Genomic DNA, 112,221 nt, shown 5'->3' on the forward strand with positions numbered 1-112,221 from the left:
CCACGTCGATCTACCGTCGCGACCTGCTCGCCCGCCTGGGCCTGCGCTTCGACGTCGCCCGGCCGGAAGTCGACGAAACGCCGCTGCTCAACGAAAGCCCGATGAGCCAGGCGCAGCGCCTGGCCGAAGCCAAGGCGCGCGCGGTCGCCGAACGCAATCGCGACGCCTGGGTGATCGGTTCCGACCAGGTCGCCGAGCTCAACGGCCAGTCCCTGGGCAAGCCCGGCAGCTTCGAACGCGCCGCCGACCAGCTCGCCGCGGCCTCGGGGCAGCGTGTGCTGTTCCACACCGCCGTCAGCGTCTTCCGGCACAACGACAAACGCACGATGCGTTTTTGCGATCTGACTGTCGTGCAGTTCCGCAGTCTCGGCAGCGCCGAGATCGAACGCTACCTGCACGCCGAACAGCCTTACGACTGCGCCGGCAGTTTCAAGTCCGAAGGGCTGGGCATCACCTTGTTCGAGTCGATCGAATCGCGCGATCCCACCGCGCTCATCGGCTTGCCGCTGATCGCGCTGGCCAAGGCCCTGCGTCAGGCGGGACTGACACTGCCCTAGGGCCGGTCCGCCCCCGCCGCGATGCGGATCGTCTGCGCCGGCCAGACTTCGACACTGCCGTTCTTGCCGTACAGCACCAATCCCAGGCGGTGCTTGCCTGCGGGCAGCGCACTGGCATCCACGACGGCATCGAAGCCGACTCGCGGCTGCTGCGGATCGGTGGAGATTTTCCAGTAGCCGGCGACCTGCGGCATCGCGCGGCCGTAGTCCGCGTCCGCCACCGGCTGTCCGTCGAGCGTGATCACCACGCGATCGATTCCCGCCCCGTCCTTGAATGCCCAGCCGGAGACGGCGAAGGAACTGCGCAAGACCTGCTTGCCCGTCGGCGCATCGATCCACGCGAGCGCCGGCGTGATGCAGTGCTGCTCAGTACGCGATGCCGATGCCGGTGGTGCGAACAGCAGATAGCGTTGCCGGCCGCGATCGAATTCGATGACGTCCGCCGCCGTCAGTCCGCCCATCTGCGCGCAGAGCGCGTGATAGGCCTGCAGACGTTGTTTCATCGAGACGGCCCCATCGTCGACGACCAGCCAGGTCGGCGGTCCTGATACGCGGTCGGCCGCGTTCCATTGCACTCGCCATTGCGCCAGTTGTGCGGCGCGTCCGTGTCGATGGTTGTGCGGGTGATCGAGCACGAGGATGTCCGCGCGATCGAGCGCGAACGCGAGCTGGGCGGCGATCTCGAAATTGTCGGCGACGATGCGCGCATCCGCGGGCAGGGATTTTTTTCGCAACGCATCCACGACCGGCGCGATGCCGGCGAAATCCTGCGGATAGAACCCGGTCGTGGCGAGACGTTTGCGCCATGCCGGCACGCTCGCCGCCATCAGCCAGACCAGTACCGAGGCCAGCCCGAGTCCGGCGACCGCGTTCGTGGCGACGGCCCATCCGCGCGTGTGCGGACGATCCAATCCCGCCAGCGCGATCACCAGCACCAGCCAGCCCGCCAGCGGCCAGTGAAAACTCACGCGTTCGGCGTCGGCGAAAAAACCCAGCACGAAATAACCGGCAACCGACACCAGGCCGATGCCGAACAGCAGTCCCCACGGACCGTCGGGATCTTCGCGCCGACGCCGTTGCAATCCGACGCCCGCCAGCAAGGCGAATACGAACAGCAGCGGCGTCACCACCAGGGCCTGGATCGGCAGCCAGGTCAGCGCCGAGAGATGCCAGGACCAGGGATTGCGTTCGAGCACCTGGAAGCGCCAGCCGGCGCCGGCATGATCGAGATTCCACAGCAGCAACGGCAACCAGGCCAGCGCGCCGACGGCGAGCGCGAGCCACAGGCGGGCATCGCGCAGCAAGCGGCGCGAGCGCGCATCGCAAACCAGACCAAGCAATCCGGCCAGCACGACGATCGCGAACCGGTAATGGCTGAATCCGCCAACCACCAGACCCACGGTCAAGGCCAGCCAGCCCGCCACCGAAACGCGCTCACGCAGCTGCGCGATGCCGTCCAGGCACAACAAGGCCGCCAACAGCAAGGGCACATCCGGCATCGCCAACACACCCGTCAATCCGGCGAGCGGCATCAACAGCGCCCATAGACCCGCACGCCATCCCGCTTCCGTGCCGAACCAGCGCGCCGCGATGCGCACCACCAGCCAGGGCAAGGCCGCACCAATGACCAGAAACAACGCGCGCACCGCCAGCACCTGCCCGCCGGCCATCGCACGACCCAGTCCGATCAGCCAGGCGGTCATACCTGGCAGGTCGGAATACGCCCAGGCCGGATGACGCGATTCCCAGGCGTAGAAAGCCTCGTCCACGAATAAGGGCAGGCGCGCGGCCAGGGCGATTTTCGCCAGACTCAACACGCTCCACAGCGCGATGAACTTCACGCGCAAAGAACCACGATTCATGCCAGCATCCCGTCACCATCCCCGTCGATCGATCCGGATTCCCATGCCCGCGCAGGCCATCCACGCCGCCATCCTAACCGACCCCCTGCGCGAGGCCCTGACGGCCGCGACCGCGCAAATCAATTCGCTGGTGCTGGGCAAGCCGCGGGAGGTGCGGCTGGCCCTGACCACCCTGCTCGCCGGCGGTCATCTGCTGATCGAGGATCTGCCCGGGCTGGGCAAGACGACGCTCGCGCGCGCGATGTCGGCGACCCTGGGGCTGGATTTCCAACGCATGCAGTTCACCTCCGACCTGCTGCCGGCGGACATCCTAGGCGTGTCGATCTTCGATCCGGTCGCGCGCGAATTCCGTTTCCATTCCGGTCCGGTGTTCACGCAATTGCTGCTCGCCGACGAAATCAACCGCGCGCCGCCGCGCACGCAAAGTGCGCTGCTCGAAGCGATGGCCGAACACCAGGTCACCGTCGATGGCGTCACGCACTCTCTTCCGCAACCGTTTTTCGTGATCGCCACGCAGAACCCGGTCGATCTCGCCGGCACCTTCCCCTTGCCCGATTCCCAGCTCGATCGCTTTCTGCTGCGCCTGCAGTTGGGCTATCCCGATGCCGACGCCGAGAAGGCGATGCTGTCGGGCAGCGACCGCCGCGAAATGATCGCGCAGGTAATGCCGAAGCTGTCGACCGACGAAGTCATGGCGCTGCGCCAGGCAGTCGGGCACGTGCATGCCAGCGAGGCCCTGGTCGCTTATGTGCAGGCACTCCTCGCCGAGAGCCGACGTCATCGCGGCGTCCGGGTCGGTCTGTCGCCGCGTGCCGGCCTGGCCCTGCTGCAGGGTGCGCGTGCGCATGCGCTCATCGGCGGACGCAGCCATGCCTTGCCGGAGGACGTGCAGGCGCTGTTTACCCAGGTCGCGGCGCACCGCATCGTGCCCGAGGCCGAATCGGACTCGCGCGACAAGCTCGCCAGCTCGATCCTCGTCTCGGTCGCCGTGGACTGACGGTGGCGGCGATGCGCGATGGCGTCGAGCGCTTCGGCGATCGGATGGCCGCGTTGGCGCTGGTGCGGCCCAAGCAGCCGGAATCGCTGCCGGTGCGCATTCACCGACGGCGCATCTACATCCTGCCCACGGGCTTCGGGCTGTTCATCGCGGTCGCGCTGGCGACGATGCTGATCGGCGGCCTCAACTACAACAACAATCCGGCCCTGCTGCTGGTATTCGTGCTCGGCGCGGTGGCGCACAACAGTTTCGTGCATGCGCATCTGATCCTCTCCGGCGTGCGCCTTAAAGCCCTGCATGCCGAACCGGTGTTCGCCGGGCAGGCGATGCAGCTCAAGTTCCGCTTCGATGCCGACGGCGCGCGCGAACGGCCGGGCCTGGAATTGTTGTGCGGCGAGACGCACAGCGTCTTCGACCTCGGTGCGAACGAAGAAAAAGAAGTCGTGCTCGAGATTCCTGCGCCGACACGCGGCTGGCTGGAAGTCGGTCGCCTCCGGTTGAGCACCCTGCGGCCACTGGGCATGGCGCGCGCCTGGAGCTGGCTGCGCCCGGACACTCGCCTGCTGGTGTATCCGGCACTCGACACCGACGCACCGGACCTGCCCGAATCGCTCGGCGACGGCGATTCCCCGCGCACGCGCGCGCACGGCGAGCAACCGCATCATCTGCGCGAATACCGCACCGGCGACACGCAACGGCAAATCGCCTGGAAGGCCTCTGCACGCGCCGATCGCCTGCTCGTGCGCGAATACGAGGCGGCGGTTGCGCGCGACATCACGCTGGACTGGACCACGATGCCGCCCCTGCCCTACGAACAGAAAATCCGTCGCCTCGCACGCTGGGTCGTCGAGGCCGAGCGCAGCGGCAGCCGCTACACGCTGCGTTTGCCCGGCCAGCAGGTTCCGGCCGGGCGCGGCGCGGAACATCGTCACGCCTGCCTGCGCGCCCTGGCACTGCTGCCGACAGAAACCGAATCGCGCGCGCCGGAGCGTCCGCGATGATCGAGTCCTTGCCGCGACCGCTGCGCGGGGCCTGCCTGACGGCTGCGGCGGCCTGCGCCTTGCCCTTGCTGATCCAGATGCCCGTCTGGCTGATTCCCGTGCTGATCGCCGTCGGCGCGCTCGGTGCGTGGTCGCAGAAAAAATGGCCCACGCCGCTGCGCGTGCTGGTGATGATCATGATCGGCGGTCTGGTGTTTGCCGCTTTCGGTTTCCGCATCGGGCGCGATACGGCGAGCGCCGGCCTGCTGGCGATGCTGGTGCTCAAGCCCGCGGAAACGTTCAGCACGCGCGACGCGCGCAGCCTGCTCGGCTTCTCGCTATTCGCGCCGTTCACCGCCTTCCTGCAGGATCAGGGACCGCTGACGTTGGCGCTGTGCGTGCCGGCGATGCTGCTGATGCTGATGGCGTGGTCGCTCCTGGTGCAGGACGGTGCCGGCCTGCAGCTGGCGACCCTGCCTCGCCAATTGAAACAGTCGGGCTTCGCCCTGCTCATCGCCGCACCGATGGCCTTGGCGGGCTTCTGGCTGTTTCCACGGCTGGCCTCTCCGCTGTGGGGCCTGCCCCAACTTTCCGCCAAGCGCATGGGCCTGGGCGACCGAATGACGCCGAACGAGTGGCTGGACGTGCTCGTGGACGACTCGCCCGCGCTTCGCGCGCGCTTCCTCGGCCCGGCGCCGCCGCGCGAGCAGATGTACTGGCGCGGCCCCGTGCTCAGCCGCTTCGATGGCGAAGCCTGGACCCGCACCTCGGCGACCGCGTTCGCCGCGCCGCCGGTCCTGCGGCCCGACGCGGCGACGGTTCGTTACGAAGTCATGCTCGAACCGACCGAAAGCCGGGATCTGGTGCTGCTCGACGTGCCGCTCGGCGCCCCGGCGGAAAGCCACCTGACGCGCGAGTTGAGCGCGGTGCGCGACGAGCCCGTCAACAACCTCATCCGCTACGTCGGCGAATCCTCGCCGTCGGCGCGGTTCGAAGGATCGCTCAACGCCATCGAGATGTCTTCGTTGCTGAGCCTGCCAACCGGCCGCGATCCGCGCCTGCGTGCGCGTGCAGTCCAATGGCATGCGCAAACCCCCGATCCCTTGCAGCTGACCGAGCGTTTCCTGCAATGGGTGCGCGCGGATTTCCAATACACGCTGTCGGCACCGCCGGTCGGTTATCACGCCAGCGATGATTTCATGTTCGAGACGCGGCAGGGTTTCTGCCAGCATTTCAGTTCCGCCTACGTGGTGTTCATGCGGGCAGCGGGCATCCCGGCGCGCGTGGTGACCGGCTATGCCGGCGGCCACTACAACCGCGTCGGCGACTACTGGCTGGTGTATCGCAAGGATGCGCATGCCTGGGCGGAAATCTGGATCGAGGGCCGCGGCTGGGTACGCGTGGATCCGACTGCCGCCGTCGCACCGGAAAACATCCTCGACACCATCGACGATCTGCAGGCACAGCAGGGCCTGGGCCCGGACATGCTGCAACCGATGTTCGACATGAGCGACATGCTGCGCCGGGGCTGGAACGAACTCGTGCTGGGCTTCGATTCGGTGCGCCAGCGCAATCTGTTGCGTCCGCTGGGCATTCGCGATGCCGAGGCCTGGCAGCTGGTGCTGGCGTTTGCGGTCGGTGCGGCGCTGGCGTTGGGGCTGACGCTGTGGCTGCTGCTACGCGAGCACAAGGACCGCAGCGATCCGCTGGTCCAGGCCTGGCGGGCGTTCGCCAAGCGCCTGGGCCGCGCCGGCATCCGCAAGGCGCCCAACGAGGCGCCGCTGAGCTACGGCGAACGGGTGGCTGCCTTGCTGCCGGCCAACGCGGACACGGTCCGCCGACTCAGCGGGCGTTATTGCGAATGGCGCTACGCTGGCACGGAATTGTCGGCGACCGAACGCCAGGCACTGATCCGCGAACTGCGCCGCTTTCGGGTCGGCCGCACTCCTCCTGAACAAAGGTGATCGCCATGAAACGCCTGCTGATTCTCGCCCTGCCCCTGCTGCTGATCGGCTGCGTGACCGCGCCCAAACCCTTGCAGGGACAATTCTCGACCCTGCTGCCCGACGAAGCGGTCACGCGCCAGGCCGCGGGCGAGCGCGTGCGTTGGGGGGGACGCGTGGTCAAGGTCGAGCCGCAAGCGGCGCGCAGCTGTTTCGAAGTCGTCGGCGCACCGCTCGATGCTGCCGGACAACCGCGCAAGGTCGATCGCAGCGAAGGCCGCTTCATCGCCTGCCGGACCGGCTTCTACGATCCCGAGGTGTTCCAGGCCGGACGCGAAATCACCATCGCCGGTACGATCGAGGGTTTCGAAACGCGCAAGGTCGGCGACTTCGACTATCGCTATGCGCGCGTCGCCGCCGAGGTCGTCTATCTGTGGCCCGAACGCAAGGATGTCGACGTGATCGTGCATCCGGTGCCGATCTACTGGTAACCGCCCCCTCGGCTCAGCCGAAGTGGGAATCCAGCGGACGACCGGCCAGCAGGTGCAGATGGATGTGGAAAACGGTCTGGCCGCCGTCGCGATTGCAGTTCATCAACACGCGATAGCCGCTTTCGGCGAAGCCCTGCGCCTTGGCATAGGCTGCGGCCGCGAGCATCAGCCGACCCACGACGATGGCATCGCCCGCCGCGACATCATTGAGCGTGCGCACGCCGCGCTTGGGCACGAACAGCACGTGCACCGGCGCCTGCGGCGAAATGTCCTTGAACGCGATCAGGTGCTCGTCTTCGAACACGATGTCGGCGGGAATTTCGCGGCGGATGATCTTGTCGAAAATGCTGTCTGTCGTCTCGGTCATGGCGGCGATCACTCGTTCGCGGAAGCGGAAGGCATGGGCTTCGGCGGCTCGTCTGCCGGCGGTATCGCCGAGCAGTCGCCACCGAGCAATTGACTAAACCCCTGCGCGCGGTAACCCAGCTCGCGCGGATTCTCGTGGGCCACCAGGTATTCGATCAGATGCGCCTCATCGGTGCCGGCATCGAGCACCCAGGCATCCACCGGACCGTCTGGCGTGGACACTGACTCGGTGCCTTTCACGCGCACGATGAATTCGCCCATCCCCTTGTCGTACTGATAGCTCGGCACGCGGTACTCGCCACGTGGTGCGAGCGGCAGCGCGGCGAACATGACGCCGAAGAGATTTCCTTCCCAGACGGGCTGCGGAAGCGCAACGTCGACGGGTTCGGAGACGTCGCCAGAGCCGGTCTTGCTGCCTTGAACGCGATCCGCCGAGTAGTCGAGCACGACGTGCTTCTTGCCATTGCGCACGTTTTCGAAATGGATCGGCTGCAAGGTCTTCGCATCAAGCACGAAGCTGTCGCGCATGTCGAAGCCGCCCTGCCCGACCTGATGCACGAGCACGCGAAGCACGTCCTTGCCGTCCAGGGTCGCGCGCCGGACCGATTGCCGGACCTGTCCGAACGCGCGGGTCTGGCCATCGCGCGTGAGGTTGATGGTGAAACAGGCTTCCTGGGGCGCCAGACGATCCCCCGACGGCAGCGCCGGCGATGAAAGGGCGAGCATGAGCGTCATCGCGATCATCCGAATCTCCGGGTGGTGGTTACAGTCCAGCGTCGGTGCGCGAACCGAACGCATGCGCCAAGGTGCCGCGGTCGACGTATTCCAGCTCGCCGCCCAGGGGCACCCCATGCGCCAGACGGCTGGGTTGCACCTGGAACTGCCGCGCGAGTTGTGCGAGGTAATGCGCCGTCGCCTCGCCTTCGACGGTCGGATTCGTGGCGATGATCAGTTCGCGTATTTCATCCTGCGCCAGGCGCGTGGCAAGCAGGTCCAGACCCAGTTCGCGCGGGCCGATGCCGTCGAGGGGCGAGAGCCGTCCCTGCAGCACGAAATACAGACCGCGATAGCCGGTCGCCTGCTCGATGACCAGACGATCGGCTGGGCTTTCCACAGCGCATAGCAGATGCCGCTCGCGCGACGAGCTCGCGCAGGTGACGCAGAGCTTTTCTTCGCTGAAGTCGCGGCACAATTCGCAGTGACCGATGCGCTCGATCGCTTCGGCCAAGGCACCGGACAGCCGCAGTCCGCCTTCGCGATTGCGCTCGAGCAGGTGATAGGCCATACGCTGCGCGCTCTTCTGACCGACGCCCGGGAGACAGCGCAGCGCATCGATCAACTGATCGAGCAAGGGCGAGCTCAAGCGCGGGCCTGGTCGTCGACCGCGAAAGCCGAACGCAGTTGCATCAGAACAGGCCTGGCAGCTTCATTCCCGGCGGGATCGGCATGCCGGCCGTCGCGGCGGACATGCGCTTGCTGCTTTCGGCATTGGCCTTGCCGACCGCGTCGTTGAACGCCGCGGCGATCAGATCCTCTAGCATTTCCGCATCGGCAAGCACGGAAGGATCGATGCGCACGGCGCGCGTTTCCATCTTGCCGGTGATGGTGATGCTGACCATGCCGCCGCCGGACTGACCGGTGACTTCAAGAGCGGCGAGCTCGGCTTCGGCGCGCTTGAGGTTTTCCTGCATGCGCTGGGCCTGCTGCATCATCTGGGCGATATTGCCACGCATAGTTGTTCTCTCAATCCAGGGGTCGAATGGAATCGGGGACGATGTTGCCGCCCTGCCCGATCAGTTGGCTGACGACGGGGTCAGCGAGAAACGCTGCCTCGGCTCCGGTCAGGCGTTCGCTGCGCTGACGTTCGTTGCGGTTGTGCAAGGTGTCGCCGCTGGCATGCGCCGCCGCCTCGAAGCGAATCTGCGGCGCGGCACCGAGCAAGCTTGACAGCGACTGCGCCAGATTGCGCACCAGGTTGTCGGTGCGCAGATATTCCATGTCCTGCGGCAGCGAGAGCTTCAGCAGGTTGTCGGCATAGCCGACGAAAACGCTGTGCGAAGCCAACTGCAGGCCCGGGCCTTTCAAGCCAGCTTGCGCGATCAGATTCAGCCAGTCGTCGACCGACTGCAGGGCGACCGCAGGCGTCGCCGCTGCGGGCGGCGATGTCGGCGCGAGCTCGCGAATGGCGGGCGCAGGCGCGGCGGGAGCGACGCTCGCCCGCGCCTCGGGCGCGGATCGGGTCGCGGCCGGCGTCGATGCCTGCGCGGCGGGACGCGCGATGACCGCACCCGATGCCTCCGCCGGACGAAACGCCAGCATGCGCAGCAAGGCCATTTCAAAACCGGCGCGCGGACTGGGCGCAATGCCCAGGTCGCGGCGTCCGCCGACGGCCATCTGGTACCACAGCTGCACGAGTTCGGGCGACAGACGGCCTGCGAACGCCGGTGCATCGATGCGCGAGGGCTCGCCCTCGAAACCCGGCACGAGCTGGTACAGCTGGATGCGATGCAATTCGCTGGCGAGGTCTTCCAGGACATGACCGAAATCGGGCGAAAACTGCGCCATCGCTTCGACCTCGGCGATGAGTTTGGCGCCATCGCCATCGCTCAACGCCTGCAACAGTTCGCCGACCTGGGCGCCTTCGACGGTGCCGAGCATCGCGTTGACGCCCGCTTCCTCCAGCTTGCCGCCGGCATTGCTGCTGCCGGTATAGGCGATCGCCTGGTCGAGCAAGGACAAGCCGTCACGAAGGCTGCCGTCGGCCGCGCGTGCCAACAGGTTGATCGCCCCGGCGTCGGCAGCGATGTTTTCCGCCTGCAGGATGCGGGTCATCTGCCCGGCGATTTGCGTCACTTCCAGTCGGCGCAGGTTGAATTGCAAGCAGCGCGACAGCACGGTCACCGGCAATTTCTGCGGGTCGGTGGTTGCCAGCAGGAACTTCACGTGGCCCGGCGGCTCTTCCAGTGTCTTGAGCAGCGCATTGAACGCGCTCTTGGACAGCATGTGCACTTCGTCGATCAGGTAGACCTTGGTGCGGCCGCGCGCAGGCATGTATTGCGCGTTTTCGATCAGGGCGCGCACGTCGTCGACACCGGTATTGCTGGCGGCATCGATTTCCAGCAGGTCCACGAAGCGGCCGGCATCGATGTCCACGCAGGCATTGCACTCGCCGCAAGGCTCGGCACCGGTGCCGCGTTCGCAATTCAGGCTCTTGGCGAAAATACGCGCGATCGTGGTCTTGCCGACGCCACGGGTACCGGTGAACAGAAAGGCGTGATGGACCCGGCCGGTATCGAGGGCATTGGTGAGCGCGCGCACCACGTGTTCCTGCCCGACCAGTTCAGCGAAGCGCCGGGGGCGCCATTTTCGGGCAAGGACGAGATAGGACATGGGGATACTCGACGGGAACCGGGGCATTGTGCCAACCGCCCGCCCCCCGGCCAAGCGCCGCGAAAGCGCGGCTTGTCCGGACTGCCGCGCTCAGGTACAATTTCGCTCTTGTTTCAGGCGCTTACCTCGGTAACGAGACGCGCGGCGGAAACAAATGCGGTAAGAAACGGAGAGGTGTCCGAGTGGTTTAAGGAGCACGCCTGGAAAGTGTGTGTACGGCTTAACCCCGTACCGAGGGTTCGAATCCCTCTCTCTCCGCCAGTTCCTGCAATGACGACTGTTCCAGCAGTTTGCATGAGTTCCACCTGGCGAATTCCCAGTCGCCCGATTTCTATGGTGGCCCTTGTCGGCCCCTCGCGACGATAGGTCGAAAACCCCGCCAGGGCCGGAAGGCAGCAACGGTATTGACTGATTCGGGTGCCGAGACCCGCCGGCAAGGGCTGCCACCCATGCTTACCAGAGACCGCCGCTACCCCAGAGCTTAATAGCTTGCGGGAAAAATGCGCTCGCGTGGTCCGCTACTCTTTCTCAAGCGGATGCAACCAATCCGCTGCCCCATCCGCATAGTGCTCGTGCTTCCAGATCGGCACGCGCGATTTCACCTCGTCGATGATCCAGCGACAGGCTGCGAACGCCGCCTCGCGATGGCCCGCGCTGACGCCGACCCATACCGCGAGCTCACCCAGTGCCAGACGTCCGACGCGATGCACGCAGGCGGCGTCGACGATGGCGAATCGCTGCCGTGCTTCGGCCAGCACTTTCGCGCCCTCGCTTTCCGCCAGCGCCACATAGGCTTCGTAAGTCAGCGCCGCGACCGGTCGCCCCTCATTGATGTCGCGCACCCAGCCTTCGAAACTCGCATAGGCACCGGCCTGCTGCGCCAGCAGTTGCGCGCGCAGGGGCGCGATGTCGAAGGCCGTGTCGGAAATCGAGAAACCGGACATCCCTAGCCTCCCGACACCGGCGGAATGAAGGCGATTTCCGCACCGTCGTCGACGTGATCGTTCCAATCAGCGAAGGCGCCATCTACCGCAACACGCAGCCGCTCCCGGCCCAGCGAAAACCCATGACGGGTGCGCAACTCCTCGTACAGGGCCGCCAGCGACACCGGCGTCGGCAGCGCCTCCGAGGCCACGCCCGCGGCATCGCGCAGGCTGGCGAAATACAGCACGGTCACGCTCATGCCGGTCCCATGTCGCGTTTCCCGCCGCGCTTGGCCAGCAACTTCGCCGGTCCGATGACCAAAGCATGCGACAAGGCCTTGCACATGTCGTAGACCGTCAAGGCCGCGACAGTGGCGCCGGTGAGCGCTTCCATCTCGACCCCGGTGCGATGAACGGTGCGCACGGTGCATTCGATGCGCAGCACCGTGTCGGCGTGCCAATCGATCTGGAACCGGCAGCCGTCGATCGGCAGCGGATGGCAGAACGGAATCAGCTCGTGCGTGCGCTTGACGGCCATCGTGCCGGCGATGATCGCCGTATCGACGACCGGCCCTTTGGCCGTGCTGAGTCCGGATTTTTTCAGCTGCGTCGCGACCGCCGCGGGGAAACGCACGCGACATTCGGCCGTCGCCGTGCGCGCCGTCGCGACTTTCGACGACACGTCGACCATGGCCGGACGACCGGCGGCATCGACATGGGTGAGTTTGTTTCTGGCCATTTATCCGCCGATGAAGAACATTTCGATTTTCTTGCTATCGGCATGCGGCTGCGCGCGGATCTCGCTGTAGCGGTCCGCACGACGCTGCCACAGGTCCGACACGCGGCGCGCCAGGGCGAACTCGCCCTCGGCAATCGCTGGCCGCAGATCCTGGCCCGTCGAAGCAAACAGGCAGGTGAACAATTGTCCGTCGGCCGACAAGCGGGCGCGGTGACAGTCGCCGCAGAAAGGCTCGCTGACCGAACTCACGAAACCGACTTCGCCCTCGCCATCGACGAAGCCATGCCGCGATGCGACTTCGCCACGATAGCTCGGCGACAAGGCCTGCAGCGGCCAGCGCGCCGAGATGAGGTCGCGCAGCTCCCTCGACGGCACAACGGCCTGCGGTCGCCAGCCATTGCAGTTGCCGACGTCCATGTATTCGATGAAGCGGATGACGTGCCCGGTGCCGCGAAAGCGTTCGACCAGGGGCAACACCTGATCTTCGTTGACGCCGCGCTGGATCACCGAGTTCAGCTTGATCGCGCGGAATCCGGCCGCTTCTGCCGCCGCGATCCCGCGGAGAACGTCGCCGACCTCGCCACGCCCGCCCGACAGCGCGCGGAACACCGCCGGATCCACGGCATCGAGACTGACCGTCAGCCGATGCAATCCGGCCTCGCGCAAGGCCACGGCCTGGCCCGCGAGGAGAGAACCGTTGGTCGTCAATGCGAGATCGTCGACGCCGGGAATCGCCGCGAGTCGCGCCACGAGCTGCGCGATGTTCTTTCGCAACAAAGGCTCGCCGCCAGTGAGGCGAATCTTGCGCACGCCCAGGCGAACGAAACCGCGCACGGCGGTTTCGATGTCCTCGAAGGACAGCCGGCGCGCACGATCGAGCGTCGACTCTTCCGGGGTCTGCCCTTCGGGCATGCAATAGGGGCAGCGGTAATTGCAGGTTTCGATGACCGACACGCGCAGGTCGCGCAACGGACGCGCGAGGACGTCGACCGGGGCATCGCTCCTGACGTCGGGCATCGCGTTCACGGCGCGACCGCCGGACCGCTCGGCTCGGCCAGGGCAAGCCGCTCGCCCGCTTCGGCCACGCGATGACCGCGGGCACGCAAGGCCTCGCCGTCCGCTTTCGAGGCGTAGTGGTAGAGCACGCAGCGCGCCAGCAGGGCCGGGGCGTATTCGCGCTCCAGATCCTCGATGCCGCTGTGCGAGGGATTGCCGTGCAAGGCGCAGTCGTGTGCGATCAACTCGCCGGCGTCGGCGTAGCGCGCCAGCATTTCCGGGATCGGCCGTGTATCGCCCGTCCAGACGAACGCACCCGGCAATCGCAGGGCGAAGGCCGTCTCGGGCTGGTGATGGCGCACGGGAAACACGTCGTACCAACGCTGCTCGTGCCAGAACCCGCGCGTCACCGGGATCAGCTGGAAGCCGTCCCACCAGTTCGCGCCGCCTTCGGCGATCACACCCGGATACTCGGCCAGACGCGATTGCAGATGCGGCACGACCGTCGCAGGCACGTACAGGCGCACCTTGCCGCGCAGCGCCGGATCGAAATAGATCTTGTAGAACAAGCGTTCCAGACCAGCGACGTGGTCCATGTGCACATGCGTGATGAACACCGCTTCCGGCGCGCGTTCGTAGTGCGCCAGATAGGCGGTCAGCGCTTCCTGCCCGCAGTCGATCATCAGCAGCGGTCGCTCGTCGCATTCCACGACCGCCGACGCCGATCCCAGCTCGACGGCCTGCGAACTGCCCACGCCCAGCATGCGCAGGGACCAGCTCATGTCCGCAGCTCCTGGTCGTGCGCCTCGCGCAGGATGGCCATGCCCTTGTCGATCATCGGCGAGGAAACGTCCTTGCATTGTTTGCGCAGCGAGCGCTCGAGCCGATCGAGCACGGCATCACACCAGGCACCGGGCGCCACTTCGCGCCGGCCCTTGTCCCAATCGATCAGCCAGAGCCGGTGATCGGCCGCGACCAGAATATTGTGCGCGTTCAAATCGGCGTGATGCGCGCCGTGGTGATGGCAGCGCGCGATCGCCTTGCCGGCGGCCGCCCAGGGCGCCTGCACCTGTGCGCGCGAGACTACCTCGGCGAAGGCGCGAACGTCGGCGATGCGCTCGACGAGGATCGCCGCGCGATAGCCCGAGCCCTGCCGGCGATACATCGCCGCGATCGGCGCCGGCACCGGCAGGGCCGCGGCATGCAGTTCGCGCATCAGGGAGAATTCGCGCAGGCTGCGCACCTGCGCCTCGCCTCGCCACCAGTAGACATCGGCGCTCAGGCGCGCCATCCAGCCGCCGCGACGGTAGTGGCGCAGGACCGCCGCGCCGAAATCGCCGCGCACGAACCAGGCCGCGCCGCGCCCGCCCTGCCCTTGCACCGCCTGCGCGTCGGCGCCGTAGTGCTCGGCATCGAACAGCGCCGGCGTCGCTTGCCGCAGCCGCACCGGGTCGAACACAATCGCCCCCTGCCCGCGTTCGTCGCGGAATGGCTGTCTGGCGTCGCTGGCGGCCGGGTTGTTTTCCATCACGGTGAAGTCTAGCAAGTGAGCCCACCCGCCGCGCCGCGATCGATCTGTCTGTTGCGTCTGTCCGCGCTCGGCGACGCCACGCATGTGGTACCGCTGGTGCGGACCCTGCGCCGCGCCTGGCCGGACGTGCCGATCACCTGGATCATCGGCAAGGGCGAAGCGAAGATGCTCGAGGGCCTGGAGGGCGTCGAGTTCATCGTGTTCGACAAGCGCGCCGGTCGCGCTGGTATCCAGGACCTCCGCCGGCAGCTTGCCGGTCGCCGCTTCGAGGTGCTGCTGCAGATGCAACTGGCCCTGCGCGCAAACCTGTTGTCGGCCTTCATCCGCGCCGACCGCCGCATCGGCTACGACCGCGCGCGCAGCAAGGAAGGCCACGGCCTGTTCATCAACCAGCGTATCGATGTCGGCGGCCACCATGTGCTCGACGCGTTCGGGAAATTCTGTGAGCCGCTCGGTCTCGTGCAGGATCGCGTGGAATGGAATTTGCCGGTACCGCAGGCCGCCCGCGACTGGGCGGCCGAACAGTTGCCCGGCGATCAGCCCACCTTGCTGGTGTCGCCGTGTTCGAGTCACGCGCTGCGCAACTGGGCGCCGGAGCGCTACGCCGCCGTCGCCGATCACGCCGCGGCGCAAGGCTGGCGCATCGCGCTTTGCGGCGGCCGCAGCCAGCTTGAACGCGATACCGGCGATGCGATCCTCGCCGCGATGCGCGCGCCGGCCATCGACCTGATCGGCAAGGACACGCTCAAACAATTGCTGGCCCTGCTCGAACGCGCGACGCTGGTGCTGTCGCCCGACTCGGGACCGGCGCACATGGCGAATGCCATGGGCACCAAGGTCATCGGCCTGTTCGCCTGCACCGATCGCGAACGCTGCGGCCCGTATTCGGACCTGCGCTGGTCGGTGAACCACTATGACGAAGCCGCGCGCCGTTTCCTGGGCAAGCCCGCCAGCGAGATCGGCTGGGGCAAGCGCGTGGAGTTTCCGGGCGTCATGGACCTGATCCCGGTGACGGAAGTCATCGAGCGATTCGACGCCTTCCGTCGCGATGCCGGGATGGCCTAGGGCGTCGAACCGCTGCGGTAGTCCTGATAGGACTTTTCCTCGACATAGGCCGAGCCCAGGGCAAGGTTGATGTCTTTCTTGATGCGCGCGCGCTCGTCGTTCTCGAAATAGACCGCCCGCGCCAGACGGATGAACTCCGGACCGAAATCCTGGTTCTTCTCATTGACGCGGATGTCGTCCTCGATCACCCACAGGCGCTCGTTGACGGCCTTGAGTTCGGCGCGCAATTTGCCGATGTCGGTCCTGGACGCGGCATGCGCCATCCAGGTGGTCATCAAGGCGTCGCGTTCCTTGCGCACGTTCGCCAGCTTGGCCGGATCGGTCATGCGCTCGGACTTGATGTCGAGAATGGCGATCTTGTCGAGCAGTTCGCCGAAGGACACGGGGACAAGGATTTCGGACATGGCGGCCTCGCGGAAGTAGACCGCGAGTTTAACGTGCCCGGTCCGGGCCGGTGCGTTCGTGCCTTACTTGCAGCGCAGGAGCGGAGCCGCACCGGTGTTGGCATAACGACGCTCGGACGCATAGCCGCTGCTGGCGCCGTAGCCGATGCCGAAATCGCGTTCGCGGTAGCGGCGCGAGGCCTGGGCCTGGGCGGGAGTGGTCGGGGCCGTCGACGGGTAGCTGACGGCGACGAGGCGGGAGGTGGCGTTGGTGTTCATGGGCAAGCCCTTCGTGAATTGGTGTGTTGGTAATGTAATACACCAAATCAAGAAGTGAATGGGCCGGAAGTCATGCCCGCGAAAAATTCCTTAAGCCTCTTATATAAAAGGGTTTTTTGACGAACAACCGAGGGGCGGCGTATGGCGCGCCGCCCCCGATCGGCTCAGCGCCGGGTCCAGAGGAATCGCCGGGTCACGTCCGCCGCGTCCACCGGACGATAGAAATCGCCCAGGAAGACCATGTTGTACGCCGTGGGACGCAACTGCTCGCTCTTCTGGCAGGCGGCCTTGCCGGCCAGACCGAACCAGCTGTTTTCGAAGCCGTCATGCCAGGGGAACGCCTGCTTGGCCTGATCCACGGAACCGTCGATCAGCAACGCATAACCATTGGCGATGCGGTACTTCTTTTCCTTGCACTTGAACTGCAGGGTGTACAGCAGAAAGTCGTTGGCACCGGGTTCGGCCGGGTCGTCGCTTTCATGCAGATGCGCGACGTCCATCTCAAGCAGATTGGCGTTGCCGGGTTCGGGATTGCGCACCTTCAAATCCAGCATCCACAGCTGGCGCACGGGTGCCTCGTTGATCGCGAAGAACAGGTACCAGCAGCGCGGCATGCTCGATGCCTTGCAGTCGCGATGTTCGACGGTGCTGGCTTCGAGATCCCAAAGCGCCCGGTCGGCGGCCGTGGACTGCGCCATGGCCAAGGGGCTACCGAGGGCCAACAGCATCGTGGTGGCGAGGACGAACGAACCGCGGCTCATTGCATTTCTCCCAGGGCGGTCACGGTGCGGTCGGCCTTCACTTCCACGAGCTTGAACACCCGGTGTTCGAGATCGGAGGTGGCGTTTCGGTAGTCGTAGACTTTCGAAGTGACCGAGCTGGCGCCGATGATGTTGTAGCCGTCGGTGGTGATGGTGGTGTCGGTGCGGGTTCTACCGGTGTCTTCGCGGATCGTGACTGCGGCTTCATAGGGCACGGTGGTGGACAGCAGATAGCGGCCCGGCTTGAGTCCGCGGAAGTGGAATTCGCCGTTGGCGTCGGTCAATGCGCGCGCCGTGTAGTTGCCGAGTTCGCCGAGCGAGCTCAGGACCGGGAACGGATCGCCGTTGTACTTGAGCACGATCGCTTCGACCCGACGCGTATAGGGAATCAGGATGACCGGCTGGTTCTGCGTGTAGACGCGTTCGCTCTTGGCGCCGCGGCTGAAGAGCCCCCTGCGCTTGCCGGCATCGGCGAGGGCGGCGCGGGTGGCGCCGGGACGTCCGGTCAGGGTGTGAGGGCCCATCTCGAGCTGGGCGATGGATTCGGCGATGTCCGCCTGGGATTGCGCCTGGGCGGGCGAAGGTGCGGCGAGCAGGACGAACATCGCCGCGGGGGCGAAGAACAGGGAAAGTAGTCGCAAGGGGGGAACTCCGGGAAATCAGGGGGGCCGGAAGACTGGCCGCCCGATTGTGGCCTGTCCCCCCGGGGGGACCGCAACCGCGACGGTGACGAAGATCCGTTTGCTGTGGACCAAATGAAAAGGCCCCCTTGCGGGGGCCTTTGCATTTTTGGCGGAGAGGGTGGGATGCATTCGGGGCATCCCTGCCCCTCACCCCTGCGGGGCGGCTTCGCCGTGCAAAACGGCAATCCTGCCGTTTTGTCGAACCGGTGAGTTCTCCGAACTACCTAGCCGCTCTGTCAAAAATGAAAAGGCCCCCTTGCGGGGGCCTTTGCATTTTTGGCGGAGAGGGTGGGATTCGAACCCACGGTTGGCTTACACCAACGCCTGATTTCGAGTCAGGTACATTCGACCACTCTGCCACCTCTCCAGCAGTCGAACGACGATTATAGCCGGGCCGAACGGTCCGAATCCAGCCGTCCCGGCGCCGACCCTTACGGACCGGCGGCCGTCGCGCCCTTGGGCAGGAAGAAGTACTCGCCGCTTTCGTGGCCGGCATAGCGGATCGGGGCGTATTGCGGATCCTGCGGCAGCGGGGACTTGGCGGCGTTCAAGGCCAGCGAGGTCGACACTTCCCGGAACACGCGCTGCGCTTCGAGCAAGCGGTTGTTGTCCTGAAGCACATTCAGGAAAGCCCGCGCGAAATAGCTGTGGTTGCCTGCGCCCACGTCCGGCACCGGCTGTTCGCCGCCCGAAGTCAGCGCGGTGCGCGAGCGGCCGTTGGCCATCGTCTTCACCCAGGTGCCCCACTTGTCGGCCGGCATCGACCCGGCGTCGAAGCTCGGCGCCGACGCGCGCGTCATTGCGCCCGAGTAGCAGGAGTCGGCGACCACCAGCACGTGTTTGGCCGGCATCGTGTTGAGGATGTCGCTGATCGCGGCGTTCGAGATCCAGGTCTTGGGATTGCTCGCGGCGGCATCGCTCGGAATCCAGTAGCCCTGCTTGCTCGTATCGATCTCGCCGTGGCCGGCGTAGTAGATCAGCAGATTGTCCTGCGGGCCGAGCTTCTCGCGCATTTCGTTGAGTGCCGTCAGGATTTCCAGACGGCCGGCGTTGAGCAGCAGGGTCGTCTGGTAACCGTAGCGGTCACGCAGCACGCTGTTGACGGCCGTGGCATCGCTGGCGGCGCTCTTGAGCGGCGCGAAACCGCCGTCGCGATACGTGTTGTTGCCGATGACCACGGCGAAGAACCGGCCGAGCTTCACGTCACGCGGCAGCACGCCGGAGGTCGCCGGTCGCGATCCGGCGGCCGTCGATGCCGCGCCACCCGCGGCCGGAATCATCGTGAAATCGAGTTGCGCCTTGGCGCCGCGCGTGTCCACTGCCGCGACCTGCACCGGGGTTCCACCGGGGGCGACATTGATCTCCGCGCTAAACGTGCCATTGGACGCGACCGGCGCGGCGACGCCGTTGACGGTGATGCGCGCGATCGCTTTCGGCGCGCTGACGCGGCCGACCAGGGTGCGCTTGCCGGCGCCGCGCACGACCGCAGTATTGCGACCACGCGTAGCGACGAAGGTCGGATCGAGAATTTCCATCGTGACCGGCGTTCCGGCGAGGATCTGGCCGCCGGTGCCGCTGCTGCCACGCTGTTCGAGCGACGCGATCTGCGAACGCTGCGAACTGATCTGCTGCTCCTGCGTCAGCATCTGGTTTTCCAGGAAGCGGGTGAGTTCGCTGTCCTTGGCCTGCTTGGCCTGCGCGAGCTTGTTCTGCGTGTCCTGCAATTCGCGCTGCGAGGTCTGCAAGGCACGGCGGCGTTCGGCCAACTGCTGTTCGAGCTGACGCACTTGTTCGCGCAATTGCGCAGAGTTGGCCTGCTCGCTCTGCACCTGACCCTGCAAGGTACCGATCTGTTCGTCCTTGGCTTTGAGCTGCACTTCGACGGTGGACGCGTACAGCAGCTCGTCGGTGATGCCCGAGGCTTCGCGATAGAGATTCAGAGCGGCGGCGGTGTCCTGCGGAACGCCCAGTCCCGACTCGTACAAGTAGCCAAGATTGATCTTCGCGCGGCCATAGCCCTGGTCGGCGGCTTTCTTGAACCACTGAAATGCCATGCCGTAGTCGGGCGCCGTGCCCAGGCCCTTGGAATAGATTTCGCCGACGTTGTTCTGTGCTTCGGCGCTACCGGCCATCGCCTGGTCGAGCCAGACCTTCAACGCCGTCTGGTAGTTCGCGCGATCGTAGGAAACGTATTCGCCGCCGCGGATCTGGCAGTCGGACTGGGTGGTGCGCACCGGCCGGCGCGCGCTCAGGAAAGTGGCTTGGCGACCCAGCGACCGGATTTGCCCGGGCAGCAGGCAATCGACGATCAGCAGGTCTTCGGCATTCTTGACCGCGGCCTTGGGAGCCTGGACCGGGAGGCCCGCTCCGATGACGATGAGGGCAGCGGCGCAAAAAACGTAAAGCCGGCTCAGAACAGGACATTCGTTTGACGCATTCATCGTACGTGGCTCCTTGAAAGCTGCACGGCACGCGCCAGACCCCTTGCAGCGGCGCGTCTGCCGCTATACTCGGTGCGGGATTTATAACCGCATTTCAGGGGAAAAGCGATGACCGCCAATACCGTTGGTTGCCAACAGACACGCGGATCCGGGTCGACACAGGTCAGCCGGTTCACTCGCTTCCTGATAGCGACGCTGCTGTTGCTCGGCGGTTTGTGCGGTCAGGCGTTTGCACAGACGTGCGACTTCGTCGCCATCAGCCCGACCACGGCAACCGGCGCGACCAACGGCTCTGTCGGTTTCATCCTGCAAGGACAGACCGCCTGTTCGCCGACGATCACCGGCACGCTGGCGATCACAGCCGACACCACGGGTGGCGCGTCGATCGTTCCGCCGACGACATTCACCGCGACCCTCGATACCGACTACAACTTCAGCGTCAATCTCGGACCGACGGCCGGCGGCAGCGGCACGGTGCTCGCGACCTGCACCTCGGGCGGTTGCACGGGCGACACGCTGACCTTCACTTTTGCGACGTTCAACAATCACACCTATGTGATGACGTCGCCGGCCGCGACGACGATCAACGTGCAGACCTCGACGACGCTGAGCGCGAATCTGCTGACCAACGGACTGCCGGGCACGTACCAGACCAACTTCACCAACATCACCACGAGCACCAACCTCGGCAACACCGCGCCCGATGGCGCTGGCAACACCAGCATGCTGTTCAGCTCGGCGATCGCCGGCACCTACACGATCCGCGCGACGGTCGTGTGCCCGGTCGCAGCGCCGGATCCGTCCTGCCCGCCGATCCCGCCGCTGAACTTCGTCGTGACCGTTGAAAACAGCGGCATGTCGACGGTCAGTCCGGCGGCAGTCAGCACGCCGGGCGCATTGACGGTCAACCTCACCGCGCACCAGGGCGGCGCGACCGTGCCGGCACCGAACGGCAGCGTGATCAACTGGTCGATCACGCAACCGGCCGGCGGCGATGGTGTCCTCGGCAGTCCCACCTCGACGACCACCGGCGGCGACGCCACCAACACCTTCATCGCGACAGTGCCGGGTGTGTATACGGTCACCGCGATGACCTTCTGCACCTTCTGCTCGCCGAACACCGCGACGTTCACGATCACGGTCACGGCCATCGTGCGCACGCTGACCATCGTCAGCGGCGACAACCAGACCGGCGCACCGGGTGCCACCCTGCCCGCCCCGCTGACAGTCGAAGCCCGCAACAACGGCACCGTGGTCGGCGGCGTGGGCATCGCCTACACCTTCGCTTCGGGCACCGGCACGCTGGCGCCGGCCACGCCGACGACCAGTGGCACCGGCATCGCGTCGAGTTCGCTGACCTTGTCGGCGACGCCGGGCACGGTCACCGTGAGAGCCGAACGCGTTGACGACCCGACCGTGTTCGTGACCTTCACGACCAATGCCGCGCGTCTGCGTACCCTGCCCACGCTGACGCCGGCCGGTCGCGCGGTCGCTGGCGCAATCGACGACTTCTGCCCGCGACTGGGCACCGGACCGACCACCGATCCCGGCCTGGCCGATCTGCGCGCGCGCTGCAATGAACTGATCGGCTCGATCAATACGGATCCGGCCGGTGTCGCCGCCGCGCTGGAAGAACTCTATGCCGACGTCGCCCTCGTGCAGTCGAAGTCCGGGCTGCTTGCCGCGCAGGCGCAGTTCGACAACATCAAGGTGCGCATCGCCGCCTTGCGTTCGGGCACCAAGGGCATCAGCTTCGGCGGCCTGGCACTGAACAACGGACGTGGCACGGCGCCGATCGGCAGCTTTGTCGAATCCCTGCTGCAGGACGGCAACAGCGGTGAAACTGGCGCCGATTTCGGTCGCTGGGGCTTCTTCGCCGCCGGCACGATCGGACGCGGCGACGCCGATGCCGGCGTGGTCGATCCGGCCTATGACTTCGACATCAAGGGCCTGACGGTCGGCGCGGACTACCGCTATTCGGACAAGCTGATCTTCGGCGCGACCCTGGGCTATACGCGTCAGGGCAACGACCTCAAGGGCGCCGAGGGCAATCTCGACACGACCGGCTGGAGCGTGTCGGGCTATTCGACCTACTACCAGGCCAACAGCTGGTACACCGATGCGGTGCTCAGCTACGGCCACAACAAGTTCGACATGCTGCGCCGCCTGCACTACGCGTTCTCCCTGCCCGGCGGCGGCACGACGGTCGTCGACCAGTTGGCCACGGCCAATTCCGGCGGCGACAGCCTGACCTTTGCCGGCAGTTTCGGCCGCGATTTCAACAAAGGCGCTTGGGGCTTCGGGCCGTATGCGCGACTGATGTACACCAAGCTCAGCTTCGATTCGATGACCGAGCACTACGCGACCGGCGTGCCCGGCAGCGGCTGGGCCCTGGTCATCGACACCCAGGACGTGACCTCGATCAGCAGCGTCATCGGCGGCAAGATGACCTTCACGCACAGCGCGAGCTGGGGCGTGCTGATCCCGCACCTGCAGCTGGAATGGCAGCACGAGTTCAAGGACGATCCGTCCGCGGTCGAGGCGCATTTCCTGCATGATCCGTTCGCGGTGCCCTTCACCATCGAGGGCGACCCGATCGACACGGACTTCTACCGGCTGGGCGTGGGTCTGTCGCTGGTGATGACCCATGGTCGCTCGGGCTTCTTCTTCTATGAGAAGCTGATCGGGCGCGACGGCGTCAGCCAGGACAACCTGGCCCTGGGTTTGCGCATCGAGTTCTAAACCGGAATGATGTCGGTCACTAGCGACAGAGGGATCATCGGATGATCGAGTTCGGCCATCTCAGTCACGTCGGCCTGCGTCGGGAACTCAACGAGGACACCTATTACGGTGATGCCCAGCTCGGGCTGTGGCTGGTCGCCGACGGCATGGGTGGCCACGAGTTCGGCGAGGTCGCCAGCGCCCTGGCCCGCGATGCGGTCGTGCGCGAAGTCCGCGCCGGCCATTCGCTCAAGGACGCGATCCGCAGCGCGGACGAAGACATCATCCGGCAGTCCCGGCGCCGCGCCGAAAGCCTGCCGATGGGCACGACCATGGTCGCGCTGCGCCTGGACGAGAACCGCTTCGAACTCGCCTGGGTCGGTGACAGTCGTGCGTACTTGTGGAACGGCCAGCTGCGTCAGCTTTCTTCCGACCACAGCTACGTGCAGGAACTCATCGACCAGGGCGCAATTACCGCCGAACAGGCGCGCACGCATCCGCACCGCAATGTCGTCACCCAGGCGCTCGGCGTGACCGATCCCGAAAACCTCAAGGTCGAAACCATTTCCGGCGAACTGCGCCCGGGATTCCAGATTCTGCTGTGCAGCGACGGCCTGACCGAAGAAGTGAATGACGCGACCATCGCTTCCTTACTCGCGCAGAACGAATTGTCCGCGCAGGAATGCGTCGACCATCTGGTCTCGGCCGCGCTCGACGGCGGCGGCTCGGACAACGTCACCGTGGTGTTGCTGCGCCGGACGTGACCGGCGCGACGACTAGTTTGCCGGCAACACTGGCAGCGTCGGTTTTTCCCCGCTGTCGCCGAGACCCGCAGCCTCACTGAGCTTGATCAGGGTCGGATCTGACGGATCGATCGCCAGGCCGTTGTTGGCCGTCACCAGACACGACTTCCAGCGTTCGCTCGAGCACAGCTCGTGGGCGATGCGCCGGTAGTAGGCGACGATCGCGGAGACGCCGGCTTTCGCGCGCGCATTCGCCGGATCCGAGGCCAGCACCTTGCGATAGAGCCCCAAGGCGCTGTCGTCGTCGGGGAACGTCAGCTGCCGGCCGGCATTTTCCGGATCGGTACCCGTCTTCAGGTAGACGTCGGCCTGCGTCAACGTATTTTCGAGTTCTTCGGGCGTCATCGCCTCGGCGACCGCCGTGCTCGGGAACGACGTGATCAGGCCCGTGCTGCCGTCCGGCTGGACCGGCGTGACCACCGACGGGTCGACCGCCGTGCTCGTCCCCGGGGTGGTTCCGTCCGGCACGTCGGCGCGCGGCAGGAACTGCCAGGCCACCACCGCCACGACCAGAACCACACCGCCAACCGCAGCGGGCATGATCCAGCCCGGACGCGCGCTCTTCTGCGAGAGGCTCACGCGCGTGCGTTGCTGCGTCGCGGAACTGCCGGCGATGCGATTGCTGCCGCCGGGCTTGCGCGACGTCGACGCGTGCAGATTGGCGCCGGGCGGCGCGCTGTCCATGAGCTTGTGCAGGGCTTCGACGAAAGCCGCGCCGGTGTTGAAGCGCTCGGCCGGCAGTTTTGCCATCAGCCCGGTGATCATCGGCTGCAGCCATTCGAACTCGACCGGCAAGGTCGGCACTGGATGCGTGACGTGCATCAGTGCGACGGTGAACGGATCGCTGGCCTGGTACGGCGGCGTGCCGACCAGCATTTCATAGAGGACCGTACCGAGGCTGTACAGATCGGAGCGGCCGTCGACGGATTCGCCGCGCGCCTGTTCCGGACTCATGTAGTCGGGCGTGCCAATCGACGCGCCGGCGACGGTCGAGCTGTTGCTGCCGTCCATCGCCTTGGCGATGCCGAAATCGGCCAGTACCACGCGGCCGTCGTTGCGGAACAGCACATTGCCGGGCTTGACGTCGCGATGCACGAATCCTTTCTGGTGCGCGAAGTCCAGACCCTGGGCGATGTCGCTGGCGATGTCGAGAATCTCCGCGACCGTCAGCCCGCCTTCCGTGATGCGTTCCTTGAGCGTGCCGCCGGGAATGTATTCGGCAGCGAGGTAGTACACGCCGTTGTGGCTGCCGATGTCGAAAACGGTCACCAGGTTCGGGTGCTGCAGCTTCGCGGTGATCTTGCCCTCGACGACGAAACGGCTGGCGAATTCCGCGTTCGCAGCGAGCACCGGAGACATGACTTTCAGCGCGACTTCGCGGTCGAGCGATTCCTGCACGGCGAGAAAGACCGAGGCCATGCCGCCCTCGCCGATCGGCCGCAGGATGCGGTAGCCGGGGATGTTGATGTCGACGGCGGTGAGAAGTACGGTCGCGTTCACGCTAGCCCCTGGACGACGTTCTTGGGTCGATTATCCATAAAAGCGCGAGGGCTGCGCTCACGTGGCCGCCGACGGCTCGTCGGCCTGCGGCCAGAGCGCGCGACCGCCAGCCTTCTTGGCGATGCGGGACAGACGCGCCGCATGTGCGGCCTGCTCGTCGGCACTGGCCCGCAGCACGCGACGCTCACCGACGACCATCTCCACCGTCACCACACGCTGCGCGGGCGTAGCGCCGGCCGCCAGGCTCAGGCCCAGGTCGCCCTGACCCGCCGTCATCGACAGATAGACCTCGGCTAGCAGCTCGGCGTCCAACAGGGCGCCGTGCAGCTTGCGGTGGCCGTTGTCGACGTCCAGTCGCTTGCACAACGCATCTAGCGAATTGCGCTGCCCCGGGTAGCGCTCCCGCGCCAAGGCCAGCGTGTCGAGCACCGCGGCATGGTCGCGAATGCGGCCGAAATGCGCGCCCGCCAACGACAATTCGTAGTCGAGGAAACCGACGTCGAAGTTGGCGTTGTGGATGATCAGTTCGGCGCCACGAATGAAATCGAGGAACTCGTCGACGACCTGTCCGAAGCGCGGCTTGTCGGACAGGAAATCACGGGTGAGGCCGGTGACTTCCTGCGCACCCGGCTCCATCTCGCGGTCGGGATTGAGGTAGCGCTGAAAATGCTTGCCGGTGGGCCGGCGTTCGAGCAATTCGATGCAGCCGATTTCGACGACGCGGTTGCCCTTTTCCCAAGACAATCCGGTCGTTTCGGTATCCAGGACCACCTGCCTCATCGCACCGCTTCCTTGTTGCCGATTTTCTGTGCCGCGAGGCGCGCGAGGGTATCGACGCGTTCGTTGTCCGGGTCGCCGGCATGGCCCTTCACCCAGCGCCACTGCACTTTGTGCGGTGCGGCCGCCGCCTGCAGACGCAGCCACAGATCCTGGTTTTTTACCGGATCGCCGCCGGCGGTTTTCCAGCCGCGACGAATCCAGTTCGGCAGCCACTCGCCGATGCCTTTCTGCACGTACTGCGAGTCGGTGTAGAGGGTGACTTCGCAAGCGTTCTTGAGTGCTTCCAGCGCCATGATCGCGGCGAGCAATTCCATGCGGTTGTTGGTGGTGTCGGGCTCGCCGCCGGAAAGCTCGCGCTCGGTGTCGCCATGGCGCAACAGGGCGCCCCAGCCGCCCGGACCGGGATTGCCCAGGCAGGCGCCGTCGGTATGGATGAGGACCTGTTTCATCGTCGCGGTCGTCATCAGCTGGGGCTCATGCCGGTGCGCAGGCCGACCGCGGGCATCGGCTTGCGTTGCGGCGTCAGCGGAATCTCGCGTCGGCGCGCCACGATCAGGGTCGCGGCACGAAAGGCGTCGAACAGGCGCGGACGCCGGTCTTCCATCAGCGTGACGCCTTGCTTGCTGGCCCAGTTCGGACCCAGATAGTGCCGACGCAGGACGTCGAGACCGGCGTTACGCAACAGGTCTTCGACGGCACCCGCGCTGCGGGTCACGCCGGCCTGCAGCGCCCAGCGCAAGCGGGTCGGGCTCCAGGGGTTGAGGCTGATGATCAAGACCACTCCTTCAGGTTTGAGCACCCGCGCGTACTCCGCCACCAGAGCGGGGGCATCGCGGGAAGATTCGAGGACGAACAGGGAAAACACCAGGGACAAGCTGTCCGGTGCCAGCGGCAGGGCGTCGTCCTCGCAGCGAAACTGGCCGTCGAAGCCCGGCGCCGACCGGTGCAGGCTCAGGACCTGGGCAAGCATGTTGCCGGACAGTTCGGCGGGGTGCTCCGCCGTTGGCCTCAGGAACAGGCCGGTATGGCCGAAGACCCGGGTCAATTCCGGGGTCGCCTGGCGTTGGACATCGACAATCAGCCGCCTTCCTGCCCCCCGATGGAACCAATCGGGCGATCGGTTTTCGGGTTGACGCCGGGAGCGAGGGGAAGGCATGGTCGGGATTCTGCGGCAATCCGCCATTCAGGTCATCCACCGAGCGTGCTGCATCTCCGCCCCCTGCCCGCCCTCGTCGACAACTACATCTGGACCCTGGCCGACGCCGCCGGCCAGGCCTTGATCGTGGATCCGGGCGAGGCCGCGCCGGTTCTCGCGGCCGTCGACGCCGGCCTGCACCCGGTCGCGATCCTGATCACGCATCACCACCCCGACCATATCGGCGGCGTAGCCCGCCTGCTCGAAGCTTTCGACATTCCCTGCTATGCCCCACAGGACGAGCGGATACCGCAGGCGAGCCAGCGGGTCGCGGACGGCGATCGCGTGCGGGTCGAGGCCCTGGGCCTGGAGTTCGAGGTCCTCGCCGTGCCGGGGCATACGCGCAGCCATGTCGCCTATCACGGCGGGGGCATCGTCTTTTGCGGGGACACTTTGTTCAGCCTCGGCTGCGGGCGCCTGTTCGAAGGCAGCCCGGCGCAGATGCTGAATTCGCTCGACCGCCTCGCTGCCCTGCCCGCCCAGACCCAGGTCTGCTGCACGCACGAATACACCGAAAGCAATGGCCGGTTCGCCCGGATTGCCGAACCGGAGAATCCGGTGCGCGACCTGCGTTTGGAAGAAGTCGCCCGCCAGCGGGCCGGCGGACGCGCCAGCCTGCCCAGCTCGATCGCCAGCGAGCGCGACTGCAACCCGTTCCTGCGCGTCGGCCAAGCCGGCATTCGCAGGGCATTGAAACAATGGCGCGGCATCGAGACCGATGATCGCCTGCAGACCTTCGCGGCCTTGCGCGAATGGAAGGATGGTTTCCGCGCATGAATTCCCGATCGATGATCTTCGCTCTCGCGGCAGCGGGCCTGCTGTCGGCCTGCCAGACGGCGGTGCGTCCGAACCGGCCGGAGCCCGTCGCCGGTAACCCCACGGTTCCCGCCACGCCCACCACCGGCACCGTGCCTCCCGTCGAAGGGAACGAGCCGGCGCTGGACCTGCCTCTCGAGGCCGGCATTCCGATCACGGCTGCGAGCGGCCAGCGTCGTGGCGAAGACGTCTTCCTGCGCCTTCGCGGCGGCTTCAGTGCCGGCGCCTGCGATGCCGGCAGCCATGCCGCGTTGTGGCGCAAACGCTACGCGCAAAGTCCGCGCGCGTTCGCGCAACACCTCGAGAACATTCTGCCGATGCTCGATTTCGTCAGTCGCGAAGTCGAGCGCGACGGCTTGCCAGCGGAGTTCGCCCTGATCCCGCTCGTGGAAAGCTGGTATCGCCCGGATGCGCTCGGCGCCGGCGGACCGGCCGGCATGTGGCAGATGATCGGCAGCACGGCCCGCAATCACGGCATCCACATTCAATCGGGTTACGACGGGCGCCTGTCGCCGGTCGAATCCACACGCGCAGCGCTGTCCTATCTCAAGACCCTGCAGAAGATGTTCGACGGCTGGCAGCCGACCGTGATGGCCTACAACGCGGGCGAGTATCGCGTTCTCAACGCCTTCAAGCGCAACGGCAGCCGCGAGGCCTCCGGCGAGAAGCGCTTGCCCAAGGGCCTGTCCAACATCACCTATGACTACGTCGCGAAATTGCAGGCGCTGTCTTGCCTGATCAGCGAGCCGGAACGACAGGGGCTTGTTCTGCCGATGGATGCGCGCTTCGTTCCGCTCGAGCCGATCCTGGTCGACGCGAAGGTACGCACGCTCGGACAACTGTCCAAAGGCTCGGGCATCCCCGAGGCAGCCCTTCGGCGTCTGAATCCGGGGTTCCGCACCGGTCGCATCGTGCCCGGTGTGCCCCGGCTGGTGCTGATGCCGTCGGGTGCGGCACCGGTCACCGTCGCCGACACGGACGCCGCGGACGACACCGTCGAACCGTCGATCGACGAAGCAGCGGCGACGTCGGGGGCGAAAACGCACCGGGTTCGTGCCGGCGACACCCCCTGGTCGATCGCCAAACGCTACGGTCTGTCGATCCAGCAGTTGCTGCGCGTCAACAATCTCGGCCGCAAGGCAGTGCTGCGACCGGGCCAGACCTTGAAGATTCTTCCCTGAGACACGCTCCATGCTTGGCGGTATGGCATGGCGGCGTTCAAACTAGCGCCCTTACAAATTTCGCAACCGGAGAGCAACGATGGGATTCCTGAGCGGCAAACGTGCGCTGATCGTCGGCATCGCCAGCCAGCGATCCATCGCCACCGGCATCGCCGAAGCGATGCATCGCGAAGGCGCGGAGCTGGCGTTCACCTACCAGAACGAGAAGCTTAAATCGCGCGTCGAGGAAGCGGCGGCCGACTGCAAATCGAGCATCGTGCTGCCCTTGGACGTCGCCGAAGACGCGCAGATCGACGCGATGTACGCCGAGCTCGGCAAGCACTGGAGCGATGGCTTCGACATCCTGGTGCACTCGGTCGGCTTCGCGCCGCGCGAGGCCCTCGATGGTGAATTTCTCGAAGGCCTGACGCGCGAAAGCTTCCGCATCGCCCACGACATCTCCAGCTACAGCCTCGCCGCATTGGCCAAGGCCGGCCGACCGATGATGAAGGGCCGCAACGGCAGCATCCTGACGCTGAGCTACCTCGGTGCCGAGCGCGCGCTGGCGAACTACAACGTGATGGGCCTGGCCAAGGCCAGCCTCGAAGCGAACGTGCGCTACCTGGCCTTGAATCTCGGTCCGGAAGGCACGCGCGTCAACGCGATCTCCGCCGGTCCGATCAAGACGCTCGCAGCGGCCGGCATCGCCAACTTCCGCAAGATGCTGCACCACGTCGAGGAATACGCACCGCTGCGCCGGACCGTCACGATCGAGGATGTCGGCAACGTCGCCGCCTTCCTGTGTTCGGACCTGGCCGCGGGCGTGACCGGCGAAGTCACTTACGTCGACGCCGGATACAACGTGCTGGGCATGACCGGTATCGAAGGCGTCTGATCCGCCTGATAGCCGCAAAAGAAAAGGCCCGGATTTCTCCGGGCCTTTTTCTTTGCCTGAGCCGTCCGCTTACAGACGATCTTCGGCGATATCGATGCTGAAACGCTTGCGCTGCGCCTGGATATAGGCGCGACGCTCAACGTCGCCACGCAGCTTGCCCAGCTGTTCGACTAGGGTCTTGCGGATGTCGGCAGTCACGACCTTGGGATCGCCGTCGGTCACCGCTGTCACTTCCACCAGGGCGTAGCGATCGGGGGCCAGCTTGGCCAGACCGATCTCGGTCTTGCCGGCGGCCGGACGCGGCAGACGGAAGGCTTCCGTGAACAGCGCCGCGAGTTGCGGGCTTGGCGGCTGACGGGTCGCCTTCGGCACCACGGCCACGGTGCGCGACACCTCGGTGGCCAGCGTGTCCAGGCCCTCGCCCTTGCGGGCGCGTCCGAGCAGCGCATCGGCCTGGACCTTGGCGGCCTTGATCAGGCGGTCGCCGGCCAGATCGGACATGACGCGGTCGCGAATGGACGCCAGCGGAATCGCCGTCACTGGTTTGTAGTCCACGACGTGCAGGACGACGACGTGGTTGGGCGCGACTTCGACCGGATCGCTGACCAGGCGCTCGACTTTCTGCGAGCTGTTGAACGCGGCCTTGCGGACCGGCTCCAGCGCCGCGATGCCTTCACCCTGATCGAGCGAAAACGGCGCGGTGCGAGTCACCGGCAACTTGAGCTTCTGGGCCGTGGTCGCCAGCTGGCGCGGATCGGCGTAGATCGCGTCGACCAGCTTGGTCTGGAGGTCGTTGAACGCACGCTCGCGCTCGCTCTCCAGATACTGCGACTCGAGTTCCGCACGAACGCTTTCGAAGGGCTTTTGCGTGCCGGGAACGATGTCGCGGAACTGCACCACATGCCAACCATCGGACAAACGCACCGGGTCGCTGACCTGGCCACGCTGCAACGCGGCGAGCGCGGCATCGAACGCATCGCCGAACACGCCCTTGCTTACCGGGCCGAGATCGCCGCCGGCATCCTTGGAGCCGATGTCATCGGAATACTGACGGGCGAGCGCCGCGAAATCCGCGCCGGGCAGACGCGCCTTGGCAGCGATATCGCGCGCCTTGGCGAGCGCCGCATCGGACGCCGCGGCGGGCGCATTTTCCGCAACCTGCACGAGAATATGGGAGGCAACGCGCTGATCTTCGGTGCCGTAGCGCTCTTTCTGCTCGACATAAAGCTTCTTGAGCGCCTCGTCCGAGGCCGTGACGCTGACCGGAAGCGTCGAGGCGTCCAGCTCCACATATTCGACCGTGACCGTTTCCTTGGTCTGATACTGCGTGGCATGCGCGTCGTACCAAGCCTTGATCTCGGCCTCGGTCGGCGGCAAGGCCGGCATCGACGGCGGCGGGATTTCCAGCAGGCGCAAGTCGCGGGTCTGGTCGTTGAGGCGCAGGAACGTGTCGAGCTCGCTTTCGCTGGCGAAGGCAGAAGCCGCGATCTGCTTGGGCAGCATTTCCTGGATGATGTCGGCGCGAACCAAGGCTTCGACCTGCTTGGGCGTCAGCTGCTGCATGTTCAGCACAAGCTGGTACTGATTGACGTCGAACTTGCCGTCCGGCCCGTGGAAAGCCTCGTTGTCCATGATGGACTTCTGGACGATGCTGTCGGGAATGACGATGCCTTCGCGCTCGGACACCATCTTCATCAAGGCTTCGTCGATCATCTGATCGAGAACGATGCGTTTGTTCTCGACTTTCTCGAATTCGGCGGGATTGAACGATTCGCCCTGCTGCTGGCGCTGCATCTGGCGGACCTGATCGAAACGCTTTCGGAATTCGTCCTGGGTAATCTCGTCCTTCGACCACAAGGCGCTCACCGGCCAAAATTTCGGCGCGGTCGGCCACCAGGCGGGCGCACGCTCGATCTTGGCGGCGTAGGTCGGCACGTCGGCAGTCAGGTAGCTCTCCATGCCGAAGAAAGCCATGGTCAGGATGATCAGTCCCAGGACGATGGAGGCGATCCAGCCGGAGGTTTTCTCGCGAATGCTCTGAAGCATATTGGTCAGCCGTTTGGGCGATGCCACGGTGGCGGCACCGCAAAAAACGAGGGCGCCTGATTAGGCGCCCTCGGGGGTATGGCGGAGTGGACGGGACTCGAACCCGCGACCTCCGGCGTGACAGGCCAGCATTCTAACCGACTGAACTACCACTCCGCGTTTCTTTGCAAGGGTGCTTAACTGGTGGGTGCTGAGGGTTTCGAACCCCCGACCCTCTCCGTGTAAGGGAGACGCTCTACCGCTGAGCTAAGCACCCTAGCGAGACGATCAGTTTACTGCATCCTTAAGGGCTTTACCAGCCTTGAAGGCCGGATTTTTCGAGGCCTTGATCTTGATGGTCTCGCCCGTCTGCGGGTTGCGACCCTGGCGAGCGGCGCGTTTGCGGACCGAGAAAGTACCGAAGCCGACGATCGTGACGTCGTCGCCCTTCTTGAGGGCCTTCTTGATGACTTCGATGAATGCATCGACCGCGCGGCCGGCATCAGCCTTGGTCAGTTCGCTTTCGTCGCCGATGGCAGCAACCAATTCGCCTTTGTTCATTATTGACTCCCTTAGCGAGATGATCTCGCAGATTCTGTGTAACCGGGTCTGGTCGTGCCATGCACGTCACCGATCCGATCCTCTTGTACCGCAGCCGGGACTGAAGAGCCCGCAGCGGTTGGGAGGATTTATACCAGTGCAAATTTCCACGTGCAATACGCGAGAGCCGCATTTACAGCGGCTTTGCGGGCCATACGGCAATTGTCGATCAATGCGGCCGCGTGCTCTCGCTCGCATGTTCGGCGGCGTCATCCACCGACTCGGCGCCCTTCGGCGAATCGTTGGAAGGCGGGGCCAGCGGCTGCACGAGGGCGATGTCGAGCACCTGGTCGATCCACTTCACCGGAACGATCTCAATGCCTTGCGTGACGTTCTTGGGAATATCGGCAAGATCCTTGCGGTTCTCTTCCGGGATGATCACGATCTTGATGCCACCGCGCAAAGCGGCCAAAAGCTTCTCTTTGAGACCGCCGATCGGCAGCACGCGACCACGCAAAGTGATCTCGCCGGTCATCGCGACATCCGAACGCACCGGCACGCCCGACAGAACGGACACCAGTGCTGTAACCATGGCCACGCCCGCGCTGGGACCGTCCTTGGGCGTCGCCCCCTCGGGAACATGCACATGGGTATCGAATTTCTGGTGGAACTCCGAGTCCAGGCCCAGACGTTCGCTGCGCGCGCGCACCACGCTGTAGGCGGCTTTCACCGACTCCTGCATGACGTCGCCGAGCTGTCCGGTGAGTATCAGCTGACCCTTGCCTGGCAACAGCGAGGCTTCGATCTGCAGCAAGTCGCCGCCGACCTCGGTCCAGGCTAGTCCGGTGACCAGTCCGACTTCGTGCTCGGCCTCGGCTCGACCAAAATCGAAGCGCTGCACGCCCAGATACTTGTCGAGATTTTCCGAGGACACCTGCACGGCCGGCGCCGGACCTTCTTTCTTCGCTGGTCGCGGACCAGCCAGTGCGATTTCCTTCACCACCTTGCGGGAAATCTTGGCGATTTCACGCTCCAGATTGCGCACGCCCGATTCGCGCGTGTAGTAGCGCACGATGTCGCGCAGGGCCGATTCCTGGATATCCAGCTCATGCTCCTGCAGGCCGTTCGCTTTCAATTGCTTGGGCAACAGATAGCGACGCGCGATGCCGAGTTTTTCCTCTTCCGTGTAGCCGGGGATCCGAATGACCTCCATGCGATCAAGCAGGGGGCCGGGAATGTTCAGCGAATTGGAGGTTGCGACGAACATCACCTCGGACAAGTCGAGATCCACTTCCAGATAGTGATCGTTGAAGCTGTGATTCTGCTCAGGATCGAGCACCTCGAGCAGGGCCGAAGACGGATCGCCGCGGAAATCCATGCTCATCTTGTCGATTTCATCGAGCAGGAACAGCGGATTCTTGCTGCCCACCTTGCTCAGGTTCTGCACGATGCGGCCGGGCATGGATCCGATATAGGTCCGGCGATGGCCACGTATCTCGGCCTCGTCGCGCACGCCGCCCAAAGACATGCGCACGAACTTGCGATTCGTGGCCTTGGCGATGCTCTGGCCCAGCGAGGTCTTGCCCACGCCAGGCGGACCGACCAGGCAAAGGATCGGGCTTTTCATCTGCTTCACGCGCGCCTGCACCGCGAGATATTCAAGGATTCGTTCCTTGACCTTCTCCAGGCCATAGTGGTCGTCGTCGAGCACCTGTTGAGCGGCTTTCAGGTCCTTGCGCACCTTGTTGCGCTTCTTCCAGGGCACGCCGATGAGCCAGTCGAGATAGTTGCGCACGACAGTGGCCTCGGCCGACATCGGCGACATCTGCTTGAGCTTATTGAACTCGGAACGCGCCTTGGTTTCCACCGGTTTGGGCATGCCCGCGGCGGCGATCTTCTTCGCCAGCTCGTCGAGTTCGTTCGGCGCTTCGTCGAGGTCGCCCAGTTCTTTCTGGATCGCCTTCATCTGTTCATTGAGATAGTACTCGCGCTGGCTGCGTTCCATCTGCGACTTCACGCGGCCGCGGATGCGCTTCTCGATCTGCTGCACGTCGATTTCGCCGTCAACCAGTCCGATCAGCACTTCCAGGCGTTCGCCGACATCGAGGGTTTCCAGCAAACGCTGCTTGTCGGACAGGCGCGCGCCTAAATGCGCGGCGATGGTGTCGGCGACGCGGCTCGGGTCCTCGATGCCCGACAAAGTCGTCAGCAGCTCCGGCGGGAGTTTGCGATTGGTCTTGACGTACTGCTCGAACAGACCCATCAGCGAACTCAGCGTGACACCCAACTCACGCTCGTCACGCTCGTAGTTGGAGTCGAGCGTGACGCCGTTGCCGGTCAGCGCGCCGTCATTCTCGCCATAGCCTTCGACGGCGACGCGGGACACGCCTTCCACGAGCACCTTGATGGTGCCGTCGGGCAGCTTGAGCAGTTGCAGGACGGTCGCCAGGGTGCCGACCTCGTAGAGATCGTCCTTGCCCGGGTCGTCGACATCCGGACTCTTCTGCGCGACGAGCAGGATCTGCTTGTCGGCCGCCATCGCCTGATCCAACGCCTTGATCGAGCGGTCGCGCCCGACGAACAGCGGAATCACCATGTGCGGATAGACCACCACGTCGCGCAAGGGCAGCACGGGCAGGTCAATGCGGGTTTGGGTCTGGGTTTCCATGAGTCCTCCGGCGGGCCTGTCGACCCTTTGCTCGTTTGAGGTTATGGGGATGCCGCACCGCACTTGCAAGCAAGATACGACGAGCGGCCCAAAAACGAAACGGGCCGGAAGACCGGCCCGTTCTGGTGATTTCCGCCACCGTTCGCCTCAGTCGCCCGACGCTGCGCGCGGAGGCGCCGCCGGGGTACTGCTGTAGATCAGGTAGGGCTCGGTCTGGTGGTTGATGACCGACTCGTCCACGACCACCTTGCTGACGTTCTCCAGCGACGGCAGGTCGTACATCGTGTCGAGCAGCACCGATTCCAGGATGGTGCGCAGGCCGCGGGCGCCGGTCTTGCGCTTCATCGCCTTCTTGGCAACCGCCATCAAGGCATCCGGACGGATTTCCAGCTCCACGTTTTCCATCTCAAACAGCTTCTTGAACTGCTTGGTGATGGCGTTCTTGGGCTCGGTCAGGATCTTCATCAGCGCCTGTTCGTCGAGTTCCTCGAGCGTGGCGACCACCGGCAGGCGGCCGACGAACTCGGGGATCAGGCCGAACTTGATGAGGTCTTCTGGCTCGACATCGAACAGGAGCTTGCTCATGTCCGCCTTGCGTTCCTGGCTCTTGACCTTGGCGCCGAAGCCGATGCCACCGGCCTCCGTGCTGCGCTGCTGCACGATCTTGTCCAGGCCGGCAAAGGCACCGCCGCAGATGAACAGCATGTTCTTGGTGTCGACCTGCAGGAATTCCTGTTGCGGGTGCTTGCGGCCGCCCTGCGGCGGCACCGAGGCGACCGTGCCCTCGATGAGCTTGAGGAGGGCCTGCTGCACGCCTTCGCCGGACACGTCGCGGGTGATCGAGGGGTTCTCGGACTTGCGCGAGATTTTGTCGATCTCGTCGATGTAGACGATGCCCGACTGTGCCTTCTCGACGTCGTAGTCGCACTTCTGCAGCAGCTTCTGGATGATGTTTTCGACGTCCTCGCCGACGTAGCCGGCTTCGGTCAGCGTCGTCGCATCGGCGATCGTGAACGGGACGTTGAGCAGTCGCGCCAGCGTTTCCGCCAGCAGCGTCTTGCCCGAACCGGTCGGACCGATCAGCAGGATGTTGGATTTGGACAGCTCGATGTCATCGTTCTTCAGGCGCGATTCGATGCGCTTGTAGTGGTTGTAAACCGCCACCGACAGCGTCTTCTTCGCACGCGGCTGGCCGATCACGTATTGATCGAGCACCTCGAGGATTTCCCGGGGCTTGGGCAGATGGCTGCGCGCCGCATGGGCCTTCTCCTCGAGCTCCTCGCGGATGATGTCGTTGCACAGCTCGACGCATTCATCGCAGATGAACACGCTGGGGCCGGCGATGAGCTTGCGCACCTCGTGCTGGCTTTTGCCGCAGAAGGAGCAGTAGAGGATCTTGCTGCTGTCGCCGGTACGGCTCTGGCGGTCGTCAGTCATGCTTGCTTGCCCTGCCCTGGTGGGCGAAAAACGGGGTCGGAATCGAGAATATCACAGGCCGCCCGGAGTCAAACCCCACCGCCCGTGAAGGGCGGCAGGAGGCTGCCGGGAGGCCGTGAATGGCGGAAAGCGGGGGTGGGATCAACCCGGCTGGATGGAATCTTCGGGGCGACGGTCGAGCACCGCATCCACGACGCCGTAAGCCTTGGCTTCCTCGGCGGCCATGAAATAGTCGCGTTCCACGTCCCGCTCGATCTTTTCGATCGGCTGACCGGTGTTGGCGGCTAGTTCGGCATTCAGACGTTCACGCAGGTACAGGATTTCCTTCGCCTGGATGGCGATATCACTGGCCTGGCCCTGGGTGCCGCCCGAGGGCTGGTGAATCATCACGCGGGAGTTCGGCAGGATGTAGCGCTTGCCCTTGGTGCCCGCGGCGAGCAGGAAGGAACCCATGCTGGCGGCCTGGCCTACGCAGATCGTGCTCACGTCGGGCTTGATAAAGCGCATCGTGTCGTAGATTGCCATGCCAGCGGTGACGACACCGCCCGGCGAGTTGATGTACAGGCTGATGTCCTTCTCGGGGTTGTCGGCTTCGAGGAAGAGCAGCTGTGCAACCACCACATTGGCGACGTAATCGTCGATCGGACCGACCAGGAAAATGACGCGTTCCTTGAGCAGACGCGAATAAATGTCGAACGCGCGTTCGCCGCGGCTGGTCTGTTCGACCACCATCGGCACCAGATTCAGACCCTTAGTCGGTTCCATGCGTATCTCCGTTGCTGCTCGTTGGCGCAGGCCCGAAAGCGGTCTGCGAGCCGGGGGCGGATCGATCAAGCGGCCCGCATCACGTCGGCAAAGCTCAGAGCCTGCTCCGTGGCGTTGGCGCGCTCGGCGATCCAGTCGATCACCTGCTCCTCCATCACGCGATTCTGCAGGTTACGCATCAGATTGGGGTCGTTCCGGTACAGTTCAATGACCTGGTTCGGATCTTCGTAGGTCGAGGCGATCAGCTGCATCGTCTCGCGGACGCGCCCCTGGTCCAGCGACAGCCCGTTCTGACGGGCGATTTCGCCGACCAACAGGGCCGCCGCCACGCGCTTGCGGGCCGGCACCATGAACGGCTCGGGCGCATCGGACACATTGCTCATACCCTGCTGGCGCGCCTGCTCGGCGGTCGCATGGGCCAGCGTGCGGGCTTCGAACTCGACCAGCCGCGGCGGCAACTCGACGTGCGCGTAGGCGCCGACCAGCTTTTCAGCAACTTCAGCACGCAGCATGCCCATCAGCTTGCCCTTTAGCTCGCGCTCGAGGTTGGCGCGGACTTCCTTGCGGAAGGTTTCGATCTTGCCGCCCTTGACGCCAAAGCTCTTGATGAAGGCCTCGTCGATGTCCGGCACGACCGGCTCGGACACTTGCGCGGCCTTGACCGTCACAGTCGCGGTCTTGCCGGCCAGGGCCGGCACGCGCCACGTCTCGGGGAAGGTCACCGGCACTTCGCGGCTCTCGCCGGCGCTCAGGCCGACCAGTTGGGCTTCGATTTCCTGGAACATCGCGTTCGATCCGACGACCGTCGCGCCGTGCTCGACACCTTCGGGAGGCAGGCGCTCGCTGTCGGTCTGGGCCGAGGTTTCCACGCTGACCAGGTCGCCAGCACGCGCGGGACGCTCCACCGGCTGCCAGGTGCGGCGCTGCTGGCGCAGGGTCTCAAGCATCGCGTCGATGTCGGCGTCTTCCACCGAAGAGGTCGCGCGCACGAATTCCAGCTTGGTCACATCGACCGGGCCGAAATCGGGAACGATCTCGAAGGTCGCGGTGTAGCGAATCTCGCCGGTCTCGCCCGCGGGCTCGGCCTGGATCTCGGGATTGCCGGCCGGCAGGATCTTTTCCTGACGGATCGCTTCGTCGAAGGTCTCGCGGACCAGCTCGCCGAACGCCTCGGAGCGGATCTGCGCGCCGAAGCGCTGCTCGATCACCTTGGCGGGCACCTTGCCGGGGCGGAAACCCTTGAGGTTGGCAGTGCGAGCGATCTCGCGCAGGCGGCTGCCGACGACGCCTTCGAGGCGATCGGAAGGCAGCGACACCGTCATGCGGCGCTCGAGGGGATTGGTGTTCTCAAGGGAAACTTGCATGTCTACTCCTGCCACACGCCGGTTCACGGCGCGAAAAAATAAAAAACCCGCGGAGCCGGCTCGTCCTTGCGCCCGTCCGGTCGGATGGTGCGAAAGGAGAGACTCGAACTCTCACGGGTTTCCCCACAGGAACCTAAATCCTGGGCGTCTACCAATTCCGCCACTTTCGCGTTGCCGCACGTAGATAGACAGGAAGGTTTGGTGGGCTGTGAAGGATTCGAACCTTCGACCTATTGATTAAGAGTCAACTGCTCTACCAACTGAGCTAACAGCCCGAAACCTTTCCTGCCGCTACCTACAGCGGCGGACACGGCATTATGCCGTATCCAGTGACTGGGGTGGAAGACGGGATTCGAACCCGCGACCCTCGGAATCACAATCCGATGCTCTAACCGACTGAGCTACATCCACCGTTGCAACCTTGGCGCGCCCGACAGGAATCGAACCTGTAACCGCCGGCTTAGAAGGCCGGTGCTCTATCCAGTTGAGCTACGGGCGCTCTGCCTGGAATTGTGCACCGAACCAACCCTGCCGATACAGCACAGGTGCGAGTCTGGTCGGGGTAGAGGGATTCGAACCCCCGACATCCTGGTCCCAAACCAGGCGCGCTACCAGACTGCGCTATACCCCGATGGACGGGCCCCGGTTCGCCGAAACGAACCGGATTCACACTTTAGGCATCCCTTCCCGGGCACGCAACGTGGCGGGCGAGGACACCGAACAAAAAGGGTGCCGAAGCACCCTTTTTGCCTGAATTAAGTGGCGCGCCCGGAGAGATTCGAACTCCCGACCACCAAGTTCGTAGCCTGGTGCTCTATCCAGCTGAGCTACGGGCGCACAGCAGGAGCGGAATTATGGGGGAAGCGTTAAATGCCGTCAACGGGGTTGGCATGAAAAATGCGGATGCGGGAGTGCGGCGCGAAGATTCCACCGCGAGACGTGCGAGCGATCTGAGCAATATCCCTTGCGATGCACCGTCCAACGCGTGCGGCTTCAAGCAGGAATTTCCATTCCAGCGACGTGTTTTCGGAAACCAAAAAGGCCACCCGAAGGTGGCCTTTTTGGTTCTGGCGGAGAGAGAGGGATTCGAACCCTCGATAAGGCTTTTGACCCTATACTCCCTTAGCAGGGGAGCCCCTTCGGCCACTCGGGCATCTCCCCAAAACTTGAATGTCCGGGTAAGTCAGTGATGATCGGCCGGCCTGACTTGGTGCATAGGATACCGGCTCAGTCGCCCTTCGGCAAAGCTTCTTCGCCCTCGGCGGGTTTGGCCGCCGGATCGCCGCCTTCCTTGTGCAGACGCTGGAATATTTCCTCGCGATGCACGGCCACGTCTTTCGGCGCGGTGATTCCCACGCGCACCTGATTGCCCTTCACACCCAGCACCGTGACGGTGACTGAGTCGCCGATCATCAGGGTCTCGCCAACGCGACGCGTCAAAATCAGCATGACCTGCCCTCCCGATACATCCGTGCACCGGTCCGTTGGGACGATTCCCACGGCTCGCGGCTGCCTTGGCGGCAGCCTGAACCGATGGTAGAGCGCACCGGCCCCCGGCGCAAACGCCGGATACCCGCGACTAGTTCAGGCGTTGCGCGACCCAGTCGCGTACGCCGTCCAGGGCTGCCAGCAAGGCCGGGCCATCCTGGCCGCCACCCTGCGCCATGTCCGGTCGGCCGCCGCCCTTGCCGCCGATTTGCGCAGCGACGTGCGACAGCAATTCGCCGGCCTTCACCCGACCCAAGGCCGATCCCTGAACACCTGCCACCAACGACGCTTTGCCGTCATCCGCGGAAGCCAGCAAGATCACGGCATCGGTGAGACGTCCCTTGAGCGTATCGACGGCATCGCGCAGCGACTTTGCGTCCAGCCCCTCGAGACGCGCCGCGACCAGCTTCACGCCGCCGATGTCGATGGCGGTCGCCGCGAGATCGGCCGTCGCACCCGCGGTGGCTTTGGCCTTGAACGACTCGATTTCGCGCTCGAGCTTCTTCTGGCGATCAAGCAACTGCCGCAGCTTTTCCACCACGTCATCGCTACGGCCGCCCAGCAACTCCGCGGCTTCCTCGAGACGACGGGTCTGGGTGTCGAAATGCGCCAAGGCCCCGGCACCGGTCGTTGCCTCGATGCGGCGTACGCCGGCAGCGACGCCGCCTTCGGACAGGATCTTGAACACGCCAATATCGCCGGTGTGATGCACGTGGGTGCCGCCGCACAGCTCGGTGGAAAAATCACCCATCTTGAGCACGCGCACGCGCTCGCCGTACTTTTCGCCGAACAGGGCCATCGCGCCGAAATCGATCGCCTCTTGCATACCCATGTGATGGACTTCTGCTTCGGCGTTGCGCCGGATCTCGGCGTTGACCATTTTCTCGATGCGATCGAGTTCGGCGTGGGAAATCGGCTGGAAATGCGAGAAATCGAAGCGCAGGCGATCGGGTGCGACCAGCGATCCTTTCTGCGTCACGTGCTCGCCAAGCACCGTGCGCAGGGCTGCATGCAGCAAATGGGTCGCCGAATGGTTGAGGATCGTTGCCTGGCGGCGCTCGCCGTCGACGCGGGCGGAAAGTTTGTCGCCGACCTTCAACGCACCCTGCACCAATTTGCCGACGTGGCCGTGAAAAATAGCCGACAGCTTGACCGTATCGCGCACCTCGAACCGGTCGCTGCCCGGATCGAGCAGCACGCCGGTATCGCCGACTTGGCCGCCGGATTCGGCATAAAACGGCGTGCGATCAAGGATCACAACCGCCTCATCGCCGGCGGCGATCGCGTCTACCGGCTTGCCGTCCTTGACCAGTGCAACGATGCGGCAACCGTCTTTTTCCAGGGTCTCATAGCCTAAAAACTCGGTCGCATGCAGCGACGCGACCAATTCCGCCGGCAAGCCGACCGAACCCGCGAATTTGCTGGCGGCACGCGCGCGATCGCGCTGCTGTTCCATCAGGGATTCGTACTGCGCCGTGGCGCCTTCGGACAGTGCGGCGTCTTTCTCGCGCAGGATGTCGGTGATCAGGTCGGGCGGGCAGCCGTAGGTGTCGTGCAGCTGGAACAGCTGCTCGCCGTCGAGCTTGCCGCCGCTCGCCGCCAGCGCCGTTTCGAGTCGCGTCATGCCGGCGTCGAGCGTTGTCGAGAACGCCGCTTCTTCCGCTTTCAGGGCCTGCTCGACGAATGGCTGCTTGGACTTCAGTTCCGGGTAGGCTCCGCCCATCATCTCGACCAATGGCTGCACCATGCGCCAGAACTGACCGTCTGCCTGCAGCGTATTGAGCTTCCAGAAGTGGCGCACGGCACGGCGAATGATGCGGCGAAGCACATAGCCGCGGCCTTCGTTCGACGGCAGTACGCCGTCGACGATGAGGAACGAACACGCGCGGACATGATCGGCGATCACGCGCAGGGATTTGTTGTCGAGGTCCTGCGTCGCCGTCAGTGCGGCCGCGTGCTTGATCAGATGTTGGAACAGGTCGATTTCATAGTTGCTGTGCACGTGTTGCAGCACGGCGGAGACGCGCTCCAAGCCCATGCCGGTGTCCACGCAGGGCGCCGGCAGCGGCAGCAGGCTACCGTCGGGCTGACGGTCGAACTGCATGAAGACGTTATTCCAGATTTCGATGAAGCGATCGCCGTCCTCGTCCGGGGACCCGGGCGGGCCGCCAGCGATATGTGCGCCATGGTCGTAGAAGATTTCGGTACAGGGACCGCAGGGACCGGTATCGGCCATCTGCCAGAAATTATCCGACGCGTAGGGCCCACCTTTGTTGTCGCCGATGCGAATGATGCGATCGGCCGGCAGACCGATGTCCCGATGCCAGATGTCGAAGGCCTCGTCGTCGGTGTGGTAGATCGTGACCAGCAGCTTGTCTTTCGGAAGCTGCCACACTCCGGTCAGCAATTCCCAGGCATAGGCGATGGCATCCTTCTTGAAGTAGTCGCCGAAGCTGAAATTGCCCAGCATCTCGAAAAAGGTGTGGTGGCGCGCGGTGTAGCCGACCTGGTCGAGGTCGTTATGCTTGCCGCCGGCGCGCACGCAACGCTGCGAACTGGCCGCTCGCTTGTAGCTGCGCTTCTCGGCGCCGAGGAAGACATCCTTGAACTGAACCATGCCCGCATTGGTGAACAACAGGGTCGGATCGTTGCCGGGCACAAGCGGGCTGGAGGGCACGACCGTGTGGCCCTTGGAGGCGAAGAAATCGAGGAAATCCTTGCGGATCTCGGCGCTGGTTTTCATGGATTGGCGTCGGCTAGGGAAGGAAATCGGCATCGACGAGGACGCGTCAACGCCAGTCCCGGTTCACGGGTCGGCGCTGGCGTTCTCGATCGAAACCGCAGGGGCCTAGATTAGCAGGCCAGACCCATGCCTCGCCTCCCGGACAGCGCACGGGCGGCCTGTTCAGTCTTCGAATTCGTCCTCGTCCGGGCGCTGCCGGACCTGGGCATAGGCCGTTTTTTGATCGAAGCCCCGGCGGAGCAGGAAATCGACGGCTTTTCGCCGCAGGGCCGGGTCGCCCAGGTCCTTGTCGCCGTAGCGACGGTCAATCAGGCCGCGGGCACTTTTCGACCAGTCGGTGTCGCAGGTGTCCAGGGCCGCATCGATATCGTCGCGGCTGAGTCCATGTGTTCCCAGCTCGGCGCGAATACGGACCGGTCCGAACCCGGACGCCGCCCGCGTTCGGGCGAGGGCCTCGGCAAATCGCGCATCGTTTTGAAAATCCTGACGCGCCAGCTTCTCCAGAGCGGTGTCGGCCTCATCAGACTCGACACCCTTGGATTTGAGCTTTCGAGTCAGCTCCTTGCGCGAGTGCTCACGCCGGACCAACAAGCCCAAAGCTCGCTGGTAGGCCGTAGGCTCGGGGCGGGTCTTGTCCCGCCCCTCGCGCCGGGCTTTCATCAGGCGTCGGTATCCGCAGCCGCCGCCGGCTTAGCGACGACCGGCTTCGGCAGCAACTTCTCGCGAATCTTCGCCTCGAGCTCGATCGCCATTTTGGGGTTGTCCTTGAGGTACTGGCGGGCATTCTCCTTGCCCTGCCCGATCCGCTCGCCGAAGCAGCTGTACCAGGCACCGGCCTTCTCGACGAGCTTGGCGTCCACGCCCATCTCGATGAGTTCGCCTTCGCGCGAAATACCTTCGCCGTAGAGAATTTCGGTGATGACCTGCTTGAACGGCGGCGCCATCTTGTTCTTGACGACCTTGATCTTGGTCTCGTTGCCGATGATCTCGTCGCCCTTCTTGACCGAGCCGATGCGGCGGATATCCAATCGCACCGAGGCATAGAACTTGAGCGCGTTGCCGCCCGTGGTCGTTTCCGGATTCTGGCCCGGCATCATCATGCCGATCTTCATACGCAGCTGATTGATGAAGATCACCATGCAATTGGAGCGATTGATGTTGCCGGTGAGCTTGCGCAGGGCCTGGCTCATCAGACGCGCCTGCAGACCCACCTGCAGTTCGCCCATTTCACCCTCGATTTCCGCCTTCGGCGTCAGAGCGGCGACTGAGTCGACCACGACGACGTCCACGGCGTTCGAGCGCACCAGCATGTCGGCGATTTCCAGCGCCTGTTCGCCGGTATCGGGCTGCGACACCAGCAGGTCGTCCACGTTCACACCCAGCTTCTGGGCATAGGTCGGATCGAGCGCATGCTCGGCATCGACGAATGCCGCGGTGCCGCCCGCCTTCTGGCATTGGGCGATCACCTGCAGGGTCAGCGTGGTCTTGCCCGAGGATTCCGGACCATAGATCTCGACGACGCGACCCTTGGGCAGGCCACCGATGCCCAGGGCGAGGTCGAGCATCAAGGAACCGGTGCCGATGACTTCCGCCGGCTCCGCGCTACGATCGCCCATGATCATCACGGCGCCTTTGCCGAACTGCTTCTCGATCTGGCTCAGGGCGGCGGTGAGGGCGCGTTTCTTGTTGTCGTCCATCGTGGAATTCCTTGGTTCGTTATCGGGTGGAAGCAATGTAAGAGGCAGCGGTCGCACGGACTGAGACGAAACCGCGTGAAACCAAATTAGTTCTTTCCGGGATTAAAGAAAGCCGGAAGCCGACCCATCCCCGCACCGGGAAACACCGCATGCGCGTGTGGGAATTCATCGGCCCGAGCGCACCAGACCGCAGTACAGTCCTTCGATGGCAAAGTCCTGGTTGGGCTTGACCTCGATGGGGGCGTAGTCCGGATTTCGCGGCAACAACCGAATACCGTCCTTGCCGATCTTGAGCAGCTTGACCGTGATTTCGTCGTCGATGCGGGCCACCACGATCTGGCCCGAATGCGCATCCGGTGTGCGATGCACGCCGATCAGGTCACCGTCGAAAATGCCGTCGTCGCGCATCGAGTCGCCCTTGACCTTGAGCAGATAGTCGGGGGACGGAAAAAAGAAGCTGCGATCGAGCAGGACGTATCCGTCCGCCCCGATGTCGGCGCCGATAGGGGCGCCCGCCGCGACCCGGCCGAGGATGGGAAGTCGAAGCGCGTCGTCCGACCGGGACGAGGTCGATCGTTCGACGAGTTCCGGTTCCTCCTCGACCGGCGCGGCATGGCAAAGCCGGATCCCGCGCGCCTGGCCCGGAATGCGTTTGATCGCACCGGCCTGCTCGAGGATCTCAAGATGGTATTGCGCGCCGCGAACCCCCCGGAAACCCAGCGCCGCCGCGATTTCCGTCTGCGAAGGCGGCACACCGTCCGCTTCGATGCGGGCGGTGATGAAGTCGAGGATTGCCTGCTGGGTGTCGGTCAGGTTCATGTTAGTAGTAATACTACTAACGACCCCGAACTGCAAGCCCTGCCTTCAATCGGGCAGGTCCAGCAGGGCGCGCCGATGGCTTGCCCGGTGCAGGAGCAGGAAACGCGCCGGCTCGTAATGGTTTTCGGCGGTGAAGGGCTCGGCAAAGTGCCCGCCCGCGAGGTCGGAGCGCACGAAGAACGCGTTGACCCCGTTGAAATCGCAGCCCACCAGGCGGTAGCCGAGCTCGGCCCCCAACGTCTCGAAGGCTTTCAGGCTCGCTCCGTAGTTCTGGCTGCCGTCCCAAACCCGATCCTTGTCGTAGCGCACCCGCCAGTCAACATCAGAAGGAATCGCAGCGTTGTACTCGACCACAACCACGCGCGGCCGATAGGTCCGCAACCCTTCCCAGACGAACAGCGTGTTCTGGTCGACATCCAGCGACAGCAGATCGAATTCCTGCGGCACCGCCATCTCCGCAAGGATGCCGCCGACATTCTCGCGATCGACGAAGCGCACCCGCCATTGCAAGCGATCCTCGCGCCCGGCCAAGGCCGGAGCGACGACGTCGACGAAGCGACCGTCGCCGTCGATCCAATAACCTCGCCATCCTTGCGCGAGCAGGAACGCACTGTTGTTTTCCAACCCATCGCCAACGCCGATCTCGACGAAGACGCGACTCTCCCGGCCGATCCGACGAAAGATTTCGTTGATCATGCCGTCCTCGCCGTTCTGCGAGTTCACGCTCACGCCGTATTTCGACAGTCGCTTGGGATCGGCCTGGCGCGGATCGGCGGCGAGCAACTGCTCGTAGGTCTGGTAGGCGAGACCATTGCTCAGCAAACCGCCGATGCGGGTGATTTCCTGCTGCAACGCTTTCGATTCACGCACGCCGGGCAGGCGCCGGTAGAAATCGTGGTACGCGCGCTTCCAAGCTTGCTGAAGCTTCCTGATCACGATGTGGCCTCCCGGTTGATCTGCCGCCGATGCAGGTTGGTTCACCGCGCCATCAACGGACCCAGCAATCCTTCGAGTGCCTTCAGCACCGTTTGCCGGCGCACCGCTTCGCGGTCGCCTTCGAAATGATAGACCTCCGCCAACGGATAGCCACCGCGGCGTTTCCACCCGATCCAGACCGTTCCGACAGGCTTGTCGGGCATGCCGCCGCCCGGACCGGCGATACCGGTCACGGCCACGGCCACGCTTGCACCCGAGGTGACCAAGGCGCCGGAAACCATCTCCAGCACGGTTTCCCGACTCACGGCACCGTGCTGAGTCAGCGTTTCCGGCCGGACGCCCAACAGCGCCTGCTTGGCTTCGTAGCTGTAGGCAGCCATGCCGCAGTCGAACCAGTCCGAGCAGCCCGGGATGTCGGTGATCATCTTGGCGATCCATCCGCCCGTGCAACTCTCGGCCGTGCACAGCATCTGCCGGTTGGCGCGCAGCACGACGCCCACCTCTTCCGCGAGGCGATGCAGGGTGAGATCGTCGTATTGGCTCATGGGGCTGCGGTCCGGACGGAGTTGGCGGGTAGACTATAGGGCCGTCTCGCCGCCTGTCACGATGTCGTCCAACGAGTCTGTTCAGCACACGCCCCTGATGCGCCAGTTTTTCGCCGCCAAGGCGGACTATCCGGACATCCTGCTGTTGTTCCGCATGGGCGACTTCTACGAGCTGTTCTACGACGACGCGCGCAAAGCGGCGCGCCTGCTCGACATCACGCTGACTCAGCGCGGCAATTCCGGCGGCCAACCGATCGCGATGGCAGGCGTGCCGGTGCATGCGATCGAGGGTTATCTCGCGCGACTGGTCGCGCTCGGCGAATCGGTGGCGATCTGCGAACAGATCGGCGATCCGGCGCTGGCCAAGGGCCTCGTGGAACGCAAGGTCGTGCGCATCGTCACGCCGGGCACGGTCACCGACGAAGCCCTGCTCGACGAACGTCGCGATACCTTGCTGCTGTCGGTGTCCCGCGGCCGCCAGGGTTTTGGCCTCGCCTGGGCGGATCTGTCGGCGGGACGCTTCCTGGTCAGCGACGTGCCGAACGAAGACGCCCTCACCGCCGAACTCGCCCGACTCGCGCCCGCCGAAGTGCTCATCGCCGATGAAGATGGCTGGCCGGCTGCCGTGCTCGCTGCCACCGGTCTGCGTCGACGCGCGAGCTGGTACTTCGATGCGGAAACCTGCCGCCGGCAGCTGCTGAAGTTTTTCGGACTGCACGACCTCACCGGTTTCGGTCTCGAAGAAAAACCCCTTTCGGTGGCGGCGGCCGGCGCCTTGCTCGGTTACGTCGAAGAAACGCAGAAGCAGCGTCTGCCGCACCTGACCTCGATCACCTTCGAGTCGGCCGACGAAGCGATCGCCCTGAATGCCGCCACGCGCCGGCATCTGGAGCTGGACGCCCGCACCGACGGCCGCATCGAGCACACCCTGCTCGGCGTGCTCGACAGCACGATCAGCCCGATGGGTGGACGCCTGTTGCGGCGCTGGCTGAACCGACCGCTGCGCGACCGGCGCGTGCTGGGCGAACGTCACCATGCGGTGCAAGCGCTGATCGACAGCCGCACCGACGCCTCGCTGCGCGAAAGTTTCCGCGGCATCGGCGATCTCGAACGCATCCTCACGCGGGTAGCACTGCGCTCGGCGCGACCGCGCGATCTTTCTACCCTGCGCGACGGTTTGCGCGCCTTACCCGGCTTGCGCGGACAATTGTCGGCGCTGGATTCGCCACGACTGGTCGCCCTGTCGATGTCGCTGGGTGAACACGGTGACACCGCGGCGCTGCTGACCCAGGCGGTCAACGAGCATCCGCCGGTGCTGCTGCGCGACGGTGGCATCATCGCCCGCGGCTTCGATGCCGAACTCGACGAACTGCGCGAACTGTCCACGAATGCCGACCAGTTCCTCATCGACCTGGAAGCGCGCGAAAAAGCCAGCACCGGCATCGCCACGCTGAAAGTCGGCTACAACCGCGTGCATGGCTACTACATCGAAATCAGCAAAGGCCAGTCCGAACGTGCCCCGACGCACTACACGCGCCGGCAAACGCTCACCGGCGCCGAGCGTTACATCACCGAAGAGCTCAAGGCGTTCGAGGACAAGGTCCTGTCGGCGCGCGAACGTTCCCTGACACGCGAACGACTGCTGTACGAACAACTGCTGGATGGGCTCAACGAACGCCTGGAATCGCTCAAGCAGTGCGCGCTCGCCCTGTCCGAACTCGATGTTCTGGCCGGTTTCGCCGAACGCGCGCAGGCGCTCGACTGGGCCTGCCCGGTCTTGGACGACGCGCCGGGCATCCGCATCGAACGCGGCCGGCATCCGGTTGTCGAAGCGGTGCGCAACGAACCCTTCGAACCCAACGATCTGATGCTCGATCCCGATCGCCGCATGCTGGTGATCACCGGTCCGAACATGGGCGGAAAGTCGACGTACATGCGCCAGAACGCGCTGATCGTCTTGCTTGCCCACATCGGTAGTTTCGTTCCGGCCGCCCGTGCGCAGATCGGCCCGATCGACCGCATCCTCACCCGCATCGGCGCCGGCGACGATCTCGCGCGCGGGCAATCGACCTTCATGGTCGAGATGGCGGAAACCAGTTACATCCTGCATCACGCCAGCGAATTCTCGCTGGTGCTGATGGATGAAATCGGACGCGGCACGTCGACCTACGACGGCCTGGCGCTGGCGGAAGCCTGCGCGCGTCATCTCGCCGACCACAACCGCGCGTACACCTTGTTCGCCACCCACTATTTCGAACTTACGGCGCTTGCCGAACCGGGCAGCGGCATCGCCAATGTGCATCTCGATGCGATCGAACACGGCGACAAGCTCGTGTTCATGCACGCGGTGAAGGACGGCCCAGCCAATCGCAGCTTCGGCCTGCAGGTGGCCGCCCTCGCCGGTTTGCCGCGCCGCGTGGTCGAGCAGGCGCGCAAGACCCTGATCGAACTCGAGCGTCGCGGCGAAGCGCATACGCCAGCGATGACGCCGGTCGCGCTCGATCAACCGCAGCAATTTGGATTGTTTTCCTCGCCGTCGCCAGCGCTGGCTGCGCTCGAAGCGATCGAACCGGATGAGCTCACGCCGAAGCAGGCGCTGGAAGCGCTATATCGCCTGAAATCGCAGCTCTGACGGCCGCTCGCGGACGGGCGACCGCCGCCGCCCTCGGTCATTCGCGGACGCCGATCTCCATGCTACCGTGATCGTCCCCACCGAAGCGGGAGTGGACCATGAGCAGCGACGATCTCATCAGTCAGGTACTGGGCGCGATCGGCCCGGACGCAGTGCAATCGATTGCCGGCCAGATCGGCGCGCCTCCAGGTCAAACCGCAGATGCCGTTCAGATGGCCTTACCGCTGATTCTCGGCGCGCTGGGCAAGAACGCCAGTCAGCCGGGCGGCGCTGAAGCGATCCATGCGGCGGTGCAAAACGATCACAGCGGACTCGACATCGGCAGCGTCCTGGGCAGCGTGCTCGGCGGTGGCGGCGATGGCGCGGCGATCCTCGGTCATGTCCTGGGGGCGCGACAGAACACCGCGGCTTCCGGCGTCAGCCAGGCGTCGGGACTCGGCCAGGCTCAGGTGATGCAACTCATGGCGATGCTCGCGCCGATCGTGATGGCCTATCTGGGCAATCGCACGCAACACGAAGGTCTCGGCGCGCAGGCCCTCGGCGGCTTGCTGGGCCGCCAGCATCAGCAGATTTCCAGCGGTGGCGGCGGCCTGGGCGGCACGATCCTCAATGCCGTGCTGGACAAGGATGGCGACGGCGACGTGGATTTTTCCGACATTCTCGCCGCGGCGCAGGGATCGACTGGGACTTCACAATCAACGCAGCCGCAGAGCGGCCTGGGCGGATTGCTCGGCTCGATCTTCGGCAAGAACTGACAGCGCGTATTTCATCGAAGCCGCGACAGCAGGGTCTCGTCTTCCATCGGACTACAGCGCGTCCAGATCGCCCAGCGCCTGGATCAATCGCCGTGCGCGCTTGTCCGGCTTGGTCGTGGGAGCGCGGTAACCGGTCGCTTCCATGCGTTTTTTCTCGCGCTCGGCGGCGCGGCGCTCGATGGATTCGGCGGTTTCGCGATACAGAGTTTGTGCAACGACGGCCGATCCGCGCTTGTCGCTAAGCCCGAGCACGTCGACTTCAAAGACTTCATCGCCGCGGCGCACGCGCAATGCATCGCCGATGCGCACGCCGCGCGAGGGTTTGACCGGCTGCCCACCGACCTCGACCTTGGACGATTCGATCGCCTGTTTGGCCAGCGAACGCGTCTTGAAAAAACGCGCCGCCCACAGCCACAGGTCGAGGCGAATCGTATCTGCGGCGGCAACGGGTTTATTCATGTCCGGAAAGCAGAACGGCCACCCGAAGGTGGCCGTTGCGCTGGATCCTCGGTGGCCTTAGTCGGCCGAACGGGCGCCCAGGTCTTCCTTGATGCGAGCCTTCTTGCCTTCCAGATCGCGCAGGTAGTACAGCTTGCCGGCGCGGACCTTGCCGCGGCGCTTCACCGACACGGAGTCGATGACCTGGCTGTGGGTCTGGAAAACGCGCTCGACGCCGAAACCGTGCGAGATCTTGCGGACGGTGAAGGCCGAGTTCAGGCCGGCGTTCTTGATCGCGATGACCACGCCTTCATAGGCCTGGACGCGCTCACGGTTGCCTTCCTTGACCTTGACGTTCACGACGACGGTATCGCCCGGGCCGAAATCCGGCAGCGTGCGGGTGATCTGGTCGGCTTCGAATTGCTGGAGGAGCTTGTTCATGGTTGCACCGGTTCTGATCGTTTTGATCTGTAGTTCTTGGGGCCGCCCGGGCTGGTGAACCACGGGGGTAAGCCGCGCATTATAGACAGCGAAGCTGCTGATTGCCTAGGGGTTTTCGGCTTTTTTTGCCTGGGCCTGCCATTCGGCCTGGAATTCGGCCAGCAAGGCGGCGTCTTTCTTGTCCAGGACACGGCCTTCCAGCAGGTCCGGACGGCGCAGCCAGGTCCGGCCCAGGCTCTGCTGGCGGCGCCAGCGGGCGATTTTGGCGTGGTCGCCGGACAACAGGACCGCCGGCACGCCTTCCGTTCCGAGCGACTCGGACCGGGTGTAGTGCGGGCAGTCGAGCAGGCCGTCCTCGAAACTGTCCTGCTCGGCGGACTCGGCGTCGTTCAGCGCCCCCGCCTGCAGGCGCCCGACGGCATCGATGACTACGGCCGCGGCCAGTTCGCCGCCCGACAACACGTAGTCGCCAATCGACAATTCCTCGTCGATCTCCTTTTCGATGAAGCGCTCGTCCAGTCCTTCGTAGCGACCGCAGACCATGACTAGCCGCGGCAGCGCCGCCAGCTCTCGCGCCTTGGCCTGCGTCAGCGGCTTGCCTTGCGGACTGAGATAAATCACCCGCGCAGGCAGCGCCGAGGCCGCTCGCGCCGCCGCGAGGCAGGCCGACAACGGCTCCGGCAACATGACCATGCCGGGACCGCCGCCGAACGGACGATCGTCGACGCGGCGGTAGTTGTCGGTGGCGAAATCCCGCGGATTCCAGGGCTCGACCGTGAGCAGCCCGCGCTCCACGGCACGGCCGACCACGCCAACCTGGGCGCATTGGCGGATGAAATCGGGGAACAGGCTCAGGACATCGATCCGCATCAGAAATCCGGATCCCAATCGACCGTGATCCGGCCGGCGTCGAAATCGACGTCGAGAATGTATTGCTCGTTGATGAAGGGAATCAGGCGTTCGCGGTCGCCGGCGACAGCCATCACGTCGTTGGCGCCGGTTTCGAAGAGATAGGCCACCTTGCCCAGCTCCACGCCTTCACGGGTGACCACCGTGAGACCTTCCAGGTCGACCCAGTAGTACTCGCCGGGCTTGGGCGGCGGCAGCAGGCGGCGCGCTACCCAGACTTCGGCCCCGGCCAGCGCTTCGGCGGCATCGCGGTCGCTGCAGTCGGCGAAGGTGACGACCATGCCCTTGTTGGTCTCGCGACCACGCACCTTGTCCAGCTCGCGCTCGACGCCATTGTGGATCAGGGTCCAGGGCTGGTACTTCATCACCGTCGATACCGGATCGGTGAAGCTGTGCAATTTCAGTTCGCCACGAACGCCAAAAGCGCCGAGGACCCTGCCCAGCAGGATTCGGCGCTCTTGCGTCATCGGCGTGGTCCTCGCGTCAGCGTCGCGAGGCGATGGCTCAGGCCGAAGCCTGGCCAGCGGTTTCCTTGAGCAGCATGCGGACCTTGTCGGTCAGCTGCGCGCCCTGGGAAACCCAGTGGTTCACGCGCTCGGCATTGAGCTCGACGCGCTTTTCATTGCCCTGCGCAACCGGGTTGTAGAAGCCCAGGCGCTCAAGCGAACGGCCATCGCGCTTGTTGCGATGATCGGTTGCGACGATGTGGTAGAAGGGGCGCTTCTTGGCGCCGCCACGGGTCAGGCGAATCTTGACCATTTCGGTGTGCTCTATTTTCTGGTGGAAGCCGGTGCCGAAGGCGGCCGGGGAGCCGGTGATTATAGCGGCTTCAATGGGTTAGGGAAACCCTGGCCAGTCTCCGCCGTCTCGGGACCCCGAAACAGGCTCCGGAGCAAGGCCCGCAGGCCCGGAAACCGCCCTTAGCGCCGGAAACCGCCCGGGAAGCCGCCGCCGCCCATCAGTCCCTTCATGTTCTTGAGCATGCCCTTCATACCGCCCTGGGACAGCTTGCGCATCATCGATTCCATCTGGTCGTACTGCTTGACCAGCTTGTTGACCTCGGCGGGCGTGGTGCCGGCACCCTTGGCGATGCGGGCGCGCCGCGAGCCGTTCAGCAGGGCCGGATTGCGACGCTCCTTCTTGGTCATCGAATTGATGATCGCGACCATGCGCGGCACTTCCTTGCCGGTGACCTGACCTTTCACGTGGTCGGGGATCTGCCCCATGCCCGGCAGCTTGTCCATGAGCCCGGCGATGCCGCCCATGTTCTGCATCTGCTCGAGCTGGTCGCGCATGTCGTTGAGGTCGAACTTCTTGCCCTTGGCGACCTTCTCGGCGAATTTCGCCGCCTTGTCCTGGTCAACCTGCGATTGCACTTGCTCGACCAGGGACAGTACATCGCCCATGTCGAGAATGCGGCTCGCCGCGCGATCGGGATGGAACACGTCCAGTCCGTCGGGTTTTTCGCCGACACCGGTGAACTTGATCGGCTGGCCGGTGATGTAGCGCACCGACAACGCCGCGCCACCGCGCGCATCGCCATCGGTCTTGGTCAACACGACGCCGGTCAGCGGCAGCGCTTCGCTGAAGGCCTTGGCGGTATTGGCCGCATCCTGGCCGGTCATCGCGTCGACGACGAACAGGGTTTCGGTTGGATGGATCGCGGCATGCAATGCCTTGATCTCGGCCATCATCGCTTCGTCGATCGCGAGGCGGCCGGCGGTATCGACGATCAGCACGTCGACGAAACTCTTTTTCGCGTCGTCGATCGCGGCGCGGACGATTGCCACCGGATCCTGCCCGGCGTCGCTCGGGAAAAAGAGCACGTCGACCTGCTTGGCAAGCGTCTGCAGTTGCTGGATCGCAGCCGGTCGGTAGACGTCGCAGCTCACCACCATGACTTTCTTCTTGCGCTTTTCCTTGAGGTGCTTGGCGAGCTTGCCGACGGTCGTCGTCTTGCCCGCGCCCTGCAGGCCGGCCATCAGGATGATCGCAGGCGTGGGCACGTTGAGATTGAGATCGCTGGCCTGCGACCCCATGACCGCCGCCATCTCGTCGTGCACGATCTTGATGAGCGCCTGGCCGGGCGTCAGGCTTTGCAGCACTTCCTGACCAATCGCGCGCGCCTTGATGCGCTCGATGAGCGCGACCACGACCGGCAACGCGACATCGGCTTCCAGCAGCGCGATACGCACTTCGCGCAAGCTCTCGCGGATGTTGTCTTCGCTCAGGCGGCCACGGCCGCGCAGGCGTTGCAGGGTGCCGGAAAGGCGCTGGGTCAGCGACTCGAACATGGGATTTCAGGCCGGAAAGCAGGGGCGTGAAGTATAACGCGGCGGGCCGGCGACACTCTCCAGTCGAGAACGGTTCGCAACAACACGGCGATATGCCAAACTCCGGCCATGCTCGATTCCCTCATCCCCGTCGCCGCCGCCCTCGCCTATCTGCTCGCGGCCGGTGCGCTGATGCGCAGCTTGCGCAAGGACGAAGGCCATGCCCGCGGCCTGCTCTGGCTGGTCCTGCCGGCCATCGCACTGCACACCGCCGCCCATGGACTGGGCTGGAACCGCCTCAACGGGCCGGACCTGCATTTCTTCGCCGCGCTGTCGCTGGTGGGACTGGGCATGGCGGCCCTGAGCACGATCGCGGCGACCTCGCAGCGACTCGAGGCCCTGCGCGTGCTGGTGTATCCGCTCGCGGCATTCTTTCTGCTGCTTTATCACTTCGCCGGACACGGCAAAGCCAGCACCCTGGACTGGCAATTGCAGTTGCACGCCTGGCTTGCCCTGCTTGCCTATGCCTCCCTGGCGATCGCGGCATTGCTGGCGGTGATGCTTTGGTTTCAGGACAAGGCATTGCGGCAGCGACAGGTTCGCGGCTGGCTGACCGCCCTGCCGCCGCTGACGCAACTGGAAACCCTGCTGTTCCGCTCACTGAGCGCCAGTTTCGTCGTGCTCACGCTAGCCCTGATCACGGGCGTGGTTTTTGTCGAGAACCTGCTCGACCAGCATCTGGTGCACAAGACGGTGTTGTCGGTGCTGAGCTGGATCGTGCTCGCGGTGCTGCTGTTCGGCCGCTGGCGGTTCGGCTGGCGCGGCCCGCGCGCGGTGAAGCTCACGCTGACGGCCATGGCGCTGTTGCTTCTGGCGTTCTTCGGCAGCGCGTTCGTGCGCGAGCTAATCCTCCATCGGGTCTGAGCCGGCGCTCCGCGTCCGCAACGCCTAGGCGGTTCGGCCCAGGGACCAACGGACTATTCAAGTGCGCAGATGGCGTGGTTAGCCTTGCCGAACCTGATCCGGTTCACTGCCATGCTGAAGTTTCTGCGCCGCCTCGCCCTTTCCGTCGTCGTCCTGTTGGGACTGGTCGTGCTTTGGGACGTGACCACGTATGACGCGCCCGCCTGGCAAGCAGACTATCGCCGTCTCAAGACCGACATGGCGAGCGGCTACGCCAATCTCGACTGGATGGCCCAACACCGCAAGCTCGACATCCTTGCCCTCGACCGGCAGACGACCGCTGCGATCGACGGCGCGCACTCGCGCGTGCGCGCGTTCCTGGCGATCCGTCGCTTCATCAAGGCGTTCAAGGATCCGCATTTCCGCATGCGCGTGGGCGACCGCCCGATCGTCGAAGCCGCGCCGGTTGTGACGCCGGCCGAGGGCGATGCCACCGAAGAAGAAGCCTTCGTCGACTCACCCGCCGGCGCCGATTGCACCGCAGCCGGCTACGAGGACGCCAACCACGCCTTCGTGTTTCCGTTTGCGCGACTGCCCGGATGGACGCCCGTGCGCGACGGCGACTTCCCGACCGCGCTGATCGGCGACATCGGCGTGCTGCGCATCGCGCAATTCGGCGAAGACAGCTATTTCGGCGCATGCGAAAAGGTCTTCAAGCCCGGCATCGGCGAATACGAACTCAAGCTAGCCGTGCGCGCTCTGCAACAGGAAAAACTCAAGCAGGCGATCGGCGAACTCAAGAGCAAGGGGGCCACGCGCCTGCTCATCGACATCTCCGGCAACGGTGGCGGCACCGAATGGGTGGACGAAGTCATTGCGCTGATGACCGACCATGCAATGTCGCGCGAAGACGCGCGCATGGTCGGCCCGGTCTGCGATCGCTCCGGCATCTGGCGTGGCGAGCCGGTATGCCAGGTTCTCCAGGACGCGCCCGAGCGCATCCAACTGCAGGGCACGGGCGTGTGGACGGGGCCAGTGCTCGTGCTCGCCGACCGTGGCACCGGTTCCGCGTCGGAATCCATGGTCGCGTGGCTGAAACTCAACCACGTTGCGACGATCATCGGCGAGCGCACGGCCGGTGCCGGCTGCGGCTACGTCAATGGCGGTACGCGCACGCAGTTCCGCGCAAGTCCATTCGACGTGATGATGTCCAATTGCGCGCGATTCCTCGACGACGGGACCAACGAGGTCGAAGGCATCGCGCCGGACATCGAGATCCCGATGCATGTCGAAGACGCGACGCAGCAAGCCGCCGCCCTGGCAGCGGTGCTCGCGAAAAAATGATCAGCCTTCGCTGGCCGTCAGTGCCTCGGAAAGACGCTCCACGCCGATGACCTGCATCTCGCCCACGCGCCCGCTCTTGGGCGCGTTGGCCTTGGGCACGAGCGCACGCTTGAAGCCATGCGTCGCCGCTTCGCGCAGACGCTCCTCGCCATTGGGCACGGGACGGATTTCCCCGGAGAGACCGACCTCGCCGAACGCCACGGTTTTCTCCGCCAGTGGCCGGTCGCGCAGCGACGACAGCACGGCGAGCAGGACCGGCAGGTCTGCCGCGGTTTCCTGCACCCGGATGCCGCCGACCACGTTGACGAAAACGTCCTGATCGAACACGCCGACACCGCCGTGGCGATGCAGGACGGCGAGCAACATGGCCAGGCGGTTCTGCTCCAGACCCAGCGTGACGCGCCGTGGATTCGACAAGGGACTGTGATCGACCAGCGCCTGTACTTCGACCAGCAGCGGCCGCGTGCCTTCGCGCGTGACCATCACGGCGCTGCCCGGCGTCGGCCCGGTGGCGCCGGAGAGAAAGATCGCCGAGGGATTCGGTACTTCGCGCAACCCCTTGTCGGACATCGCGAAGACCCCCAGCTCGTTGACGGCACCGAACCGGTTCTTGAAAGCACGCAGCACGCGGAAGCGGCTGCCGCTCTCGCCTTCGAAATAGAGCACCGCATCGACCATGTGTTCGAGCACGCGCGGTCCGGCGATGCCGCCTTCTTTGGTGACGTGGCCGACCAGGAACACGCTCGTGCCGGTTTCCTTGGCATAGCGCACCAGCCGCGCCGCGCTCTCGCGCACCTGACTGACCGAACCGGGCGCCGCCGTCAGTTGTTCCGACCACAGCGTCTGGATGGAATCGGCAACGATCAGGCGCGGCTTGGCCTTGCTCGACAGGGCGAGAATTTTCTCGACGCTGGTTTCCGCCAGCGCGTCGAGCCCGTCCAGCGGCAGGCCCAGGCGCATGGCGCGCCCGGCGACCTGCGCGAGGCTTTCTTCGCCGGTGACATACAAGGCCGGCAGACGTCCGCCCATGGAAGCGAGCGCCTGCAGCAACAACGTGGATTTACCGATGCCCGGATCGCCGCCGACCAGCACGACCGACCCTTCGACCAGGCCGCCGCCGAGCACGCGATCGAGCTCGCCGATGCCCGTGGAAACACGCACCTCCGCCACCTGACTGACTTCGCGCAGGGCCATGATTCGCGCTGAATCCGTGGCGCCGGCGTAGCCGCTATTGCGCGCGGCGCCTTTGCCGGCCGATGCCGGTTCGACGACAAACTCGCTAAGCGTGTTCCAGGCCCCGCACTCGCTGCAGGCGCCTTGCCATTTGTTGTGGTTCGCGCCGCACTCGGCGCAAACGAAGGCGGTCTTGGCTTTGCTTTTCGACACGGGCAGGCTCGCGCAGGGGAGGATGCGAGTCTCGCATCCTTCCGTCGCAGTATCCGAGACCGGAGAAAAAAAGACAGCTCGTCTACACGCCACGGGCGGTGGGAAATTTCTGGCCTCAGCCGGCCGTGAACAGCCAGTGCGTGCCGCAACTCACGATGGCGATCAGGCCACCGTAGAACAGGGCCGGCGCGGCCAGGCGCAAGGGCGCGAAGAACCGGCGCTCGATCTGTCGCACTTCGCAGGGAAACAGTTCCAGGCGATCCAGATGTTCGGCCAGCACAGCGAATTCGCGGCTGAAACGCAAATGGGCCAGGACGATGCCGGCAGTGAAACTGGCGGCGAGAATGGCGGTGTAGGACATGGTCCCCCCGGACGCATGAAAACCAGGGGAGACGATGCGCCCGTCGACCCGCGGGTTCATGTGCCCTCAGTCATGGGCCGCTGAGAACCGGGTCGCGTATTCGCCGGCCCTCGTGTGATGGCGGTCACCAACACGCAAAATGATCAACAGGGATTCAGCGCCGCTCGGGCGGCAGTCCGGCCATGGCGGTCATCAACGCGGCGTGCGCTGCCAAGTCCACGGGTTTGTACGTCACTTTTTCCGTCGCGGGATTCGCGCCGAGGAAATTCCCGTTCTTCCAGTTCGTCGCTGGCCGGATCGGACGCGGCGTGAACCCGCCACCGCAATTGGGACAGACGTTGCCCAGCAGTCCGGTCGCGCAGGCTTCGCAGAAGGTGCATTCGAACGAGCAGATGAAGGCCTCGGTCGATGCCGGCGGCAAGGGCGTGTTGCAGTGTTCGCAGCTGGGACGGAGTTGCAACATCACGTTCTCCCCGAATGTGCCGACGACGGACTTGGCGGCCCCAGAAACAGCAAGGGCCTGCGAGGGGAAAACCCTGGCAAGCCCCTGTTTTTACTGGTGCCGGAAATAGGAATCGAACCTACGACCTCATCATTACGAATGACGCGCTCTACCAACTGAGCTATTCCGGCGGAACACGAATTCTAAGCTGCGGGCCGGGTTTGGGTCAATTTGATTCAGTCCACCAGCACCAGGCGCAACTCCTTGGGCAGGGCAAAGACCATGTCTTCGGGCTCACCGTGCAGCTCGCGCACCTCGCCGGCCCCCAGGGCCTGCAGGCGGGCGATCACGCCCTGGACCAGCACTTCCGGGGCCGAGGCGCCCGCCGTGACGCCGATACGCTGCCGGCCCTGCAACCATTCGGGCTGGATGTATTCCGCCCCGTCGATCAGGTAGGCGGTCGCCCCGTCGCGCTCGGCCAGCTCGCGCAGACGATTGGAATTGGAGCTGTTGACCGAGCCGACGACGAGAACCAGGTCGCATTCGGCGGCAAGCTCGCGCACGGCGTCCTGCCGGTTCTGGGTGGCGTAGCAGATGTCGTCGTGGCGCGGCCCCTGCAACGCCGGGAAACGCGCTTTCAATGCTTCGATGACGTCGCGGGTCTCGTCGACCGATAGCGTCGTCTGCGTGGTGTAGGCCAGGTTCGTCGGCTGCGAAACTTCGAGCGCGGCGACATCGTTCACGTCTTCGACGAGGTAGATGTGTCCCTGCCCCGCTTCGGCCTGCCATTGGCCCATCGTGCCTTCGACCTCGGGATGGCCTTCGTGGCCGATCAGGACGACGTCGCGACCGGCGCGGCAGTGGCGCGAGACCTCGATGTGCACTTTTGTCACCAGCGGACAGGTTGCATCGAACACCTTGAGACCGCGCTGCGCCGCTTCCGCGCGTACCGCCTGCGACACGCCGTGCGCGCTGTAGATCACCGTTGCGCCGACTGGGACTTCGTCGAGCTCTTCGACGAACACGGCGCCGCGCTGGCGCAAGTCTTCGACGACGAAACGGTTATGCACGACTTCATGACGCACGTAGATCGGCGCGCCGAAGCTTTCGAGCGCGCGCTTGACGATCTCGATCGCGCGATCGACGCCGGCGCAGAAACCGCGGGGATTGGCGAGCACGATGTCCATCAGAACGAACTCCCGGCCGTGATGGCTTCAGGATACGCCGCTTGCCGTCGGGTGTCGTGGCGATGGTCGGGTGGGCGATTCATTTCTTGTGAAAACTCGTCAGCAGCATCAGGCCCACGCCGACCACGATGCAGGAATCGGCGACGTTGAAGATCGGCCAGTCGTAGCTGCCGAGGTACCAATGCACGAAGTCCACGACATAGCCCAGACGGAAGCGGTCGACCACATTGCTGAGCGCGCCGGCAATGATCAGCGCGAACGGCAAGGCCGTGCGCCAGTCCGAGCGCGGGGTGCGCGCCAGCCAGACCGCCAGCGTGGTACTGATGACGAGAGCCAGCCCGCTGAAAAACAGGTGCTTCCACTCCCCGGCGTTGGCCAGGAAACTGAACGCCGCACCGGTGTTGTGCGCAAGGGTCCAGTTCCAGAAGCCGGGAATGAAGGTCACGGACTCGCCGAACGCCAGCGTGTCCACAGCGAGGAACTTGGTCCACTGATCGAGCGCTATCAGCACCACCGAGGCGAGCAGCCAGGACAGGGCGTTGGGATGCGGCTTGTTGGCGACAGTCATCACGGGCCTCAGAAATAGCGCCGGCTTTCGCCGCTGCCGTTGACGTTTTCTACGCAACGGCCGCACAGCTCCGGGTCGTCGGCGTGACTGCCGACGTCGGCGCGGTAGTGCCAGCAACGCACGCATTTGGGGTTGCTGGAAGCCTTGGCGAAGATCCAGGCGTCAGCACCCTCCACCTTGACGGCGTCGGCCGATGTCGCTGCCGTCGTACGCAGGTCCAGCGTCGAAGTAATGAACAGGAAGCGCAATTCGTCGGCGAGACCCGGCCGCGCCGCAAGTTCTCCTGCATCGACATCGGCGAACACCTGCACCTCGGCCTCCAGCGACGCGCCCAACTTGCCCTCGGCACGCATCGGTTCGAGCACCTTGCTGACCGATTCACGCAGGGACAGCAGCTGCTGCATCAAGGCGCCGTCGGCCTGAAGGTAGGCGCCCTGCGTAGGCAACAGGGCGTCGATATCGGCCGTGGTCGTGAACAGGACATTGCCTTCGCGCGTTCCCGGCAGGAACTGCCAGAGCTCGTCGGCGGTGAAACTGAGCACCGGTGCGATCCAGCGCGCGAAAGCCTCGAGGATGCGGAACATCGCGCTCTGCGCCGATCGCCGGCCGCGACTGTCGACCGGCATGGTGTAGAGACGGTCCTTGGTGACGTCCAGGTACAACGAACCGAGCTCGTTGGTGCAGAAGTTTTGCACCAGGGACACCACGCGCGCGAAATCGTAGTCGCGATAGGCCGTCCAGATTTCGTCGTTGAGCTTGCGCGCCTTGGCCATCGCCCACTGGTCGAGCAGCAGGCAATCATCGACGGCAAGCAGATGCGCGGCAGGATCGAAACCCGCGAGATTACCCAGCAGGAAACGGGCGGTATTGCGAATGCGGCGATACGCATCGGCACTGCGCTTGAGGATTTCGTCCGAGACCGACATCTCGTTGCGATAGTCGGCACCTGCGACCCACAGGCGCAGCACGTCGGCACCGAGGGCATCGATGACCTTTTGCGGCTCGACGACGTTGCCGATCGACTTCGACATCTTGCGGCCGCTGGCATCCACGGTGAACCCGTGCGTGAGCACTTCACGATAGGGCGCGGCACCATCCATCGCGATGCCGGTAAGCAGGGAACTCTGGAACCAGCCACGATGCTGATCCGACCCTTCGAGATACATGTCGGCGGGCTTGTGCAGGCCATCGGCCGCACGCGCGGCGAGCACGCCTTCATGCGTGACGCCGGAATCAAACCAAACGTCCAGGATGTCCGTGATCTTGTCGTAGTCGCCGGCGTCGGCACCAAGCAGCTGCACTGGATCCAGGCCGAACCAGGCATCGGTGCCGATTTCCTGCACGCGGTCGGCGACGGCACGCATGAACTCCACGCTGCGCGCATGCGGCTCGCCAGTTTCCCGGTGCACGAACAGCGCGATCGGCACGCCCCAGGTGCGCTGACGACTGATGCACCAGTCCGGGCGGCCTTCGATCATGCCGGCGATGCGCGCTTCGCCCCAGTCGGGAATCCACTTCACGCCCTTGATCGAGGCAAGGGCATCGCGGCGCAAATTCGCCTGCTCCATCGAAATGAACCACTGCGGCGTGGCGCGGAAGGCCACCGGCGACTTGTGGCGCCAGCAATGCGGATAGCTATGACTCAACTTCTCCGACGCCAGCAGCACGCCGCGCTCGGCCAGAAGCGCGATGACGCTGTCGTTCGCTTTCCAGATGAACTGGCCGGCGAAAATCGGCGTGCTTGGCAAATAGACGCCGTTGCCGCCGAGCGGATTGATTTCCGCCGCGGAGTATTTCTCCAGCAGACCGTATTTAAGGCCAACGACGAAGTCTTCCTGACCGTGGCCCGGAGCGGTGTGCACGGCACCGGTACCGGCGTCGGTGGTGACGTGGTCGCCGAGGATGATCGGGACCTGTCGCTCGTAGAACGGATGCTGCAACCACAACAATTCCAACGCCGCACCCGCGACACGCCCGAGTATTTCTGGCGTCGCGATACCGTAGCGCGCGAGGGTGGTTTCTGCCAAAGCTTCAGCCAGCACCAGCAACACACGGCGACCGTTGCGCGCCGGCCCTTCGACCAGCACGTATTCCACGTCCGGGCCCAGCGTCACCGCGACGCTGGCAGGCAGCGTCCACGGCGTGGTGGTCCAGATCGGCACGGCGACGATCGCGCCGCCAGAATCGACATCGAACTTCGCGGCCAGCGTCTTGCCGTCGATCGCGTCGTAGGCGACGTCGATGGCCGGAGACACCTTGTCGGCATATTCGATTTCCGCCTCGGCCAGCGCCGAGCCGCAATCGAAGCACCAGTGCACCGGCTTGACGCCGCGTGCTAGATGGCCGCGTTCAACGATCTTCGCCAGCGAGCGCAACATGTCCGCTTCGAAACGGAAGTCCATCGTGCGATAGGGATTGAGCCAATCGCCGAGCACGCCCAGACGCTGGAAGTCCTTGCTCTGCCCGGCGATCTGTTCGCCGGCATAGTCGCGGCATTTCTGTCGGAACGCCGCGGCATCGAGCTTGTCGCCGACCTTGCCGAATTTCTTTTCGACGACCAGTTCGATCGGCAGGCCATGGCAGTCCCAACCGGGCACGTAAGGCGCATCGAAGCCGGCGACCAGCTTCGACTTGACCACCATGTCCTTGAGGATCTTGTTCACCGCGTGACCGATATGAATCGCACCGTTGGCATAGGGCGGACCGTCGTGCAGTACGAACGAGGGGCGACCCTTGGCCTTCGCGCGAATCTGCGCGTACAAGTTGTCCTTCTGCCAGCCGGCGAGCACGCCGGGCTCACGCTTGGGCAGATCGCCGCGCATCGGGAATGCCGTATCCGGCAAGGTGATGGTGTGCTTGTAGTCTTTCTTGTTATCGGTCGAGCTCACGCACTGACTCCCAATTCTTCATGGTCGTGCCGCAAAACATGTCGCGCCTGCGCGGCGTCGATGTCCATTTGTTTCACCAGGGCCGGCAGCCCGTCAAACTTTTCTTCGTCGCGCAGCTTGGCGACGAATTCCACGCGGATGCGCCGACCGTACAGATCGCCGTCGAAGTCGAACAGATGCGCTTCGAGCAAGGGCTCCACGCCCGAAACCGTCGGTCGCGTGCCGAGACTGGCGACGCCCGCGATCGGCTGCGGACCGACGCCATGCACCCAGACCGCGTAGATGCCCATCAAGGCCGGCCGCTTGCCCGCGAGGCGCAAGTTCGCCGTGGGATAACCCAGCGTGCGACCCAGTTGCTTGCCGCGCACAACCTTTCCGGAAATCGCATAGCGATGGCCCAGCGCCTTCGCGGCGCCTTTCAGATCGCCCGCCGCCAACTGCAGTCGAAGCCGCGAGCTGGACACACGTTCGTCTTCGAACAGCACCGGTGCTATTTCGCAAGCCGCAAAGCCCTGCTCCGCACCCGCCTGCTGCAGCAGAGCGAAATCTCCCGCGCGACCTTTTCCGAAACGGAATTCGGGTCCGACCCAGACTTCCCGCGCGGACAGACGCGCAACCAGCAAGTTAGCAATGAAATCCGCGGCACTCATCGACGACAGTTTGCGGTCGAAGCGTAGAAGGCCGACGACATCCACACCCAGATCACGCAATCCTTCAAATTTCGCGCGCGGCAGCAGCAAGCGCGGCGGCGGCACGTCGGCGGCGAAGAATTCGCGCGGCAACGGCTCGAAACTCAGGGCCACCAGGGCCACGCCCAACTCGCGCGCACGGGCACGGGCATGGCCGATCAGCGCCTGATGCCCACGATGCAGGCCGTCGAAAGCTCCGATGCAAACCACGCTGCCTTGCGGGCAAAGTGCTTTGCCCTGAACGTCCCGAAACAGCTGACTCATGGGCGAAAGTATAGCTTCGCGCGACCTCAAACGCCGCGCAGATCGCGCAGGCGCAAGCCCGTCAGGACCAGGACCGCCGCGTAGGTCAGGCCGCCGCCGCCGACCAGGGCGCTCAGATGCCAGATGCGCATCCAGACCGAGCCGTTCCAATCCGGCCAAAACCACAGTCCGGTCAAAAGAACCGCCACCATCGCGAGATTGGCCGCCCCCAGACGCAACCAATGTTTGGCCCACCCTGGCTCGCGCTGGTAAATCCCGTCGCGACGCAGCGCGCGCCAAAGCATCCAAAGATTGAGATAGCTCGCCAGCGCACTGGCCATCGCCAGCGCCACATGCAGGCCGGGCACCTTCGACAGGGCCTGCAACCAGCCCTGGTCGAGGTCGGCGGGCTTGTGCCAGAGCATGAACAGCAGGGCCAGAAAAACCGCATTGAGCACCATGTTGGCTAACAAGGATGCGATACCCGCCCGCACCGGCGTTTTGGTGTCCTGACGCGAGAAAAAGGCCGGCGCCAGAACCTTCACCAGGGCGAAAGCCGGCAGTCCCAGACTCAGCGCGGACAGCGACATGGCGGCCATGCGCGCGTCTTCGGCGGTGTATTCGCCATGTTGGAGCAACGTGGAGATCAGGGGCTGGGCCAGCAGCACCAGACCCAGCATCGCGGGCACGGCGATCAGCAGGGTCGTCCGCAAGCCCCAGTCGAGCGCCTTGGAGAATCCAGCGTGATCGGTATTGACGTGATGGCGCGACAGCGAAGGCAGGATCACCGTGCCCAGGGCCACGCCGAACATGCCCAGCGGGAATTCGAGCAGGCGGTCGCTCTGCGAAAGCCAGGTCTGCGAACCGGTGATCAGGAATGTCGCGATCCAGGTATCGAACAGCAGGTTCACCTGCGCGACCGAGGATCCGAACAAGGTCGGCACCATCAGTCGCATCGTCTTGCGCACTTCGGGCGCGTTCCAGCCCCAACGCGGCCAGGACAGCAGGCCGAGTCGGTGAATTTCAGGCAGCTGGACAAGCAGCTGCAGGACACCGGAAATCAGGATCGCCCAGGCCAGGGCGGTGATCGGCACGGCGAAATACGGCGCCCACCACAGGGCGGCCGCGATCATCGCCAGATTCATGATGACCGGTGCGACGGCCGGAATGGCGAAGCGGTGAAACGTGTTGAGCACGGCCCCGGCCATGGCCGTGAGCGAGATGAACAGCAGGAAGGGGAAGGTGATCCGGAGCAGGTCGCTGGTCAGCTGGAGCTTGGCTGGTTCGTCCTGGGAGCCCATCGCGAACAACGCCGTGACCTGGGGGGAAAACATCACGCCCAGGGCGACCACGACCAGCAGGACTGCACCAAGGGTTCCGGAGACCCGGGCGATCATCAGGCGCAGTTCCTCGGGCGTGCCCTTTTCCTTGGTCTCGGTCAGGACCGGCACGAAGGCCGTGGAAAACGAGCCCTCGGCGAACAGGCGCCGCATGAAATTGGGGATGCGGAAGGCGACCCAGAAGGCGTCCGTGGCCGCGCTAGCGCCGAAGGTCGTGGTCACGACGATCTCGCGGACCAGGCCCAGCAGGCGGGAAACGAAGGTGCCCCCGCTGAAGCTGAGCATGGAGCGCAGCAGGCTGGGGCGGCTCATGCCCGGCCCCCGGGGGCAAAGCCCGACGGCAATTGACTCAAGCCCTTGAATCGTCCATAATTTCGGGTCTTCAGCTCCACCTTCACACGCCTCAAGTTCAGGAATCCATCGTGGCCAACATCAAATCCGCCAAGAAGCGCGCCAAGCAGACCGTGGTCCGCAACGCGCGCAATGCCAGCCAGCGTTCCATGCTGCGCACCGCCGTCAAGCGCGTTCTCAAGGCCATTGAGGCCAACGATCACGCGACCGCCGAAGCTGCTTTCAAGACGGCTGTGCCGATTCTTGACCGCTACTCCGCGCGCGGCCTGATCCACAAGAACAAGGCTGCTCGCCACAAGAGCCGCATCAACGCCCGCATCAAGGCCCTCAAGGCCGCCTGATCGCAGCGAAGATCGCTCCACAATGAAGCCGGCGAAAGCCGGCTTTTTTGTTGCCTGCGATTCCCGCGGCGCCGACTCAGGCATCGCGAGCCATCTCCGCGCGCGCGGCGGCGTCGACGGACGCTTCGAGGGCGGCATGTTTCTGGTCGTCGAAGAACTGCTGGATGCGCAGCATGATCGGCCAGGTTCCGTCGCGGCCAATCGCGGATACGATGAACCACGGCTCCTGCCAATCCAGTTCCTTCACGATGTCGGCGGCGCGCTGCTGGCGCTCGTCGTCCGACAGCAGGTCACCCTTGTTGAGTACCAGCCAACGCGGCTTTTCGAGCATGCCCGGGTCGTACTGGCGCAACTCGCTTTCGATTGCACGCACCTGCTCGGCCGGGCTGATCGCCTCGTCGAACGGCGCCATGTCGACCAGATGCAGCAGCACACGCGTGCGCTGAACATGGCGCAGGAAAAGACTGCCCAGGCCGGCACCTTCTGCGGCACCCTCGATGATGCCGGGAATGTCGGCGATCACGAAGCTGCGATAGGCCTCGACGCTGACTACGCCCAGGTTCGGATAGAGCGTGGTGAACGGATAGTCGGCGACCTTGGGCGTCGCGGCCGACACGGCACGCACGAAGGTGCTCTTGCCCGCGTTCGGGAAACCGAGCAATCCGACGTCGGCAAGCAATTTGAGCTCGAGCCGGACATCGCGCTCTTCGCCGGGCGAACCGGTCGTGGACTTGCGCGGCGCGCGATTGGTCGAACTCTTGAAGTGCACGTTGCCCTTGCCGCCCTCGCCACCCTGCGCGACCTTGATGCGTTGGCCGTGCTCGGTGAGATCGCCGATGATTTCATCGGTGGCGACATTGATGATTTCGGTGCCGATCGGCACGCGGATGGTCACGTCCTCGCCATCCTTGCCGAACATCTGCCGACCCATGCCGTTCTCGCCGCGCTGGGCGCGGAACTGTCGGTCGTGGCGGAAATCGATAAGGGTGTTCAGATTCTCATCGGCAACGACCCAGACGCTGCCGCCATCGCCGCCGTCGCCGCCATCGGGGCCGCCCAGCGGAATGAACTTCTCGCGACGGAAGCTGACGCAGCCGTTGCCGCCGGCTCCGGCAAATACAGTGATTACGGCTTCGTCGACGAATTTCATTGCGGGTTGGAGCCTGTGAACATGCGCGGTGAGCGCGAGGATATTACTGCGGATTGCGGCAGGACCGCCGAAGGGCGGCGGTGGCCGGACCGGAAGGGCGACTCCCGGAAACGAAAAGCCCCGCCGAAGCGGGGCCTTTCAAGCCTGCGCGGCGGCGATTACTCGGCCGTGACCACGCTGACGGTGCGACGCTTGCTCGGGCCTTTGACCGAGAACTCCACCGTGCCGTCCGCGAGGGCGAACAAGGTGTGATCGCGACCCATGCCGACGTTGGCGCCGCGATGGAACTCGGTGCCGCGCTGGCGGACGATGATGTTGCCCGCTTCGATCGCCTGGCCGCCGTAGATCTTGACGCCCAGGTACTTCGGGTTGGAATCGCGGCCGTTACGGGACGAGCCTACGCCTTTTTTTGATGCCATGACGTTTTCTCCTTCGCTTAGCCGGTGATACCGGTGATTTCGATTTCGGTGTAGTGCTGACGATGGCCCATCTGCTTGCGATGGTGCTTACGACGGCGGAACTTCACGATGCGGATCTTCTCGAGACGACCATGCGACTTGATGGTGGCCGAGACCAACGCGCCCGCGATGTTGGGCGTGCCGACGCTGATCGTTTCGCCGTTGCCGATGAGCAGCACCTTGTCGATATCGACCTTGGCACCGACTTCGGCATCGAGCTTCTCGACGCGGAGCGTTTCACCCTTCATCACGCGGTACTGCTTACCGCCGGTGACAATGACTGCGTACATGACCGGAATTCCTCTGTAGTTATTTTTGACGAAACCTGCCCCGCGGTCACGGGACAGAAGCGGAATTGTGGTGGAAAACCCCTTTCCGGTCAATACTCTCGGAGGTTTTGCCGTCCATCCACCCCGGAGTCCTGATGCCCCGCCACTTGCTGAGCCGATTCGCCCTGGCCGCCCTACTGAGCCTGACCTGCGCCGCCCCCGCCCTGGCCGACTGGCGGGATGTGCCCTATGCCGACGTGGCCAAGATGCCGCTGGGCCTGAAAAAGGTCGATACCCGGGGCGTTTACAGCTTCTACTACCTGGCCCGCCCGGCCGAAGGGAAAACCGCCCTCCCCCCGGGCCTGCAGCTGCGGATCAAGGCGGGGACTCAGGTCATCCCGGTGCCAATCGCCGAAAACGGCCGGATCGACCTGCCTTTCCGCCAGGACTGGGCCAGCAATGGCGCGGTGATCCAGGTCAACCAGCCCAAGGGCTCGTTCCGGATGACCTTCACCATGATTCCCCGCGTCCCCGCCGGCACCCGGATGAGCTACGCCAACCTGACCGAATCGGCCGAGGTCATGGAGCGGGGCATCAGGGAGATGGCCGGCATGCTGAGCCTTTTCGCGCCCAAGGTCCGGGCCTTCACCCTGCAATTCCCTCCGGGCGCGGCGCACAGCGCCACCCTGACCTGGCCCGACGGCAAGAAGAAGGTCTGGAAAACCGGCGCAGATGGCCGGATCGAACTGCCTTGGGAGCCGGGCTGGGCGGCCGCCATCGTCGAACTCAGCGCGCCCCTGAAAGATGTCGGACCTCAGGTGAAGTAGGCCTGGGCCCGCCGGACCGGATGAGGACAGCCGCGTCACGCGGCCCTGCTAAACTGCCCTGTTCCGACCCCCGGCAGGCTTCCCACGCATGGACACGATCCGCATCCGCGGCGCGCGTACCCACAATCTCAAGAACATCGACCTCGATCTGCCGCGCGACAAGCTGATCGTGATTACCGGCCTGTCCGGTTCGGGCAAGAGCTCGTTGGCCTTCGACACGATTTATGCCGAAGGCCAGCGCCGCTACGTGGAATCGCTGTCGGCCTATGCCCGGCAATTCCTCTCGGTCATGGAAAAGCCGGACGTGGACCACATCGAGGGCCTGTCGCCGGCGATTTCGATCGAGCAGAAGTCCACCTCGCACAATCCGCGCTCAACCGTCGGAACGATCACCGAGATCTACGACTACCTGCGCCTGCTCTACGCCCGTGTCGGCACGCCGCGTTGCCCGGACCACGGTTTCCCGCTGGAAGCGCAGACAGTCAGTCAAATGGTGGACCAAGTCCTCGCGCTGCCGGAGGACCACCGTTATGCCCTACTCGCGCCGGTCGTCCGCGAACGCAAGGGCGAGCATGTGCAGGTGTTCGAGCAATTGCGCGCCCAAGGCTTCGTGCGCGTGCGCGTCAACGGTGTCCTGCACGAGCTCGACCAGGTGCCGGTGCTGGGGCTGCGTAACAAACACACCATCGAAGCCGTCATCGATCGCTTCAAGCCGCGCGCCGATATCAAGCAGCGGGTCGCCGAAAGTTTCGAGACGGCGCTCAAACTCGGCGACGGCCTGGCCTCGGTCATGGATCTGGACGACGACAAAGCGGCGCCACTGCTGTTTTCCTCGAAGTTCAGTTGCCCTGTCTGCGACTACTCGCTGCCGGAGCTCGAACCGCGGTTGTTTTCGTTCAACTCGCCGATGGGCGCCTGCCCGAGCTGCGACGGCCTGGGTGTGACGCAGTTCTTCGACCCCGCGCGCATCGTGGTGCACCCCGAGCTCAGCCTTGCCGCTGGTGCCGTTCGCGGCTGGGATCGACGCAACGCCTACTATTTCCAGTTGATCGTGTCGTTGTCCAAGCACTATGGCTTCGACGTCGACACCCCGTGGTCGGAGCTGGGCGAGAAGATCCGCCAGGCCGTGCTTTTCGGCAGCGGCGACGAGGTCATCACGTTCAACTACCTTACTGAATCCGGCAGCCGCACCCAGCGCAAGCACAAGTTCGAGGGCATCGTCCCCAATCTCGAGCGCCGCTACCGCGAGACCGAATCGCAGGCGGTCAAGGAAGAGCTCGCCAAGTTCATCAGCAATCGCGCCTGCCCGGACTGCGCCGGCGCACGCCTGAACAAGTCGGCGCGCAACGTGTTTGTCGCCGACCGCCCTCTGCCTCAGATCACCTTGTTGCCGGTCGACGAGTCGCTCGCGTTCTTTTCGCAGCTGAGCCTGCCGGGCTGGCGCGGCGAGATCGCAGTGAAGATCGTCAAGGAAATCCGCGAACGACTGAAGTTCCTCGTTGACGTCGGTCTCGACTACCTCACGCTCGAGCGCAAGGCCGACACGCTCTCCGGCGGCGAAGCACAACGCATTCGCCTGGCCTCGCAGATCGGTGCCGGACTCGTCGGCGTGATGTACGTGCTCGATGAGCCGTCGATCGGCCTGCATCAACGCGACAACGAACGCCTGCTCGGCACCTTGACCCGCCTGCGTGACATGGGCAACACGGTCATCGTTGTCGAGCACGACGAGGACGCAATCCGCCTGGCCGACCACGTCGTGGATATCGGCCCCGGGGCTGGCGTGCACGGCGGCGAGATCATCGCCCAAGGCAAGCTCGCCGACATCCTGAAGGCGCCCCGTTCGCTGACCGGCGCGTATCTCTCCGGCAAGCGCCGGATAGAAGTGCCCAAGAAACGGCATGCGCCAAACGCGAAGATGACGATGCGCCTGCTCGGCGCGAGCGGCAACAATCTCAAGAACGTCGATCTGGAAATCCCCGCCGGTCTGTTCACCTGCATCACCGGTGTTTCCGGCTCCGGCAAGTCCACCCTGATCAACGACACCCTGTTCCACCTCGCCGCGAACGAGCTCAATGGCGCCTCGCATACCGTAGCCCCCTATCGCGACGTGCAGGGCATCGAATTGTTCGACAAAGTTGTCGACATCGACCAGTCGCCGATCGGACGGACGCCGCGATCCAATCCCGCGACGTACACCGGACTGTTCACGCCCCTGCGCGAACTGTTCGCCCAGGTTCCAGAAGCGCGCTCGCGCGGATATTCGCCTGGACGCTTCAGCTTCAACGTGCGGGGTGGTCGCTGCGAAGCCTGCCAGGGCGACGGCCTCATCAAGGTCGAAATGCACTTCCTGCCCGACGTCTATGTTCCCTGCGACGTGTGCCACGGCAAGCGCTACAACCGCGAGACCCTCGAGATTCTCTACAAGGGCTACAGCATTCACGACATCCTGGACATGACCGTCGAAGATGCCCTGAACCTGTTCCAGCCCGTGCCGACGCTGGCGCGCAAACTCGAGACGCTCATGGACGTGGGCCTGAGCTACATCAAGCTCGGGCAATCAGCCACGACCTTGTCCGGCGGCGAAGCGCAGCGCGTCAAGCTGTCCAAGGAACTTAGCCGCCGCGACACCGGCCGCACCTTGTACATCCTCGACGAGCCAACGACCGGCCTGCACTTCCACGACATCGAACACCTGCTCGCCGTACTGCACAAGCTGCGCGACGACGGCAACACGATCGTCGTCATCGAACACAATCTGGACGTGATCAAGACGGCCGACTGGGTCATCGACCTGGGGCCGGAAGGCGGCCATCGCGGCGGCCAGATTCTCGCCCAGGGCACGCCCGAGGATCTGACCAAGGTCGCCGCCTCGCATACGGGCCTATTCCTGGCCAAGTTGCTCGAATCGGCCAAGCCGGGCAGGAAGAAGAGCGCCGCATGAGTCGCGACCTGTTTTCGCTGGACATCGAGGTCCGCTGGCGCGATCTGGATGCGTTCAATCACGTCAACAACGCCAGCTATCTTGGATATATCGAAGAAGCCCGGGTGCGCTGGTTCAAGTCCTTGAGCGAGAACTGGGCGGGCGAGTCCGCCGCACCGATCCTGGCCGCAATCAACGTCAACTATCGCCGACCGATCGGCTGGCCGGAGACCGTGCGGATCACGCTGTTCGCCGAACGCCTGGGCAACAAAAGCGTGACGCTGGGCCACCGCCTCGTTTCCGCGAGCGAACCCGACATCCTGTTTGCCGACGGCAACACCGTGCTGGTCTGGATCAATCGCGACGGACAGTCCGTCGGCTTGCCGGACACCGTGCGCAGCGCCTGCGCGGAATAGGCTCAAGCGCGATTGGGTATCGCGCCTCGACGCTCACGACTGGCTACTTCGGCGCCTGCTCACGAATCACGAAATCCGCGCGGACCTCGCGGCCGTCGACCAGCTTGAAGCGAAGCACGACACGATCCCCTGTATGTAAGGCGCGCTTGGGTCTCATCAACATGAGGTGTCGCCCGCCGGGCTGGAACGTCGCAATCCCGCCGGCAGGAATCGTCACGGCCGCGACCTCGCGCATTCTGCTGACGCCGTTCTCGACCAGCGTCTCGTGCATCGTAGTGGCGGCGAAATCCTGACTCGCCACCGACCGCACGGATTGCGGGGTCGCGCATCGATTGCGCAGCAAGGCGTAGCCCGCAAGCATCGTCGCCCCGGGCGGCCCGCGACGAATCCATCCCTGCTCCACCGTCGGTGTGCATGGGGTTGCTGCAATCGTTGCTGAAGACAACGCAAGCATCAGCAACCCCAGGGCAAATCGCGACTCGTTCATGGGCCTATGATAGTCCCCGCCCCTGCATGGAGCCACCGATGATCCGCAACCTGCTCGCTACGTCTCTCGCCACCGCCCTCATTGCCATGACCACACCCGCACACGCCGCCGACGGCAACCTCACCATCTACAGCGGCGACTTCGATTCTGTCGCGCAATCTCAGGGACAGTCCGGCGGCCCCGGCTTCGCCCTCGTCGAACGCGAGCTCGCCTTCGACCTCAAGCCCGGCGACAACGAGATCAGTTTCGCGGGTTTGCCCCCGGCACTGGATGCCAGCTCTGTCCTGCTCAATCCCGGCAGCGGCACGAGCATCCGTGGCCAGCGTTTTGACTTCGCGCTGGCTGGTCAGGATGAACTTCTGCGCCGAGCCATCGGGCAAGTCGTCACGGTCGAACAATCCGTCGGCAACGAACGTCAGAACTTCACCGGCACGCTGCTTTCCACCGGCAACGGCCTGACCCTGCGATTGGCTGATGGCCGGATCAAGGTCCTCTCCAGCTACTCAAGCTTCGAACTGCCGCGATTGCCGACGGGCGTGGTCAACGCACCGACAATGAACTGGGCGATCCACGCCGATCGCGGCGGTCGACAGAGTTTCGGGCTGAACTACGCAACCGCCGGGCTCGCCTGGCGCGCCGAATACAACGTCAATGTGCATGGCCAGGGCAAGGATTGCCGAATGGACCTGGAAGGTGCGGCGATGGTCGTCAATCGTTCCGGCGCAGACTTCAACGACGTGATGTTGACCCTGGTGGCCGGCGAGCCCAATCGCGCCACTGGCGGCGGCCCTGAAATGATGGTCATGGCGGCCGCTGCCCCACGAGCGAAGATGATGATGGCCGACGGCGCGCCGCAGGCGCAGGCCTCGGGCGAATATCACGCCTATCGCCTGCCAACGGCTGGCTCGCTCCCGCAGGGCAGTGTGCAGCGACTGCCTCTGGTCAATCGTATCGTCGGCGCCGCCTGCGAGCGCCGATACGAAACCGCCGCGCAATTCGGCGGCTGGCAGCCCCCGTACCCCATCGTGGATGCTGCCTACGGCGTCAATGACGGCGAGGAGCAGGCGGTCGTCGCCACGCTGCGCTTCAAGAACGGCAAGTCCGACGGCCTGGGCCTGCCCTTGCCGGGCGGTCGCGTGCGCATGTTCGACGGCCGCGACTTCCTCGGCGAAACGACGCTCGGGCATACGCCCGCCAATGCCGAGGTGTCTTTGGCGATCGGCAAGGCGTTCGATCTCGGCGCCGAGCGGAAACGGGAAGATTTCCAGCTCGACCGCAATGGCCGCTCGATGACCGAGACGATTGTCGTGACGCTCAAGAACGCCAAGCCGGCCGCGACGACCGTCCGGGTCAACGAGGCCCTGCCGCGCTGGAGCGACTGGGAGATCGTCACCAGCTCCCAGCCCTACGAAAAGCGCAATGCCCGCGCGGTCAGTTTCGATGTAGCGATACCCGCCGGCGGCGAAATCACGCTGCGCTACACCGTGCGCTATCGTTGGGCGGCCGACGTGCAGGTGCCGCTCTAACCCAAGGTCCCGCATCATCCCGCCGGGCGAAAGCACGGCGGGATGATTTGCGCGACAATCGGCCGACTCCCCGGAGACCGGCCGATGATCCAGATCACCCCGCATGGCTACATCCACGAAATTCGTCTGCAGCGCCCACCCGTCAATGCGCTCAACGATGAATTGCTTGCTGCGCTGATTGCGGCCGTCCAGGCCGCGCCCCAACAAGGGGCCCGCGGTATCGTCCTCTCCGGCAGCGAGAAAGTCTTTTCCGGCGGCCTCGACGTTCCGTATCTGATGACCCTCGATCGCGCCGGCCTGGCTGGATGCTGGGGCAAGTTTTTCGAAGCAGCGCGCGCCCTGGCGCGATCACCGGTGCCCGTCGTTGCGGCAATCGCCGGGCACAACCCCGCGGGCGGCTGCGTACTCGCCTTGTGCTGTGACTATCGCGTCATGGCACGTGGCCCGTTCCGCATCGGCCTCAACGAGACCCAGGTTGGCCTGGCCGTGCCGGAGGCGATCCAGTACCTCATGCGTCGTGTTATCGGCGCCCATCGCACCGAACGACTCGTGGTCGCCGGCGCCATGCTCGAATCCGAGCAGGCCCATGCAATCGGACTGGTCGACGAGTTGACCGATGCCGGCGAAGTCGTCACCCGCGCCGTGGTTTGGCTGGAGGAACTGCTGAAGCTTCCTTCCTCGCCCATGCTCGCGACGCGCGCGATCGCCCGCGCCGACATCATCGGCGCATTGGATGCGTTCGCCGACGCCGATCTCGCGCGCTTCCTCGATGGCTGGAGTTCTCCCGATTCCCAGGCGGCCCTGCAGTCCCTGCTTGCGAGGCTCAAGAAATGAAACGATTCCTTGCCCTGCTGCTCGCGGTTCTACTGCTGGCGGCCTGCGCCAAACCAATCCCGGCCGACAAGCAGGACTTCGTCGGCTACTGGCAAGCACCCAACATGGCGATGCTGATCACCGCCGACGGGCGGCTTAAATACAAACGCGAGAAAGGCACGGGCAATGTTTCGATCGACGCCCCGATCAAGGCGTTCGAGAACGGCGGTTTCACCAGCGGCATCGGTCCTTTGACGACCTTCTTCAAGATCGACAAGACACCGCACGAAGAAGACGGCGTCTGGAAAATGACCATCGACGGCGTCGAACTGCAGCGCACCACGGCGACCCTGGCTGAAATCTGATCGCGGCTCAACGCATCCAAACTTCCACACGCAGGTTTTTCGCCTGCGCTGTGGCTGACTCCGTGACCGGCCGCGCGTAACCCAGGCCGCGGACGACCGCGGGATGGATGCCCAGTTCGGCGAGCGTCTGCGCCACCAGATCGGCGCGCTCGGTGCTCAGCGTGATCGCCTGGTATGGCGAGGATTGTTTGCCGGTCAGGCCGACCAGCAGAAGTTTTCGTTGCCGATTCTCCGGTCGCGCCATGAAGGCCTGCAATCGCGCCAACTCCTGCGCCGAGCGGCTGTCGAATACGGAAAACGCATCGCCGAACCGGAAGCTCACCGACAGCCGATTCGCCCCCTTGACCAGATCGGCATAGGACGGCGGCAACGCCGTTTCGGTCGTCCCCGGAAACCAGGCCGGCACGAGCGACAGATAGCCGCGACGGGCCAACAGGCGTTGACCGTCCTCGGAGACGGCATAGTCCACGAAGCCGCGCCCCAAGGCCGTCACCATCTGGCCGGTGCGAAAATACAGGCGACGCGTCAGCGGATAGTCCTCCGTTCCGACATGCAGACGATCCGAGGGCACGTCGCGTCCGGCGATCCGGATCGCCACCGCTGGTAATCCACGCGTCGGCGTGCCGAAATCGACGAGACCCAGGGACTGCGGATCGGCCAAGACACTCGCGACGATGGATGGCGCCGTCCGATGATGACGCGCCGTAGCAGAATCCTCCGGAAAGAACTGCGACTGCATTTGCGCCAGCCCCGTGTTCCGGTCGGCCAACTGCAGATGGATCGGACCCGGTGCCCCGCCCACTTCGCGCCAATCGCGAATACGGCCGGCAAGAATCATGGCCACTTGCTGTTTGCTCAGCGTGCGGATCGGATTTTTCGGGTGCACGAGCACCGATACCGCCTGCAACGCGATGACATATTCCTGATCCGGCGAATCCAGTCGTCCCAGCTGCCAGCCATCGTCGATTTCCTGAGCTGTCAGCTCGCGCGCCATCATCGCGATCTCGGTTTCGCCCTCGACCAGGTTCTTGAACCCAGGGCCGCTGCCGTTGCCAACGATGTCGACCACCAGGGTTTCCCCATCGCGCGTGCCGACGATCTGGTGCGTGCCCACGGAAGGACGAAGATGCCGGAGATCGCCATAGCCGATCCGGGTCATCCAGCTCTCTACGAGGGCCGGGACCATGCCCTGTCCCAGCACGTTCGAGCCACGGATGCGCAAGCTGTCCTGCGCCTGCGTCACGGACGCGAACATCGACAGCAGAAGAAAAACGAAAACGATACGATGGGTTTGGGCGCGCATGCCGGTAGCACTGAAGGAGGGATCGCCTCAGTGTGTGCACGCCGCGTTTCTCTATCGTGACATCGCCGATGGATTCACGGCGTCGCCAGACTAGTCGCCTTTCGCGACCGTATTGCCCGGATCGTCGATCCAGCCGCTCCACGAGGGCGGAAAGATTCGCGCGCCGGACAGCCCCGCGTGTTCCATCGCCAGCAGATTGTGGCAGGCAGTCACGCCGGACCCGCAATACAACACGATCTCTTGTGCGGCATGAGCACCCAGCAAGGGCGCAAACTCCTCACGCAGCTCGTGCGCCGACTTGAATCGTCCGTCGCGCAGGTTCAAGGCGTACGGCCGATTGCGTGCGCCGGGAATGCGTCCGGCAACCTTGTCCAATGGTTCGATCTCGCCGCGATAGCGCTCGGGCGCGCGCGCATCGAGTACGTTGCCCGACGCCGTCGCTGCAAGCATACGCATCTCGCCTGCTGACACCATGCCGGCTAGATCGAAGCGAGCCTCGTAGTGCCCTTTGCGAAGGACGGGTGCCGTTGTCTCCAGCGGCAGACCCAACGCGGACCAGCGCGCAAAGCCGCCATCGAGCACGGCCACGCGACGATGTCCCAGCAGTCTCAGCAGCCACCAGAAGCGTGCCGCCGCCATCGCGCCGTCACCGGCGTCGTAGGCCACCACTTGCGACTGCGGCGTAACGCCGAGACGCACCAGGGTCGCGCAAAAATTCTCGGCATCCGGCAACGGATGGCGTCCTTCGCGCGCCGGCTTGTCGTGATCGGACAGATCCCGGTCCAGATGCGCATACCCCGCCCCCGGAACATGCGATTGCCGCCAGGCCACTTCGCCGGCGCTCGGATCGGCACCAGCGAGCACGAAGCGGCAATCGACGACCACCACCTGCGGATTGCCCAGGACGGCGGCCAAATCCTCGGCAGAAACCAGCGTCGTCCAGTTCATGTGCGCTCCAGGCGTTCGCGGAAGTTCACCAGCATCGCCGCCGTCGCGCCCCATATCCGGTGGTCACCGTACAGGAACTCGATGAGCGTGCGCTTGCCGCCACGATATTCCACTTCGAAGGTGCGCGCATTTGCCGGATCGAGCAGGAATTCCAGCGGCGTCTCGAAGGCTTCCGCCACTTCCGACGGATCGATGTGCGGCACGAAGGCAGCATCGACTCTCGCTACAACCGGATAAACATGGAAGCCGGTGATCGTGACGAAAGGATCCAGATAGCCCAAGGGCTCAGCCAATGGGGCGCGCAGTCCGATTTCCTCGTCCGCTTCGCGCAGTGCGGCGGCAATGGGCGAGGCATCGCTATCCTCGATTCGCCCGCCAGGAAAACTGATTTGCCCGGCATGCAGGCGCAGAGCTTCTGTCCGACGGGTGAGCAATACCTGCGGGCCCGCACCGCGGTCCACGAGGCCGACAAGCACGGCAGCCTGGCGCAGCGAGCGGCCTTGGTCGGGCAGAAGGTCGATGAGTTGCGCGTGATTCCAGCCCAAACCGGGCGGCGGCGTGGCGAGCGAATGCAGTGCGCGGGGGAGTCGATCGAGCAGGTTCACTGCCAGGCTCACGCCCGTTGCGCCTCGCGCAAGGGCAGCACATTTTCCATGAGCTGCAGGCGCTCATCGTCGTTCATCTGCGACCAGCGGGCGATTTCGGCGGAGCTGCGCAGGCAGCCTTCGCACAGGCCATGCTCGTCCAGAGAGCACACGCCCACGCAGGGGCTGAGAACGGCGCGGTAGAAATGGGTCATCGGAAAGAAAATCCCCGCGCCGCCGAGCGGCGCGGGGATGTTTCGATTACTTCGAGCCCACCAGCTTGATGTCGAACACCACGGCCTGGGCCGGGCCGATCGGGGAACGCGGATCATTGCCATACGCCTGATCCGACGGCAGGAACACTTCCCAGCGCGAACCCACCGGCATCATGAGCAACGCTTCCTTGATGCCCTTGAGCGGGAAGTCGCTGACCTTGAACGACGCCGGCTGCGCATTGGCGACCGAATAGGTGTTGGCGAATTCCTGGCCGGTCGAGATCGAACCACGCAGGTGCACCTGCACGGTGCTCGCTGCGGTCGGCTTGGCGCCGGTGCCGCTTTCGATGATGCGGTACTGCACGCCCGAGGCGAGCGTGGTCACGCCGGTCTTGGCCTTGTTGGCGGCCAGGAAGGCATCGGACTTGGCCTTGTTCTCACGCGTGATGCGGTCGAACTGATCCTTTTCCTGCTGGGCCATCTTCTGCTGGAACGCCTGCAGGGCCGCACCGAGCTTGTCGGCCGGCATGGTCGGCGGACGCTTGGCGTATCCGTCCTGCACGGCGCGGATCAGGGTGTTGATGTCGAGGTCCACCTTACGCTCGGCCAGATCGCGGGCCATGTCGTAGCCAATGGCGTAGCTGAGCGTGGTTTTGTCGCTGGCGGCGGGAGCGGCGGCCGGCGTGGCAGCAGCGGGGGCGGTCTGGGCCAGGGCAGCGCCGGAGCTCAGGGCAAGAGCCGCCAGGGTGGCAGCCAGAAAACGCAACTTCATTACGGAACCTCCAGGAGTGGAAACGGGGCGGTATGCCGCCCCGGTGGACGCGCTAGGATACCGGCCCTACGGCTTAACCGCCACTGAGGCCAGGACCCGCGCGAAGGCCTGACCGCAACCCCTTCCCGAAGTTCCCCGGAGCGACTTGATGGCTTTCCAGACCCTGTTGATCGAAGACCGCGGCGCCGTCCGCCTGATCACGCTCAATCGCCCCGAAAAGCTCAATGCACTCAATCGCCAGACCCTGGCCGACCTGCACCAGGCCTTTGACGATGCGGCGCTCAGTGAATCCGTGCGCGTGGTGGTGCTGACGGGCGCCGGCCCGAAAGCTTTCGTCGCCGGTGCCGATATCGCGGAAATGAACGACCTGAGCCCGGTTCAGGCCCGGGACTTCTCCCGGTTCGGGCAAAAACTCATGGTCCGCATCGAGCAGCTGGGCAAGCCGGTGCTGGGCATGATCAACGGCTTCGCGCTCGGGGGCGGCATGGAACTGGCGATGGCCTGCCATCTGCGTATCGCCGCCGACTCGGCAAAATTCGGCCAGCCGGAAGTGAATCTGGGCCTCATTCCCGGCTTCGGCGGGACGCAGCGCCTGCTGCGCCTGGCCGGTCGAGCAGCCGCGCTGGAACTTTGCCTGCTCGGTCAGCAGATCGATGCGGCCCGGGCGCTCGCGCTGAACCTGGTGACCCGGACCGTCCCAGCCGACCAATTGGAAGCGGAAACCTTCAAGCTCGCCGAGCAACTCGCCGCGTCCGCGCCGCAAGCCTTGCGCGGCGTGCTCGACGCCATCGTGACTGGCGGCGAGGCCAGTCTGGAAGTCGGACTGGATTACGAGACACAAGGATTCGCCATCGCCTTTTCGACCGAGGACATGAAGGAAGGCACCGGCGCGTTTCTCGCGCGGCGCAAACCCGAGTTCCGCGGCCGCTGACGGCGGCATCCCCGCAAACGCATGAGCGCCCCGTCGGTCCCGGTCCTGCACACCTTCCATGGCGGGCTGCGCCTGGACGGCCGCAAGGAAGCGTCCACGAGCCGGCCGATCCAGGCCTGTCCGCTGCCGGCGACCTTGCAGGTGCCCTTAGGACTGCATGGCGGCGAGGCCGCCGATCCCTGCGTTGCCGTCGGCGACACCGTTCGCCGTGGCCAGCGCATCGCCGTCGCGCCAGGGCGCGGCGCGGACATTCATGCGCCTGCGCGTGCGCAAGTCAGCGCGATCGGTCTGCATCCGGAACCACAGATCCACCTGTCATGCCTGCCGTCGTCGGCGTCGGATCCGCAAGACGAATGGCGCATGCCCGCGCTCGATCCCTGGCAAGCCGCACCCAACGCACTGCTCGAACGCATCCGCGCCGCCGGCATCGTCGGATTGGGCGGCGCCGGTTTCCCCGCCGCCGAAAAATTGTCGGTGCGATCGGCCTTGCTCATCCTCAACGGCGCCGAATGCGAGCCGTCTATCGCTTGCGACGATGCCTTGCTGCGCGAGCGCGCCGAGGACGTGGTGCTCGGTGGCCGACTGCTCGCGCGTCTCGTCGGCGCCGAGCGCATCCTGCTCGCTGTCGAGGACGCGATGCCGCAGGCGAGTGCCGCATGTGCGGCGGCCGTGGCGCGCGTCGGTGAGGGCCAAGTCACGCTTGTGGCTGTGCCTACCGTGTATCCCGAGGGTGGCGAACGACAGCTCATCGAAGTGCTCACCGGCCGGGAAGTGCCGCGCGGCGGCCTGCCGCGCGACATCGGCGTGCTCGTGCATAACGTCGCCACCGCGGCGGCGGCGTGGCGTGCCGTGGTGCACGGCGAAGCGCTCACCCATCGCGTCGTCACCGTAGCGGGAAGCGGTGTGATGCAGCCCGGAAATTTCCAGGTCGCCATTGGCACCTCCGTGGCGCACCTGATCGCACAGGCCGGTGGCTACAGCGCACGCGCTGCCCGGTTGTTGCTTGGCGGCCCGATGATGGGCATCGCGCAGCCCGACGACTCGGTCGCCATCGGCAAGCAGACCAATTGCGTGCTCGTGCTGGCCGCCGAAGAAATTCGCGACGCCGCCGAAGAAATGCCCTGCATCCGCTGCGGCGATTGCGCCCGTGCCTGCCCTGCCCGCCTGCAGCCGCAGCAACTGCTGTGGCACATCCGTGCGCAACGGCTCGACCGCAGCGAAGCCGAGGGCGTGTTCGACTGCATCGAATGCGGCTGTTGCGACCTCGTCTGCCCCAGCCATATTCCGCTGACCGAGCAGTTCCGCCAAGCGAAAACCGATATCCGCATCGTCGCGCACAAACGCGCCGATGCCGACGCCGCGCGCGAACGCTACGAACGACGCAACCAGCGACTGCAACGCGAATCGGACGAACGCGCCCTGCGTGAAGCAGAACGCGCGAAGCAAGCCAGTTCTGGCGACGCCATCGCGGCGGCGCTGGCTCGGGCGAAAGCCAAGCGGCCGCCGCGGGACGACGCCTGATGGCTACGTTCGCTACCGGCGCGGCACCGCATCTGCCCGTAAATCGCAGCGTCACACGGGTCATGGGTCTCGTGCTTATCGCTCTGGTTCCCGGCGTTTTCGCGCACGTGATTTTTTTTGGGCCGGGGCTGCTGTGGCAGATCGTTCTGGCAACGACCTTCGCGCTCGGATTCGAAGCAGCGATGCTGGCATGGCGCAGGCGCCCCTTGCGTCCGTTCCTGACCGATCTCAGCGCACCGGTGACCGCCGTGCTGTTCGCCCTGTGTCTGCCGCCGCTGGCGCCATGGTGGATCGCCGCCATCGGCATGTGCGCGGCGATCGTCGTCGCAAAGCATCTGTATGGCGGCCTCGGACACAACGTGTTCAATCCCGCGATGCTGGGTTATGTGGTGGTGCTGCTCTGTTTTCCGCGCGAATTCACCCACTGGCTGCCACCGGCGGGACTGGAATCCTCGCTCGGAACCCCGGGCTTCATCGACAGCACGATAGCGATCTTCAGTGGACAGCTGCCGGCGCCCTGGGGCTGGGACGCGATCGGACAGGCCACACCGCTCGACACCGTTCGAGAATGGTCCAACCGCGGGCAGACCCTGGCGGAGATCCGCGGTAATCCGCTGTTCGGCGATTTCGGCGGCAAGGGCTGGGAATGGATCGCGAATTTCTACGCACTGGGCGGCCTGTTCCTGCTGTGGAAAAAAATCATTCCGTGGCAGACCCCGGTGGCAACGCTGGGCAGCGTCGTTCTCGTCACGGTGCCGTTCTGGTTGTATGACGGCGACGTCAATCCCTTCCCGTTGCAGCACGTGTTCTCCGGCGCGCTCGTTCTCGGCGCGTTCTTCATCGCGACGGACCCGGTCAGCGGCTGCGCCTCCCCGCGCGGACGCCTGATTTTCGGCGCCGGCGTCGGGCTGCTGACCTTGCTGATCCGTCGCTGGGGCGCCTATCCGGACGGACTCGCCTTCGCTGTCCTGCTGATGAACTTTGCAGCACCCTGGATCGATCTGCACACGCGACCGCGCATCTACGGCGAAGGCCGGCCGTCATGAGCAGTGCCGGAAACATCACGCGCACCGCTGTTGCACTTGCGATCGTCGCCGCGCTCGCGACGCTCGCGATCGCTCTCATGCACAGGGTCACACGCGCCGACATCGCCGCCGCCGAACGCATGACGCAATTGCGTGCGCTGGCGATCGTTCTGCCGATGGACGGTTACGACAACGACCCGCTGAGCGACCGCATCACGGTGCAAGCACCCGCGTGGACGGGCTCAGCCGCGCCCGTGATGGTGCGGCGTGCGCGTCGGGGAACGACGAATGCGGCGCTGGCCCTAGACGTGATCGCCAACGACGGCTACGCCGGCCCGATAAAACTGCTAGTCGGCATCGATGCGCGCGGTCGCGTCACCGGCGTTCGCGTCACCGCGCACAAGGAAACCGCCGGGCTGGGCGATGCGATCGATGCCGACAAGAGTCGCTGGATCGACCGCTTTGCCGGACGATCGCTTGAAGCTCCGCCCCCCGAACGCTGGGCCGTCAAACGCGACGGTGGCGATTTCGACCAGTTCGCCGGCGCCACGATCACGCCGCGCGCTGTCGTGGCCGCGGTCGAGCGCAGCCTGCAGTTCGTCGCACGGCATGGCGCCGAGATCTATGCGACGCCAACCGGCACGACCCTGCGTTTCGACGATGCGCCAGAAAAAGGCGGGGCGCGATGACCACCCTGCCCACGACGTCCTCGCCGAAAAACGATGCGCTCGCATTGCGTTCGATGCGATGGCTGGCACTGTTGCCCCTGCTCGCAACCAGCCAGGACGCAGTCCTCGCACTCGGCATGGGCATCGTCGCGATGATCGCGTTGAGCCTGACTTCCGTCGCGAGCACCCTGCTGCCGCCGACGGCCGGACAACACGGTCGCCTCATGGCGCTGGTGATGAGTGTCGCGACAGTCGTCACGCTCATTGATCTGTCGCTTCGTGCCTGGTGGCCGGACTGGCACGCCGCCCTGGGCCTCTTTGCACCGCTGCTCGCCAGCAGTTGCCTCTTGCAGGGGACGCTCGCATCGTTCGCGCCTCCGCGTTCGCCATGGCTGGGACTTCGCGCCGGACTGACAACCGGTGCATCCTGCCTGGCCCTGCTGCTGAGCACAGGAATCCTGCGTGAGCTGATTGGCACCGGCCAGCTGTTCGCCCGTGCCGGCACGCTGCTGCATCTGTCCGGACTCGAAATGACCCTGCTGCCGGGATACGCCGGTTTCCTGGTGGCGATCCTGCCTGCCGGCGCGCTGCTGACGGCCGCCGCGGTGATCGCGCTGTGGCAAACGTGGTCGCGACGTCATCCGCCATCGGAGTCCGCATGAAGCTGCAAGACCGCCAGGAATTCTTCGCCCGCCTGGCCGAACTCAATCCGCATCCGACCACCGAGCTGGACTATTCGACGCCGTTCGAGTTGCTGATCGCCGTGATCCTGTCTGCACAGGCCACCGACGTGGGCGTGAACAAGGCCACGCGCAAGCTTTACCCCGTGGCGAACACGCCCGCCGCCATCTTGGCCCTGGGTGAGGACGGCTTGAAGAAGTACATCAACACGATCGGGCTGTTCAATGCCAAGGCCGCGAACGTGATCGCGACCTGCCGACTGCTGATCGAACGGCACGGCGGCGAGGTCCCGCGTGACCGGGAATCGCTCGAGGCACTGCCTGGCGTCGGCCGCAAGACCGCCAATGTCGTGCTCAATACCGCGTTCGGCGAGCCGACGATGGCCGTGGACACGCATATCTTCCGCGTCGCCAATCGCACCGGGCTGGCGCCGGGCAAGACGGTCCGCGCGGTCGAAGACAAGCTCATGAAGGCAGTGCCCCGCGAATACCTCATGGATGCGCACCACTGGCTGATCCTGCACGGGCGCTACGTGTGCAAGGCGCGCAAGCCCGACTGCCCACAATGCGTGGTCCGAGGCCTGTGTCGTTACAAGGACAAGACACCGGGCTAGCCGGTAAGCCGCTGTCATCGGCGCGTCGCGGCGGCGTCATATGTCTGCACTGTCACAATAACGAAACCTTTACAGCTTAGCCTGCGCCGGTCTTCCAACACTCCGCAGGGAACCGTCATGAAACTGCTGCCCAACCTCCTCGCCGTCGCCGTGCTCGCGGCGCTGTCCGCCCCGGCCTTCGCCGAAACCGAATTCGACGTCATCGGTGGCTCGGAGATTTCCTTCGAAGGTCTGCTGCAGGCGGACTACAACAAGTTCGACAACGATCTGGTCAGCCTCAATGGCGACATCCCCGACGGTCTCGACAGCGACGGCGAACTGCGCCGCGCCGAGCTGGTGTTCAAGGGCAAGGGTCCGGGCATGTGGAACTGGGTCGTGGGTTACGACGCCAAGGCCGACAAGTTCCTCGACGTGAACGTGTCCTACAAGTTCACCGGCTTCACCACGCTGACCGTGGGCCAGTTCAAGCAGCCCAACAGCCTGGAAGAGCTCAGCAGCACCAAGAACAACGACTTCATCTCCAAGGCGATGACCACCAACATGCAGGCCGTGGCCCGCCGCATGGGCGTCTCGCTGGCCACGGGCGGCGACAACTGGACGCTGACCGGCAGCGTGTTCGGCCGCGAAATGACCCGCAACCTCGGCAACGGCAACGGCTACGGCGCGCGCTTCACCTTCGCCCCGATCAACGAAGCCGGCAACATCCTGCACCTCGGCGTGTCGGGCGTGGACTTCAAGGCCCGCGACCTCGGCACGGTGACGACCAGCGGCAACGACCGCGCCCGTCTGCGCGTGCGTCCGGATGCGGATCTGGCCAATGCCCGTCTCGTCGATTCGGGCCAGTTCACCGACGCCGACCGCATCCGCACGCTCGGTGCCGAGGCGTTCTGGGTCAAGGGTCCGGTCAAGATCCAGGCCGAATACATGACCACGGACATCGGTCGTAACCTGAACCCGGATTTCTCGGCCGACAGCTGGTACGTGTCCGGCGTGTGGAACATCACCGGCGAGACCTGGACGTACAAGACCGGCAACGTCGCCACCGGCCTGCCGAACAACCCGGCCGGCGGCATGTGGCAGCTCGGCCTGCGCTACGACAAGGCCGATCTCAACGACGGCACCTTCGTTCCGGGTCCGCCCGCCAAGGTGATCGGCGCGCTCGGCGGCCAGGAAAGCAATTGGACGGTCGGCGTGAACTGGTACTGGCACTCGAACTTCAAGTTCGCGCTGAACTACGTGATGGTCGACAGCTCGCGCTACAGCTCGGCCACCAAGACCGTGCTCGAGGACAACCCGAACATCCTCGAATTCCGCGCCCAGCTCTACTGGTAAGTCTCGCGGCCCCAGGCCGGGCGGTCGCCGACCGCCCGGCTTTGTTACAGCGGTGTCACCCCATTGTCATATTGATCCGGGACCATGGCGCCCTGTCCGGGCTGCTGCCGGAACCCTTCGCCAAGGAGCCATTCCGTGTTCACTTCGCTCAAATCCAAGATTCGCCTGCTCGCCTTCGGCCTGACCGCCGTCGCCGCGATGAGCGCCCAGGCCGGCAACAATGTCACCGGTGCCGGCGCGTCCTTCGTGTATCCGGTCATGTCCAAGTGGTCGTCCGACTACAACAAGGCCACCGGCAACAAGATCAACTACCAGTCGATCGGCTCGGGCGGCGGCATCGCCCAGATCAAGTCCGGCACGGTCGATTTCGGTTCTTCCGATGCGCCGCTCAAGCCCGAGGAACTCGCGCAGTTCGGTCTGGCGCAGTTCCCGTCGGTCATCGGCGGCGTCGTGCCTGTCATCAACGTTCCCGGCATCACCGCCGGCAAGGTCCGTTTCACCGGCCCGATCCTCGCCGACATCTTCCTCGGCAAGATCACCATGTGGAACGACGCCGCGATCACCGCGATCAACCCGGGCGTCGCCCTGCCGGCGCTGAAGATCAGCGTCGTGCACCGTTCCGACGGCTCGGGCACCACCTTCAACTTCGCCAACTACCTGTCCAAGGTCAGCGCCGAGTGGAAGAGCAAGGTCGGTGAAGGCACCGCCGTGAAGTGGCCGATCGGCTACGGCGGCAAGGGCAACGAAGGCGTCGCCGCCTACGTCAAGCAGATCAAGGGCGGCATCGGCTACGTCGAGCTGTCGTACGCGCTGCAGAACAAGATGTCGTACGCCGCGATGCAGAACGCCGCTGGCAAGTGGGTGCTGCCGAGCGACGAGAGCTTCGCCGCCGCGGCCGCCAGCGCCGACTGGGCGAGCTCGAAGGACTTCTACCTGGTCATCACCAATGCCCCGGGCGACGCCTCCTGGCCGATCACCGCGACGAACTTCATCCTCGTGCACAAGCAGCCGAAGAATCCCGCCACGGCGAAAGCCACGCGCGACTTCTTCACCTGGGTCTACGCCAATGGCGACGCCCAGGCCAAGGCGCTGGACTACGTGCCGCTGCCCGCCGCGCTGGTTACGCAGATCAATGCTTACTGGGCCAAGAACCTGAAGTTCTGAGTCCTGATGAAACGACAGACGCACCCTTCGAAGCCGAAGGGTGCGTCCTGTTTTTACCGCCCACAGGGGCCATCGGATTGACCGTCGCCGCGACCGCCAATCCCATGCTTCCTGACCGACACGCCAGAACCCTTTGCCGCGCATGACCAGCGAAACGACTCTCGCCCTGCCCGAACTCGCCGAACACTCGCGCCGCGATGCGCGTGCCGACCGCCTGTTCCATGGCGTCGTCGCGACCGCGGGCATTTTCGTTCTGGTGGCGCTGATCGGTGCCGCCCTGTCGATGCTGCTCGGCGGCCGCCTCGCGCTGGAAACGTTCGGCTGGAAATTCTTCACTTCCTCCGACTGGGACGTCGGTGCCGGCCAGTTCGGCGCGCTGGTGCCGATCTACGGCACCCTGGTGACCTCGCTGATCGCCATGATGATCGCCGTGCCGATCAGCTTCGGCATCGCGCTGTTTCTCACCGAAGTCGCGCCCGCCTGGTTGCGCACGCCGCTCTCGGCCGCGATCGAATTGCTCGCGGGCATCCCGTCGATCATCTACGGCATGTGGGGCCTGTTCGTGCTCGGCCCGTATCTGGGCGAAAAGGTCTATCCCTGGCTGGGCGAGAATCTCGGCCCGCTGCCCGTCATCGGCGCGCTGTTCCAGGGCCCGCCGCTGGGCATCGGTATGCTCGCCGCCGGACTCGTGCTGGCGATCATGGTCATTCCGTTCATTTCCTCGGTCATGCGCGAAGTGTTCCTGACCGTGCCCACGCGCCTGAAGGAATCGGCGTATGCGCTCGGCTCGACGACCTGGGAAGTGGCGTGGGACATCGTGCTGCCGTATACGCGTTCGGCGGTGATCGGCGGCATTTTCCTGGGCCTGGGTCGCGCGCTCGGCGAGACGATGGCGGTCACCTTCGTCATCGGCAACGCCTACCAGCTCAGCGCGGGCCTGCTCGAACCCGGCACATCGATCGCCTCGACCATTGCCAATGAATTCGGCGAAGCGGTCGACCCGTTGCACAAGTCGTCCCTGCTTGCCCTGGGCTTCGTCCTGTTCCTGCTGACCTTCGTCGTACTCGCGGCGGCTCGCCTCATGCTGGCCCGCCTGCAGCGCCGGGAGGGCAACTGATGGACGCCGCCACGCAGAATCTCTATCGCTTTCGCCGCTTCAAGAACAGCTTGGCACTCGTGCTCTCGGGTTTCGCGGCGATCTTCGGCCTGTTCTGGCTGATCTGGATCCTGTGGACCACGCTGAGCCGCGGCATGAGCCACCTCAATCTCGCGCTGTTCACGCAGATGACGCCCGCCGCAGGCGAGGACGGCGGCATGCTCAACGCCTTCGCCGGCAGCCTCATCATCGGTCTGATGGCGATCGCGATCGGCACGCCGATCGGCATCGCGGCCGGCACCTATCTGTCCGAGTACGCGCGCAACCGCAAGCTCGGCGAAGCAATCCGCTTCGTCAACGACATCCTGATGTCGGCGCCTTCGATCGTGCTGGGCATGTTCGTCTACACCGCAGTCGTGATGCCGATGGGACACGCATCGGCGCTGGCCGGCTCGATCGCCCTGGCCTTCATCGCCCTGCCGGTGATCGTGCGCACGACCGACGAAATGCTGCGCCTGGTGCCGAGCACGATGCGCGAAGCGGCGCTGTCGCTGGGCATTCCGCAGTGGAAGGTCACCGTGCAGGTGCTGTATCGCGCCGCCCTGCCGGGTATCGTCACCGGCGTGCTGCTGGCCTTCGCACGCATCAGCGGCGAAACCGCGCCCTTGCTGTTCACCGCGCTCAACAACCAGTACTGGAGCACGGACCTCATCCAGCCGATGGCCAGCGTGCCGACGGTGATGCTCAGCTTCGCAATGAGTCCGTTCGAAAACTGGAACGGCCTGGCCTGGGCCGGCGCGTTCTGCATGACCCTTTTCGTCCTGGCGCTGGGCCTGATCGCCCGCGCCATCCTGCTGCGCAACAAGATGAGCCATGACTGACGTGCAGATCGCCCTCGCCCCGAATTTCGCCGCCGCCAAGACCACGGCGGTCACTCCCGCACCCGCGAAGCTGTCCGCGCGCAACCTGTCGTTCTATTACGACCAGTTCAAGGCGCTCAAGGACATCAATCTCGACGTGCCCGAGAAGCAGGTGACCGCGCTGATCGGTCCCTCCGGCTGCGGCAAGTCCACGTTGCTGCGCATCTTCAACCGCATCTACTCGATCTACCCGAAGCTGCGTGCGGAAGGCGACGTCCTGCTCGACGGCGAAAACGTGCTCGACCCGAAGTATCCGCTCAACAAGCTGCGCTCCAAGGTCGGCATGGTGTTCCAGAAGCCGGTGCCTTTCCCGATGTCGATCTACGACAATATCGCCTACGGCATCGGACACTACGAGAAGCTTTCGCGCGCTGATATGGACGTGCGCGTGGAAGCGGCGCTGCGTCAGGGCGCGCTCTGGGACGAGGCCAAGGACAAGCTCAAGCAGAGCGCGCTGGGCCTGTCCGGCGGCCAGCAGCAGCGTCTGTGCATCGCCCGTGCAATCGCGCTCAAGCCGCAGGTGATCCTGTTCGACGAACCGACCTCGGCGCTCGACCCGATCGCCACCGGCAAGATCGAGCAGCTGATCTCCGAACTCAAGCAGCAGTTCACGATCCTGATCGTGACCCACAACATGCAGCAGGCAGCGCGCGTCTCCGATTTCACCGCCTTCATGTACCTGGGCGAGCTCATCGAACACGGCGTCACCGAAACGATCTTCACCAAACCCGGCAAGCAGCAAACCGAAGACTACATCACCGGTCGCTTCGGCTAATTCCAGGCAGAGAACGCAGATGCCCAACCACGAACACATCGTCAAGAGCTACGACTCCGAGCTCGACCGCCTGTACGGCGAAATCACCCGCATGGGCGAGATCGCCACCGCGCAGCTCGACGCCGCGATCGACGTCATGATCCGCCGCGACACCAAGGCGGCCGAACGCGTGGTCGCCAACGACGACGCGATCGACGCACTCGAACACGAAGTCAGTCACGACGTGCTGCGCCTGCTCGCCCTGCGCCAGCCGATGGCCCGCGACCTGCGCGAGGTCTACGCCGCCCTGCGCATCTCGGCCGACATCGAACGCATCGGCGACTATGCCGCGAACGTGGCCAAGCGCTCGATGGTGCTCAACCAGAGCACGCCGGTCGCCGCCGCGCACGGCCTGCCCGCGCTGGCCAAGACCGCCAACCTGCTGGTGCGCGACGCCCTGCTTGCATTCCGCACGCGCGACGACAAGCTCGCCATCGAAGTCTGGAACCGCGACGCCGAAGTCGACGCGCAGTACACGGGCCTGTTCCGCGAGCTGCTGACCTACATGATGGAAGATCCGCGCAACATCACCTCCTGCGCGCACCTGCTGTTCATGGCCAAGAACATCGAGCGCATCGGCGACCACGCCACCAATATCGCCGAGAACACCTACTTCCTCGTGCACGGCGAACAGCCCCTGGGCAGCCGCGAGAAGCGCGACACCACCGCCGAATAATCCGGCCGTCGATCCGCCCCCGAAAACCCGCCGCCTCGGCGGGTTTTCCTTTTGGGGTCAAGCACCTGCGCAGCCTTCGGCGAGGCCTGCCGGGCCCTGGCGACGGGTCGGGCGTGCCGGCGGCGCGAGGGCAAATCGGGTAAACTGCGCGGGCTCGATGCTCGGTACGGGAGATAGTGGCGAAAGCCACTGCCGAAGGCGCAACGCCCGTAATCGCTCAGGAACCAGAACCGTACCGCGCGAGCGACTCTGGAGAGACCGGCAACCACCGGCGCCGAAGGGGCAGTGGACCGCATCGCGGTTCCAAACTCTCAGGCAAAAGGACAGAGGGGCGAATGGAGCTTTCGAGCGGCGCGACCGTGAGCGGGCGCTCCATTCGTGGCATCTCACCCTCCCTGCCCTGTCCCGGACCTGCCATGAATCGCGAACCCCTGCGCCAGCTCGAGCACCACGACGCCTTCCTCGAACGCCACATCGGCCCGAACGCCGACGAAATCGCCAGCATGCTGACCGCGATCGGCCAGCCCTCGCTCGACGCGATGGTGCAGGCGATCGTTCCGGCGAACATCCAGCTCACGGCGCCCCTGGCGCTGCCGGCCCCGATCAGCGAAACCGAAGCGCTGGCCAAGATCCGCGAACACGCGAACAACAACCAGGTGTTCCGCAGCTTCATCGGCCAGGGTTACTACGGCACGCACACGCCGGCGGTGATCCTGCGCAACGTGCTCGAGAATCCGGCCTGGTACACGGCGTACACGCCCTACCAGGCGGAAATCTCCCAGGGCCGCATGGAAGCGCTGATCAACTTCCAGACCATGGTCGCCGACCTGACCGCAATGGAAATCAGCAACGCCTCCCTGCTCGACGAAGGCACCGCCGCCGCCGAAGCGATGACGTTGGCCAAGCGTTCGTGCAAGAGCAAGTCGAACGTGTTCTTCGTATCCCAGGACTGCCATCCGCAGACGATCGCCGTCGTGCGCACGCGCGCCGAAGGTCTGGATATAGACGTGGTTGTCGGTGACGACGCCGCTGCCGAAAAAACCGATGCCTTCGCCGTGCTCCTGCAGTACCCGTGCAGCACCGGCGAAGTGAAGGACTACGCGAAGATCGCCGCCGCCGTGCATGCGCGCGATGGCGTCGTCGCCGCCGCCGTCGATCTGCTCGCGCTGACCCTGCTCACGCCGCCCGGCGAATGGGGCGCGGACATCGTCGTCGGCAATACCCAGCGCTTTGGCGTGCCTTATGGTTTCGGTGGCCCGCATGCCGCTTTCCTGGCGTGCAAGGACGCGTTCAAGCGTTCGATGCCGGGCCGCCTGATCGGCGTGTCGGTCGACACCCTCGGCCAGCCCGCCTATCGCCTGACCCTGCAAACGCGTGAGCAGCACATCCGCCGCGAGAAGGCCACGTCCAATATCTGCACCGCACAAGTGCTGCTGGCCGTGATGGCGAGCATGTATGCGGTCTACCACGGCCCGGACGGCCTGCGCCGCATCGCGCAGCGCACGCATCGTCTTGCCACGCTGTTCGCGACCGGCCTGAAGAACGCCGGTGTCGCGGTCAATGCCGGCTTCTTCGACACCGTGCATGTCACCGGCATCGACGCCGGCAAGCTGCATGCCGCGGCACGTGCGCAGAAGATCAACCTGCGCGAGATCGACGGCAGCCAGCTGGCGATCGCGTTCGACGAAACCAGCACGCGCGCCGATGTCGACGCCTTGTGGTCCTTGTTCGGCGTGAAGGCCGATGTCGACGCCTTGGACGCCAGCACCGCCGATGCCCTGCCGGCCGGTCTACTGCGCAAATCGAAGTTCCTGACCCATCCGGTGTTCAACACCCACCACTCCGAGCACGAACTGCTGCGCTATCTGCGCCAGCTCGCCGACAAGGATCTGGCGATGGACCGCACGATGATCCCGCTGGGCTCGTGCACGATGAAACTCAACGCCACCAGCGAAATGATTCCGGTGACGTGGCCGGAATTCGGCAACATCCATCCGCTCGCCCCGGCCGAACAGACGCGTGGCTATGTCGCACTCATCGAAGGCCTGGAAGCGATGCTGGTCGAGTGCACCGGCTACGACGCGGTCAGCCTGCAGCCGAACTCCGGCGCGCAGGGCGAATTCGCCGGCCTGCTCGCGATCCGTGCGTATCACCGCTCGCGCAACGAAGGCCATCGCAACATCTGCCTCATTCCGGAATCGGCGCACGGCACCAATCCGGCCTCGGCGCAGATGTGCGGCATGGACGTCGTGGTCGTGAAATGCGACAACAACGGCAACGTCGATGTCGCCGACCTGCGCGCGAAGGCCGAGAAGCATTCGGCCAATCTCGCTGCGCTGATGATCACCTACCCGTCCACGCACGGCGTGTTCGAGGAAGCTGTCGTCGAGATCTGCGAAATCATCCACGCGCACGGCGGCCAGGTGTACACCGACGGCGCGAACATGAATGCGCTCGTCGGCCTCGCCAAGCCCGGCAAGTACGGTTCCGACGTCTCGCACCTCAACCTGCACAAGACCTTCTGCATTCCGCACGGCGGCGGCGGCCCGGGCGTGGGCCCGACCGCAGTCAAGGCGCACCTCGCCCCCTTCCTGCCGGCGAAATACAACGAAGACGCGACCGTCGGCATGGTCAGCGCCGCGAGCTACGGCAGCGCCAGCATCCTGCCGATCAGCTGGATGTACATCGTGATGATGGGTGCCGAAGGCCTGCGCCGCGCTACCCAGGTCGCCCTGCTCAACGCCAACTACATCGCCAAGCGTCTCGCACCGCACTATCCGACCCTGTACACCGGGCGTAATGGTCTGGTCGCGCACGAATGCATCCTCGACCTGCGGCCCATCAAGGACGCCTGCGGCATCAGCGCCGAGGACGTGGCCAAGCGCCTGATCGACTACGGCTTCCACGCCCCGACCCTGAGCTTCCCGGTCGCCGGCACGCTGATGGTCGAGCCGACCGAGAGCGAATCCAAGCACGAACTCGACCGCTTCATCGCCGCGATGATCGCGATCCGCGACGAAATCCGCGCGATCGAACAGGGCCGCATGGACGCGAACGACAATCCGCTCAAGAACGCGCCGCATACCGCGACGATGGTCATGGCCGAGAACTGGGCGCACGACTACAGCCGTGAGCTCGCCGCGTTCCCGCTCGCCACGCTCAAGCAGGCCAAGTACTGGCCGCCGGTCGGCCGCGTCGACAATGTCTACGGTGATCGCAACATCATGTGCGCCTGCGTGCCGATGACCGACTACGCGGAAACGCCGGCGACCTGAGCCGGCCCTCCCCGATGCCATCCACAAACGCCCCGGTTCGCCGGGGCGTTCTGTTTTCAGGCCGGTCCCTGCGTCTAAACGCTTCCTGAACACGTCCCGCTGCGCCGCGCATCCCCGGTCCCTGGCCCACGCTCTTTTGCCCTGTGACACGCGCGACATCACGCGCCATGCTTAGCCACCGGGAGTCGGGACACACCATGAACACGCTGACCTGGAACGTCGACCTGCAAGCAGCCCGATCGGGCGACGCCGGTGCGCTCGAACGCGTGCTGCAGCGCTCCCGACAGGACCTGCGCCGCTACGCCGAGTACCACTGCCCGATCAACGATGCCGAGGATGCAGTGCAGGAGTCGCTGTTCATCGTCTCGCGCAAGCTCATGGACCTGCGTCAGCTCGAATGCTTCGCGTCCTGGCTGTTCCGCATCGTCAAACGCGAATGCAACCGCTACAAGCGCATCAAGCGCGCCCTGCTGCAGGTGCCGATCACCGAAGACATCGTCGGCCCCTGCTACCCCGAATCGAAGGGCATCGCCCGCGACGTCGCCCATGCGATGGAATCGCTGCCGGCGCACTATCGGGAAATCATTCTGCTGCGCGACCTCGACGGCCTGACCATCGAAGAACTTTCCCTGCAACTCGGGCTCACGCCGCAAGCCGCAAAAGCGCGCCTGCATCGTGCCCGCAGCCTGGCGCGCGAATACCTCGACGCCTGATCCACACCCGCCGGGTTTCCGGCACTCCCGCTGTTTCCCACCCACTGTAACCACCCAGAGAGAGAAGTCATGTCCAATAAAACCTTCACCCCCGCCCGCCTCGCCGGCGCCGTCGTCCTCGGTGGCCTGGCTTTCGCCCAGGCCAGCTTCGCGTTCACGCCACTGAGCCAGGGCTATGCCTCGGCCACCGCCACCGCCGCCAAACCCGCCGAAGGCAAATGCGGTGAAGGCAAGTGCGGCATGGCGATGACCGACACCAACAAGGATGGCCGCATTTCCGCCGCCGAACATGCCGCGCGCGCCAAGACGATGTTCGCCGCGATGGACAAGAATCACGACGGCATGGTCAGCGCCGACGAGATGAAGGCCGCGCACGAAGGCAAATGCGGCGAAGGCAAATGCGGTGCCGGCAAGACGGCCGCGGCGGAAGGCAGCTGCGGCGCCGACAAGGGCAAGACCGAAGGCAGCTGCAGCGGCAAGCACTGAGCACGTCATGACGGCCATTCGACCCCTTCCCGCGAATGCTGCCGGCCTCGGACTGCGGCGGGCCCTTCTGGGCCCGCTGCAGGACGCGGCGCCGGACGCGTTCGACTTTCTCGAATGCGCGCCGGACAACTGGATCGGCGTCGGCGGCCACTACGGCGAGGCCCTCGCCGACCTGTCCGCGCGACATCCGCTCGCCTGTCACGGGCTGTCGCTGAATCTCGGCGGCACCTTGCCCTTCGATGAAACGCATCTGCAGCGTCTGCGCCGCTTCCTGGAAACGCACCGCGTGCCGGTGTTTTCCGAGCACCTGAGCTATTGCGCCGACGACGGCCAGCTCTACGAACTTCTGCCGATGCCCTTCACCGAGGAAGCTGTGCATCATGTCGCCGGTCGCATCCGTCGCGTGCAGGACGCCCTCGGCCGCCGCATCGCCGTCGAAAACATTTCCTACTACGCCGCTCCGTTCCAGGCCATGCCCGAGATCGATTTCCTCACCGCCGTTCTCGAGGAAGCCGACTGCGATCTGCTGCTCGACGTCAACAATGTCTACGTCAACAGCATCAACCACCGCTACGACGCGCTGGAGTTCCTGCATCGCCTGCCCGCCGCCCGCATCGCCTGCCTGCACGTCGCCGGTCACTACGACGAGGCCGACGATCTCAAGATCGACACGCACGGCGCGCCGGTAAAAGCCTCGGTCTGGGACCTGCTCGCCGAGAGCGCGCGCTGGCACGGGCCGCGACCGACGGTGCTGGAACGCGATTTCAATTTCCCGCCATTTGCCGACCTGTTGGCGGAAGTCGAAAAAATCCGCACCACGGTGGCGTCGGCGTCGCCGGAGGAAGCCCGCCATGTCCGCGCCTGACGCACTGCACGGACAACAGGCCGTGCTCGCGGCCCATCTGCGCGATCCGCGACAACCGCCACCGCCCGGCCTCGAGGCGCGACGCGTGGCGATCTACCGCGAGCTGTTCTTCGACAACATCGAAGGCCTGCTGGCGGGAAATTTCCCCGTCCTGCGGCGCCTGTTCGCCGGCGAGCGCTGGCAGACCCTGGTGCGCGGATTCTGTCGCGACCATCGCAGCCTCACGCCGCTGTTCACCGAAGTGGCGCGCGAATTCCTTCGCTATCTCGACACGGTACCGGTGCCGGACGATGCGCCCTGGCTGCGCGAGCTGGCCCACTACGAATGGGTCGAACTGGCCCTGGAACTGTCCGAAGCGACCTTAAGCGAGGCGTCGGCAACGACGGCGCCCGCGTCGATCCAGGATCCACTCGACGACGTCCCCAAGCTGTCGCCCCTGGCCTGGCCACTCGCCTACACCTGGCCCGTCCATCAGATCTGCAAAACCTATTGGCCTCGCCAGACGCCAACGGCTCCGACCTTTCTGCTGGTCCAGCGCGATCCGAACCATCGCGTGCGCTTCCACGAAATCGACGCCTTGAGCTTCCGTCTGCTGCAGATGATCGAAGACCACCCGGCGCGCCGCGCGCGCGAGCACCTCGATGCGCTCGCGCAGGAAGCGCAGCCTGACGATCGTGCCGCCTTTCTCGCCAACGGCGCCTCGCTGCTGACGATGCTCGAAACCAACCACGTCCTACTGTCCCCTTTCCGGAGAAACGCATGAGCCCGACCCTCACCGATCGCTGGCAAGCCCTGACCGAACGCCTCGACGGCGTCGGCGACTGGCTTGCTCCCCTGGGCCTGCGCCTGCTGCTGGCCTGGGAATTCTGGGAATCGGGCATCGAAAAATATCGCGGCGAAAATTGGTTCGCCGACATCCAGTCGAGCTTCCCGTTTCCGTTCAACCATGTGCCGGCGAATATCAGCTGGGGCATGGCGACCTGGTTCGAGATCCTCGGCGCACTCGCCCTGCTGTTCGGATTGGGCACACGCTTCTTCGCCTTCAGCCTGTTGGTGTTGACGATGGTCGCGACGGCGGCCGTGCATTGGCCCGCGGACTGGATGTCGCTGTCCGAGCTCGCCAAGGGTTATGCAATCAGCAATGAGGGCTTCGGCAATTTCAAACTGCCGCTGATCTTCGCGGTGATGCTGCTGCCGCTGGTGTTCCGCGGCGCCGGCTGCTTCAGTCTCGATGCGTTGCTGGCCAAGTCCATCGGCAAACAGGCGCCGGTGCGCAACCACGACACGTTCGCCTGGTCGCTGGGTCTGTTCGTGCTCGGCCTGCCGCTGATCACGCTGATGCCGGCGCTGGGCGCGGCCCTGGTTGCGATCGCGGTCTTGCTTGCGCTGACCTCGGCCTTCCTCTTCGCCTGAGGGCTACCGGCGACGGGGTGAGGCGAGCTGCTATCCTGCCGGCCATGGATAGCACCCTTCCCCCGCCGCGCATGGCCGACCGGTTCCGCGGCTTTCTGCCCGTTGTCGTGGACCTGGAAACCGGCGGTTTCGAAGCGAACCGCCACGCCTTGCTGGAAATCGCCGCGATTCCGATCCTCATGGACGGCGAGGGCCGGTTTTCTCCCGGCGAAACCATCACCACGCATGTCGAACCGTTTCCAGGTTCGGAGATCGATCCGAAATCGCTGGAGATCACCGGCATCGACATCGGCCATCCGTTCCGCGATGCAAAACCCGAACGCGAGGCGCTGGATCACATTTTCACCGGCGTGCGCGCCGCCGCGCGCAAGGCCGAATGCCAGCGCGCGATCCTGGTCGGCCACAACGCGCATTTCGATCTGGGCTTTCTCAATGCGGCCGTCGCGCGCGTGGGCCACAAGCGCAATCCCTTCCATCCGTTCAGCACCTTCGACACCGTCACGCTCGCCGGCCTGGCCTTCGGCCAGACCGTGCTCAGCCGGGCGGTGCAGGCGGCGGGCCTGTCCTGGGACGGCGAGCAGGCCCATTCGGCGGTCTACGACACCGAACGCACGGCCGAGCTGTTCTGCCTGATCATGAATCGCTGGCGTGACTACGCCGGTTTGCTGCCGCCCCCGGCCGGTTCGACGCCCTGACTGCGTAACGATTCCTTACACCCGCCTGCGCTGCAATGGCGGATCGATCCAGCCCAGGAGTCCGCCATGCTTCACGACAGCATTCTCGACACCGTTGGCCGCACCCCGGTCGTACGCATCAATCACCTCGCGCCCGCGGGCGTGACGATGTACGTCAAGTGCGAGTTCTTCAATCCGATGTCCTCGGTGAAGGACCGTCTGGCGCTCGCGATCATTCTCGACGCGGAAGCGCGCGGCGTGCTCAAGCCCGGACAAATGGTCGTCGAAGCAACGTCCGGCAACACCGGCATCGCGTTGGCGATGGTCTGCGCGGCACGCGGCTATCCGTTCGTGGCGATCATGGCCGATTCCTTCTCCATCGAACGGCGCAAGCTCATGCGCGCCCTCGGTGCCAAGGTCCTGCTGACGCCGGCGGCCGAACGCGCCACCGGCATGATCAAACGTGCCGAGGAATTCGCCGCCAAGCACGGCGCCTTCTATGCCCAGCAGTTCGACAATCCCGCCAATCCCGCCTTCCATCGCAACACCACGGGTCCGGAAATCCTGCAGGACTTCGCCGGCAAACGCCTGGACTGGTTCGTCACCGGCTGGGGCACCGGCGGCACGCTGACCGGCGCCGGACAGATGATCAAACTGGCGCGACCGGCGACGAAGATCGTCACCACCGAACCGGCCGGCGCCGCGATGCTGACCGGCAAGGATTGGGCCCCGCACAAGATCCAGGGCTGGACGCCGAATCTGGTGCCGAGCGTGCTCGATCGCGATGTCTACGATCACAACCTGCCGGTGACCGACGATCTCGCCCGCGACACCGCCCGCGCGCTGGCGCAGAAGGAAGGCATTTTCTGCGGCATTTCCTCTGGCGGCACGTTCGCCTGCGCGTTGCAGGTCGCGAACGAGTTCGCGAAACCGGGCGACGTGATCTTGGCGATGCTGCCCGACACCGGCGAGCGCTACCTCAGCACCTTCCTGTTCGAAGGCATCAACGAGGGTTCCGACGAGGAGTGGCTCGCCACTCTGTAATCGTCATGTGGGAGCGGACCTGGCCGCGATGCCCTTGCGAAAACGCATCGCGGCCAGGTCCGCTCCCACAAAACCTAGACGGCAGGCTTGCTCGCAAACCGCCGCTTCAGCGAAAACCAGATGCCATACAGGCTGATCACCATCCAGGCCAACTCGATGGTGAACACTGGCCAGTTCATCTGCGTGGCATAGACCACCGAGACCAGGATGCCGCCGGCGCCGAGCAGGTTGAGGATCGAATACAGCGCGCCGTTGCCGTCGAGCTTGCGCACCTGCAGGCCGAAATAGGCCGCAAGGATCACGAACGTGCCGGCGAAGCCGACGAAGTCGTACCACTGCAGACTCATCATTTCGTCGCCCCGAGACGCTGACGCACGACCTCGAACAGGGAAATGCCCGTCGCGACCGACACGTTGAGGCTTTCCATCTCGCCGGGCATTGGAATCTTCACCAGCTGATCGCAGTGCTCACGCGTGAGACGACGCATGCCTTCGCCTTCGCCGCCGAGCACGAGCGCGACATTGCCGGTGAAATCGATGCCGTGGATGCCAGCCGTCGCTTCGCCATCGAGCCCATACACCCACACGCCGGCATCCTTGATCGCGCGCAGCGTGCGCGCGAGGTTGGTCACGCTGATGACGGGAATGCGATCAGCCGCACCGGCGGAGGTCTTGCGCACGGTCGCATTGATCGGCGCGGCCTTGTCTTTCGGAATGATCACGGCCGTCACGGCCGCCGCGGCGGCGCTGCGCAGGCAGGCGCCGAGGTTGTGCGGGTCCTGGATGCCGTCGAGCACGAGGATCAGTGCCTTGCCACCGGCTTCTTCGATCAGGCCCGGCAGCGCGCTTTCTTCGACCTGCTTGGGCGCTTCGTAACGCGCGATCACGCCCTGGTGGCGCAGTCCGCCGGCAACGCCGTCGAGCGCCTGCAAGGCGATGCGGCGCACGGAGATCTCGCGGCGACGTGCGGTCTCCTCGATTTCGGTCAGGCGCGGATTCTTGCCGCCGGCTTCGATCAGCACCTCGCGCACATTCTCGATGTCGTGCTCGAGCGCCGACGAAACGGCGTTGATGCCGGCGATCCAGGTTCCCTTGCTGCTCATTGCGTTCGTTCCATCAATACTTGAATTATTGTGTCGCGCGGGCGCTTATTCCGCCCACGCCTTCTTCTTGCGCTCGCCCTGCACCTGCTTGGGCTCGACGAGCTTGAAGTCGATGCGCTTGTCCTCGACGCTCGCCTTCATGACGACCACGCGCACCGGGTCGCCCAGGCGGTAGCTCGTGCCCTTGCGTTCGCCCTTGAGCGATTTGCGCAGCGGATCGAAGTGGTAATAGTCGTGCGGCAGCTGTGTGACGTGCACCAGGCCGTTGACCTTGGACGGCGTCAGTTCGACGAACAGGCCGAACGAGGTCACGCCGCTGATGACACCGTCGAACTCGCTGCCGACGTGCTTCTCCATCCAGGCGCTGCGGTAACGCTCGTCGACCTCGCGCGAGGCCTCGTCGGCGCGGCGCTCCTTCTCCGAACACTGCACGCAGAGCACGGCCATCTCCGCGCCGCTGTAACCGAAGCCGTCTTCGCTGCCCTTGATGAGGGCGTGCTTGATCGAGCGATGCAGCAGTAGATCGGGATAACGCCGGATCGGCGAGGTGAAGTGCCCGTAAGCCTCCAGCGCCAGACCGAAGTGCCCCTTGTTGTCGGTCGAATACACGGCCATCGACTGCGAACGCAGCAGCACCGTCTCGAGCAGCGCGGCGTCGGGACGCTCGCGGATCTTCTTGAGCAGGTTGGTGAAATCCTTGGGCTGCACCGCGCCCCAGGCCGGCAGACGCAGGCCGAACTCGGACAGGTATTCGAGCAGGTCGGCGTATTTGGATTCCGGCGGCCGGTCGTGCACGCGGAACGGCGCCGGCACTTTCTTGGCGAGGATGAAACGCGCGGCCTCGACATTGGCCGCGATCATGCATTCCTCGATGAGTTTGTGCGCATCGTTGCGCTCGAGCATGCCGGCCTGGATGACCTCGCCCTTGTCGTCGAGCACGAAGCGCGTCTCGGCCGAATCGAACTCGATCGCGCCACGCTTGCTGCGCGCCTTCTTGAGCACCTGATAGAGCTGATGCAGGCGGTCGATGTTCGGCATCAGCGCGCCGACGGTCGCCAGCGCCTCTTCGTCCTTCTCGATCGCTTTCCAGACCTGGGTATAGGTCAGGCGCGCATGCGAGTTCATGACCGCTTCGTAGAACTTCGATTCGCTGACCTGGCCTTCGAAGTCGATGTGCATGTCACAGACGAAGCACAGGCGGTCGACCTTGGGCTTGAGCGAGCAGATGCCGTTCGACAGCGTCTCGGGCAGCATCGGCACGACGAAGCCCGGGAAATACACCGAGGTGCTGCGCAGCACGGCTTCATCGTCGAGCGCGGTGCCCGGATGCACGTAATGCGAGACGTCGGCGATCGCGACGATCAGGCGGAAGCCGGTTTTCAGGACTTCGCAATACACCGCGTCATCGAAATCCTTGGCGTCCTCGCCATCGATCGTGACCAGGGGCAGCTTGCGCAGATCCACGCGCGCTTTCGCAACGTCCGCCGGCACATCGACCGGTACGGCCGCGGCTTCGGCCAGCGTTTCCTTGTTGAACTCGTGCGGCAGGCTGTGGCCGTGGATCGCCATTTCGACCACGCGCGAGGGCGTGAGCTTGTCGCCGAGCACCACGAGCACCTTGCCGATCGGCTGGCGGCCGCGTTCGGGCGCGGCGGTGATTTCGCAGACGACCAGCTGGCCTTCCTTGGCGCCGTTGCGCGCGTCGGTCGGGATCAGCAGTTCGATCAGCACGCGGCGATCGTCCGGAATCACGGTGCCGATGCCGGCGCGTTCGCTGTAGCGGCCGACGACGCGGGTCAGGCGGCGTTCGAGTACTTCGACGATCGCGCCTTCGCGGCGACCGCGGTGATCGACATTGGTGACGCTGGCGAGCACGCGGTCGCCATGCATCGCCTTGCGCATTTCGCCCGGCGGCAGGAACAGGTCGTCGCCGCCCTTCTCGGGCTTCATGAAGCCGAAGCCTTCCGGATTGGCGATGACGACACCGGCGATGAGGTCGAGCTGTTCGGCGACGGCGTAACCGCCGCGCCGGTTCATCAGCAACTGACCGTCGCGCAGCATCGCGCTGAGGCGGCGCGACAGGGCCTCGAAACGGTCGGGCGCAGTAAGTTTCAGCGCCTGGGAAATTTCTTCGGCCGTCAGCGGGCCGGGGGCGTCGCCGAGGAACTCCATCAGCGCCTCGCGGCTGATGATGGGCTGGGCGTATTTGCCGGCTTCGCGCTCGGCATGCGGATCGGCGCGATGGCTGCCGTGCGCGGGGCCGGATTTGCGGCCGCCATGGGCGGGTTTGCCAGCGGCGAACGGAGGAGGTTTAGGTCCGGAGCGGCTTCCGCCCGGTTTGCCCGGAGGTTTGGGTCCCGATTTGGCGCCAGGCTTGCCGCCGGACTTGGCCTTCGGCTTGCCGCTGCCGGTTTCGCCACTCAATTTCATCGACTCGGGCATCCACGGCGGACGCTTGCTGCCACCGGCAGGCTTTTTCGGGGTTTTGGTCATGGCGCGATGGTACACCGGCCCCGCCCCGCAAGCCCTTGTTTTGACTGCCCTACCCCGTCTTAATTGACAGAAACGGGCGCGCCCCTTAAATTACGCGGCTCCACAGCGCCCGCGCCGTGGATTTGCCCTGGTGGCGGAATTGGTAGACGCACTAGTTTCAGGTACTAGCGGGTAAAACCGTGGAGGTTCGAGTCCTCTCCTGGGCACCAATACAGAATTCCGGGTTTCCGGAATACAAAAAAACCGCGCCTTGGCGCGGTTTTTTCTTTTGGGTCCGTCGAAGTATCAGGCCGCCGACGTACCCGGCAACGCCCGCCCCGTCTCCAGCAAGGTCTTGAGGTTCGACAACACCGTCGGCCAGCCGCCGGAAATGCCCTTGAGCATCTCGGCATCGAGCTCGTCGTGGGTGACGGTCAGGCGAACGGTGCCGTCGACGTAGTGCTCGATGTCGAAGACGACGCGCGAATGCCTTGCGCCGTTGTCGACATCAGCCGGGCGCGCCCAGGAGATGACGAGGCGGGTCGGCGGCGTGGACTCGATCACTTTGCCGAGGATATCTACCGTGTGCGCCTCGTCGATGCGCTGGTGTTCCCAGCGCGAGCCCGGCTGCCAGTCGGAGACGTTCACGCGCGAACAACCGGCTTTCGGATCGACCCAGTACTGGCGTGTGATCTCCGTGTCGGTAATGGCTTGCCACACTTTTTCCGGCGTCGTCGCGATGTAGGTCACGTAGACGTAGTCAGGTTTTTTTGTCGTCGTCATGTTCGAGTTTCCTCTTGAGGTCGCGCAGCGCACCGAGGCGGCCGCGCTCGAATTTTCCGATCCAGCGCTCGTAGATTTCCTGCAGCGGCACTGGGTTGAGGTAGTGCAATTTCTCCCGCCCCTGCCAGACGACGGCGACGAGGTTGGCTTCTTCAAGCAATTGCAGATGCTGCGTCACGGCCTGACGCGACATGTCCATGTGCTCGCACAACGCCGACAGCGTCTGGCCGTTGTCCCGATGCAGCAGATCGAGCAGACGCCTGCGACTGGGGTCGGCGAGCGATTTGAAAACCTTGTCGATGTCCAAGGGGTGATTCGGTTCCTGCGCTTCGGGGCCGCGGGGAATCATATGCAAGCATTTGCTTGCATGTCAAGCGACCTATCTCTACCCCGCTTTCGCCGCCGTCAATCCGGCGCGCCGAGACACCGCTGAACTTGCTGGATCTCGCCCGACCACATACCCATATGCCCGCGCTCGCGCGCGGTGAACCGGCCGGCGACATACGCGTAGCCGCTCTTGAACGACTTCCCGTTGAACTGCGAGCACTCGCGCGCGTCGACCCATAACCCGTTGGACGTAAGTCCATGTTCGTAGTCTTCGCGATGCAGATAGATGCCGTTACCCTCGAACTCGAAGTGGACATAGCCGCGAACCAGGATCAGCTTGCCTTCAAACTTCTCCGGCGTTGCGAGTAGCTGGATGATCGAGACGTTGATGGGATCTTCAACGGCAGGTGCGCGGGCGACGGCAGGCTGCATCAACCCGAGGACCGAGAGGAAAACCAGTGAACACAGGACCTTCATGGCACCGCTCCTTTGAAAGGGATCAACCCGCGAGAACCAGAGCGGAAAACGACTCCGCTACCACGATCGGCTCAATACGAGACCGGTTCAAGAGAATATCCTCATGGTCGAAACGAACGATAGCCGGTGCGTCGGGCCGGGTCCGCATATCGAGACACACCGGGTCGTAGCTACCGGTGTCGGGGCGACCGATCTGGAGAAAGCCGCGGGGAATCAGCCAATCGCGCACAGCGGGATCCTTGAATGGCGCGACGGTGATGTCCTCGTCGGAGCCATCTCCCAGGTTCGAGAACGACTCGAATCCTGGGACGTCAAATGCCCGGAAGCGGTAGAACTCCAACAGGCTGCGGTACGGCTCGGGTAAGCGACGGCCGAATGATGCTTCCAGCTTGGCGAGCCAGGGGCAATCAACGGCATGCTCGAGCGGGAACCCCAGTATCTGAAGATGCTCGGTGATTTCTATTACTTGTGAATCAGTCACAGTCTGCCTCGCCGGGCGCCAGCAGACGACCGCCCATCGGAGACCAGATCAGCGTTTCATGCTCCAGCTTTGCAAACGAGCGCAACATTTTCGCAAGGCGATTGATCTGGGCGGCTTCCGACTGAATGCAGAACTCCGCCAGCTCGCGATAGAGAATGTCCCGGTTGTTGTTGAATCGAAAATGCATGGCGCAGTAGCCCCGCGCGTCGGCAAACACATGAAACTTGAAATAGAAGGCCCAGTTGTCTTCTTCTTTCTCGGATCCCAATTCGTAGACAAATTCATCGGACGGACCGCGAGGAAAGGCCTCGAGGGCAGCGGCGATTTCGACCAAGTCGGAAGTGCGGACATAAATCTCAATTTCCGCCGCTTGCCGTCCATTCGAGGCCATTACCTGCAGTTGCAGATAGTCCGGTTCTTCGTAAGGGATTCGTATGATTTTGATCAAGTCGCGCATGGGTTTCCCGTAGCCGCCCACAATAGTGCCAGCGCGCCTTGCATTTGAACTACAAGCTCTCTTGCCGTTCTGCTGAAATCTTCAGCGATTCCGGCTTGCCTGTAACCCCAGTCGAAAACTCAACTTGAACCTCATAGTCAAGACCGAGATGCTTCGCCTCGAAAGACGAGTAGCTTCCGCTGGCATAGTTTGGGATCAGTCTGGGCACGAGGTCACTGGGATTCCCCGGACCAAGACAAGCCAAGGCGTCGTTGATATTTGCGTACATGAACTCGGTTGAAGAGTGCTTCAAGAGCCAATCGCACAAGGTCATTCCGGGACCGTAGTTGTCATGCGTACATGTCTTGCTCCAGGTCGGCCAGTCTGTCACCAGCTCCACGGAATGAACTGACTTGTCGGCAGCCGCACGGGCGAAGGAAGCGATCTCCCGGCATATCGCATCTGGAGCATTGTCTCTGTCGAGAGTCGCGCACCCCGTCATGGCCAAACAACTCGTCACGATTGCGATGCGGAAGGGGGTGGCCATACCAAATCCAATGAGTTATTGAATGCAGTCTCAGGGACGAATTCGCACCGAAATGCACCCTGACGCCTATTCGCGGATATCACCTGCTAATCCCATGAGTCAGAGAATGACTCTTCGGCAGGCGTCTGTTGCGCTATCGTGATTAATCCATCACGCCCTATGATTCTCAACGAACCGTCTGAGTTGATCGTGTACACATCCTCCGTAATTGGATTGAAATACGCCCCCTCAACGCCCCTGACAAGCAAAGCGCCCTGCGGCCAGAAGCAACAACCGCCAAGAACGTCGCCGCTGTAGATACCCACGTAATTCCCCCGTACTTTTACAATACTTGTTGTGTAGTGGCTCATGATTTCCTGCGTCTTTCCGGGATACTCCCACTCACCCACCAGCTCCCACTTTTCGCTACTGGGTATCGTGTAGAGGTAGCGACCATAGATCTCGGCCACATCGGCTGAGTCCGCACCTATTGATGCGCAACCAGCTGCCGGCAGAAGAAATAGTCCCAGAATAAGAGGCTTCATTTTTGAGACTAATTCCTGAATTAAGCGGCAGCTTCACTGCGGCAGTTTTTAAAACCCAGTAAGCAGCCAACCGCCCACTGGCATGAACTTCTAGGCCTTTAGCTTCGAGCAAATTGAAGCCAATTTTTGGCGCGCTATAACAGCCTGATCCTTATCGGTCACCGCAACAACGACAATCAAAATACTTCTTTTTAGTTTTATCGTTAGATAGGTTGACGTGCTGACGCCAGATAGCGTCGCCTTCCATTCTCGGTGAGGAATAGCAAGGCCAGAGCAAACGGAGGAATTGGAAATAATCGTATGTTTCTTCAAATAGTCTGTCTCATATTTCTGATGTTCAGTTAGCGCATCACCCTCAGGAAGCTCGGCAATTGGATAACTTGTCAGTTGAATCAATATTCCATCAATTTCTGCAAAAAGCCTTCCGTCATCATCTGCGGTTCGAATGGTCTTGCCAGCGACATCGAAGGAGAATGATTCTTCCCCCTTCGGGCCGACGAATAGAAACCCATCTTTTGATCTTGTTACTTGAAGCGCCGAATTGGCCGCATTCAACGGCATCGATATTGCAAGCAGAGATAACAGAATTAGGTTGCGAGGAATTTTCATTTATTGGCTAAACGCCTGAATTAAGCTGCCCCGCGAAGCGGATTCGGCTTGAATGAATTGTTAGGCTGCGCCCCGGCCATGCCAGAAGAAGAACAGCCTGCGCCTGATGATCTTTAATGCCAAAAATCCAAATACAAGTGCTGTTGCAGCATACGGCCAAACCTGATGCATGGAGAAGAAGGCGTGTGCTTTGTAAGGGCCAGAACTTGTGACGGCCATGTAGGTTAGATAGAGGATACCTGCAGCAATACCGAGAGCTATAAGTAGCCAGATGCTAGTCATTAACCAATAGCCGATTGGGTTGATCTTGCGCTTCAGCACAATGTCACCCATGACCCATACACGACGAGTCTCTAGCGCAGAAATAGCTAGGTCGACTAGAAATATCGCGAGGAAAAGTGCTGAGAGATATCGAAACATCGATTTAGCAGCCTAACTGCATTTAGACACCCAACACGGGGCGACGATGCATAGTCCCCGCTTCTTTCAACCCCGGTCAAGGATTGCCCCTTCCAATCCCTGGGCTCGACCAAACTCCGTCGCCACTCCAAAGCTTCCCGGCCAGACACCCCTCACCCGTCTCATCCAATAAGACCCCCAAGTGCTTGAATCCACTACCCCTGAAAATGGATAGTGGAGTCCGATCGTGATACCACATATATTTGTGGCATGAGCACCTTGACCGAGCGGCAGCGGGAAATCCTGGACTTCGTGACCGCGTTCATCGAGCGGGAGCGGATGGCGCCGACGTTGGCGGAGATCGCGGCGGCGTTCGGCTTCAGCCAGGCGCGGTCGGCGCAGCAGCATCTGCAGGCGATCCAGGCCAAGGGGCATCTGAGCCTGCTCGAGGGCAAGGCGCGCGGGATTCGCGTGCATGGCAAGGCCTCGCTGCGTGGCAAACGCAATGACCTGCTGTCGCTGCCGATCCTCGGGCGCGTCGCGGCGGGCGTGCCGATCGGCGCGGCCGCGGATTTCGATGGCCAGCTGCGCGTGGATCGCACGGCGTTTTCGCCGATGCCCGATTACCTGCTGAAGGTGAAAGGCGAGTCGATGCGCGACGACGGCATCCTCGATGGCGATCTGGTCGCGGTGCAGCGCGCCTCGGATGCACGCAACGGGCAGATCGTCGTGGCGCGGCTGGAAGACGAGATCACGATCAAGCGCCTGAAGACCGACGGCCGCAAGATCCTGCTGCTGCCGCGCAATCCCGAGTACGCGCCGATCGTGGTGCCGCGCGGCGCCGACTTCGCGATCGAAGGCCTGTACTGCGGCCTCGTGCGGCTGGGCTGAGCATGGGCCAGGTGGTCGCCCTCGACAGTTTGCTGCGCGACCAGCGCATCTGGCGCGGGCATGGCACGGCGCCGGCGGTGTCGAAGCAGCCGACCGGTTTCGCTGCGCTCGATGAAGCGCTGCCGACACTGGGCTGGCCGGAAGCGAGCCTCGTCGAAATCCTGCTCGCGAGCGACGGCATCGGCGAACTCGCACTCGTGCTGCCGACGCTGGCGCGTTTGTCGTCGGCGGGAAAGCCGATCGTTGTCATTGCGCCGCCGTATCGGCCGTATGTGCCGGCCTGGCAGCACGCAGGTGTAGCGCTGTCGCAATTGCAGATTCTCGATGCCAGTCCGCGCGATGCACTGTGGGCGATGGAACAGGTCTTGCGCGCGGGCTGTGCGGGCGCCGTGCTCGGCTGGCCGATGAAGGCCGACGATCACGCGCTGCGTCGTCTGCAGGTCGCGGCGGAAACAGGGCAGACGCTGGGCTTCGTATTCCGCGCCGCGACCGCCGCGAACAATCCCTCGCCGGCCCCCCTACGCCTGTCGATGACGTCGACACCGCGCGGCGGCGACGTGCGCGTACTCAAGTGCCGCGGTGGTCTGCCACCGCCGCGTCCGATTGCCCTGCCCCCGCGCCAGCGATGCTGACGGCACCCCGATCATGCTCTGGGCCTGCATATTGCTGCCGCATCTGGCGCTCGACGGCGTCCTCCGCCGCCATCCGAGCCCGGAGCAGCCGCTCGCGCTGATCACGGGCACGGCGCAGAAGCGCGTGCTGCTCGATGCCAATGACACTGCACGCGCCGCCGGTTTGCGTCCGGGACAGGGCTTGACCGCCGCGCATGCGGTGCTGCCGAACTTCGCCGCGATCGACCACGACCCGCGCCAGGACGAACGCCTGCGCCGCCTGCTCGCCGCGTGGGCATATCGCTACAGTTCGATGGTGCGGCTGGAAGGCGCGGACGCGATCGCGCTGGAAGTCGAAGCGAGTCTGGGTTTGTTCGGGCCGTGGCCGCGGTTCGAGGCGCGTCTACGCGAGGATCTTTCTGCGCTGGGCTTTCAGCATCGCATCGCACTCGCTCCGACGGCGCAGGCGGCCTGCGTGCTCGCCGGCGCGAGCGACGGCCTCGCGATCACAGACCCCGCGCATCTGCGCCACGCGCTCGGGCGTCTGCCGCTGAGCCTGGCGCGCCTGCCCGAAAAAACCGTGAGCACGCTCGCCGGCATGGGCGTGCGCGAATTGCGCCAGACGTTTGCGTTGCCGCGCGCGGGTCTCGCAAGACGTCTGGGGCCGGAGCTGCTCGCGCAACTCGACCGCCTCACCGGCGACGCGCCCGATCCGCGCGAACTCTATCGCCCGCCGGACAAGTTCGAAGAACGCATCGAACTCAATTACGAGATCAGCCACCACCCGGCCCTGCTGTTTCCGGTGCGGCGCCTGGTCAACGATCTCGCCGCGTACCTGGCCGGACGCGATGGCGGCGTGCAGCGTTTCGTGATCGCGCTCGAGCATGAGGATCATGCCGACACGAACGTGGTCGTCGGCCTGCTCGCGGCCGAACGCGATGCGGCGCGGTTGTTCGATCTCGCGCGGGCGCTGCTCGAACGCACGGCGATTCCTGCGCCGATCCGCTCGCTGCGCCTGGTCGCACGCGATCTGCCGCCATTCGTGCCGGCGGGTCGCGACCTGTTCGACGAACGCCCCGCCCAGGCGATGCCGTGGGAAGCCCTGCGCGAACGCCTGCGCGCGCGCCTCGGTGCCGATGCCGTGTATCAACTGACGCCGCATGCTGATCCGCGGCCGGAGCAGGCGTTCCGACGCAGCGCCCTGATCCGCAAGGAGCCGGAGGCGCTGCAGCTGCCGCCGCGTCCGACCTGGTTGCTGCCGCAGCCGGTGCCGCTGCGCGATCACACACTGGAAATCCTCGCCGGTCCCGAGCGCATCGAATCGGGCTGGTGGGATGGCGGCGATATCCGTCGTGACTATTACGTGCTGCGCACCTCGCAGGGCCAGCGGGCATGGGCGTTCCGGCCGGCGGGTGTCGATGCGGGCGCGTGGATGTTGCACGGGTGGTTCGCATGAACGTCTACGCCGAACTTCATTGCCTGAGCGATTTCAGCTTCGGGCGCGGCGCCTCGAGCGCGCGCGAATTGTTCGAACGCGCCCAGGCCCTGGGCTACCGCGCGCTCGCAATCACCGACGAATGCACGATGTCGGGTATCGTGCGCGCGCTGCAGGCCTCGGAGCAGACCGGGCTGCCGCTGATCGTCGGCACCGAGATCACGCTCGACGACGGTTTGAAATTCGTGCTGCTCGCGCAGACGCAGATCGGCTACAGCGCGATCTGCCGACTGATCACCGTCGGCCGTCGGCGCGCCGATAAAGGTACGTACCGACTGACACGCGCCGATCTGGACGAGGGCCTGCCCGATACGCTGGCGCTGTGGATACCCGGGCACGAGCCCTGCGCCGAGCATGGCGAGTGGCTGCGCGATCGTTTCCCGCAGCGCACGTGGCTGGCCGTCGAACTGCATCGCGGCGCCGACGACCCGACGCGCCTCGCGGATCTGCTCGCGCTCGCCGACCGCCTGCGCCTGCCCGCCGTCGCCGCCGGCGATGCGCATATGCATGTGCGGGCGCGGCGCGCGCTGCAGGACACGCTGACCGCGATCCGCCACCACTGTCCCGTTGCGGACGCGGGCGCGCATCTGTTTCCGAACGGCGAGCGGCATCTGCGCACGCCGCGCGCGCTGAAGGCGATCTATCCGCCGGCGCTGCTGGCCGAAACCGCGCGCATCGCCGAACTTTGCACTTTCGACTTGAGGAAACTCGATTACCACTACCCGCACGAACTCGTGCCCGCCGGACAGACCGCGACTTCGTACCTGCGTGCGCTGACGCTGACAGGCATCGCCTGGCGCTGGCCCGGCGGCGCGACAGTCGCCGTGCGCAAGCAGATCGCCCGCGAGCTCGCGATCATCCGGGAACTGACGTATGAATCCTTTTTCCTGACCGTGCACGACATCGTCCGTTATGCGCGCAGCCAGGGCATCCTCTGTCAGGGCCGCGGCTCGGCGGCGAATTCGGCGGTATGTTTTTGCCTGGGCATCACCTCGGTCGATCCGGCCGAGAGCAATCTGCTGTTCGGACGCTTCCTGTCGAAGGAGCGCAACGAGCCGCCCGACATCGACGTCGATTTCGAGCACGAGCGGCGCGAGGAAGTGCTGCAGTACGTGTACAACAAATACGGGCGCGAACGGGCGGCGCTCGCCGCGACCGTGATCCGCTACCAGGGCCCGAGCGCGATCACCGATGTCGCGCGGGCACTGGGCCTGCCGGCGGACCAGATCGCCCTGCTCAGCGCGGTGTTCGCGCGCGGCAATGGCCGGGCCGAGCTCGACGTGCTGCTGCGCGAGCGCGGTTTCGATCCCGAGAGCCGCGTGCTG

112 protein-coding genes, 13 tRNA genes, 1 other RNA gene, 2 pseudogenes and 1 riboswitch (2 of these 129 running past the window's edge) are annotated in these 112,221 nt (G+C 64.6%); of the genes and pseudogenes, 49 read left to right on the forward strand and 79 right to left on the reverse strand.

Features of this window, described 5'->3' with window-relative positions; all coding sequences use genetic code 11:
* A protein-coding gene (locus G467_RS0101340; protein ID WP_022967940.1) for a Maf family protein crosses the window boundary here: on the forward strand, positions 1-557 show its 3' portion. The gene continues 16 nt to the left of window position 1, outside the view; the window shows 557 of its 573 coding nt (coding positions 17-573); its start codon lies beyond the left edge, outside the window; its stop codon occupies positions 555-557.
* Here G467_RS0101340 and G467_RS0101345 read toward each other — a convergent pair.
* The gene (locus tag G467_RS0101345; protein WP_022967941.1) at positions 554-2,419 is read right to left on the reverse strand and encodes a glycosyltransferase family 39 protein; all 1,866 of its coding nucleotides are present in this window, start codon (positions 2,417-2,419) and stop codon (positions 554-556) included. The two genes, G467_RS0101340 and G467_RS0101345, sit on opposite strands and share 4 nt — an antisense overlap.
* A 43-nt stretch (positions 2,420-2,462) precedes the next feature.
* Here G467_RS0101345 and G467_RS0101350 point away from each other — a divergent pair, with 43 nt between their 5' ends.
* From G467_RS0101350 to G467_RS14975, 4 genes are read left to right on the forward strand one after another with little or no spacing between them, the layout of a single operon-like run.
* Positions 2,463-3,416 (forward strand): AAA family ATPase, encoded by a 954-nt coding sequence (locus G467_RS0101350; protein ID WP_022967942.1) that lies wholly within the window; start codon positions 2,463-2,465, stop codon positions 3,414-3,416.
* Positions 3,417-3,427: 11 nt separating this feature from the next.
* A complete protein-coding gene (locus G467_RS0101355; RefSeq protein ID WP_022967943.1) occupies positions 3,428-4,417 on the forward strand; it encodes a DUF58 domain-containing protein in 990 nt (329 codons plus the stop codon).
* Positions 4,414-6,360: a transglutaminase TgpA family protein gene (locus G467_RS0101360; protein ID WP_022967944.1), complete on the forward strand. Its 1,947-nt coding sequence runs from the start codon at positions 4,414-4,416 to the stop codon at positions 6,358-6,360. Before G467_RS0101355 ends, G467_RS0101360 begins: the two co-directional genes overlap by 4 nt.
* 5 nt (positions 6,361-6,365) lie before the next feature.
* Positions 6,366-6,830, forward strand: coding sequence for a Slp family lipoprotein (locus G467_RS14975; protein ID WP_022967945.1), 465 nt, complete (start codon positions 6,366-6,368; stop codon positions 6,828-6,830).
* A gap of 13 nt (positions 6,831-6,843) precedes the next feature.
* Here the strand turns inward: G467_RS14975 and G467_RS0101370 are convergent, their stop codons facing one another.
* From G467_RS0101370 to dnaX, 5 genes are read right to left on the reverse strand one after another with little or no spacing between them, the layout of a single operon-like run.
* The gene (locus tag G467_RS0101370; protein ID WP_022967946.1) at positions 6,844-7,197 is read right to left on the reverse strand and encodes a histidine triad nucleotide-binding protein; all 354 of its coding nucleotides are present in this window, start codon (positions 7,195-7,197) and stop codon (positions 6,844-6,846) included.
* Positions 7,198-7,205: 8 nt separating this feature from the next.
* On the reverse strand, positions 7,206-7,940 hold the full coding sequence (locus G467_RS0101375; protein ID WP_022967947.1) for a DUF3108 domain-containing protein: 735 nt from the start codon (positions 7,938-7,940) through the stop codon (positions 7,206-7,208).
* Between the two features lie 19 nt (positions 7,941-7,959).
* Positions 7,960-8,559: a recombination mediator RecR gene (recR, locus tag G467_RS0101380; protein WP_026802254.1), complete on the reverse strand. Its 600-nt coding sequence runs from the start codon at positions 8,557-8,559 to the stop codon at positions 7,960-7,962.
* Between the two features lie 43 nt (positions 8,560-8,602).
* Complete coding sequence (locus G467_RS0101385; RefSeq protein ID WP_022967949.1) at positions 8,603-8,929, reverse strand: YbaB/EbfC family nucleoid-associated protein; 327 nt, start codon at positions 8,927-8,929, stop codon at positions 8,603-8,605.
* A gap of 10 nt (positions 8,930-8,939) precedes the next feature.
* The gene (gene dnaX, locus G467_RS0101390) at positions 8,940-10,586 is read right to left on the reverse strand and encodes a DNA polymerase III subunit gamma/tau (protein WP_022967950.1); all 1,647 of its coding nucleotides are present in this window, start codon (positions 10,584-10,586) and stop codon (positions 8,940-8,942) included.
* Positions 10,587-10,754: 168 nt separating this feature from the next.
* Here dnaX and G467_RS0101395 point away from each other — a divergent pair.
* A tRNA-Ser gene (locus G467_RS0101395) sits at positions 10,755-10,847 on the forward strand.
* 82 nt (positions 10,848-10,929) lie between these two features.
* Positions 10,930-11,026: signal recognition particle sRNA small type (ffs, locus tag G467_RS17750), an RNA gene on the forward strand.
* A 78-nt stretch (positions 11,027-11,104) separates the two neighbouring features.
* On the opposite strand, the gene G467_RS0101400 is transcribed toward ffs, so the two are convergent.
* From G467_RS0101400 to G467_RS0101425, 6 genes are read right to left on the reverse strand one after another with little or no spacing between them, the layout of a single operon-like run.
* On the reverse strand, positions 11,105-11,530 hold the full coding sequence (locus tag G467_RS0101400; protein ID WP_022967951.1) for a molybdenum cofactor biosynthesis protein MoaE: 426 nt from the start codon (positions 11,528-11,530) through the stop codon (positions 11,105-11,107).
* A 2-nt stretch (positions 11,531-11,532) separates the two neighbouring features.
* Positions 11,533-11,769, reverse strand: coding sequence for a MoaD/ThiS family protein (locus G467_RS0101405; protein WP_022967952.1), 237 nt, complete (start codon positions 11,767-11,769; stop codon positions 11,533-11,535).
* Positions 11,766-12,248: a cyclic pyranopterin monophosphate synthase MoaC gene (gene moaC / locus G467_RS17970; protein ID WP_022967953.1), complete on the reverse strand. Its 483-nt coding sequence runs from the start codon at positions 12,246-12,248 to the stop codon at positions 11,766-11,768. Before moaC ends, G467_RS0101405 begins: the two co-directional genes overlap by 4 nt.
* Entirely contained in the window at positions 12,249-13,265 is a 1,017-nt protein-coding gene (moaA, locus tag G467_RS0101415) for a GTP 3',8-cyclase MoaA (protein WP_022967954.1), read from the reverse strand.
* A 5-nt stretch (positions 13,266-13,270) separates the two neighbouring features.
* Complete coding sequence (locus tag G467_RS0101420; RefSeq protein WP_022967955.1) at positions 13,271-14,026, reverse strand: MBL fold metallo-hydrolase; 756 nt, start codon at positions 14,024-14,026, stop codon at positions 13,271-13,273.
* Complete coding sequence (locus tag G467_RS0101425) at positions 14,023-14,772, reverse strand: 3-deoxy-D-manno-octulosonic acid kinase (RefSeq protein ID WP_022967956.1); 750 nt, start codon at positions 14,770-14,772, stop codon at positions 14,023-14,025. The genes G467_RS0101420 and G467_RS0101425 overlap by 4 nt, the downstream gene beginning before the upstream one ends.
* 18 nt (positions 14,773-14,790) lie before the next feature.
* On the opposite strand from G467_RS0101425, the gene G467_RS0101430 reads away from it, so the two are divergent.
* Positions 14,791-15,840 carry a glycosyltransferase family 9 protein gene (locus G467_RS0101430; protein ID WP_022967957.1) on the forward strand — a complete coding sequence of 350 codons (1,050 nt, stop codon included), beginning with the start codon at positions 14,791-14,793 and terminating at the stop codon, positions 15,838-15,840.
* Here G467_RS0101430 and G467_RS0101435 read toward each other — a convergent pair.
* The 6 genes from G467_RS0101435 to G467_RS14980 form a co-directional block, all read right to left on the reverse strand.
* A complete protein-coding gene (locus G467_RS0101435; RefSeq protein ID WP_022967958.1) occupies positions 15,837-16,244 on the reverse strand; it encodes a DUF6165 family protein in 408 nt (135 codons plus the stop codon). The genes G467_RS0101430 and G467_RS0101435 overlap by 4 nt on opposite strands.
* A 63-nt stretch (positions 16,245-16,307) precedes the next feature.
* On the reverse strand, positions 16,308-16,502 hold the full coding sequence (locus G467_RS0101440; RefSeq protein WP_022967959.1) for a hypothetical protein: 195 nt from the start codon (positions 16,500-16,502) through the stop codon (positions 16,308-16,310).
* Between the two features lie 164 nt (positions 16,503-16,666).
* Positions 16,667-17,263 carry a hypothetical protein gene (locus G467_RS0101445; RefSeq protein ID WP_022967960.1) on the reverse strand — a complete coding sequence of 199 codons (597 nt, stop codon included), beginning with the start codon at positions 17,261-17,263 and terminating at the stop codon, positions 16,667-16,669.
* Complete coding sequence (locus tag G467_RS0101450) at positions 17,260-17,904, reverse strand: hypothetical protein (protein WP_026802258.1); 645 nt, start codon at positions 17,902-17,904, stop codon at positions 17,260-17,262. The genes G467_RS0101445 and G467_RS0101450 overlap by 4 nt, the downstream gene beginning before the upstream one ends.
* 319 nt (positions 17,905-18,223) lie before the next feature.
* Positions 18,224-18,313, reverse strand: a tRNA-Ser gene (locus G467_RS0101455).
* Positions 18,314-18,377: 64 nt separating this feature from the next.
* A complete protein-coding gene (locus tag G467_RS14980; RefSeq protein ID WP_022967962.1) occupies positions 18,378-20,387 on the reverse strand; it encodes a caspase family protein in 2,010 nt (669 codons plus the stop codon).
* Between the two features lie 108 nt (positions 20,388-20,495).
* Between G467_RS14980 and G467_RS0101465 the strand changes: the two genes are divergently transcribed.
* Both G467_RS0101465 and G467_RS0101470 read left to right on the forward strand, forming a co-directional pair.
* Positions 20,496-23,129, forward strand: a complete 2,634-nt coding sequence (locus G467_RS0101465; protein WP_022967963.1) for an autotransporter family protein — start codon at positions 20,496-20,498, stop codon at positions 23,127-23,129.
* A 41-nt stretch (positions 23,130-23,170) separates the two neighbouring features.
* Positions 23,171-23,872, forward strand: a complete 702-nt coding sequence (locus G467_RS0101470; protein WP_022967964.1) for a PP2C family protein-serine/threonine phosphatase — start codon at positions 23,171-23,173, stop codon at positions 23,870-23,872.
* A 12-nt stretch (positions 23,873-23,884) separates the two neighbouring features.
* On the opposite strand, the gene G467_RS0101475 is transcribed toward G467_RS0101470, so the two are convergent.
* Genes G467_RS0101475 through G467_RS0101490 form a run of 4 tightly spaced genes read right to left on the reverse strand, consistent with a single transcriptional unit; the run spans position 23,885 to position 27,236 of the window.
* Positions 23,885-25,411 (reverse strand): serine/threonine-protein kinase, encoded by a 1,527-nt coding sequence (locus G467_RS0101475; RefSeq protein WP_022967965.1) that lies wholly within the window; start codon positions 25,409-25,411, stop codon positions 23,885-23,887.
* Between the two features lie 57 nt (positions 25,412-25,468).
* Positions 25,469-26,191, reverse strand: coding sequence for a DNA polymerase III subunit epsilon (gene dnaQ / locus G467_RS0101480; protein ID WP_022967966.1), 723 nt, complete (start codon positions 26,189-26,191; stop codon positions 25,469-25,471).
* Entirely contained in the window at positions 26,188-26,640 is a 453-nt protein-coding gene (gene rnhA, locus G467_RS0101485; RefSeq protein WP_026802259.1) for a ribonuclease HI, read from the reverse strand. Before rnhA ends, dnaQ begins: the two co-directional genes overlap by 4 nt.
* 14 nt (positions 26,641-26,654) lie before the next feature.
* Positions 26,655-27,236 (reverse strand): class I SAM-dependent methyltransferase, encoded by a 582-nt coding sequence (locus G467_RS0101490; RefSeq protein WP_022967968.1) that lies wholly within the window; start codon positions 27,234-27,236, stop codon positions 26,655-26,657.
* Between the two features lie 159 nt (positions 27,237-27,395).
* On the opposite strand from G467_RS0101490, the gene gloB reads away from it, so the two are divergent.
* The 3 genes from gloB to G467_RS0101505 all read left to right on the forward strand — a co-directional run bounded on the left by gloB (position 27,396) and on the right by G467_RS0101505 (position 30,257).
* Positions 27,396-28,163 carry a hydroxyacylglutathione hydrolase gene (gene gloB / locus G467_RS0101495; protein WP_026802261.1) on the forward strand — a complete coding sequence of 256 codons (768 nt, stop codon included), beginning with the start codon at positions 27,396-27,398 and terminating at the stop codon, positions 28,161-28,163.
* On the forward strand, positions 28,160-29,383 hold the full coding sequence (locus G467_RS14985; RefSeq protein ID WP_022967970.1) for a transglycosylase SLT domain-containing protein: 1,224 nt from the start codon (positions 28,160-28,162) through the stop codon (positions 29,381-29,383). Before gloB ends, G467_RS14985 begins: the two co-directional genes overlap by 4 nt.
* 79 nt (positions 29,384-29,462) lie before the next feature.
* A complete protein-coding gene (locus G467_RS0101505; protein ID WP_022967971.1) occupies positions 29,463-30,257 on the forward strand; it encodes an enoyl-ACP reductase FabI in 795 nt (264 codons plus the stop codon).
* Positions 30,258-30,326: 69 nt separating this feature from the next.
* On the opposite strand, the gene G467_RS0101510 is transcribed toward G467_RS0101505, so the two are convergent.
* The 22 genes from G467_RS0101510 to G467_RS0101620 form a co-directional block, all read right to left on the reverse strand.
* Complete coding sequence (locus tag G467_RS0101510; protein ID WP_022967972.1) at positions 30,327-32,303, reverse strand: SurA N-terminal domain-containing protein; 1,977 nt, start codon at positions 32,301-32,303, stop codon at positions 30,327-30,329.
* A gap of 79 nt (positions 32,304-32,382) precedes the next feature.
* Positions 32,383-32,459: transfer RNA gene (locus G467_RS0101515), tRNA-Asp, on the reverse strand.
* A gap of 25 nt (positions 32,460-32,484) precedes the next feature.
* Positions 32,485-32,559 (reverse strand) — tRNA-Val (locus G467_RS0101520).
* A gap of 11 nt (positions 32,560-32,570) precedes the next feature.
* Positions 32,571-32,843 (reverse strand): HU family DNA-binding protein, encoded by a 273-nt coding sequence (locus G467_RS0101525; RefSeq protein WP_022967973.1) that lies wholly within the window; start codon positions 32,841-32,843, stop codon positions 32,571-32,573.
* Between the two features lie 208 nt (positions 32,844-33,051).
* A complete protein-coding gene (gene lon, locus G467_RS14990) occupies positions 33,052-35,490 on the reverse strand; it encodes an endopeptidase La (protein WP_022967974.1) in 2,439 nt (812 codons plus the stop codon).
* Between the two features lie 147 nt (positions 35,491-35,637).
* Positions 35,638-36,927, reverse strand: coding sequence for an ATP-dependent Clp protease ATP-binding subunit ClpX (clpX, locus tag G467_RS0101535; RefSeq protein WP_022967975.1), 1,290 nt, complete (start codon positions 36,925-36,927; stop codon positions 35,638-35,640).
* 141 nt (positions 36,928-37,068) lie between these two features.
* Positions 37,069-37,692 (reverse strand): ATP-dependent Clp endopeptidase proteolytic subunit ClpP, encoded by a 624-nt coding sequence (gene clpP / locus G467_RS0101540; protein WP_022967976.1) that lies wholly within the window; start codon positions 37,690-37,692, stop codon positions 37,069-37,071.
* Positions 37,693-37,757: 65 nt separating this feature from the next.
* Entirely contained in the window at positions 37,758-39,056 is a 1,299-nt protein-coding gene (tig, locus tag G467_RS0101545; RefSeq protein WP_022967977.1) for a trigger factor, read from the reverse strand.
* Between the two features lie 85 nt (positions 39,057-39,141).
* Positions 39,142-39,226, reverse strand: a tRNA-Leu gene (locus G467_RS0101550).
* Between the two features lie 29 nt (positions 39,227-39,255).
* A tRNA-Lys gene (locus G467_RS0101555) sits at positions 39,256-39,331 on the reverse strand.
* 59 nt (positions 39,332-39,390) lie between these two features.
* Positions 39,391-39,467: transfer RNA gene (locus G467_RS0101560), tRNA-His, on the reverse strand.
* 11 nt (positions 39,468-39,478) lie between these two features.
* Positions 39,479-39,555 (reverse strand) — tRNA-Arg (locus G467_RS0101565).
* Positions 39,556-39,610: 55 nt separating this feature from the next.
* Positions 39,611-39,687 (reverse strand) — tRNA-Pro (locus tag G467_RS0101570).
* 129 nt (positions 39,688-39,816) lie between these two features.
* A tRNA-Arg gene (locus G467_RS0101575) sits at positions 39,817-39,893 on the reverse strand.
* Between the two features lie 231 nt (positions 39,894-40,124).
* Positions 40,125-40,217, reverse strand: a tRNA-Ser gene (locus G467_RS0101580).
* Positions 40,218-40,283: 66 nt separating this feature from the next.
* Entirely contained in the window at positions 40,284-40,505 is a 222-nt protein-coding gene (gene csrA / locus G467_RS0101585) for a carbon storage regulator CsrA (protein WP_022967978.1), read from the reverse strand.
* Between the two features lie 130 nt (positions 40,506-40,635).
* Positions 40,636-43,287 carry an alanine--tRNA ligase gene (alaS, locus tag G467_RS0101590; RefSeq protein WP_022967979.1) on the reverse strand — a complete coding sequence of 884 codons (2,652 nt, stop codon included), beginning with the start codon at positions 43,285-43,287 and terminating at the stop codon, positions 40,636-40,638.
* Between the two features lie 162 nt (positions 43,288-43,449).
* Positions 43,450-43,947, reverse strand: a complete 498-nt coding sequence (locus G467_RS0101600) for a regulatory protein RecX (protein WP_022967981.1) — start codon at positions 43,945-43,947, stop codon at positions 43,450-43,452.
* Complete coding sequence (gene recA, locus G467_RS0101605) at positions 43,947-44,984, reverse strand: recombinase RecA (protein WP_022967982.1); 1,038 nt, start codon at positions 44,982-44,984, stop codon at positions 43,947-43,949. The genes G467_RS0101600 and recA overlap by 1 nt, the downstream gene beginning before the upstream one ends.
* A gap of 165 nt (positions 44,985-45,149) precedes the next feature.
* Positions 45,150-45,803 (reverse strand): transcriptional repressor LexA, encoded by a 654-nt coding sequence (gene lexA / locus G467_RS0101610; RefSeq protein WP_026802262.1) that lies wholly within the window; start codon positions 45,801-45,803, stop codon positions 45,150-45,152.
* Positions 45,804-45,848: 45 nt separating this feature from the next.
* Entirely contained in the window at positions 45,849-46,739 is an 891-nt protein-coding gene (locus G467_RS0101615; protein ID WP_022967983.1) for a hypothetical protein, read from the reverse strand.
* A 41-nt stretch (positions 46,740-46,780) separates the two neighbouring features.
* Entirely contained in the window at positions 46,781-47,284 is a 504-nt protein-coding gene (locus G467_RS0101620; RefSeq protein ID WP_022967984.1) for a CinA family protein, read from the reverse strand.
* A 61-nt stretch (positions 47,285-47,345) separates the two neighbouring features.
* Between G467_RS0101620 and mutS the strand changes: the two genes are divergently transcribed.
* Positions 47,346-49,916: a DNA mismatch repair protein MutS gene (gene mutS, locus G467_RS0101625; RefSeq protein ID WP_081644531.1), complete on the forward strand. Its 2,571-nt coding sequence runs from the start codon at positions 47,346-47,348 to the stop codon at positions 49,914-49,916.
* Positions 49,917-50,014: 98 nt separating this feature from the next.
* Positions 50,015-50,671 carry a DUF937 domain-containing protein gene (locus tag G467_RS14995; protein WP_022967986.1) on the forward strand — a complete coding sequence of 219 codons (657 nt, stop codon included), beginning with the start codon at positions 50,015-50,017 and terminating at the stop codon, positions 50,669-50,671.
* 51 nt (positions 50,672-50,722) lie between these two features.
* On the opposite strand, the gene G467_RS0101635 is transcribed toward G467_RS14995, so the two are convergent.
* The 6 genes from G467_RS0101635 to ffh all read right to left on the reverse strand — a co-directional run bounded on the left by G467_RS0101635 (position 50,723) and on the right by ffh (position 54,753).
* Positions 50,723-51,130, reverse strand: coding sequence for an RNA-binding S4 domain-containing protein (locus G467_RS0101635; protein ID WP_022967987.1), 408 nt, complete (start codon positions 51,128-51,130; stop codon positions 50,723-50,725).
* 57 nt (positions 51,131-51,187) lie between these two features.
* Entirely contained in the window at positions 51,188-51,550 is a 363-nt protein-coding gene (gene rplS, locus G467_RS0101640) for a 50S ribosomal protein L19 (RefSeq protein ID WP_022967988.1), read from the reverse strand.
* Between the two features lie 105 nt (positions 51,551-51,655).
* Complete coding sequence (trmD, locus tag G467_RS0101645; protein WP_022967989.1) at positions 51,656-52,420, reverse strand: tRNA (guanosine(37)-N1)-methyltransferase TrmD; 765 nt, start codon at positions 52,418-52,420, stop codon at positions 51,656-51,658.
* A complete protein-coding gene (gene rimM, locus G467_RS0101650; protein ID WP_022967990.1) occupies positions 52,420-52,926 on the reverse strand; it encodes a ribosome maturation factor RimM in 507 nt (168 codons plus the stop codon). The genes trmD and rimM overlap by 1 nt, the downstream gene beginning before the upstream one ends.
* A 37-nt stretch (positions 52,927-52,963) precedes the next feature.
* Positions 52,964-53,218 (reverse strand): 30S ribosomal protein S16, encoded by a 255-nt coding sequence (rpsP, locus tag G467_RS0101655; RefSeq protein WP_022967991.1) that lies wholly within the window; start codon positions 53,216-53,218, stop codon positions 52,964-52,966.
* A 161-nt stretch (positions 53,219-53,379) separates the two neighbouring features.
* Positions 53,380-54,753: a signal recognition particle protein gene (gene ffh / locus G467_RS0101660; RefSeq protein ID WP_022967992.1), complete on the reverse strand. Its 1,374-nt coding sequence runs from the start codon at positions 54,751-54,753 to the stop codon at positions 53,380-53,382.
* Positions 54,754-54,861: 108 nt separating this feature from the next.
* Here ffh and G467_RS0101665 point away from each other — a divergent pair, with 108 nt between their 5' ends.
* Positions 54,862-55,656 (forward strand): cytochrome C assembly family protein, encoded by a 795-nt coding sequence (locus G467_RS0101665; protein ID WP_022967993.1) that lies wholly within the window; start codon positions 54,862-54,864, stop codon positions 55,654-55,656.
* A 111-nt stretch (positions 55,657-55,767) separates the two neighbouring features.
* Positions 55,768-56,979: a S41 family peptidase gene (locus G467_RS15000; RefSeq protein ID WP_022967994.1), complete on the forward strand. Its 1,212-nt coding sequence runs from the start codon at positions 55,768-55,770 to the stop codon at positions 56,977-56,979.
* On the opposite strand, the gene radA is transcribed toward G467_RS15000, so the two are convergent.
* The 9 genes from radA to murJ all read right to left on the reverse strand — a co-directional run bounded on the left by radA (position 56,980) and on the right by murJ (position 66,395).
* Positions 56,980-58,365 carry a DNA repair protein RadA gene (radA, locus tag G467_RS0101675; RefSeq protein ID WP_022967995.1) on the reverse strand — a complete coding sequence of 462 codons (1,386 nt, stop codon included), beginning with the start codon at positions 58,363-58,365 and terminating at the stop codon, positions 56,980-56,982.
* Between the two features lie 115 nt (positions 58,366-58,480).
* Positions 58,481-58,726, reverse strand: coding sequence for a hypothetical protein (locus tag G467_RS0101680; protein WP_022967996.1), 246 nt, complete (start codon positions 58,724-58,726; stop codon positions 58,481-58,483).
* A 154-nt stretch (positions 58,727-58,880) separates the two neighbouring features.
* A complete protein-coding gene (locus tag G467_RS0101685) occupies positions 58,881-59,189 on the reverse strand; it encodes a DUF1272 domain-containing protein (protein ID WP_022967997.1) in 309 nt (102 codons plus the stop codon).
* A 94-nt stretch (positions 59,190-59,283) separates the two neighbouring features.
* Positions 59,284-59,359: transfer RNA gene (locus tag G467_RS0101690), tRNA-Thr, on the reverse strand.
* 45 nt (positions 59,360-59,404) lie between these two features.
* Positions 59,405-60,355 carry a 4-hydroxy-3-methylbut-2-enyl diphosphate reductase gene (ispH, locus tag G467_RS0101695; RefSeq protein WP_022967998.1) on the reverse strand — a complete coding sequence of 317 codons (951 nt, stop codon included), beginning with the start codon at positions 60,353-60,355 and terminating at the stop codon, positions 59,405-59,407.
* Between the two features lie 79 nt (positions 60,356-60,434).
* Complete coding sequence (lspA, locus tag G467_RS0101700) at positions 60,435-60,923, reverse strand: signal peptidase II (RefSeq protein WP_022967999.1); 489 nt, start codon at positions 60,921-60,923, stop codon at positions 60,435-60,437.
* Positions 60,924-60,931: 8 nt separating this feature from the next.
* Positions 60,932-63,745: an isoleucine--tRNA ligase gene (ileS, locus tag G467_RS0101705; RefSeq protein ID WP_051130389.1), complete on the reverse strand. Its 2,814-nt coding sequence runs from the start codon at positions 63,743-63,745 to the stop codon at positions 60,932-60,934.
* Between the two features lie 62 nt (positions 63,746-63,807).
* Entirely contained in the window at positions 63,808-64,764 is a 957-nt protein-coding gene (locus tag G467_RS0101710) for a bifunctional riboflavin kinase/FAD synthetase (RefSeq protein ID WP_022968001.1), read from the reverse strand.
* Between the two features lie 26 nt (positions 64,765-64,790).
* Positions 64,791-66,395, reverse strand: coding sequence for a murein biosynthesis integral membrane protein MurJ (gene murJ / locus G467_RS0101715; RefSeq protein WP_022968002.1), 1,605 nt, complete (start codon positions 66,393-66,395; stop codon positions 64,791-64,793).
* Positions 66,396-66,505: 110 nt separating this feature from the next.
* Here murJ and rpsT point away from each other — a divergent pair, with 110 nt between their 5' ends.
* Positions 66,506-66,775 (forward strand): 30S ribosomal protein S20, encoded by a 270-nt coding sequence (gene rpsT, locus G467_RS0101720; RefSeq protein WP_022968003.1) that lies wholly within the window; start codon positions 66,506-66,508, stop codon positions 66,773-66,775.
* Between the two features lie 76 nt (positions 66,776-66,851).
* Here rpsT and cgtA read toward each other — a convergent pair whose 3' ends face one another.
* The 3 genes from cgtA to rplU form a co-directional block, all read right to left on the reverse strand.
* Positions 66,852-67,925 (reverse strand): Obg family GTPase CgtA, encoded by a 1,074-nt coding sequence (gene cgtA / locus G467_RS0101725; protein WP_022968004.1) that lies wholly within the window; start codon positions 67,923-67,925, stop codon positions 66,852-66,854.
* 158 nt (positions 67,926-68,083) lie between these two features.
* Positions 68,084-68,344, reverse strand: a complete 261-nt coding sequence (gene rpmA, locus G467_RS0101730; protein ID WP_022968005.1) for a 50S ribosomal protein L27 — start codon at positions 68,342-68,344, stop codon at positions 68,084-68,086.
* Positions 68,345-68,361: 17 nt separating this feature from the next.
* Positions 68,362-68,673: a 50S ribosomal protein L21 gene (gene rplU / locus G467_RS0101735; RefSeq protein ID WP_022968006.1), complete on the reverse strand. Its 312-nt coding sequence runs from the start codon at positions 68,671-68,673 to the stop codon at positions 68,362-68,364.
* Between the two features lie 134 nt (positions 68,674-68,807).
* Here rplU and G467_RS0101740 point away from each other — a divergent pair, with 134 nt between their 5' ends.
* From G467_RS0101740 to G467_RS0101750, 3 genes and pseudogenes are all read left to right on the forward strand, one after another.
* Positions 68,808-69,479, forward strand: coding sequence for a DUF2987 domain-containing protein (locus G467_RS0101740; protein ID WP_022968007.1), 672 nt, complete (start codon positions 68,808-68,810; stop codon positions 69,477-69,479).
* Positions 69,480-69,567: 88 nt separating this feature from the next.
* Positions 69,568-72,420, forward strand: a pseudogene (gene uvrA / locus G467_RS15005) (excinuclease ABC subunit UvrA); the annotation flags it as partial.
* Positions 72,420-72,818, forward strand: a complete 399-nt coding sequence (locus tag G467_RS0101750) for an acyl-CoA thioesterase (RefSeq protein ID WP_022968009.1) — start codon at positions 72,420-72,422, stop codon at positions 72,816-72,818. The pseudogene uvrA and the gene G467_RS0101750, both read left to right, overlap by 1 nt.
* A gap of 43 nt (positions 72,819-72,861) precedes the next feature.
* On the opposite strand, the gene G467_RS0101755 is transcribed toward G467_RS0101750, so the two are convergent.
* Positions 72,862-73,305, reverse strand: coding sequence for a copper chaperone PCu(A)C (locus G467_RS0101755; protein ID WP_022968010.1), 444 nt, complete (start codon positions 73,303-73,305; stop codon positions 72,862-72,864).
* A gap of 38 nt (positions 73,306-73,343) precedes the next feature.
* Between G467_RS0101755 and G467_RS0101760 the strand changes: the two genes are divergently transcribed.
* From G467_RS0101760 to G467_RS0101770, 3 genes are all read left to right on the forward strand, one after another.
* Positions 73,344-74,831, forward strand: a complete 1,488-nt coding sequence (locus G467_RS0101760) for a DUF4139 domain-containing protein (RefSeq protein WP_022968011.1) — start codon at positions 73,344-73,346, stop codon at positions 74,829-74,831.
* Between the two features lie 84 nt (positions 74,832-74,915).
* Positions 74,916-75,665, forward strand: coding sequence for an enoyl-CoA hydratase/isomerase family protein (locus G467_RS0101765; protein ID WP_022968012.1), 750 nt, complete (start codon positions 74,916-74,918; stop codon positions 75,663-75,665).
* A complete protein-coding gene (locus G467_RS0101770) occupies positions 75,662-76,009 on the forward strand; it encodes a hypothetical protein (protein WP_022968013.1) in 348 nt (115 codons plus the stop codon). The genes G467_RS0101765 and G467_RS0101770 overlap by 4 nt, the downstream gene beginning before the upstream one ends.
* Before the next feature lie 7 nt (positions 76,010-76,016).
* Here G467_RS0101770 and G467_RS0101775 read toward each other — a convergent pair whose 3' ends face one another.
* The 4 genes and pseudogenes from G467_RS0101775 to G467_RS0101795 all read right to left on the reverse strand — a co-directional run bounded on the left by G467_RS0101775 (position 76,017) and on the right by G467_RS0101795 (position 79,831).
* Positions 76,017-77,312, reverse strand: coding sequence for a substrate-binding domain-containing protein (locus G467_RS0101775; protein WP_022968014.1), 1,296 nt, complete (start codon positions 77,310-77,312; stop codon positions 76,017-76,019).
* Positions 77,313-77,402: 90 nt separating this feature from the next.
* Positions 77,403-78,260: a sulfurtransferase gene (locus G467_RS0101780; RefSeq protein ID WP_022968015.1), complete on the reverse strand. Its 858-nt coding sequence runs from the start codon at positions 78,258-78,260 to the stop codon at positions 77,403-77,405.
* A pseudogene (locus G467_RS0101785) lies at positions 78,257-79,059 on the reverse strand (NUDIX hydrolase). Before G467_RS0101785 ends, G467_RS0101780 begins: the two are co-directional and overlap by 4 nt.
* Before the next feature lie 46 nt (positions 79,060-79,105).
* Complete coding sequence (locus G467_RS0101795) at positions 79,106-79,831, reverse strand: FKBP-type peptidyl-prolyl cis-trans isomerase N-terminal domain-containing protein (RefSeq protein ID WP_022968016.1); 726 nt, start codon at positions 79,829-79,831, stop codon at positions 79,106-79,108.
* A gap of 148 nt (positions 79,832-79,979) precedes the next feature.
* Between G467_RS0101795 and G467_RS0101800 the strand changes: the two genes are divergently transcribed.
* From G467_RS0101800 to cysK, 20 genes are all read left to right on the forward strand, one after another.
* Complete coding sequence (locus G467_RS0101800) at positions 79,980-80,762, forward strand: enoyl-CoA hydratase/isomerase family protein (protein WP_022968017.1); 783 nt, start codon at positions 79,980-79,982, stop codon at positions 80,760-80,762.
* 21 nt (positions 80,763-80,783) lie between these two features.
* Positions 80,784-82,283 carry an electron transport complex subunit RsxC gene (gene rsxC / locus G467_RS15010; protein WP_022968018.1) on the forward strand — a complete coding sequence of 500 codons (1,500 nt, stop codon included), beginning with the start codon at positions 80,784-80,786 and terminating at the stop codon, positions 82,281-82,283.
* A complete protein-coding gene (locus G467_RS0101810; RefSeq protein ID WP_022968019.1) occupies positions 82,283-83,329 on the forward strand; it encodes an RnfABCDGE type electron transport complex subunit D in 1,047 nt (348 codons plus the stop codon). Before rsxC ends, G467_RS0101810 begins: the two co-directional genes overlap by 1 nt.
* Positions 83,326-83,997, forward strand: coding sequence for an electron transport complex subunit RsxG (gene rsxG / locus G467_RS15015; protein ID WP_022968020.1), 672 nt, complete (start codon positions 83,326-83,328; stop codon positions 83,995-83,997). Before G467_RS0101810 ends, rsxG begins: the two co-directional genes overlap by 4 nt.
* On the forward strand, positions 83,994-84,638 hold the full coding sequence (locus tag G467_RS0101820) for an Rnf-Nqr domain containing protein (protein ID WP_022968021.1): 645 nt from the start codon (positions 83,994-83,996) through the stop codon (positions 84,636-84,638). The genes rsxG and G467_RS0101820 overlap by 4 nt, the downstream gene beginning before the upstream one ends.
* Entirely contained in the window at positions 84,635-85,270 is a 636-nt protein-coding gene (gene nth, locus G467_RS0101825; protein WP_051130360.1) for an endonuclease III, read from the forward strand. The genes G467_RS0101820 and nth overlap by 4 nt, the downstream gene beginning before the upstream one ends.
* Positions 85,271-85,387: 117 nt before the next feature.
* Positions 85,388-86,602, forward strand: a complete 1,215-nt coding sequence (locus G467_RS0101830) for an OprO/OprP family phosphate-selective porin (protein ID WP_022968023.1) — start codon at positions 85,388-85,390, stop codon at positions 86,600-86,602.
* Between the two features lie 135 nt (positions 86,603-86,737).
* Complete coding sequence (gene pstS / locus G467_RS0101835; protein ID WP_022968024.1) at positions 86,738-87,766, forward strand: phosphate ABC transporter substrate-binding protein PstS; 1,029 nt, start codon at positions 86,738-86,740, stop codon at positions 87,764-87,766.
* Between the two features lie 142 nt (positions 87,767-87,908).
* Positions 87,909-88,883 carry a phosphate ABC transporter permease subunit PstC gene (gene pstC, locus G467_RS0101840; RefSeq protein ID WP_022968025.1) on the forward strand — a complete coding sequence of 325 codons (975 nt, stop codon included), beginning with the start codon at positions 87,909-87,911 and terminating at the stop codon, positions 88,881-88,883.
* On the forward strand, positions 88,883-89,743 hold the full coding sequence (gene pstA / locus G467_RS0101845; protein ID WP_022968026.1) for a phosphate ABC transporter permease PstA: 861 nt from the start codon (positions 88,883-88,885) through the stop codon (positions 89,741-89,743). The genes pstC and pstA overlap by 1 nt, the downstream gene beginning before the upstream one ends.
* Entirely contained in the window at positions 89,736-90,557 is an 822-nt protein-coding gene (gene pstB / locus G467_RS0101850) for a phosphate ABC transporter ATP-binding protein PstB (RefSeq protein ID WP_022968027.1), read from the forward strand. The genes pstA and pstB overlap by 8 nt, the downstream gene beginning before the upstream one ends.
* A gap of 19 nt (positions 90,558-90,576) precedes the next feature.
* Complete coding sequence (gene phoU / locus G467_RS0101855; protein ID WP_022968028.1) at positions 90,577-91,272, forward strand: phosphate signaling complex protein PhoU; 696 nt, start codon at positions 90,577-90,579, stop codon at positions 91,270-91,272.
* 239 nt (positions 91,273-91,511) lie between these two features.
* Positions 91,512-91,609, forward strand: a riboswitch (glycine riboswitch).
* 79 nt (positions 91,610-91,688) lie between these two features.
* Positions 91,689-94,547: an aminomethyl-transferring glycine dehydrogenase gene (gene gcvP, locus G467_RS0101860; RefSeq protein WP_022968029.1), complete on the forward strand. Its 2,859-nt coding sequence runs from the start codon at positions 91,689-91,691 to the stop codon at positions 94,545-94,547.
* Positions 94,548-94,744: 197 nt separating this feature from the next.
* Positions 94,745-95,260 carry an RNA polymerase sigma factor gene (locus G467_RS0101865; RefSeq protein WP_022968030.1) on the forward strand — a complete coding sequence of 172 codons (516 nt, stop codon included), beginning with the start codon at positions 94,745-94,747 and terminating at the stop codon, positions 95,258-95,260.
* Positions 95,261-95,329: 69 nt separating this feature from the next.
* Positions 95,330-95,746, forward strand: coding sequence for an EF-hand domain-containing protein (locus G467_RS0101870; RefSeq protein WP_022968031.1), 417 nt, complete (start codon positions 95,330-95,332; stop codon positions 95,744-95,746).
* A 7-nt stretch (positions 95,747-95,753) separates the two neighbouring features.
* Positions 95,754-96,611, forward strand: coding sequence for an HvfB family MNIO-type RiPP peptide maturase (locus tag G467_RS0101875; protein WP_022968032.1), 858 nt, complete (start codon positions 95,754-95,756; stop codon positions 96,609-96,611).
* Positions 96,598-97,374 (forward strand): HvfC family RiPP maturation protein, encoded by a 777-nt coding sequence (locus G467_RS0101880; protein ID WP_022968033.1) that lies wholly within the window; start codon positions 96,598-96,600, stop codon positions 97,372-97,374. Before G467_RS0101875 ends, G467_RS0101880 begins: the two co-directional genes overlap by 14 nt.
* Positions 97,371-98,024, forward strand: a complete 654-nt coding sequence (locus G467_RS0101885) for an HvfX family Cu-binding RiPP maturation protein (protein WP_022968034.1) — start codon at positions 97,371-97,373, stop codon at positions 98,022-98,024. The genes G467_RS0101880 and G467_RS0101885 overlap by 4 nt, the downstream gene beginning before the upstream one ends.
* 71 nt (positions 98,025-98,095) lie before the next feature.
* Positions 98,096-98,719: a ribonuclease T gene (gene rnt / locus G467_RS15020; protein WP_022968035.1), complete on the forward strand. Its 624-nt coding sequence runs from the start codon at positions 98,096-98,098 to the stop codon at positions 98,717-98,719.
* Positions 98,720-98,785: 66 nt separating this feature from the next.
* A complete protein-coding gene (gene cysK / locus G467_RS0101895; RefSeq protein ID WP_022968036.1) occupies positions 98,786-99,742 on the forward strand; it encodes a cysteine synthase A in 957 nt (318 codons plus the stop codon).
* A 74-nt stretch (positions 99,743-99,816) separates the two neighbouring features.
* On the opposite strand, the gene G467_RS0101900 is transcribed toward cysK, so the two are convergent.
* The 3 genes from G467_RS0101900 to rnr are packed head-to-tail and all read right to left on the reverse strand — an operon-like array spanning position 99,817 to position 103,337.
* Positions 99,817-100,089: a CBU_0592 family membrane protein gene (locus G467_RS0101900; protein ID WP_026802273.1), complete on the reverse strand. Its 273-nt coding sequence runs from the start codon at positions 100,087-100,089 to the stop codon at positions 99,817-99,819.
* Entirely contained in the window at positions 100,089-100,844 is a 756-nt protein-coding gene (rlmB, locus tag G467_RS0101905) for a 23S rRNA (guanosine(2251)-2'-O)-methyltransferase RlmB (RefSeq protein ID WP_022968038.1), read from the reverse strand. The genes G467_RS0101900 and rlmB overlap by 1 nt, the downstream gene beginning before the upstream one ends.
* A 45-nt stretch (positions 100,845-100,889) precedes the next feature.
* Positions 100,890-103,337 (reverse strand): ribonuclease R, encoded by a 2,448-nt coding sequence (gene rnr, locus G467_RS15025; protein ID WP_022968039.1) that lies wholly within the window; start codon positions 103,335-103,337, stop codon positions 100,890-100,892.
* Between the two features lie 124 nt (positions 103,338-103,461).
* On the opposite strand from rnr, the gene G467_RS0101915 reads away from it, so the two are divergent.
* Positions 103,462-103,546, forward strand: a tRNA-Leu gene (locus G467_RS0101915).
* 76 nt (positions 103,547-103,622) lie between these two features.
* Here G467_RS0101915 and G467_RS0101920 read toward each other — a convergent pair.
* The 9 genes from G467_RS0101920 to G467_RS17980 form a co-directional block, all read right to left on the reverse strand.
* The gene (locus G467_RS0101920; RefSeq protein WP_026802274.1) at positions 103,623-104,099 is read right to left on the reverse strand and encodes an SRPBCC family protein; all 477 of its coding nucleotides are present in this window, start codon (positions 104,097-104,099) and stop codon (positions 103,623-103,625) included.
* The gene (locus G467_RS0101925; protein WP_033397249.1) at positions 104,077-104,406 is read right to left on the reverse strand and encodes an ArsR/SmtB family transcription factor; all 330 of its coding nucleotides are present in this window, start codon (positions 104,404-104,406) and stop codon (positions 104,077-104,079) included. The genes G467_RS0101920 and G467_RS0101925 overlap by 23 nt, the downstream gene beginning before the upstream one ends.
* 98 nt (positions 104,407-104,504) lie before the next feature.
* Complete coding sequence (locus G467_RS0101930; protein ID WP_022968040.1) at positions 104,505-104,903, reverse strand: hypothetical protein; 399 nt, start codon at positions 104,901-104,903, stop codon at positions 104,505-104,507.
* 22 nt (positions 104,904-104,925) lie between these two features.
* Positions 104,926-105,384, reverse strand: coding sequence for an SMI1/KNR4 family protein (locus G467_RS0101935; RefSeq protein ID WP_022968041.1), 459 nt, complete (start codon positions 105,382-105,384; stop codon positions 104,926-104,928).
* Positions 105,377-105,841 carry a hypothetical protein gene (locus G467_RS15030; RefSeq protein ID WP_022968042.1) on the reverse strand — a complete coding sequence of 155 codons (465 nt, stop codon included), beginning with the start codon at positions 105,839-105,841 and terminating at the stop codon, positions 105,377-105,379. Before G467_RS15030 ends, G467_RS0101935 begins: the two co-directional genes overlap by 8 nt.
* Before the next feature lie 49 nt (positions 105,842-105,890).
* Entirely contained in the window at positions 105,891-106,367 is a 477-nt protein-coding gene (locus G467_RS0101945) for a hypothetical protein (RefSeq protein WP_022968043.1), read from the reverse strand.
* 86 nt (positions 106,368-106,453) lie between these two features.
* Positions 106,454-106,891: a hypothetical protein gene (locus tag G467_RS0101950; protein WP_022968044.1), complete on the reverse strand. Its 438-nt coding sequence runs from the start codon at positions 106,889-106,891 to the stop codon at positions 106,454-106,456.
* Between the two features lie 90 nt (positions 106,892-106,981).
* Positions 106,982-107,500 (reverse strand): hypothetical protein, encoded by a 519-nt coding sequence (locus G467_RS17975; protein ID WP_155844806.1) that lies wholly within the window; start codon positions 107,498-107,500, stop codon positions 106,982-106,984.
* A gap of 60 nt (positions 107,501-107,560) precedes the next feature.
* Positions 107,561-107,833 (reverse strand): hypothetical protein, encoded by a 273-nt coding sequence (locus tag G467_RS17980; RefSeq protein ID WP_022968046.1) that lies wholly within the window; start codon positions 107,831-107,833, stop codon positions 107,561-107,563.
* 336 nt (positions 107,834-108,169) lie between these two features.
* On the opposite strand from G467_RS17980, the gene lexA (G467_RS0101960) reads away from it, so the two are divergent.
* The 4 genes in view from lexA (G467_RS0101960) to G467_RS0101975 are tightly spaced (at most 13 nt apart) and all read left to right on the forward strand, a layout consistent with a single transcriptional unit that may run on beyond the window.
* On the forward strand, positions 108,170-108,790 hold the full coding sequence (gene lexA, locus G467_RS0101960; protein WP_022968047.1) for a transcriptional repressor LexA: 621 nt from the start codon (positions 108,170-108,172) through the stop codon (positions 108,788-108,790).
* A gap of 2 nt (positions 108,791-108,792) precedes the next feature.
* A complete protein-coding gene (imuA, locus tag G467_RS0101965; protein WP_022968048.1) occupies positions 108,793-109,422 on the forward strand; it encodes a translesion DNA synthesis-associated protein ImuA in 630 nt (209 codons plus the stop codon).
* A 13-nt stretch (positions 109,423-109,435) separates the two neighbouring features.
* Positions 109,436-110,857: a Y-family DNA polymerase gene (locus G467_RS0101970; protein WP_022968049.1), complete on the forward strand. Its 1,422-nt coding sequence runs from the start codon at positions 109,436-109,438 to the stop codon at positions 110,855-110,857.
* A protein-coding gene (locus G467_RS0101975; RefSeq protein WP_022968050.1) for an error-prone DNA polymerase crosses the window boundary here: on the forward strand, positions 110,854-112,221 show its start. Its footprint extends 1,728 nt past the window's final position; only the first 1,368 of its 3,096 coding nucleotides appear in the window; it begins with the start codon at positions 110,854-110,856; its stop codon lies off the right edge, out of view. Before G467_RS0101970 ends, G467_RS0101975 begins: the two co-directional genes overlap by 4 nt.

Source organism: Arenimonas oryziterrae DSM 21050 = YC6267 (assembly GCF_000420545.1).
Classification (GTDB): Bacteria; Pseudomonadota; Gammaproteobacteria; order Xanthomonadales; family Xanthomonadaceae; genus Arenimonas; species Arenimonas oryziterrae.

Bases quoted from the DNA above. Each gene is read 5' to 3' on its own strand.
- G467_RS0101345 (WP_022967941.1), bottom strand. From the start codon at position 2,419: ATGAATCGTGGTTCTTTGCGCGTGAAGTTCATCGCGCTGTGGAGCGTG.
- G467_RS0101350 (WP_022967942.1), top strand. From the start codon at position 2,463: ATGCCCGCGCAGGCCATCCACGCCGCCATCCTAACCGACCCCCTGCGC.
- G467_RS0101355 (WP_022967943.1), top strand. From the start codon at position 3,428: ATGCGCGATGGCGTCGAGCGCTTCGGCGATCGGATGGCCGCGTTGGCG.
- G467_RS0101360 (WP_022967944.1), top strand. From the start codon at position 4,414: ATGATCGAGTCCTTGCCGCGACCGCTGCGCGGGGCCTGCCTGACGGCT.
- G467_RS14975 (WP_022967945.1), top strand. From the start codon at position 6,366: ATGAAACGCCTGCTGATTCTCGCCCTGCCCCTGCTGCTGATCGGCTGC.
- G467_RS0101370 (WP_022967946.1), bottom strand. From the start codon at position 7,197: ATGACCGAGACGACAGACAGCATTTTCGACAAGATCATCCGCCGCGAA.
- G467_RS0101375 (WP_022967947.1), bottom strand. From the start codon at position 7,940: ATGATCGCGATGACGCTCATGCTCGCCCTTTCATCGCCGGCGCTGCCG.
- G467_RS0101385 (WP_022967949.1), bottom strand. From the start codon at position 8,929: ATGCGTGGCAATATCGCCCAGATGATGCAGCAGGCCCAGCGCATGCAG.
- dnaX (WP_022967950.1), bottom strand. From the start codon at position 10,586: ATGTCCTATCTCGTCCTTGCCCGAAAATGGCGCCCCCGGCGCTTCGCT.
- G467_RS0101400 (WP_022967951.1), bottom strand. From the start codon at position 11,530: ATGTCCGGTTTCTCGATTTCCGACACGGCCTTCGACATCGCGCCCCTG.
- G467_RS0101405 (WP_022967952.1), bottom strand. From the start codon at position 11,769: ATGAGCGTGACCGTGCTGTATTTCGCCAGCCTGCGCGATGCCGCGGGC.
- moaC (WP_022967953.1), bottom strand. From the start codon at position 12,248: ATGGCCAGAAACAAACTCACCCATGTCGATGCCGCCGGTCGTCCGGCC.
- moaA (WP_022967954.1), bottom strand. From the start codon at position 13,265: ATGCCCGACGTCAGGAGCGATGCCCCGGTCGACGTCCTCGCGCGTCCG.
- G467_RS0101420 (WP_022967955.1), bottom strand. From the start codon at position 14,026: ATGAGCTGGTCCCTGCGCATGCTGGGCGTGGGCAGTTCGCAGGCCGTC.
- G467_RS0101425 (WP_022967956.1), bottom strand. From the start codon at position 14,772: ATGGAAAACAACCCGGCCGCCAGCGACGCCAGACAGCCATTCCGCGAC.
- G467_RS0101435 (WP_022967958.1), bottom strand. From the start codon at position 16,244: ATGTCCGAAATCCTTGTCCCCGTGTCCTTCGGCGAACTGCTCGACAAG.
- G467_RS0101440 (WP_022967959.1), bottom strand. From the start codon at position 16,502: ATGAACACCAACGCCACCTCCCGCCTCGTCGCCGTCAGCTACCCGTCG.
- G467_RS0101445 (WP_022967960.1), bottom strand. From the start codon at position 17,263: ATGAGCCGCGGTTCGTTCGTCCTCGCCACCACGATGCTGTTGGCCCTC.
- G467_RS14980 (WP_022967962.1), bottom strand. From the start codon at position 20,387: ATGAATGCGTCAAACGAATGTCCTGTTCTGAGCCGGCTTTACGTTTTT.
- G467_RS0101465 (WP_022967963.1), top strand. From the start codon at position 20,496: ATGACCGCCAATACCGTTGGTTGCCAACAGACACGCGGATCCGGGTCG.
- G467_RS0101470 (WP_022967964.1), top strand. From the start codon at position 23,171: ATGATCGAGTTCGGCCATCTCAGTCACGTCGGCCTGCGTCGGGAACTC.
- dnaQ (WP_022967966.1), bottom strand. From the start codon at position 26,191: ATGAGGCAGGTGGTCCTGGATACCGAAACGACCGGATTGTCTTGGGAA.
- rnhA (WP_026802259.1), bottom strand. From the start codon at position 26,640: ATGAAACAGGTCCTCATCCATACCGACGGCGCCTGCCTGGGCAATCCC.
- G467_RS14985 (WP_022967970.1), top strand. From the start codon at position 28,160: ATGAATTCCCGATCGATGATCTTCGCTCTCGCGGCAGCGGGCCTGCTG.
- G467_RS0101505 (WP_022967971.1), top strand. From the start codon at position 29,463: ATGGGATTCCTGAGCGGCAAACGTGCGCTGATCGTCGGCATCGCCAGC.
- G467_RS0101510 (WP_022967972.1), bottom strand. From the start codon at position 32,303: ATGCTTCAGAGCATTCGCGAGAAAACCTCCGGCTGGATCGCCTCCATC.
- G467_RS0101525 (WP_022967973.1), bottom strand. From the start codon at position 32,843: ATGAACAAAGGCGAATTGGTTGCTGCCATCGGCGACGAAAGCGAACTG.
- lon (WP_022967974.1), bottom strand. From the start codon at position 35,490: ATGGAAACCCAGACCCAAACCCGCATTGACCTGCCCGTGCTGCCCTTG.
- clpX (WP_022967975.1), bottom strand. From the start codon at position 36,927: ATGACTGACGACCGCCAGAGCCGTACCGGCGACAGCAGCAAGATCCTC.
- clpP (WP_022967976.1), bottom strand. From the start codon at position 37,692: ATGGAACCGACTAAGGGTCTGAATCTGGTGCCGATGGTGGTCGAACAG.
- tig (WP_022967977.1), bottom strand. From the start codon at position 39,056: ATGCAAGTTTCCCTTGAGAACACCAATCCCCTCGAGCGCCGCATGACG.
- csrA (WP_022967978.1), bottom strand. From the start codon at position 40,505: ATGCTGATTTTGACGCGTCGCGTTGGCGAGACCCTGATGATCGGCGAC.
- alaS (WP_022967979.1), bottom strand. From the start codon at position 43,287: ATGAAAACCAGCGCCGAGATCCGCAAGGATTTCCTCGATTTCTTCGCC.
- G467_RS0101600 (WP_022967981.1), bottom strand. From the start codon at position 43,947: ATGAAAGCCCGGCGCGAGGGGCGGGACAAGACCCGCCCCGAGCCTACG.
- recA (WP_022967982.1), bottom strand. From the start codon at position 44,984: ATGGACGACAACAAGAAACGCGCCCTCACCGCCGCCCTGAGCCAGATC.
- lexA (WP_026802262.1), bottom strand. From the start codon at position 45,803: ATGAACCTGACCGACACCCAGCAGGCAATCCTCGACTTCATCACCGCC.
- G467_RS0101620 (WP_022967984.1), bottom strand. From the start codon at position 47,284: ATGAGCCAATACGACGATCTCACCCTGCATCGCCTCGCGGAAGAGGTG.
- mutS (WP_081644531.1), top strand. From the start codon at position 47,346: ATGTCGTCCAACGAGTCTGTTCAGCACACGCCCCTGATGCGCCAGTTT.
- G467_RS14995 (WP_022967986.1), top strand. From the start codon at position 50,015: ATGAGCAGCGACGATCTCATCAGTCAGGTACTGGGCGCGATCGGCCCG.
- G467_RS0101635 (WP_022967987.1), bottom strand. From the start codon at position 51,130: ATGAATAAACCCGTTGCCGCCGCAGATACGATTCGCCTCGACCTGTGG.
- rplS (WP_022967988.1), bottom strand. From the start codon at position 51,550: ATGAACAAGCTCCTCCAGCAATTCGAAGCCGACCAGATCACCCGCACG.
- trmD (WP_022967989.1), bottom strand. From the start codon at position 52,420: ATGCGGATCGATGTCCTGAGCCTGTTCCCCGATTTCATCCGCCAATGC.
- rimM (WP_022967990.1), bottom strand. From the start codon at position 52,926: ATGACGCAAGAGCGCCGAATCCTGCTGGGCAGGGTCCTCGGCGCTTTT.
- rpsP (WP_022967991.1), bottom strand. From the start codon at position 53,218: ATGGTCAAGATTCGCCTGACCCGTGGCGGCGCCAAGAAGCGCCCCTTC.
- ffh (WP_022967992.1), bottom strand. From the start codon at position 54,753: ATGTTCGAGTCGCTGACCCAGCGCCTTTCCGGCACCCTGCAACGCCTG.
- G467_RS0101665 (WP_022967993.1), top strand. From the start codon at position 54,862: ATGCTCGATTCCCTCATCCCCGTCGCCGCCGCCCTCGCCTATCTGCTC.
- G467_RS15000 (WP_022967994.1), top strand. From the start codon at position 55,768: ATGCTGAAGTTTCTGCGCCGCCTCGCCCTTTCCGTCGTCGTCCTGTTG.
- G467_RS0101680 (WP_022967996.1), bottom strand. From the start codon at position 58,726: ATGTCCTACACCGCCATTCTCGCCGCCAGTTTCACTGCCGGCATCGTC.
- G467_RS0101685 (WP_022967997.1), bottom strand. From the start codon at position 59,189: ATGTTGCAACTCCGTCCCAGCTGCGAACACTGCAACACGCCCTTGCCG.
- ispH (WP_022967998.1), bottom strand. From the start codon at position 60,355: ATGGACATCGTGCTCGCCAATCCCCGCGGTTTCTGCGCCGGCGTCGAT.
- lspA (WP_022967999.1), bottom strand. From the start codon at position 60,923: ATGACTGTCGCCAACAAGCCGCATCCCAACGCCCTGTCCTGGCTGCTC.
- ileS (WP_051130389.1), bottom strand. From the start codon at position 63,745: ATGCGCGGCGATCTGCCCAAGCGTGAGCCCGGCGTGCTCGCCGGCTGG.
- G467_RS0101710 (WP_022968001.1), bottom strand. From the start codon at position 64,764: ATGAGTCAGCTGTTTCGGGACGTTCAGGGCAAAGCACTTTGCCCGCAA.
- murJ (WP_022968002.1), bottom strand. From the start codon at position 66,395: ATGAGCCGCCCCAGCCTGCTGCGCTCCATGCTCAGCTTCAGCGGGGGC.
- cgtA (WP_022968004.1), bottom strand. From the start codon at position 67,925: ATGAAATTCGTCGACGAAGCCGTAATCACTGTATTTGCCGGAGCCGGC.
- rpmA (WP_022968005.1), bottom strand. From the start codon at position 68,344: ATGGCATCAAAAAAAGGCGTAGGCTCGTCCCGTAACGGCCGCGATTCC.
- rplU (WP_022968006.1), bottom strand. From the start codon at position 68,673: ATGTACGCAGTCATTGTCACCGGCGGTAAGCAGTACCGCGTGATGAAG.
- G467_RS0101740 (WP_022968007.1), top strand. From the start codon at position 68,808: ATGCCCCGCCACTTGCTGAGCCGATTCGCCCTGGCCGCCCTACTGAGC.
- G467_RS0101750 (WP_022968009.1), top strand. From the start codon at position 72,420: ATGAGTCGCGACCTGTTTTCGCTGGACATCGAGGTCCGCTGGCGCGAT.
- G467_RS0101755 (WP_022968010.1), bottom strand. From the start codon at position 73,305: ATGAACGAGTCGCGATTTGCCCTGGGGTTGCTGATGCTTGCGTTGTCT.
- G467_RS0101760 (WP_022968011.1), top strand. From the start codon at position 73,344: ATGATCCGCAACCTGCTCGCTACGTCTCTCGCCACCGCCCTCATTGCC.
- G467_RS0101765 (WP_022968012.1), top strand. From the start codon at position 74,916: ATGATCCAGATCACCCCGCATGGCTACATCCACGAAATTCGTCTGCAG.
- G467_RS0101770 (WP_022968013.1), top strand. From the start codon at position 75,662: ATGAAACGATTCCTTGCCCTGCTGCTCGCGGTTCTACTGCTGGCGGCC.
- G467_RS0101775 (WP_022968014.1), bottom strand. From the start codon at position 77,312: ATGCGCGCCCAAACCCATCGTATCGTTTTCGTTTTTCTTCTGCTGTCG.
- G467_RS0101780 (WP_022968015.1), bottom strand. From the start codon at position 78,260: ATGAACTGGACGACGCTGGTTTCTGCCGAGGATTTGGCCGCCGTCCTG.
- G467_RS0101795 (WP_022968016.1), bottom strand. From the start codon at position 79,831: ATGAAGTTGCGTTTTCTGGCTGCCACCCTGGCGGCTCTTGCCCTGAGC.
- G467_RS0101800 (WP_022968017.1), top strand. From the start codon at position 79,980: ATGGCTTTCCAGACCCTGTTGATCGAAGACCGCGGCGCCGTCCGCCTG.
- rsxC (WP_022968018.1), top strand. From the start codon at position 80,784: ATGAGCGCCCCGTCGGTCCCGGTCCTGCACACCTTCCATGGCGGGCTG.
- G467_RS0101810 (WP_022968019.1), top strand. From the start codon at position 82,283: ATGGCTACGTTCGCTACCGGCGCGGCACCGCATCTGCCCGTAAATCGC.
- rsxG (WP_022968020.1), top strand. From the start codon at position 83,326: ATGAGCAGTGCCGGAAACATCACGCGCACCGCTGTTGCACTTGCGATC.
- G467_RS0101820 (WP_022968021.1), top strand. From the start codon at position 83,994: ATGACCACCCTGCCCACGACGTCCTCGCCGAAAAACGATGCGCTCGCA.
- nth (WP_051130360.1), top strand. From the start codon at position 84,635: ATGAAGCTGCAAGACCGCCAGGAATTCTTCGCCCGCCTGGCCGAACTC.
- G467_RS0101830 (WP_022968023.1), top strand. From the start codon at position 85,388: ATGAAACTGCTGCCCAACCTCCTCGCCGTCGCCGTGCTCGCGGCGCTG.
- pstC (WP_022968025.1), top strand. From the start codon at position 87,909: ATGACCAGCGAAACGACTCTCGCCCTGCCCGAACTCGCCGAACACTCG.
- pstA (WP_022968026.1), top strand. From the start codon at position 88,883: ATGGACGCCGCCACGCAGAATCTCTATCGCTTTCGCCGCTTCAAGAAC.
- pstB (WP_022968027.1), top strand. From the start codon at position 89,736: ATGACTGACGTGCAGATCGCCCTCGCCCCGAATTTCGCCGCCGCCAAG.
- phoU (WP_022968028.1), top strand. From the start codon at position 90,577: ATGCCCAACCACGAACACATCGTCAAGAGCTACGACTCCGAGCTCGAC.
- gcvP (WP_022968029.1), top strand. From the start codon at position 91,689: ATGAATCGCGAACCCCTGCGCCAGCTCGAGCACCACGACGCCTTCCTC.
- G467_RS0101865 (WP_022968030.1), top strand. From the start codon at position 94,745: ATGAACACGCTGACCTGGAACGTCGACCTGCAAGCAGCCCGATCGGGC.
- G467_RS0101870 (WP_022968031.1), top strand. From the start codon at position 95,330: ATGTCCAATAAAACCTTCACCCCCGCCCGCCTCGCCGGCGCCGTCGTC.
- G467_RS0101875 (WP_022968032.1), top strand. From the start codon at position 95,754: ATGACGGCCATTCGACCCCTTCCCGCGAATGCTGCCGGCCTCGGACTG.
- G467_RS0101880 (WP_022968033.1), top strand. From the start codon at position 96,598: ATGTCCGCGCCTGACGCACTGCACGGACAACAGGCCGTGCTCGCGGCC.
- G467_RS0101885 (WP_022968034.1), top strand. From the start codon at position 97,371: ATGAGCCCGACCCTCACCGATCGCTGGCAAGCCCTGACCGAACGCCTC.
- rnt (WP_022968035.1), top strand. From the start codon at position 98,096: ATGGCCGACCGGTTCCGCGGCTTTCTGCCCGTTGTCGTGGACCTGGAA.
- cysK (WP_022968036.1), top strand. From the start codon at position 98,786: ATGCTTCACGACAGCATTCTCGACACCGTTGGCCGCACCCCGGTCGTA.
- G467_RS0101900 (WP_026802273.1), bottom strand. From the start codon at position 100,089: ATGAGTCTGCAGTGGTACGACTTCGTCGGCTTCGCCGGCACGTTCGTG.
- rlmB (WP_022968038.1), bottom strand. From the start codon at position 100,844: ATGAGCAGCAAGGGAACCTGGATCGCCGGCATCAACGCCGTTTCGTCG.
- rnr (WP_022968039.1), bottom strand. From the start codon at position 103,337: ATGACCAAAACCCCGAAAAAGCCTGCCGGTGGCAGCAAGCGTCCGCCG.
- G467_RS0101920 (WP_026802274.1), bottom strand. From the start codon at position 104,099: ATGACGACGACAAAAAAACCTGACTACGTCTACGTGACCTACATCGCG.
- G467_RS0101930 (WP_022968040.1), bottom strand. From the start codon at position 104,903: ATGAAGGTCCTGTGTTCACTGGTTTTCCTCTCGGTCCTCGGGTTGATG.
- G467_RS15030 (WP_022968042.1), bottom strand. From the start codon at position 105,841: ATGCGCGACTTGATCAAAATCATACGAATCCCTTACGAAGAACCGGAC.
- G467_RS0101945 (WP_022968043.1), bottom strand. From the start codon at position 106,367: ATGGCCACCCCCTTCCGCATCGCAATCGTGACGAGTTGTTTGGCCATG.
- G467_RS0101950 (WP_022968044.1), bottom strand. From the start codon at position 106,891: ATGAAGCCTCTTATTCTGGGACTATTTCTTCTGCCGGCAGCTGGTTGC.
- G467_RS17975 (WP_155844806.1), bottom strand. From the start codon at position 107,500: ATGAAAATTCCTCGCAACCTAATTCTGTTATCTCTGCTTGCAATATCG.
- G467_RS17980 (WP_022968046.1), bottom strand. From the start codon at position 107,833: ATGGGTGACATTGTGCTGAAGCGCAAGATCAACCCAATCGGCTATTGG.
- lexA (WP_022968047.1), top strand. From the start codon at position 108,170: ATGAGCACCTTGACCGAGCGGCAGCGGGAAATCCTGGACTTCGTGACC.
- imuA (WP_022968048.1), top strand. From the start codon at position 108,793: ATGGGCCAGGTGGTCGCCCTCGACAGTTTGCTGCGCGACCAGCGCATC.
- G467_RS0101970 (WP_022968049.1), top strand. From the start codon at position 109,436: ATGCTCTGGGCCTGCATATTGCTGCCGCATCTGGCGCTCGACGGCGTC.